119 protein-coding genes and 1 tRNA gene (1 of these 120 only partly in view) are annotated in these 107,436 nt (G+C 68.9%); 54 read left to right on the plus strand and 66 right to left on the minus strand.

The features are described from left to right. Nucleotides 1-624: 624 nt before the first annotated feature. Complete coding sequence (locus DDZ18_RS07290; RefSeq protein WP_109253086.1) at nt 625-1,056, minus strand: CBS domain-containing protein; 432 nt, start codon at nt 1,054-1,056, stop codon at nt 625-627. Between the two features lie 88 nt (nt 1,057-1,144). On the opposite strand from DDZ18_RS07290, the gene DDZ18_RS07295 reads away from it, so the two are divergent. Together DDZ18_RS07295 and DDZ18_RS13875 are read left to right on the plus strand one after the other, a co-directional pair. Further along, complete coding sequence (locus DDZ18_RS07295; protein WP_158272096.1) at nt 1,145-2,500, plus strand: DUF2157 domain-containing protein; 1,356 nt, start codon at nt 1,145-1,147, stop codon at nt 2,498-2,500. Beyond that, nucleotides 2,497-3,126, plus strand: coding sequence for a GDYXXLXY domain-containing protein (locus DDZ18_RS13875; RefSeq protein ID WP_158272097.1), 630 nt, complete (start codon nt 2,497-2,499; stop codon nt 3,124-3,126). Before DDZ18_RS07295 ends, DDZ18_RS13875 begins: the two co-directional genes overlap by 4 nt. 4 nt (nt 3,127-3,130) lie before the next feature. Here DDZ18_RS13875 and DDZ18_RS07305 read toward each other — a convergent pair whose 3' ends face one another. Beyond that, a complete protein-coding gene (locus tag DDZ18_RS07305; protein ID WP_158272098.1) occupies nt 3,131-3,889 on the minus strand; it encodes a rhomboid family intramembrane serine protease in 759 nt (252 codons plus the stop codon). A gap of 173 nt (nt 3,890-4,062) precedes the next feature. Between DDZ18_RS07305 and DDZ18_RS07310 the strand changes: the two genes are divergently transcribed. The 3 genes from DDZ18_RS07310 (at nt 4,063) to DDZ18_RS07320 (ending at nt 6,008) form a co-directional block, all read left to right on the plus strand. Further along, nucleotides 4,063-4,638: a PAS domain-containing protein gene (locus DDZ18_RS07310; protein WP_109252702.1), complete on the plus strand. Its 576-nt coding sequence runs from the start codon at nt 4,063-4,065 to the stop codon at nt 4,636-4,638. Nucleotides 4,639-4,693: 55 nt separating this feature from the next. Then, nucleotides 4,694-5,341, plus strand: a complete 648-nt coding sequence (locus DDZ18_RS07315; protein ID WP_109252703.1) for a PilZ domain-containing protein — start codon at nt 4,694-4,696, stop codon at nt 5,339-5,341. 166 nt (nt 5,342-5,507) lie between these two features. Further along, a complete protein-coding gene (locus DDZ18_RS07320; protein ID WP_233245753.1) occupies nt 5,508-6,008 on the plus strand; it encodes a DUF4339 domain-containing protein in 501 nt (166 codons plus the stop codon). A gap of 61 nt (nt 6,009-6,069) precedes the next feature. On the opposite strand, the gene DDZ18_RS07325 is transcribed toward DDZ18_RS07320, so the two are convergent. After that, complete coding sequence (locus tag DDZ18_RS07325) at nt 6,070-6,603, minus strand: gamma carbonic anhydrase family protein (RefSeq protein ID WP_109252705.1); 534 nt, start codon at nt 6,601-6,603, stop codon at nt 6,070-6,072. A 320-nt stretch (nt 6,604-6,923) separates the two neighbouring features. Between DDZ18_RS07325 and DDZ18_RS07330 the strand changes: the two genes are divergently transcribed. Further along, complete coding sequence (locus tag DDZ18_RS07330; protein ID WP_109252706.1) at nt 6,924-7,676, plus strand: PhoH family protein; 753 nt, start codon at nt 6,924-6,926, stop codon at nt 7,674-7,676. Nucleotides 7,677-7,893: 217 nt separating this feature from the next. Here the strand turns inward: DDZ18_RS07330 and DDZ18_RS07335 are convergent, their stop codons facing one another. From DDZ18_RS07335 to DDZ18_RS07360, 6 genes are all read right to left on the minus strand, one after another. Continuing rightward, nucleotides 7,894-9,474, minus strand: a complete 1,581-nt coding sequence (locus tag DDZ18_RS07335; RefSeq protein ID WP_109252707.1) for an ABC transporter permease/substrate-binding protein — start codon at nt 9,472-9,474, stop codon at nt 7,894-7,896. Beyond that, nucleotides 9,467-10,255, minus strand: a complete 789-nt coding sequence (locus DDZ18_RS07340; RefSeq protein ID WP_233245754.1) for an ATP-binding cassette domain-containing protein — start codon at nt 10,253-10,255, stop codon at nt 9,467-9,469. The genes DDZ18_RS07335 and DDZ18_RS07340 overlap by 8 nt, the downstream gene beginning before the upstream one ends. Nucleotides 10,256-10,265: 10 nt before the next feature. Further along, a complete protein-coding gene (locus tag DDZ18_RS07345) occupies nt 10,266-10,493 on the minus strand; it encodes a DUF3126 family protein (RefSeq protein WP_109252709.1) in 228 nt (75 codons plus the stop codon). A 103-nt stretch (nt 10,494-10,596) separates the two neighbouring features. Next, nucleotides 10,597-11,481, minus strand: coding sequence for a serine O-acetyltransferase (gene cysE / locus DDZ18_RS07350; RefSeq protein WP_109252710.1), 885 nt, complete (start codon nt 11,479-11,481; stop codon nt 10,597-10,599). Nucleotides 11,482-11,498: 17 nt separating this feature from the next. Further along, nucleotides 11,499-12,125 (minus strand): NUDIX domain-containing protein, encoded by a 627-nt coding sequence (locus tag DDZ18_RS07355; RefSeq protein ID WP_109252711.1) that lies wholly within the window; start codon nt 12,123-12,125, stop codon nt 11,499-11,501. Between the two features lie 19 nt (nt 12,126-12,144). Further along, complete coding sequence (locus tag DDZ18_RS07360; RefSeq protein WP_158272099.1) at nt 12,145-12,825, minus strand: TetR/AcrR family transcriptional regulator; 681 nt, start codon at nt 12,823-12,825, stop codon at nt 12,145-12,147. 145 nt (nt 12,826-12,970) lie between these two features. Between DDZ18_RS07360 and DDZ18_RS07365 the strand changes: the two genes are divergently transcribed. Next, on the plus strand, nt 12,971-13,597 hold the full coding sequence (locus DDZ18_RS07365) for a nitroreductase family protein (RefSeq protein ID WP_109252713.1): 627 nt from the start codon (nt 12,971-12,973) through the stop codon (nt 13,595-13,597). A gap of 340 nt (nt 13,598-13,937) precedes the next feature. Here DDZ18_RS07365 and DDZ18_RS07370 read toward each other — a convergent pair whose 3' ends face one another. The 7 genes from DDZ18_RS07370 to DDZ18_RS07395 all read right to left on the minus strand — a co-directional run bounded on the left by DDZ18_RS07370 (nt 13,938) and on the right by DDZ18_RS07395 (nt 19,061). Beyond that, entirely contained in the window at nt 13,938-14,471 is a 534-nt protein-coding gene (locus DDZ18_RS07370) for a hypothetical protein (protein ID WP_158272100.1), read from the minus strand. A 91-nt stretch (nt 14,472-14,562) separates the two neighbouring features. After that, nucleotides 14,563-15,027 (minus strand): hypothetical protein, encoded by a 465-nt coding sequence (locus DDZ18_RS13720; protein WP_158272101.1) that lies wholly within the window; start codon nt 15,025-15,027, stop codon nt 14,563-14,565. 10 nt (nt 15,028-15,037) lie between these two features. Further along, nucleotides 15,038-15,829, minus strand: a complete 792-nt coding sequence (locus DDZ18_RS14225; RefSeq protein ID WP_109252715.1) for a peptidoglycan DD-metalloendopeptidase family protein — start codon at nt 15,827-15,829, stop codon at nt 15,038-15,040. A 413-nt stretch (nt 15,830-16,242) separates the two neighbouring features. Further along, nucleotides 16,243-16,692, minus strand: a complete 450-nt coding sequence (locus DDZ18_RS07380) for a hypothetical protein (protein WP_146190628.1) — start codon at nt 16,690-16,692, stop codon at nt 16,243-16,245. A gap of 85 nt (nt 16,693-16,777) precedes the next feature. Next, a complete protein-coding gene (locus tag DDZ18_RS07385; RefSeq protein WP_109252717.1) occupies nt 16,778-17,290 on the minus strand; it encodes a curlin-associated protein in 513 nt (170 codons plus the stop codon). Nucleotides 17,291-17,860: 570 nt separating this feature from the next. Continuing rightward, nucleotides 17,861-18,325 (minus strand): preQ(1) synthase, encoded by a 465-nt coding sequence (gene queF, locus DDZ18_RS07390; protein WP_109252718.1) that lies wholly within the window; start codon nt 18,323-18,325, stop codon nt 17,861-17,863. 49 nt (nt 18,326-18,374) lie between these two features. After that, nucleotides 18,375-19,061 carry a winged helix-turn-helix transcriptional regulator gene (locus DDZ18_RS07395; RefSeq protein ID WP_109252719.1) on the minus strand — a complete coding sequence of 229 codons (687 nt, stop codon included), beginning with the start codon at nt 19,059-19,061 and terminating at the stop codon, nt 18,375-18,377. Between the two features lie 107 nt (nt 19,062-19,168). On the opposite strand from DDZ18_RS07395, the gene DDZ18_RS07400 reads away from it, so the two are divergent. Next, a complete protein-coding gene (locus tag DDZ18_RS07400; RefSeq protein ID WP_109252720.1) occupies nt 19,169-19,528 on the plus strand; it encodes a group I truncated hemoglobin in 360 nt (119 codons plus the stop codon). Nucleotides 19,529-19,551: 23 nt separating this feature from the next. Here DDZ18_RS07400 and DDZ18_RS07405 read toward each other — a convergent pair whose 3' ends face one another. Continuing rightward, nucleotides 19,552-20,013 (minus strand): Lrp/AsnC family transcriptional regulator, encoded by a 462-nt coding sequence (locus tag DDZ18_RS07405; RefSeq protein WP_109252721.1) that lies wholly within the window; start codon nt 20,011-20,013, stop codon nt 19,552-19,554. 206 nt (nt 20,014-20,219) lie between these two features. Here DDZ18_RS07405 and ald point away from each other — a divergent pair, with 206 nt between their 5' ends. Further along, nucleotides 20,220-21,338, plus strand: a complete 1,119-nt coding sequence (ald, locus tag DDZ18_RS07410; protein WP_109252722.1) for an alanine dehydrogenase — start codon at nt 20,220-20,222, stop codon at nt 21,336-21,338. Here ald and DDZ18_RS07415 read toward each other — a convergent pair. Next, a complete protein-coding gene (locus tag DDZ18_RS07415) occupies nt 21,335-22,921 on the minus strand; it encodes an alpha/beta fold hydrolase (RefSeq protein WP_109252723.1) in 1,587 nt (528 codons plus the stop codon). The two genes, ald and DDZ18_RS07415, sit on opposite strands and share 4 nt — an antisense overlap. 131 nt (nt 22,922-23,052) lie before the next feature. Between DDZ18_RS07415 and DDZ18_RS07420 the strand changes: the two genes are divergently transcribed. Beyond that, a complete protein-coding gene (locus tag DDZ18_RS07420; protein ID WP_109252724.1) occupies nt 23,053-23,910 on the plus strand; it encodes a sterol desaturase family protein in 858 nt (285 codons plus the stop codon). Between the two features lie 122 nt (nt 23,911-24,032). Further along, nucleotides 24,033-24,677, plus strand: coding sequence for an FMN-binding negative transcriptional regulator (locus DDZ18_RS07425; RefSeq protein WP_109252725.1), 645 nt, complete (start codon nt 24,033-24,035; stop codon nt 24,675-24,677). Nucleotides 24,678-24,687: 10 nt separating this feature from the next. On the opposite strand, the gene DDZ18_RS07430 is transcribed toward DDZ18_RS07425, so the two are convergent. The 4 genes from DDZ18_RS07430 to DDZ18_RS07445 form a co-directional block, all read right to left on the minus strand. After that, the gene (locus DDZ18_RS07430; RefSeq protein ID WP_109252726.1) at nt 24,688-25,086 is read right to left on the minus strand and encodes a type II toxin-antitoxin system death-on-curing family toxin; all 399 of its coding nucleotides are present in this window, start codon (nt 25,084-25,086) and stop codon (nt 24,688-24,690) included. Beyond that, nucleotides 25,083-25,310, minus strand: a complete 228-nt coding sequence (locus tag DDZ18_RS07435) for an AbrB/MazE/SpoVT family DNA-binding domain-containing protein (RefSeq protein ID WP_109252727.1) — start codon at nt 25,308-25,310, stop codon at nt 25,083-25,085. Before DDZ18_RS07435 ends, DDZ18_RS07430 begins: the two co-directional genes overlap by 4 nt. 77 nt (nt 25,311-25,387) lie before the next feature. Beyond that, entirely contained in the window at nt 25,388-26,350 is a 963-nt protein-coding gene (locus DDZ18_RS07440) for an NAD(P)H-dependent flavin oxidoreductase (RefSeq protein WP_109252728.1), read from the minus strand. 81 nt (nt 26,351-26,431) lie between these two features. Beyond that, nucleotides 26,432-27,277: a sulfurtransferase gene (locus DDZ18_RS07445; protein WP_109252729.1), complete on the minus strand. Its 846-nt coding sequence runs from the start codon at nt 27,275-27,277 to the stop codon at nt 26,432-26,434. A gap of 112 nt (nt 27,278-27,389) precedes the next feature. On the opposite strand from DDZ18_RS07445, the gene DDZ18_RS07450 reads away from it, so the two are divergent. From DDZ18_RS07450 to DDZ18_RS07460, 3 genes are read left to right on the plus strand one after another with little or no spacing between them, the layout of a single operon-like run. Beyond that, nucleotides 27,390-28,553, plus strand: a complete 1,164-nt coding sequence (locus DDZ18_RS07450) for a CaiB/BaiF CoA transferase family protein (RefSeq protein WP_158272103.1) — start codon at nt 27,390-27,392, stop codon at nt 28,551-28,553. Beyond that, nucleotides 28,550-29,419 (plus strand): crotonase/enoyl-CoA hydratase family protein, encoded by an 870-nt coding sequence (locus DDZ18_RS07455; RefSeq protein WP_109252731.1) that lies wholly within the window; start codon nt 28,550-28,552, stop codon nt 29,417-29,419. Before DDZ18_RS07450 ends, DDZ18_RS07455 begins: the two co-directional genes overlap by 4 nt. Before the next feature lie 33 nt (nt 29,420-29,452). After that, nucleotides 29,453-29,866 carry a nuclear transport factor 2 family protein gene (locus DDZ18_RS07460; protein WP_109252732.1) on the plus strand — a complete coding sequence of 138 codons (414 nt, stop codon included), beginning with the start codon at nt 29,453-29,455 and terminating at the stop codon, nt 29,864-29,866. Here the strand turns inward: DDZ18_RS07460 and DDZ18_RS07465 are convergent. The 5 genes from DDZ18_RS07465 to DDZ18_RS07485 all read right to left on the minus strand — a co-directional run bounded on the left by DDZ18_RS07465 (nt 29,863) and on the right by DDZ18_RS07485 (nt 34,302). Next, nucleotides 29,863-30,468, minus strand: a complete 606-nt coding sequence (locus tag DDZ18_RS07465) for a DNA-3-methyladenine glycosylase family protein (protein WP_109252733.1) — start codon at nt 30,466-30,468, stop codon at nt 29,863-29,865. The genes DDZ18_RS07460 and DDZ18_RS07465 overlap by 4 nt on opposite strands. A 189-nt stretch (nt 30,469-30,657) precedes the next feature. Further along, nucleotides 30,658-30,746, minus strand: a tRNA-Leu gene (locus DDZ18_RS07470). Nucleotides 30,747-30,973: 227 nt separating this feature from the next. Continuing rightward, on the minus strand, nt 30,974-31,600 hold the full coding sequence (locus DDZ18_RS07475) for an ATP-dependent Clp protease proteolytic subunit (RefSeq protein WP_109252734.1): 627 nt from the start codon (nt 31,598-31,600) through the stop codon (nt 30,974-30,976). Nucleotides 31,601-31,757: 157 nt separating this feature from the next. Beyond that, nucleotides 31,758-33,470: a vWA domain-containing protein gene (locus DDZ18_RS07480; protein WP_109252735.1), complete on the minus strand. Its 1,713-nt coding sequence runs from the start codon at nt 33,468-33,470 to the stop codon at nt 31,758-31,760. An 88-nt stretch (nt 33,471-33,558) separates the two neighbouring features. After that, nucleotides 33,559-34,302 carry a competence/damage-inducible protein A gene (locus DDZ18_RS07485; RefSeq protein ID WP_109252736.1) on the minus strand — a complete coding sequence of 248 codons (744 nt, stop codon included), beginning with the start codon at nt 34,300-34,302 and terminating at the stop codon, nt 33,559-33,561. A 96-nt stretch (nt 34,303-34,398) separates the two neighbouring features. Here DDZ18_RS07485 and DDZ18_RS07490 point away from each other — a divergent pair, with 96 nt between their 5' ends. From DDZ18_RS07490 to radC, 4 genes are all read left to right on the plus strand, one after another. Beyond that, nucleotides 34,399-34,884 (plus strand): acyl-CoA thioesterase, encoded by a 486-nt coding sequence (locus tag DDZ18_RS07490; protein WP_109252737.1) that lies wholly within the window; start codon nt 34,399-34,401, stop codon nt 34,882-34,884. 91 nt (nt 34,885-34,975) lie between these two features. Next, entirely contained in the window at nt 34,976-36,586 is a 1,611-nt protein-coding gene (locus DDZ18_RS07495; RefSeq protein ID WP_109252738.1) for a M28 family metallopeptidase, read from the plus strand. Nucleotides 36,587-36,673: 87 nt separating this feature from the next. After that, a complete protein-coding gene (map, locus tag DDZ18_RS07500; protein ID WP_269845065.1) occupies nt 36,674-37,498 on the plus strand; it encodes a type I methionyl aminopeptidase in 825 nt (274 codons plus the stop codon). A gap of 80 nt (nt 37,499-37,578) precedes the next feature. Continuing rightward, complete coding sequence (radC, locus tag DDZ18_RS07505; RefSeq protein ID WP_109252739.1) at nt 37,579-38,280, plus strand: RadC family protein; 702 nt, start codon at nt 37,579-37,581, stop codon at nt 38,278-38,280. On the opposite strand, the gene DDZ18_RS07510 is transcribed toward radC, so the two are convergent. Beyond that, nucleotides 38,277-38,669, minus strand: a complete 393-nt coding sequence (locus tag DDZ18_RS07510) for a VOC family protein (RefSeq protein ID WP_109252740.1) — start codon at nt 38,667-38,669, stop codon at nt 38,277-38,279. The two genes, radC and DDZ18_RS07510, sit on opposite strands and share 4 nt — an antisense overlap. A gap of 56 nt (nt 38,670-38,725) precedes the next feature. Here DDZ18_RS07510 and DDZ18_RS07515 point away from each other — a divergent pair, with 56 nt between their 5' ends. The 7 genes from DDZ18_RS07515 to DDZ18_RS07545 all read left to right on the plus strand — a co-directional run bounded on the left by DDZ18_RS07515 (nt 38,726) and on the right by DDZ18_RS07545 (nt 44,720). Next, a complete protein-coding gene (locus DDZ18_RS07515; protein WP_109252741.1) occupies nt 38,726-39,979 on the plus strand; it encodes a threonine synthase in 1,254 nt (417 codons plus the stop codon). A 73-nt stretch (nt 39,980-40,052) separates the two neighbouring features. Next, entirely contained in the window at nt 40,053-41,345 is a 1,293-nt protein-coding gene (locus tag DDZ18_RS07520; RefSeq protein ID WP_109252742.1) for a spinster family MFS transporter, read from the plus strand. A gap of 52 nt (nt 41,346-41,397) precedes the next feature. After that, nucleotides 41,398-41,928, plus strand: coding sequence for a RidA family protein (locus DDZ18_RS07525; protein WP_109252743.1), 531 nt, complete (start codon nt 41,398-41,400; stop codon nt 41,926-41,928). Beyond that, a complete protein-coding gene (gene purB, locus DDZ18_RS07530; protein ID WP_109252744.1) occupies nt 41,925-43,226 on the plus strand; it encodes an adenylosuccinate lyase in 1,302 nt (433 codons plus the stop codon). Before DDZ18_RS07525 ends, purB begins: the two co-directional genes overlap by 4 nt. A gap of 115 nt (nt 43,227-43,341) precedes the next feature. Next, nucleotides 43,342-43,632: a hypothetical protein gene (locus tag DDZ18_RS07535; protein ID WP_109252745.1), complete on the plus strand. Its 291-nt coding sequence runs from the start codon at nt 43,342-43,344 to the stop codon at nt 43,630-43,632. An 81-nt stretch (nt 43,633-43,713) separates the two neighbouring features. After that, nucleotides 43,714-44,199, plus strand: a complete 486-nt coding sequence (locus DDZ18_RS07540; RefSeq protein WP_109252746.1) for an MgtC/SapB family protein — start codon at nt 43,714-43,716, stop codon at nt 44,197-44,199. 83 nt (nt 44,200-44,282) lie between these two features. After that, entirely contained in the window at nt 44,283-44,720 is a 438-nt protein-coding gene (locus DDZ18_RS07545) for a thioredoxin domain-containing protein (protein WP_109252747.1), read from the plus strand. On the opposite strand, the gene DDZ18_RS07550 is transcribed toward DDZ18_RS07545, so the two are convergent. Together DDZ18_RS07550 and DDZ18_RS07555 are read right to left on the minus strand one after the other, a co-directional pair. Next, on the minus strand, nt 44,717-45,181 hold the full coding sequence (locus tag DDZ18_RS07550; protein WP_109252748.1) for a thiol-disulfide oxidoreductase DCC family protein: 465 nt from the start codon (nt 45,179-45,181) through the stop codon (nt 44,717-44,719). The two genes, DDZ18_RS07545 and DDZ18_RS07550, sit on opposite strands and share 4 nt — an antisense overlap. A gap of 4 nt (nt 45,182-45,185) precedes the next feature. Beyond that, nucleotides 45,186-45,506: a DUF1476 domain-containing protein gene (locus DDZ18_RS07555; protein WP_109252749.1), complete on the minus strand. Its 321-nt coding sequence runs from the start codon at nt 45,504-45,506 to the stop codon at nt 45,186-45,188. A 250-nt stretch (nt 45,507-45,756) separates the two neighbouring features. On the opposite strand from DDZ18_RS07555, the gene purC reads away from it, so the two are divergent. Genes purC through purL form a run of 4 tightly spaced genes read left to right on the plus strand, consistent with a single transcriptional unit; the run spans nt 45,757 to nt 49,671 of the window. After that, a complete protein-coding gene (gene purC / locus DDZ18_RS07560) occupies nt 45,757-46,521 on the plus strand; it encodes a phosphoribosylaminoimidazolesuccinocarboxamide synthase (RefSeq protein ID WP_109252750.1) in 765 nt (254 codons plus the stop codon). Beyond that, nucleotides 46,518-46,760, plus strand: a complete 243-nt coding sequence (gene purS / locus DDZ18_RS07565; protein WP_109252751.1) for a phosphoribosylformylglycinamidine synthase subunit PurS — start codon at nt 46,518-46,520, stop codon at nt 46,758-46,760. Before purC ends, purS begins: the two co-directional genes overlap by 4 nt. 14 nt (nt 46,761-46,774) lie before the next feature. Next, nucleotides 46,775-47,440, plus strand: coding sequence for a phosphoribosylformylglycinamidine synthase subunit PurQ (gene purQ, locus DDZ18_RS07570; protein ID WP_109252752.1), 666 nt, complete (start codon nt 46,775-46,777; stop codon nt 47,438-47,440). Further along, nucleotides 47,437-49,671 (plus strand): phosphoribosylformylglycinamidine synthase subunit PurL, encoded by a 2,235-nt coding sequence (gene purL, locus DDZ18_RS07575; RefSeq protein WP_109252753.1) that lies wholly within the window; start codon nt 47,437-47,439, stop codon nt 49,669-49,671. The genes purQ and purL overlap by 4 nt, the downstream gene beginning before the upstream one ends. A gap of 5 nt (nt 49,672-49,676) precedes the next feature. Here purL and DDZ18_RS07580 read toward each other — a convergent pair whose 3' ends face one another. The 3 genes from DDZ18_RS07580 to DDZ18_RS07590 form a co-directional block, all read right to left on the minus strand. After that, nucleotides 49,677-49,925, minus strand: coding sequence for a helix-turn-helix transcriptional regulator (locus DDZ18_RS07580; protein ID WP_109252754.1), 249 nt, complete (start codon nt 49,923-49,925; stop codon nt 49,677-49,679). Continuing rightward, nucleotides 49,922-50,398 carry a hypothetical protein gene (locus DDZ18_RS07585; RefSeq protein ID WP_109252755.1) on the minus strand — a complete coding sequence of 159 codons (477 nt, stop codon included), beginning with the start codon at nt 50,396-50,398 and terminating at the stop codon, nt 49,922-49,924. Before DDZ18_RS07585 ends, DDZ18_RS07580 begins: the two co-directional genes overlap by 4 nt. Before the next feature lie 153 nt (nt 50,399-50,551). Next, the gene (locus tag DDZ18_RS07590; protein WP_146190629.1) at nt 50,552-51,028 is read right to left on the minus strand and encodes a tetratricopeptide repeat protein; all 477 of its coding nucleotides are present in this window, start codon (nt 51,026-51,028) and stop codon (nt 50,552-50,554) included. Nucleotides 51,029-51,236: 208 nt separating this feature from the next. Here DDZ18_RS07590 and DDZ18_RS07595 point away from each other — a divergent pair, with 208 nt between their 5' ends. Both DDZ18_RS07595 and grxD read left to right on the plus strand, forming a co-directional pair. Next, nucleotides 51,237-51,467 (plus strand): BolA family protein, encoded by a 231-nt coding sequence (locus tag DDZ18_RS07595; RefSeq protein WP_109252757.1) that lies wholly within the window; start codon nt 51,237-51,239, stop codon nt 51,465-51,467. 57 nt (nt 51,468-51,524) lie between these two features. After that, the gene (grxD, locus tag DDZ18_RS07600) at nt 51,525-51,869 is read left to right on the plus strand and encodes a Grx4 family monothiol glutaredoxin (protein WP_109252758.1); all 345 of its coding nucleotides are present in this window, start codon (nt 51,525-51,527) and stop codon (nt 51,867-51,869) included. 6 nt (nt 51,870-51,875) lie between these two features. Here the strand turns inward: grxD and DDZ18_RS07605 are convergent, their stop codons facing one another. Beyond that, entirely contained in the window at nt 51,876-52,250 is a 375-nt protein-coding gene (locus DDZ18_RS07605; RefSeq protein ID WP_109252759.1) for a hypothetical protein, read from the minus strand. A 118-nt stretch (nt 52,251-52,368) separates the two neighbouring features. Next, the gene (gene rpsD, locus DDZ18_RS07610) at nt 52,369-52,986 is read right to left on the minus strand and encodes a 30S ribosomal protein S4 (protein WP_109252760.1); all 618 of its coding nucleotides are present in this window, start codon (nt 52,984-52,986) and stop codon (nt 52,369-52,371) included. Between the two features lie 236 nt (nt 52,987-53,222). On the opposite strand from rpsD, the gene DDZ18_RS07615 reads away from it, so the two are divergent. After that, entirely contained in the window at nt 53,223-54,518 is a 1,296-nt protein-coding gene (locus tag DDZ18_RS07615; protein ID WP_109252761.1) for an SDR family oxidoreductase, read from the plus strand. Next, nucleotides 54,518-54,988: a DUF2269 family protein gene (locus DDZ18_RS07620; RefSeq protein WP_109252762.1), complete on the plus strand. Its 471-nt coding sequence runs from the start codon at nt 54,518-54,520 to the stop codon at nt 54,986-54,988. The genes DDZ18_RS07615 and DDZ18_RS07620 overlap by 1 nt, the downstream gene beginning before the upstream one ends. Before the next feature lie 10 nt (nt 54,989-54,998). On the opposite strand, the gene DDZ18_RS07625 is transcribed toward DDZ18_RS07620, so the two are convergent. Next, a complete protein-coding gene (locus DDZ18_RS07625; protein ID WP_109252763.1) occupies nt 54,999-55,757 on the minus strand; it encodes an RNA methyltransferase in 759 nt (252 codons plus the stop codon). A gap of 115 nt (nt 55,758-55,872) precedes the next feature. Here DDZ18_RS07625 and DDZ18_RS07630 point away from each other — a divergent pair, with 115 nt between their 5' ends. Then, complete coding sequence (locus tag DDZ18_RS07630) at nt 55,873-57,096, plus strand: NADP-dependent isocitrate dehydrogenase (RefSeq protein ID WP_109252764.1); 1,224 nt, start codon at nt 55,873-55,875, stop codon at nt 57,094-57,096. Between the two features lie 54 nt (nt 57,097-57,150). Here the strand turns inward: DDZ18_RS07630 and DDZ18_RS07635 are convergent, their stop codons facing one another. From DDZ18_RS07635 to fliQ, 7 genes are all read right to left on the minus strand, one after another. Next, nucleotides 57,151-58,893 carry a cation:proton antiporter domain-containing protein gene (locus DDZ18_RS07635; RefSeq protein WP_109252765.1) on the minus strand — a complete coding sequence of 581 codons (1,743 nt, stop codon included), beginning with the start codon at nt 58,891-58,893 and terminating at the stop codon, nt 57,151-57,153. 111 nt (nt 58,894-59,004) lie between these two features. Continuing rightward, nucleotides 59,005-61,680: an alanine--tRNA ligase gene (gene alaS, locus DDZ18_RS07640; protein WP_109252766.1), complete on the minus strand. Its 2,676-nt coding sequence runs from the start codon at nt 61,678-61,680 to the stop codon at nt 59,005-59,007. 162 nt (nt 61,681-61,842) lie between these two features. Further along, a complete protein-coding gene (gene recA / locus DDZ18_RS07645) occupies nt 61,843-62,940 on the minus strand; it encodes a recombinase RecA (protein WP_109252767.1) in 1,098 nt (365 codons plus the stop codon). 115 nt (nt 62,941-63,055) lie between these two features. Beyond that, nucleotides 63,056-65,605, minus strand: coding sequence for a hybrid sensor histidine kinase/response regulator (locus DDZ18_RS07650; RefSeq protein WP_109252768.1), 2,550 nt, complete (start codon nt 65,603-65,605; stop codon nt 63,056-63,058). A gap of 108 nt (nt 65,606-65,713) precedes the next feature. Continuing rightward, nucleotides 65,714-66,793, minus strand: a complete 1,080-nt coding sequence (flhB, locus tag DDZ18_RS07655) for a flagellar biosynthesis protein FlhB (protein ID WP_109252769.1) — start codon at nt 66,791-66,793, stop codon at nt 65,714-65,716. Nucleotides 66,794-66,800: 7 nt separating this feature from the next. Beyond that, nucleotides 66,801-67,559 carry a flagellar biosynthetic protein FliR gene (gene fliR / locus DDZ18_RS07660; protein ID WP_109252770.1) on the minus strand — a complete coding sequence of 253 codons (759 nt, stop codon included), beginning with the start codon at nt 67,557-67,559 and terminating at the stop codon, nt 66,801-66,803. Nucleotides 67,560-67,563: 4 nt separating this feature from the next. Then, nucleotides 67,564-67,827 (minus strand): flagellar biosynthesis protein FliQ, encoded by a 264-nt coding sequence (gene fliQ, locus DDZ18_RS07665; RefSeq protein ID WP_109252771.1) that lies wholly within the window; start codon nt 67,825-67,827, stop codon nt 67,564-67,566. Between the two features lie 196 nt (nt 67,828-68,023). Between fliQ and DDZ18_RS07670 the strand changes: the two genes are divergently transcribed. Both DDZ18_RS07670 and DDZ18_RS07675 read left to right on the plus strand, forming a co-directional pair. Next, nucleotides 68,024-69,895 carry a DUF885 domain-containing protein gene (locus DDZ18_RS07670; protein WP_109252772.1) on the plus strand — a complete coding sequence of 624 codons (1,872 nt, stop codon included), beginning with the start codon at nt 68,024-68,026 and terminating at the stop codon, nt 69,893-69,895. 35 nt (nt 69,896-69,930) lie between these two features. Further along, on the plus strand, nt 69,931-71,835 hold the full coding sequence (locus DDZ18_RS07675) for a DUF885 domain-containing protein (protein ID WP_109252773.1): 1,905 nt from the start codon (nt 69,931-69,933) through the stop codon (nt 71,833-71,835). Between the two features lie 83 nt (nt 71,836-71,918). Here the strand turns inward: DDZ18_RS07675 and fliE are convergent, their stop codons facing one another. From fliE to flgB, 3 genes are read right to left on the minus strand one after another with little or no spacing between them, the layout of a single operon-like run. Beyond that, nucleotides 71,919-72,227, minus strand: coding sequence for a flagellar hook-basal body complex protein FliE (gene fliE / locus DDZ18_RS07680; RefSeq protein ID WP_109252774.1), 309 nt, complete (start codon nt 72,225-72,227; stop codon nt 71,919-71,921). 11 nt (nt 72,228-72,238) lie between these two features. Continuing rightward, nucleotides 72,239-72,652, minus strand: a complete 414-nt coding sequence (flgC, locus tag DDZ18_RS07685; RefSeq protein WP_233245756.1) for a flagellar basal body rod protein FlgC — start codon at nt 72,650-72,652, stop codon at nt 72,239-72,241. A gap of 29 nt (nt 72,653-72,681) precedes the next feature. Beyond that, a complete protein-coding gene (gene flgB / locus DDZ18_RS07690) occupies nt 72,682-73,095 on the minus strand; it encodes a flagellar basal body rod protein FlgB (protein WP_109252775.1) in 414 nt (137 codons plus the stop codon). Between the two features lie 188 nt (nt 73,096-73,283). Here flgB and DDZ18_RS07695 point away from each other — a divergent pair, with 188 nt between their 5' ends. The 4 genes from DDZ18_RS07695 to DDZ18_RS13730 all read left to right on the plus strand — a co-directional run bounded on the left by DDZ18_RS07695 (nt 73,284) and on the right by DDZ18_RS13730 (nt 76,043). Next, nucleotides 73,284-73,625: a flagellar biosynthetic protein FliO gene (locus DDZ18_RS07695; protein WP_109252776.1), complete on the plus strand. Its 342-nt coding sequence runs from the start codon at nt 73,284-73,286 to the stop codon at nt 73,623-73,625. Further along, nucleotides 73,622-74,383 carry a flagellar type III secretion system pore protein FliP gene (fliP, locus tag DDZ18_RS07700; protein WP_109252777.1) on the plus strand — a complete coding sequence of 254 codons (762 nt, stop codon included), beginning with the start codon at nt 73,622-73,624 and terminating at the stop codon, nt 74,381-74,383. Before DDZ18_RS07695 ends, fliP begins: the two co-directional genes overlap by 4 nt. Before the next feature lie 95 nt (nt 74,384-74,478). Further along, nucleotides 74,479-75,456, plus strand: a complete 978-nt coding sequence (locus tag DDZ18_RS13725) for a hypothetical protein (RefSeq protein ID WP_146190630.1) — start codon at nt 74,479-74,481, stop codon at nt 75,454-75,456. Continuing rightward, a complete protein-coding gene (locus DDZ18_RS13730) occupies nt 75,450-76,043 on the plus strand; it encodes a hypothetical protein (protein ID WP_146190631.1) in 594 nt (197 codons plus the stop codon). The genes DDZ18_RS13725 and DDZ18_RS13730 overlap by 7 nt, the downstream gene beginning before the upstream one ends. Before the next feature lie 2 nt (nt 76,044-76,045). On the opposite strand, the gene DDZ18_RS07705 is transcribed toward DDZ18_RS13730, so the two are convergent. Genes DDZ18_RS07705 through DDZ18_RS07725 form a run of 5 tightly spaced genes read right to left on the minus strand, consistent with a single transcriptional unit; the run spans nt 76,046 to nt 82,297 of the window. Beyond that, entirely contained in the window at nt 76,046-79,426 is a 3,381-nt protein-coding gene (locus DDZ18_RS07705; protein WP_109252778.1) for a hypothetical protein, read from the minus strand. Continuing rightward, nucleotides 79,407-80,132 carry a MotE family protein gene (locus DDZ18_RS07710; protein ID WP_109252779.1) on the minus strand — a complete coding sequence of 242 codons (726 nt, stop codon included), beginning with the start codon at nt 80,130-80,132 and terminating at the stop codon, nt 79,407-79,409. The genes DDZ18_RS07705 and DDZ18_RS07710 overlap by 20 nt, the downstream gene beginning before the upstream one ends. Before the next feature lie 13 nt (nt 80,133-80,145). Further along, on the minus strand, nt 80,146-80,556 hold the full coding sequence (locus DDZ18_RS07715; RefSeq protein WP_146190632.1) for a DUF6468 domain-containing protein: 411 nt from the start codon (nt 80,554-80,556) through the stop codon (nt 80,146-80,148). After that, complete coding sequence (fliM, locus tag DDZ18_RS07720; RefSeq protein ID WP_109252781.1) at nt 80,553-81,716, minus strand: flagellar motor switch protein FliM; 1,164 nt, start codon at nt 81,714-81,716, stop codon at nt 80,553-80,555. Before fliM ends, DDZ18_RS07715 begins: the two co-directional genes overlap by 4 nt. A 14-nt stretch (nt 81,717-81,730) precedes the next feature. Further along, nucleotides 81,731-82,297, minus strand: coding sequence for a flagellar basal body-associated FliL family protein (locus tag DDZ18_RS07725; RefSeq protein WP_109252782.1), 567 nt, complete (start codon nt 82,295-82,297; stop codon nt 81,731-81,733). Nucleotides 82,298-82,562: 265 nt separating this feature from the next. Here DDZ18_RS07725 and flgF point away from each other — a divergent pair, with 265 nt between their 5' ends. From flgF to DDZ18_RS07750, 5 genes are read left to right on the plus strand one after another with little or no spacing between them, the layout of a single operon-like run. Continuing rightward, complete coding sequence (flgF, locus tag DDZ18_RS07730) at nt 82,563-83,297, plus strand: flagellar basal-body rod protein FlgF (RefSeq protein ID WP_109252783.1); 735 nt, start codon at nt 82,563-82,565, stop codon at nt 83,295-83,297. Between the two features lie 21 nt (nt 83,298-83,318). Then, complete coding sequence (gene flgG / locus DDZ18_RS07735; RefSeq protein ID WP_109252784.1) at nt 83,319-84,104, plus strand: flagellar basal-body rod protein FlgG; 786 nt, start codon at nt 83,319-83,321, stop codon at nt 84,102-84,104. 11 nt (nt 84,105-84,115) lie between these two features. Beyond that, on the plus strand, nt 84,116-85,057 hold the full coding sequence (gene flgA / locus DDZ18_RS07740; RefSeq protein WP_109252785.1) for a flagellar basal body P-ring formation chaperone FlgA: 942 nt from the start codon (nt 84,116-84,118) through the stop codon (nt 85,055-85,057). Nucleotides 85,058-85,074: 17 nt separating this feature from the next. Then, a complete protein-coding gene (flgH, locus tag DDZ18_RS07745; RefSeq protein ID WP_109252786.1) occupies nt 85,075-85,863 on the plus strand; it encodes a flagellar basal body L-ring protein FlgH in 789 nt (262 codons plus the stop codon). 25 nt (nt 85,864-85,888) lie between these two features. After that, nucleotides 85,889-86,266: a hypothetical protein gene (locus DDZ18_RS07750; protein WP_109252787.1), complete on the plus strand. Its 378-nt coding sequence runs from the start codon at nt 85,889-85,891 to the stop codon at nt 86,264-86,266. A gap of 9 nt (nt 86,267-86,275) precedes the next feature. Here the strand turns inward: DDZ18_RS07750 and dksA are convergent, their stop codons facing one another. Next, nucleotides 86,276-86,707, minus strand: coding sequence for an RNA polymerase-binding protein DksA (gene dksA, locus DDZ18_RS07755; RefSeq protein WP_109252788.1), 432 nt, complete (start codon nt 86,705-86,707; stop codon nt 86,276-86,278). A 145-nt stretch (nt 86,708-86,852) separates the two neighbouring features. Further along, nucleotides 86,853-87,275 (minus strand): flagellar assembly protein FliX, encoded by a 423-nt coding sequence (locus tag DDZ18_RS07760; protein ID WP_109252789.1) that lies wholly within the window; start codon nt 87,273-87,275, stop codon nt 86,853-86,855. Between the two features lie 238 nt (nt 87,276-87,513). On the opposite strand from DDZ18_RS07760, the gene DDZ18_RS07765 reads away from it, so the two are divergent. Genes DDZ18_RS07765 through DDZ18_RS07775 form a run of 3 tightly spaced genes read left to right on the plus strand, consistent with a single transcriptional unit; the run spans nt 87,514 to nt 89,389 of the window. After that, complete coding sequence (locus DDZ18_RS07765) at nt 87,514-88,614, plus strand: flagellar basal body P-ring protein FlgI (RefSeq protein ID WP_109252790.1); 1,101 nt, start codon at nt 87,514-87,516, stop codon at nt 88,612-88,614. Nucleotides 88,615-88,616: 2 nt separating this feature from the next. Continuing rightward, nucleotides 88,617-88,952 (plus strand): rod-binding protein, encoded by a 336-nt coding sequence (locus DDZ18_RS07770; protein ID WP_109252791.1) that lies wholly within the window; start codon nt 88,617-88,619, stop codon nt 88,950-88,952. After that, nucleotides 88,949-89,389: a flagellar basal-body protein FlbY gene (locus tag DDZ18_RS07775; protein ID WP_109252792.1), complete on the plus strand. Its 441-nt coding sequence runs from the start codon at nt 88,949-88,951 to the stop codon at nt 89,387-89,389. Before DDZ18_RS07770 ends, DDZ18_RS07775 begins: the two co-directional genes overlap by 4 nt. 3 nt (nt 89,390-89,392) lie before the next feature. On the opposite strand, the gene DDZ18_RS07780 is transcribed toward DDZ18_RS07775, so the two are convergent. The 7 genes from DDZ18_RS07780 to DDZ18_RS07805 form a co-directional block, all read right to left on the minus strand. Then, nucleotides 89,393-92,215, minus strand: coding sequence for an NHL repeat-containing protein (locus DDZ18_RS07780; RefSeq protein WP_233245757.1), 2,823 nt, complete (start codon nt 92,213-92,215; stop codon nt 89,393-89,395). An 817-nt stretch (nt 92,216-93,032) separates the two neighbouring features. Beyond that, entirely contained in the window at nt 93,033-93,257 is a 225-nt protein-coding gene (locus DDZ18_RS13735; RefSeq protein WP_146190633.1) for a hypothetical protein, read from the minus strand. Beyond that, entirely contained in the window at nt 93,257-94,249 is a 993-nt protein-coding gene (locus DDZ18_RS07785) for an RHS repeat-associated core domain-containing protein (protein WP_109252794.1), read from the minus strand. The genes DDZ18_RS13735 and DDZ18_RS07785 overlap by 1 nt, the downstream gene beginning before the upstream one ends. 96 nt (nt 94,250-94,345) lie before the next feature. After that, nucleotides 94,346-94,930 carry a hypothetical protein gene (locus tag DDZ18_RS07790; protein ID WP_233245758.1) on the minus strand — a complete coding sequence of 195 codons (585 nt, stop codon included), beginning with the start codon at nt 94,928-94,930 and terminating at the stop codon, nt 94,346-94,348. Between the two features lie 335 nt (nt 94,931-95,265). Beyond that, nucleotides 95,266-96,285, minus strand: a complete 1,020-nt coding sequence (locus DDZ18_RS07795) for an RHS repeat-associated core domain-containing protein (RefSeq protein WP_109252796.1) — start codon at nt 96,283-96,285, stop codon at nt 95,266-95,268. A 24-nt stretch (nt 96,286-96,309) separates the two neighbouring features. Next, nucleotides 96,310-96,615, minus strand: coding sequence for a hypothetical protein (locus tag DDZ18_RS07800; protein ID WP_109252797.1), 306 nt, complete (start codon nt 96,613-96,615; stop codon nt 96,310-96,312). Between the two features lie 147 nt (nt 96,616-96,762). Next, the gene (locus DDZ18_RS07805; protein ID WP_109252798.1) at nt 96,763-97,533 is read right to left on the minus strand and encodes a cytidylyltransferase domain-containing protein; all 771 of its coding nucleotides are present in this window, start codon (nt 97,531-97,533) and stop codon (nt 96,763-96,765) included. A gap of 116 nt (nt 97,534-97,649) precedes the next feature. On the opposite strand from DDZ18_RS07805, the gene pseB reads away from it, so the two are divergent. Genes pseB through DDZ18_RS07830 form a run of 5 tightly spaced genes read left to right on the plus strand, consistent with a single transcriptional unit; the run spans nt 97,650 to nt 102,078 of the window. Next, complete coding sequence (gene pseB / locus DDZ18_RS07810) at nt 97,650-98,747, plus strand: UDP-N-acetylglucosamine 4,6-dehydratase (inverting) (protein WP_109252799.1); 1,098 nt, start codon at nt 97,650-97,652, stop codon at nt 98,745-98,747. Then, nucleotides 98,744-99,796, plus strand: coding sequence for a UDP-2,4-diacetamido-2,4,6-trideoxy-beta-L-altropyranose hydrolase (gene pseG, locus DDZ18_RS07815; RefSeq protein ID WP_158272104.1), 1,053 nt, complete (start codon nt 98,744-98,746; stop codon nt 99,794-99,796). The genes pseB and pseG overlap by 4 nt, the downstream gene beginning before the upstream one ends. 7 nt (nt 99,797-99,803) lie before the next feature. After that, nucleotides 99,804-100,400: a formyltransferase family protein gene (locus DDZ18_RS07820; RefSeq protein WP_109252800.1), complete on the plus strand. Its 597-nt coding sequence runs from the start codon at nt 99,804-99,806 to the stop codon at nt 100,398-100,400. Next, complete coding sequence (gene pseI, locus DDZ18_RS07825; RefSeq protein WP_109252801.1) at nt 100,397-101,458, plus strand: pseudaminic acid synthase; 1,062 nt, start codon at nt 100,397-100,399, stop codon at nt 101,456-101,458. Before DDZ18_RS07820 ends, pseI begins: the two co-directional genes overlap by 4 nt. After that, entirely contained in the window at nt 101,455-102,078 is a 624-nt protein-coding gene (locus DDZ18_RS07830) for a pseudaminic acid biosynthesis-associated methylase (protein ID WP_109252802.1), read from the plus strand. Before pseI ends, DDZ18_RS07830 begins: the two co-directional genes overlap by 4 nt. On the opposite strand, the gene pseC is transcribed toward DDZ18_RS07830, so the two are convergent. The 6 genes from pseC to flbT all read right to left on the minus strand — a co-directional run bounded on the left by pseC (nt 102,075) and on the right by flbT (nt 106,867). Continuing rightward, nucleotides 102,075-103,250: a UDP-4-amino-4,6-dideoxy-N-acetyl-beta-L-altrosamine transaminase gene (gene pseC / locus DDZ18_RS07835; protein ID WP_109252803.1), complete on the minus strand. Its 1,176-nt coding sequence runs from the start codon at nt 103,248-103,250 to the stop codon at nt 102,075-102,077. The genes DDZ18_RS07830 and pseC overlap by 4 nt on opposite strands. A gap of 117 nt (nt 103,251-103,367) precedes the next feature. Beyond that, nucleotides 103,368-104,201, minus strand: a complete 834-nt coding sequence (locus tag DDZ18_RS07840; RefSeq protein WP_109252804.1) for a flagellin — start codon at nt 104,199-104,201, stop codon at nt 103,368-103,370. A 203-nt stretch (nt 104,202-104,404) separates the two neighbouring features. Beyond that, nucleotides 104,405-104,773, minus strand: a complete 369-nt coding sequence (locus DDZ18_RS07845; protein WP_109252805.1) for a flagellar protein FlaG — start codon at nt 104,771-104,773, stop codon at nt 104,405-104,407. Nucleotides 104,774-104,893: 120 nt separating this feature from the next. Next, nucleotides 104,894-105,718 carry a flagellin gene (locus DDZ18_RS07850; protein WP_109252806.1) on the minus strand — a complete coding sequence of 275 codons (825 nt, stop codon included), beginning with the start codon at nt 105,716-105,718 and terminating at the stop codon, nt 104,894-104,896. Between the two features lie 347 nt (nt 105,719-106,065). Next, the gene (flaF, locus tag DDZ18_RS07855) at nt 106,066-106,443 is read right to left on the minus strand and encodes a flagellar biosynthesis regulator FlaF (RefSeq protein WP_109252807.1); all 378 of its coding nucleotides are present in this window, start codon (nt 106,441-106,443) and stop codon (nt 106,066-106,068) included. Nucleotides 106,444-106,447: 4 nt separating this feature from the next. Beyond that, nucleotides 106,448-106,867, minus strand: a complete 420-nt coding sequence (gene flbT, locus DDZ18_RS07860) for a flagellar biosynthesis repressor FlbT (protein ID WP_109252808.1) — start codon at nt 106,865-106,867, stop codon at nt 106,448-106,450. 181 nt (nt 106,868-107,048) lie between these two features. Here flbT and DDZ18_RS07865 point away from each other — a divergent pair, with 181 nt between their 5' ends. Beyond that, nucleotides 107,049-107,436, plus strand: the 5' end (the start) of a protein-coding gene (locus DDZ18_RS07865) for a tetratricopeptide repeat protein (protein WP_158272105.1). The gene runs 1,400 nt beyond the window's last position; 388 of the gene's 1,788 nt are visible here — the first part of the coding sequence; its start codon is at nt 107,049-107,051; its stop codon lies beyond the right edge, outside the window.

Raw genomic sequence — 107,436 nt, forward strand, 5'->3', positions numbered from 1 at the left:
TCGGCCGGTGGCCTGATCCATCCGCAGAGCGCCGCCGCCTGCGTTTCTCTTTCCAGAACCAACAATGTCAAAGAGCCGGTTCGAAACGTCGGCTGCCGCCGAATTCCAAACCCGCCGACCGGAGCCCCGGAGGACCCGTCCGGCGTCGGGAGCGCGGTGTCTATAGGGCCGCGAACCCGTCGTCAACGCCTCTTGCAGAAGTTTTTTCGTCGCCGCCGAACAACCTGCCGGAAAGCCCTGGAGCCGTCCGCATGCAGTCGCTCGACACAGTCGAGATCAACTTCCACCCTGACGCGAGGAAGCGGTCATTTAGTGAGCCGCCGCTCTCGTGTCAACCGCCATTTCCCGAGGCGCATCCGGCACATCGAGCTGCCGCGCATGGAACAAAAAGATCCGTGCCCGGCGCGAACGACACGCCGTTGATGTGCTCCGATCCAAGGCGGAGAGGCTCGGCATTATGCGGAGGTTCGCCGCCCGCCGCAAGAGGAAATCGCCGTAACGAACCCCTCTTCCGGCCGGAGGCGAGACGCCCCGTCGCCGAGGTCGCGCTGTCTACGCGCCGCGGCCTGCGGACGCAAGCGTCTTGTTGCGGTCCGCCTGCAATTTCTTCGAGACGGCCTGTCCTCAGGCGGTTTCGATATAGGCTTTCATCGCCTTGGCGTCGGCCTCGGCCTGGGCGATCTTGCGCTTGACCACGTCGCCGATCGACACGACGCCGGCGAGACTCCCGCTATTGAGCACGACGACGTGGCGAACCCGCCGGTCGGTCATCACGCCCATGAGCGTCTCGATGGTCGTATCGGGCGCGGCGGTGACCAGGTCGCGGGACATGTGGTCGGCGACCGGCTCGGACAGGGCGGACGGCCCCGCATCGGCGAGCGCGCAAACCAGGTCGCGTTCGGAGAAGACGCCGACGGGCGGTCCGTGATCCTCGGTGACGACCACCGCGCCGATGCCGCGCGCCTTCAGCTCCGCGGCGGCGTCGAGCAGGTTCGCCGACGGCCGGATGGTGAAGACGTCGGAGCCCTTGTCCTGGATGATTCGCGCCGCGTTCATGACGGCCTCCTTCACGGCTGCCATATGAGCGCGCATGATGCCTCAAGGCCGGGTCGGCGGCAAACGCCGCCGCAGGGACGCGACAGACATGGACGGTTATCGCAAGCGGCTCGCACGGGATCTCGAGCGCTGGATCGCCCAGGGGCTGGTGGATCCGGCCAATCGACAGGCGATTCTCGATTCCGCCTCCAGCGGCCGGCCCGCCTGGAGCGCGACCGGCGCGGCGGCGATCCTCGGCGCGGTGCTGCTGGGCCTCGCCGCGATCACCTTCGTCGCGGCGAACTGGGCGGAAATGGCCCGCGCCCTGCGCTTCGGCGTGATCCTCGCCGCGCTGTGGGCGGCCTTCGCCGGGGCGGCGGCCGCCTTCGCGCGCGATCGCGACGCCGTCGGCCACGCCCTCGCCCTGCTGGGCGCGGCGCTGTTCGGCGCGGCGATCACGCTCACCGCGCAGACCTTCAACATGAGCGCGTTCCGCAACACCGGCGTCCTGATCTGGACCGGCGGCGCCCTGGCGACCGCGCTGGTCCTGCCGTCGCGTCCGGTCCTCATCCTCGCCGCGCTGCTCGGCGCGGCCTGGGCGGTGCTCGAAAGCGTCAATCCCTACGCGCCCGACATCCTGTGGAGCTATCTCGCCGTCTGGGCGCTCACCGCCGCGGCGGCGACGCGCATGCATTCGCTGGTGAGCTGGACGCTGCTCGCCATCGGGCTGTTCGTCTGGCTGGGCTTCACGATGAAGAGCTTCGTCGACGCCGGCGCGCTGTTCGAGCTCGAGGCCTTCGCGCTCTACGCCCTCATCGCCGCGGCGATCGCGCTGGCCGCCTCGGCGCTCCGCGAGGCGCGTCTGGCCGGCGCCGGCGTGCTGAGCAACTGGGCCGCGATCGCGGGCCTCCTCGCCGGCTGGGCGCTGCAGTTCCCGATCGCAGCCTACGTCCGGACCGTCGAGCGCGCCGAACGCGCCGACTGGCTCGACCCGGGGACGCGATGGGCCGAGGTGTTCGGCCCGGAGAGCGGGGCGTTCCTGGTCCCGGCGCTCGTCGCCGGCGGCGTCATCCTGGCCTGCGGGCTCTACGCGCGGGCGCGCGGACGACTCGAAACGAGTGCGCTCGCAGCCGTTCTCGCCGCGACGGCCTTTCTCATCGCCCTGCCCTTCATCGCCCGCGCAGCCGGGCCGGAAGCCGTCGCGGCGCTGCGCATCGGCATCGGGGCCGCCGTCTACGCCGTCGCCGTCGGTCTCATCCTCCAGGGCGCGCGCGGCGAGCGGCGCGTCATCGGCGGGATCGGCGTCGCCGCCTTCATCCTGCAATCGATCTATGTCTACGCGACGCTGTTCGGCGACCTGCTCGACACGGCAGTGTTCTTCCTCGTCGGCGGCGCGCTGCTGCTCGGGCTGGCGTTCGCGGCGGCGCGATGGCGCGGCCGTCGCCAGGCGGGAGGCGGATCATGAACCGCACGGCCCGCCTCCTCGCCATCGCCGCGGCGATGACGGCGATCCTCGCCGGGCTTGTCGGCCATCACGCCTGGCGGCGCGAGCATGGCGCCGAGATCCGCCTGGCGATGGAGCCGGTCGATCCGCGCGACATCCTGCTCGGCCACTATGTGGCGATCCGCACGCCGATCCACCGCCTCGACACGCGCGATCTGGACGGACCTGCTGAGGGGTGGCGCCGCGGCGAGGCAGTCTTCGTCGCACTTCGCCGCGACGAGGACGACGCCTGGTCGCCGGTCGCGATCGCGCGCACGCGCGCAGCCGCCGGCGCGAACGATCGCGTCGTCATCCGCGGCCGCGTCGAGCGCGTGTCCGAGGCGCTGGATTTCGCCGAGGTCGAAGAGACCCGGCCTGAAGGCGAAGTCGCGACCCGGCGCGAGCCCGTTGAAGGCAGCGCCCGTCCCGCGCTGTCGGTGCGATACAATCTGGAGCGCTATTTCGCGCCGGAGGACGCCGCGCTCGCCCTTGAGGACATGCGCCGCGAGGACCGGCTCAGGCTGATCGTGTCGGTCGGCGAGGACGGCGGGGCGATCATCAAGGGCCTCGAGATCGACGGCGAAGCCCGCTACGAGACGCTGTTCTGAACGGTCAGAACCGGCGCCGGCGAAACGCCGCGACGAAGGCCGGATAAAAGAACACCCCGACCGCCAGCCCGCCGACATGGCCCGCCCAGGCGATCGGCAGGAAGAAGGCGAGGCCCAAGAGCGCAAGCAACATGTTCACCGCCAACCACGGCAGCGCCAGCTGCATCATCCCCGCGCGGCCGCCGCTGGCCCATCCCGCTCCCGCGAGCACGCCGGAGACCGCCGTCGAGGCGCCGACCATGTAGCTGGCCTCGTTGGCGAAGACGAGCTGGTGCAGGACCGCGCCGCCGATCGCGGCGGCGAAGAAGAAGGCGAGAAACCCCGCAGCCGCGCGCCAGCCCCGCCCGAAGGGCCGCGCCGCCGCCGCGCCGAAGGCCAGAAGCGCCATCGTGTTGATCGCCGCGTGCAGCCAGCCGGCGTGGACGAAGACGTGGAGCACGTAGGGCGTCAGCCCGCCGAGCGGGGGCGTCGGGAATTGCTGCCTGAGGTCTCCCGTCGCCAGCGCCCCGAGCCACAGGCTGAGCCGGTGATACGTCCCGCCCGCCGACAGCGTGTCGAGCAGCTGGCCGACGAGGATCACCGCGCACAGCCCGAGCACGACGCCGGGAATGGCGTTGAAGACCGGGCCGCCGCGCGGCGGCGGCGTCCTTGCTCCCCGCGGACGGTCCCAGGGGTCCGGACCCGGGCGTGGCCGGTGCGCGTAGGGCCGTTCGCCGGGATCGTCGGGCGCGCCGTCGTCTTCGGGCAGCCGGGGCGTTGTCATCGGGACTCCTGGAGGCGGCGACGGTCGGCGCATCCCGTCAACTTAGGGCGCGTCGCCTCGGCCCGAAAGGCGCGCGCTCGCCCCGGACGCCGGGTGGCAAGGCGCTTGCAGTCGACCCCGCCCGACGAACCGGAGCGGGTCAGCAGGCCCGCGGGGAGACGGAGGACGCACCCGTGCGGCACGCGCACACGAAAACGCTCCACGCCTACTGGGACGCGCGGCGCTCGGGCCGCTCGGCGCCGGCGCGCGCCGACATCGCGCCGAACGACGTCGCCGGCCTGCTCGCGCACATCTTCATGCTGCGGCGGATGGACCGAGACCACCACGTCTTCCGCATCGCGGGCACCGGCGTGTGCCGGCTGCACAATCGCGAGTTCAAGGATCAGAACTTCCTGAGCCTGTGGTCGGGCCAGGATCGCGCCCACATGACCGCCCTGCTCGAAGGCGCGCTCGCTGCGCCGGCGCCGGCTTTCGCCGTCGCCGACGCGCTGGCGATCGACGGCCGCTCGGTGGAGGTCGAGGTGTCCCTGTTCCCGCTCCGCGGTCCGGAGGGCGTGGTCGACCGGTGCCTCGGCCTGTACCAGCCGATCGGCCCGGACAGCCTCGGCGGCCGCCCGGTGATCCGCCATGTCGTCAAGGAACTGCACCCGGCGAACCTGCCCGAACCCACGATCCGCCTGTTCCGGACAGCGGCCGAGGCGCCCGCCAGCCCGGCCGCCAACGATCGGGCGCAATCGGGCGCGGTCTAGCAAAATCTTAAAACTTCCAGCGGCATCATCAGCCCCTGTGTTTCGAGAGATGCGCATGGACAGTTACGCCGAAGCCAGCCGCAAGTCGAAGAACCGACGGAAGCTCGATCGTCGCCAGATCCGCATCGCGGCTCGCGGCGCCCAGGAGCGCCGCCGGTTCCGGCGCGTGGAACTCTCGATGCCCGGACGGTATCTCGACCGCGTGCGCGGGGAATTTCCCTGCACGCTCGTCGACATCTCGCCCGGCGGCGCGCGCGTCGCCGCGGAAGTTCCCCCCGCGCTGCACGACCGAATCGTCATGCTGTTCGACGGGCTCGGCCGCATGGAGGGCGAGGTCGTCCGCGCCGGCAAGGCGGGCTTCATCGTTCGCCTGATCGCCAGCGAGCGCAAGCGCGACCGCCTCGCCGACGCCATCACCTGGCGCTACAACATGCAACGCCTCGGGCTCGACGAGGACCGCGGCGCGCCGCGGCGCGCCGGCCGGGGCCGCGCCCGCATCCGCTTCGCCGACGGCGTGACCATCGACGCCGACGTGGTCGACATCTCGGTCACCGGCGCCGCCTTCAAGTGCGAGGAGCGTCCCAGAATCGGAGAGCGCGTCCATGTCGGCGACATGGTGGGCCGCGTCGCGCGCTGGCTCGACACCGGATTCGCCGTCGCCTTCGATCCCCCGAGCGTCGAGCGGGAAGCCCGCTCCGCCTGACAATACCAGCCGATTCGGCTGCGCCGTCCGCCCCGGGCGGCCTTTCTTCCGCGTCCATCGCCGCCATATGAGCCGGAGCGGCCCGATTCTTGCCGCACGGACGGCGCAGGCTTGTCATGAGCTGACGCCGGAGATGAGGCAGATGCCGCGAGACGACGGAATCGGAATGTCCTGGTATGTGAAAGTCGAGGGCCGCGTGTACGGCCCGTACACGCCCGCCCAGATGCAGGCCTTCGTGGGCGAAGGCCGCGTCGCGGCGCACTCCCATGTCTCGGAGAACCGGGAAACCGGGTTCCGCGAGGCGTCGAGCGTCGAGCAGTTCTCCGAGTGGTTCGAGGAGGCCCGCCAGGGCCCCGAGAAGCAGCGCCCCGAACCCGCCGATGCGCGCACGGCGAACTTCGTGGTCATCGCCATGCTGGGTCAGGAATCGCGCGCCGCGTTCGAGGCGGCCCTCGCCGATTTCGGCGAGCACGAGGAGATGTCGAACGGGGTCTGGCTGCTGCGCGGGGCGACCAGCGCGGCGATCCTGAGAAACGAATTGAGCCACCTGCTGGATCGCGACGACCGGCTGCTCGTGGTCGACGCTTCGCGCGACCGCGCGGCCTGGTTCAATCTCGGACGGGACGCCGATCAGCGCATTCGCGATCTCTGGGCGCGGCCGCAGTAACCGCCGCGGTCCCGAAAAGGGGACGGGACGGGCGGGCTCAGACGGGCCCGCCCGTTTTCTTTCAGTGCGGGTCGAGCCGCTGCAGCCCCTTGGCGAAGCGCGCCGCGTTCTCCGCGTAGTGCTCGGCGCTCGCCTCGAGCATCTCGGCGACGCCCTCCCCGATCGACTTCACCACCTTGCCCGGCGCGCCCATCACGACCGAACCGTCGGGGATCTCCTTGCCCTCGGTGATCAGCGCGTGTGCGCCGATGATGCAGTTCCGGCCGATCTTCGCCCCGTTCAGGATCGTCGCGCCGATGCCCACCAGGGTGTGATCGCCGATCGTGCAGCCGTGGAGCATGACCTGGTGGCCGACCGTCACGCCCTTGCCGAGCGTCAGGGGCTGGCCGGGGTCGGTGTGCAGCACCGATCCGTCCTGGACGTTGGTGTCCTCGCCGAGCGTGATCGGTTCGTTGTCGCCCCTGAGCACCGCGCCGAACCAGACCGAGGAGCGCGGCTTCATCACGACCCGCCCGATCACGGCGGCGTCGGGCGCGATCCAGCAGCCGTCTTCGGAAATTTCCGGCGCGAGATCGTCGAGTGCGTAAACGGCCATGAATGAAGGCTCCTTCCGGGATCGGGCTGGGTTCGGGGATGTCTGTATGAAGTTACTGCGACGGCGGGACTCACACTTCGTTCACCGTCCTAGAATGACACTGCGGGTGCGATTCGAGATCAAGGTCGCGAATCGTCCCGGGCTCTGAAGCGGATCCACGGAGGTCACGGCTCGAATGCCGGTCGCCCCGCCGAGACAGGAAGACACGCCGCCGCCCTCCGCGACGCGCCCGTCTTCCGCAGAGTCCGTTCACAGCACCGCATCGTCCGCCCCTCCGCTCCCGCGCGAGGGGTTTTTTCTTGCTGTCTGGAGGTCCCGACATGGGCAAGCGAGCCGCGAAACGTCGCCAGGGCGGGTTTAACGCCGAGCATTACGAGGAGGAGAAGGTTCGCGCCCTTTTCCCCGGCGCCGGCTGGAGCCCGAACGACGCCGAGCCGATGCGCGATCAGCGTTACATGAAGAACGTGAAGCCCCGCTCGGAAGGCCAGGCGACGCTGATGAGCGCCATCGACGCCCACAATCTCGTGCTCGCGCTGGGACCGGCCGGCACCGGCAAGACCTATCTCGCCGTCTCCAAGGCCGTCGAGGCGCTCGAAGCCGGCGCGGTGAGCCGCATCGTGCTCTCGCGCCCTGCGGTCGAAGCCGGCGAATCGATCGGCTTCCTGCCCGGCGCGATGGAGGAGAAGCTCGCCCCCTATCTGCGCCCGCTCTACGACGCGCTCGCCGACCGGCTCAGCCCCAAGCGGCTCAAGGCGCTCATGGCCGAGGGTCTCATCGAGATCGCGCCGATCGCCTATATGCGCGGGCGGACGCTCAACAACGCCTTCATCGTCGTCGACGAGGCGCAGAACTGCACCTTCGGCCAGCTCAAGATGCTGCTCACGCGGCTGGGCTGGCACTCCACGATGGTGGTCACCGGCGATCCGGCCCAGACAGACCTCCTGCCGGAGATGTCCGGGCTCGACGCCATCTCCGAGCGGCTTTCCGTGCTGAGCGATGTCGGCGTGGTGCGCCTCGACGCCAAGGATATCGTTCGACACCCGCTGGTGGCCTGCATGCTCGACGTGCTGTGAGGCAGGGGCTCCGCCCTTACCCGCCCGCGGGGGAGGGTCGGGGCGAGAGTTGAACTCCCGGACGCGCCGGAGGCGCGCTCCGGGACCTTGAGGCGATTAATCTCCGAGAGGCCCCGGCTCTCCCTTCGGTCGGCCGGGGTTTCACGTCACCCCACCCTGGCCCTCCCCTCAAGGGGAGGGGACCCGAACTGAGCCGCAGACCTCCTTGCGGCGGCTCCTACCGCCCAGAACGGTCTTCCAGCCGCTCCAGGATCAGCGCCGCGGCGTCGGACACCCGCCGGCGCTCGACGTCGACGGCGGCGTTGGCTTCGCGCATGAGTTCGACGTCGATGGCGCCGATGAGCGGGGCCAGCGCGCGCGCCACGGCGGGACGCGCAGCCGCCTCCGGAGACAGCAGGATCACCGCGTCATAGGGCGGCAGCGCGCCGGCGGGATCGTCGAGCACGACGAGATCGTATGCGGCGATCCGCCCGTCGGTCGTGTAGGCGGTGACGGCGTCGACGGCGCCGTCGCGGACCGCGCCGTACATGAAGGTCGCGTCCATGTTGCGCTGCTCGGCGCCGGCCAGCCCGTAGGCCTCGCGCACCCGCGTCCATTCGGGCCGAGCGAAGAATTCCGGATCCGAGCCGATCGAGAGCCCGTCCAGGCTCGACAGCGCGCCGATGGTGCGCGCGGGCAGGCGTGCCGCCGTCTCCTGCGTCACCGCGAAGCCGTAGGCGTTCTCGTAGCCCAGCCGGCCCAGCATCAGCACGCCGTGGGTTTCAAGCAGCCAGGCGCTGGTCTCGGCGTACATGCGGTGCCGGTCGATCGGCTCGGAGCGGTTCATGATGTTCGCCCAGAGCGTGCCGGTGTAGTCGACATAGACGTCGACCTCGCCGGAGACGAGCGCGTCGAAGACCACGGTCGAGCCGAGATTCTCGCGTCGCCGCACCGTCGCGCCGGCGGCCTCCAGCCGCGCGGCGAGCACGTCGGCGAGAATGTACTGCTCGGTATAGCTCTTCGAGCCGATCACCACCGGTTCGCCGCCGAAGGCGTCGGCGTCGTCGGCGAACACGGCCGAGCGGCCGGCCCCGGCGGTTCCGCCGCGGGGGATCATCGTCGGCGCCAGCGCGCCGGCGATCAGGGCGACCAGCGCGGCGCCGGCCGCAAGGGCGCGCGGGGCCTGGCGTCGCGCGGCGGCGACCTCGAGCTGGCGGATGAGCTGATCGAGGACGAGCGCGAGCACCGCCGCGGCGATGCAGCCGAACACGACCGTCGTCCAGTTGCGGGTCTGCAGACCGGAGAAGATGTAGTTGCCCAGCGACGTCGCCCCGACCGGCGTGGCCAGCGTCGCGGTGCCGACGATCCACACCGTCGCGGTTCGCACGCCGGCGACGATGGTCGGCAGCGCCAGCGGCAGCTCGACGCGCGCCAGGCTCTGGACCCGCGTCATGCCGACCCCGCGCGCGGCCTCGAGGATGGGCGGGGCGACGCCCTGCAGCGCCACGATGGTGTTCCTGAGCACGGGCAGCACGCCGTAAAGCGTGAGCGCGATGAAGGCGGGCGCGAAGCCGATCGTCCCGCCCAGCAGCGGCACCATCAGGGCGAGCAGCGCCAGCGAGGGGATGGTCTGCATGACGCTGGCGACGCCGAGCGCGGGCCCGGCGAGCGTCTTGTTGCGCGAGGCGAGCACGCCCAGCGGCAGCGAGATCGACAGACCGGCGGCCAGCGCGAGCAGGGACAATCGCATGTGCCCGCCGAGATAGTCGGGCAGGCGCGCCATCGGATCGGCGAGCTGGTCGAGGAGCGGCTCAAGCATCGCCGTCCTCCAAGCCCGCCCGCCGGGCGAGCGCCTCGACGCGGCGCGCCTCGGCCATGGGCGTGGCGACCAGGCGGGCGACCGTCTCGTCGGCGGGCCTGGCGAGCAGGTCCTCCGGCGGGCCGTATTGCAGCAGCCGGCCGGCGTCCATCACCGCGATGCGCTCGGCCAGCAGGAGCGCCTCGGCCATGTCGTGGGTGACCATGACCGCGGCGAAGCCGAGCTGGCCGCGCAGGTCCTGGAAATCCTCCCTGAGGGCGTCGCGGGTGAGCGGATCGAGCGCGCCGAACGGCTCGTCCATCAGCACCAGCGGCGGCTCGGCGGCGAGCGCGCGGGCCACGCCGACGCGCTGGCGCTGACCGCCGGAGAGCTGGGCGGGCTTGCGAGCGCGGTATTCGTCGGGATCCAGGCGGACGAGCTCGAGCAGCGCGTCGACGCGATCGGCGATGCGCGCGGCGTCCCAGCCCAGCAGCTGCGGCGTGACGGCGATATTCTCAAAGACGCTGAGATGGGGAAACAGGCCGTCGCCCTGCATCACCCAGCCGACGCGCCGGCGCAGCGCGACCGGGTCGACCTCGGAGGCGTCGCGATCCTCGATGATCACGCGGCCGGCGCTCGGCTCGAGCAGCCGGTTGATCATCTTCAGCGTGGTGGTCTTGCCGCAGCCGGATTCGCCTACGATGGCGACGAGTTCGCCCCGTCCTGCGGCGAACGAGACCCCGTCCACCGCGCGCACGCCGCCCGGGTAGGTTTTCGCGAGCCCCTCGACGGAGAGGACCACCGAGACCGCCTCAGGCCTCTTCGAGATCGATGTCGAGAATGGTGATCTCGAAGGAGTAGGAGGTCTCGCCCTCCTCGACATTCTTGGAGACGACGCCGAGGCATTCGCCGCCGATATAGATCTCGGCGCACTCGTCGGGGCGCTGGCGCATCTGCACGCGCAGCTCCGGGTTCAGCTTGGACTGGAGGAAGGCCTCGACCTTGGCCGCTTCGTCGCGGTTGAAGACGGGAGTGGACACGGCGCTTGCGACCTCGCGTTTCTGGTTGGGGGAGGAATATGCGTCGCCGCGCAGCCTACAGGCCCGGCCGCGCGGATCAACATGGGGCGCCCACCGTTCGGCGTCAGCCGCCCTGGGGATGGTCGCCGCGATCGGCGCTCGCGCCGGCGTCGGCGCCGGCCGATTCCGTCAGCGTCTGGTCCATGGTCCGCGCCGGCTCGGCGCATTCGCCGACCGCCCGGGCGGGCACGCCGGCGACCGTGCAGTGGGCCGGCACGGATTTCAGCACGACCGACCCCGCCGCGATGCGCGCCTCCTCGCCCACGGTGATGTCGCCGAGCACCTTGGCGCCGGCGCCGATCAGCACGCCGTTCCCGATCGTCGGATGGCGCCGGCCCGCCTCGGAGCCGGTGCCGCCCAGCGTCACCTCGTGGAGCAGGGAAACATTGTCGCCGACGACGGCGGTCTCGCCGATCACGACGGCGGTCGCATGGTCGACCATGATGCCCTTGCCGATCCGCGCGGCGGGATGGATGTCGACGCCGAAGCGCTCGGAGATGCGGCTCTGCAGGTGGAAGGCCAGCGTCTCCCGGCCCTGCTCCCACAGCCAGTGGGCGATGCGGTAGGATTCGATGGCGTGATAGCCCTTGTAATAGAGGAAGGGCTGCAGCAGCGAGCGGCACGCCGGATCGCGCTCGTCGATGGCCATCATGTCGGCGGCCGCGCGTTCGGCGATCTCGGGATCGCTCTTGAGCGCGTCGAGAACGACGTCGTGGACGAGGATGGCGTCGAGCTGCGGATCGGCGATCTTGGCGGCCAGGCGCTGGGCGAGCGCGTCCGTGAAACGGTCATGGCGCAGGATCGCCGCGTTGAGGAAGCTCGCGAGCACGGGCTCCTCGGCGGCGGCCGAGGCGGCCTCCATGCGCAGGCGGCCCCAGATCGCCTTCTGCGCGGTCTCGGCGTTCGCCGGCGCGTCGTCGGCGCGGCGGGGGCTTTCGGCGAGGCTCATGGGGCCTCCTTTCGCGGCTATCGCGCGGACGGCGGCTCGGCGAGGATCGCCGCGGCCAGCGCGTCGGGCAGCATGCCCTTCCGGGCCATGTAGTCAGCCTTGGCCAGCATCGCCAGCGTGAAGCCGTCGCGAATCTCGCCGCTCATCGCCATTTCGAGCGCGGCCTGGAAGGGCTCGCGGCGCTGCGTGATGTCGGCCTCGGCGCCTTCGGGGGCGGCTTCGCCGCGCGCAAGATCCCAGGCGAGAAAGGCGATCGCGCGTTCGTCGGTGACCGAGTTCGAGACGTCGAAATCGAGAATCTCGCGCCAGTTAGCCGCCGTCAGGCCGGTCTCCTCCAGCAGTTCGCGCTTGGCGCTCTCGAGCGGCGGGACGTCGGGCTTTCCCCCGCCCTCGGGCAGCTCCCAGGAATGGGCATCCAGCGCGAAGCGGTGCTGGCCGACCAGCATCACCGTCCCGTCGGCGAAGACCGGCACGACACCGATCGCGAGATGGACCGGCGAGACCACGCCGTACAGCCCCGGCGCGCCGTCCGGCTTGAGCACGTCGTACTCGGTCACGGTGAGCCAGGGATTGCGATAGCCGACGCGCTCGGCGCGGATCGTCCAGGGGCCGCGGCGCCGTTCGTCTTGCGTGTCGTCGCTCATGGGCGCCTCGCGCCGGGGCTCAGCGTCCCGCGGCGGCGTCCAGCTGGGCGATCAGCTTCGGCGTCGCCAGCCCGCGCAGCACCTGCTCGGCGTGGAAGTCGATGACGTCGTCGAGCGAGAGATGGCTGCAGTCCGGCCGGCCGTGCGGGAAGTCCGGGATCGTCACCGCCAGCATGGTCAGCCCGTGCGCGCCGGCCCACACGCTCGCCGCGGCGAGCTCGGGATCGACGTCGCGGAACCAGCCCGCCGCGATCGAATCCGTGATCATCGCCTCGAGATGCTCCGCCGCGGCGAAGCCGTACGTGCCCTCCTCGACGCTGTGCTCGGCGCGCCAGCCGCCGGTGAAGGCGAGCTTGTAGTGGGAGGGCTGCTCCAGCCCGGTCTCGACATAGGCGCGCATGCATTCGGGCGTCAGGCGCGGGCCGTCCTTGACCGGCCGGTCGGCGGCGAGCATGCGCGAATAGAGGCGCTCGAAGAACTGCTCGCGGATCTCCTCGAACAGCGCCTCCTTGGAGTCGAAATACTTGTAGAGCGCCGCCGGCGAGTAATCGATGCGCTCGGCGATGCGGCGCATCGAGATGCCCGCCTCGCCGTCCTCCATGAAGATGTCCTCGGCCGCGCCGATGATGGCGTCGCGCACCTTGCGGCGGCGGCGCTCGGCCGGGCTCAGCTCCTCGTTCGCGGCGGTCTGCGCAGCCATGCGCGCGGGCTCCTCGGTTCGATCGCGTGTCGGTTTCCGCCTCACCGGCGGCTTGCGCGCGATGATACGGATCATTGATATAACGGCGCGTGAAACCGCCCGTCAAAACCGACCGACATTCTCCGCCCCGCCAGGAGCTCCCCGCATGACCGATTTCGCCGCGCCGGCCTTCCCCGTCGAAGGCGAGCCGCTGGAGGCCGCCCACACGAGCCCGGACACGCTGACGCTGCAGGCGCGCCGACGCTCGACGGTGGCGAAGAACATGGGCGAGCCCGGCCCCTCCCCGGACCAGCTCAAGACGCTGATCAATATCGGCGCGCGCACGCCCGATCACGGCAAGTTGTTCCCCTGGCGCTTCATCGTCTTCGAGGGCGAGGCGCGCGCGAAGTTCGGCGCGATCCTGGAAAAGGTGCTGCGCGAGGCCGAGCCCGGCGGGCCGGAGGAGCGCTACGAGCTGGAGCGCAACCGCTTCCTGCGCGCCCCCGTCGTCATCGGCGTCGTCTCCGACGTGACCGAGAATTACAAGATCCCGGAATGGGAGCAGGTGCTCTCGGCCGGCGCGGTCTGCATGAACCTGCTGATCGCGGCGCGCGCCATGGGCTTCGCCGCCCAGTGGCTCACCGAGTGGTACGCCTATGACCGGCGGGTCAAGCGCGCGCTGGGCCTCGAGTCCGGCGAGCGCATCGCGGGCTTCATCTATGTCGGAACCGCGACCGAGGCGCCCGCCGAGCGCAAGCGCAAGCCCCCGCGCGTGGAGCGGTGGGAGGGGTAGGCGTCAGGCGGTGGCGCCTCGCGCCGCCGCAACGTCCCGCATCACGCGTTTCCCGGCGTCCGACCGCATCCGGTAGGTGGAATGACGCAGGCGCGGCGTCCACCAGTTATTGCCATCCCGGGAGCCCGCAGGGCTGTCCGGAACATACCGGAATCACGAAGAACCCGGATATCTCGACTCTCGTTTTCCTGACCCCGGATCGGGGTCCGGGGTGAACTCCAGTCAGGACCCAGCGATCGACGGGCGCGGCGCGTCCTCTCTGGGCCCCAGCCTTCGCTGGGGAAACGCGCCAGGGCGCAGGTCCGCCTCCCGCCTGAAGCGACCATCTGCGTCTGCCGGTTCAGGGCGTCGTAGGAGAATGTATGGGTAAAGACGAGTTGGCCCGCGTCGCCCGCAGGCGCGCAGCGCCGAGGACGCGCATGACGTGAAATCCCGTCGCCCGCAGGCGCGCAGCGCCGAGGACGCGCATGATGTGAAGTCCCTCGCCCGCCGCGGCGGGATCAAACACCGCGCGCGTGCGCGCCCCGGTGAGGTCGTACTCGTAGGTCCACGTCCCCTCCGGCGTGACCATCTGCGTCTGCCGGTTCAAGGCGTCGTAGGAGAAGGTGTGCGTGAAGACGAGCTGGGGCGACGTGTCCGCATCGGTGTAGCGGCGCCGCTCGACGACGTTGCCGTTGGCGTCGAGCGCGGTCCAGTCGCGTCCGCCATGGGGGTAGGTCGTGACGGCGTCGCGGCCGTAGGCGTCGGTGCTGATGCGCGTGCGCCAGTAATTCGCCGCGTCGGGCTCGCCCGCCTCGTTGACCGCGCAGTCGGCGTCATGGTCCTGGCGCGACTGCCAGTAGAAGACCGGCCGGCCCAGCGTCCCGATCGCCATGCGGCGCATCGTGCGCTGGATGTAAGATATTTAGAAGCAAGCGCAAATCCCCATATTTTATTGAATATGAAACGATTACGACTTTCATATTTCACATTAAGTCGGAGATCCGAGGCCTCCCTGCAGATTTGCCTGTTCGTATTAGACCGCGCCCACCAACTTCGTATAATCTATAATCAAAGAAATTTCCTCTTTCATCTGGGCTGTCAAAACCAAACGATATCAACATTATATCATGATAATCCCCAAACTGGTACTCGGCATATACTCTTGCACCTAATTGCGTGGGCATTGTATAAAAGAATCGCCTACCGTTCCTTTCTACAATTATTATCTTTTCATCCCCATTCGATGAAATGATATTACAATATTGAATCTCTAACCTGGTATGATCGCTCGTGTTTCCTTGAATAATCAATTCTGGATTTATCACGCAATGATTCAAATCATTTTCACCAATTTGCTGTACCGTCGTTTCTCTTTTTGGCACACAAGCGGTAAGGAGGGCAGGCAAAGAAAGAAAAGCTAATAATACAATGGGTCCGCGGATCAGCATATAGATATTTCTATTCATAACGATCTTCGTCCTTCAGTGCGTCATTCGGATCAATACGCTGGTTATCAACAACCGCCTCAAAATGCAGATGCGCATCTGCATTTTGAGGAACGTTCCCCGTTCGCCCAACCGTTCCAATTTGATCGCCCGCTTCGACGCTGTCTCCATTCTCGACAGCCCTGTCTTCCATATGATGATAACGCGTAACCGAACCATCTGGATGGTAGATTTCGGCTCCGGTGCCGTAGCCATCAGGGTCATCGACGGCAACCACCCGACCTTCGCCTGATGCCACGACAGGCGCACCCTCCTCTGCCTGAATATCTATGCCGTTATGAGTCCGGCCCCCAGACCTCGGAGATCCATATTCGCCGCTTCCTTGTCCACGGCTCGTGTCACGTTCCGTCAAGCTCTCGCCGCTAGGTAAGGGGTCCTCGCAACTTCCTCCACTCGATTGCCCTTCCTCAGGAGTCGCCGCGCACTCCCCACTCGGATCCGTCGCGTTGAACGGATCATTCCCCACATACGCGTAGAGGTTCATCTGGTCTTCGTAGCCGATCGGGTCGACCTCGAGGAGTTGGCCGGAAACGCGTTCGATCCGGGGGATCGAACGCCCGGCCGACGCCGAGCGCGGGGGGTCCCGGATCAAGTCCGGGATAAAATCCGTAGCGCGCCCGGTAGTAGAGGAACTCCGTCTCGGGATTCCCCCGGTCCCCCGCCTTCGCGGGGGCAGGCAAGCCGGGGGCAGGCTCCGCGGCCCCGGACGGCGTCCGGGGCGAGGACGGGCGACGTTTTCTGTCAATCCGGCCCGCCGCAGGCCAAGCCATTATTCCGGGTTTCCCCCAGCGGAAGCTGGGGCCCGGAGAGGACGCGCCGCGCCCTTGGCTTTCCGCGCGCCCGACCGCGTCCGGTTGTCATCCCGGCCGGAGCGCGCAGCGCGGAGCGCCGGGATCCACCCGACTCGCGAACAGACGTCGGGAAGGGTTGTCGGTAGATCCCGGATAGCCCTGCGGGCTTCCGGGATGACAATCTGATCTCGAATGGGCGGTCCCCATCCCGAGGCTCCCGCGGCCTGCGCCCGCGAAGGCGGGCGAGGCGGGAGCCCAGGGAGATCGCGGCCTGCGATCGCTGGTTTCCCGCCTGCGCGGGAAACCCGGTGAGCCGGTCCGCCGGATCGGTCGCGACGCGCCGGCCACGAAGAGGACTCGCCGCCCCCTACCCCGCCCCGATCACGGCGTAGTCGCGGGTCTCGCAGGCGAGCGCGCCGGTCTCGTCATAGACGCGCAGCACCGCGTCGAGGCCGGGATTGGCCGGAGCGCCGCGATAGCGCGCCGGGGCGCGGCCGCGGGCGCGCTCGGCGGCCGGCGTCTCCCGCGCGCCCACGACGAGGCGCGAGAGCGGGCCGGTCGCCTCGCCGAAGAGCGGGCCGGACTGGGCGAGATCGAGCGTCTGGCCGGCGCCGCGGCCCTTGACCTCGAGCGACCAGAAGCCGGGTCCGCCCTCGGCCCAGGCCGACAGCGTGCGGACGCCGCCGTCATAGACGAGCGCCATCCGGCAATCGGCGGACGGGTCGAAAGGCGCGCGGCCCGGCGGGTCGGCCGCCGCCAGCGCGGCGGTCGAGACGGCGAGCGCGAGCGCGCCGGCGAGAGGTCTGAATGCAGTCATGGTCTCCTCCATCGGTCGGAGAGAAATCGGCTCGCGAGGGGGCGCGGCGCGCCGGCCGCGCCCGCCCGCGGACAGGCAGGGCGATCTAGTTGCCGCCCTGGACGACCAGCGAGACATTGCCCGAGCCGCGCTGGCGCACGTCGGCGGTCTGGCCGTCGCCGACCTGGATCACGCCGAGTGCGTTGTTCGAGCCGGCCTGGTCGGTCTTGGCGTAGTTGTCGGTCCCGATCTGGGCGACGCCGACGAGATTGTCGCGGCCGGTCTGGATCGTGACCGAGTCGTTATAGGCGCCCTCCTGGCCGACGACGGCGTCGTTGCGCCGGCCGGCCTGGTCGACGATCGCGTCGTTGGCGTAGCCGCCCTGGCTCACCACGACGTCGTTGGCCGCGCCGCCCTGGTAGGTGCGCACATAGTGGCGCCAGCCGCGCTGCGAGACGTCGAGCCGCTGGCGGTAGCCGTTCTGGCGGCCGGCGATCTCGTTGGCGTAGCCCTGCTGGCTGATCGAGACGTGGTTGCGCGATTGCGCCTCGGCGGCCGACGAAACGCCGGCGAGCGCGAGGAGGCTCAGGGTCGAGGCGAGTGCGATGCGAAGTTTCATGACGGGTCTCCGTTGTCCGTTTCGCGCGGCGCGTTCGTGCGCCGTGCGTCCGTTCTCGCAGAGCCGCCATGAACGGACGCGGAGCGCGCCGTTCAGCGCGCGATCACGTGGGTGAACGGGGCGTTCAGGGGGCGGTTCGCGGCGCGCTCGCCCCGTTCGCCGGGTCTCCCGCGACCTGCACCCGCGAAGGCGGGTGAGGCGGGAGCCTGGAGACGTCAATGCGCCGACATCCCTGGGTTCCCGCCTGCGCGGGAATGACGGGTTGGAGGACTGCGCGGGAATGACGGGTTGGAGGATATCGAGGCGTCTTCGTCATCCCCGAAGCCGAAGGCTGTCGGGGACCCAGAGAGCATGGCGCGCCGCCCCTGGACCGTTCGCTGCTTTGACCAGTCCTCCGGATCGGGGAGAGGGAAATTCCGCATCCGGGTCATCCCGGCCGGCCGTCAGGCCGAGCCGGGATCTACCGACAGCGCTTCCAGACGTCGGTGTGCGAATCCGGTAGGTCCCGGCTCTCCGCGCTTCGCGCTCCGGCCGGGATGACGCCCACATTGTATTGAAGAAGGCCGCCCCCTACCCCCGCCCCCGATACGGCTGCACCCCCTGGTCGGGGATCCACAGGCCCGCCGGCGCCTCGCCCCACTGGGCGAAGACGTCGATCGGGATGCCGCCACGGGGATACCAGTAGCCGCCGATGCGGAGCCATTTCGGACTGATCGCCTCGACGAGGCGCTTGCCGATCATGGTCGTGCAGGCCTCGTGGAAAGCGCCGTGGTTTCTGAAGCTTGTCAGGAAGAGCTTCAGCGATTTCGATTCCACGATCCACTTGTCCGGCGCGTAGTCGATGACCAGGTGGGCGAAGTCCGGCTGGCCGGTCACCGGGCACAGCGAGGTGAACTCGGGGCAGGTGAAGCGGACGAGATAGTCGGCCTCGCGCTCGGGGTTCTCGACGCGCTCGAGCGTGGCGGCGTCGGGGCTGTCGGGCGCCTCGGCGGCGCGGCCGAGCTGGCCCAGGGTTTCGTAGCGCGGATCGGTCATGGACGCCGACTTAGCCGGGCCGGCCGGGCGCGGCAATACGCGGCCGCGCTCACGAGACGCGCTTGGGCTCGGGCGCGAACGGACTCAAGCCCAGCCAGTCCTGCATGCCCGAAGCGATGTCGGGATCGCCGTCGACGGAAAGATCCGCCCGCTCCGTCGCGTCGGCGACCGTGTCCAGCCCCATCCAGATCGCGGTCATCGTCCGCAGATGGCCGGTGACCAGCAGGTCGAGCTCGAAGCCGGGATCGACCGAGCACAGATCGACGGTCGCGTCGGGATCGACGATCAGCCACCAGCGCGATTCCGCCGCCGGCCGGTCGGTGAAGTGGAACTGGATGACGCAGCGCCGCTCGGGCAGCGGGTCGGGCTTCAGATTGCGCCGCATGTCCCACATCAAGAGCGAGGGATCGAGCTTCTCAAGAGAGGGCTCGGACTCCACCCAGCGCTGGCCCCACACGCCGATGGCCTCGACGACGGCGCGCAGATCGCGGCCGGCCTCGGTGAGCGCGTACTCGTGCCCGCCGGAGACCGGCTTGCGCTCGACGATGCCGGCGGCCTCGAGGTCCTTGAGCCGCTGCGAAAGCAGCGCCGGCGACATGCGCGGCACGCCGCGGCGCAGATCGTTGAACCGGGTCGAGCCGGCGACGAGCTCGCGCAGCAGCACCATCGTCCAGCGCGTGCACAGCACCTCGGCGGCCATCGCGACGGGACAGAACTGCTTGTAGTCGACCTGCATGCGCGGGACCTCCTGAGGCGCGGCGCGGGATTCAATTTATGAACTATGCGGCCGGGGGTCGGCAACGTAGCGTCCGGACATCGGCTTCAGCTCACACGGAGGACAGGATGAGCGCGACGCTTTTCGAACGCCTGGGCGGCGAGAACGGGATCAAGGCCATCGCGAATGATCTCGTCGAGCTGCACGTCAAGAACCCGATCATCGGGCCGCGCTTTGCGGGGTCCGACAAGGCGGCGGTCAAGCAGACCGTGGCCGAGTTCTTCATCACCGGCTCGGGCGGGCCGGAAGTCTACAAGGGCGAGGACATGGTCACCGCCCACAAACACATGAACATCAACGGCGACGAGTTCGTCGCCGCGCTCGACGACGCCATGGTCGCGCTCGACAAGAACGGGATCGGCGAGCCCGAAAAGCAGGAGACGCTGGCCATCCTGTTCTCCATGCGCGGCGAGGTGATGCACCAGTAGCGGGCGCGCCCGGCGCGGCGCGTCTAGTCCACCGGGATCGCGGTGCGCGTGAACACGCGCCGCATGGCGATGTTGGAGATCAGGCGCGCCACGCCGGGCAGGCCCGACAGCCGCTCGCGGTGGACGCGCTCGTAATCGCGCGCATCGCGCACCAGCAGGCGGAGGAGATAATCCTCCGCGCCGGTCATGAGATAGCACTCCATGACCTCCTCGACGCCCTCGACGGCGCGCTCGAAGGCCTCGAGCGTCTCGCGCTTCTGGTTCTCCAGCGTCGCCAGCACGATCACCACCAGGCCGCGGCCGACCTGCTCGGCGTCGAGCAGCGCGACATAGCGCTCGATCACGCCGGCGGCCTCGAGCGCGCGCACCCGGCGGTGGCAGGCCGAGGCCGACAGCCCCACCCGCTCGGCGAGTTCGGCGTTGGGCAGCCGGCCCTCGCGCTGCAGCTCGGCGAGGATCGCGGCGTCGATCGCATCCAGGCGCATGGGCTTCTCCTTCGAACGGACGACCGCAGCGGGCGGAATCCCGCAAGGGCGATCGAATGATGCTCTGCTATTCCGATCTTGGTTTGACGATTATTGCAAGTTCGTGAAGCAACTTGCCTGATCTGCGGCGTCGGACCTATTTTCCGCGCAACGATAGACCGGAGACCGGCGGCGCTGCGCGCCGGTTCCCCAAGGAGGAGATCGTCATGCGCGTCGGCGTGCCCAAGGAGATCAAGGTCCACGAATACCGCGTCGGGCTGACGCCCAACGGCGTCGCCGAGCTGGTCGGCCACGGCCACGAGGTGTTCGTCGAGACGACCGCCGGCGAGGGAGTCGATTTCACCGACGCCGAGTACGAGACCGCCGGGGCGACGATACTGCCCGACGCCGATTCCGTGTTCGAGAAGGCCGAGCTCATCGTCAAGGTGAAGGAGCCCCAGCCGGTCGAGTGCGCCCGGCTGAAAGACCACCACACCCTGTTCACCTATCTCCACCTGGCGCCCGATCCGAAGCAGGCCGAGGGCCTGATGAAGTCCGGCTGCACGGCGATCGCCTACGAGACGGTCACCGACAAGGACGGCCGCCTGCCGCTGCTGCGCCCGATGTCGGAAGTGGCCGGCCGGATGTCGGTGCAGGTCGGCGCGGCGGCGCTGGAGAAATCCCACGGCGGCCGCGGCGTCCTGCTCGGCGGCGTGCCGGGCGTGACCGCGGGCAAGGTCGTGGTCATCGGCGCCGGCGTGTCGGGCAGCCACGCCGCGGAGATGGCCGTCGGCCTGCGCGCCGACGTCACCGTCCTCGACCGCTCGCTGCCCAAGCTCGCCGAGACGGACATGTTCTTCCGCGGCCATGTGAAGACGCGCTACTCCACGAACGCCGCGCTGGCCGAGGAGGTCGCCGAGGCCGATCTCGTCATCGGCGCCGTGCTGGTGCCCGGCGCGGCGGCGCCCAAGCTCGTCACCCGCGACATGCTCAAGACGATGAAGCCCGGCGCGGTGCTCGTCGACATCGCCATCGACCAGGGCGGCTGTTTCGAGACCTCGCACGCCACCACCCACGACGATCCGACCTTCATCGTCGACGGCATCGTGCACTACTGCGTGGCGAACATGCCCGGCGCGGTGGCGCGCACCTCGACGCTGGCGCTGACCAACGCCACCCTGCCCTTCACGCTCGCGCTCGCCGACAAGGGAACGCAGCAAGCGCTCAACGACGATCCCCACCTCGCCCGCGGCTTGAACGTCCACGGCGGCAAGATCGCCTACAAGGAAGTCGCCGAGGATCTGGGCGAGACCTACGTCAAGCCGGACTGGCTCACGAGCATCTAGGTCCGGTCGACGAACTCCCGGATCGCCGCGATGAACTCCTGCGAGGCCGGGTCGCGGCCCAGCAGGAGGTGGGCGTCGCTCTCCAGCGGGACGAACTCCGCGCCGGGAATCCGCGCGGCGATGTCGCGGCCCGTCTCGAACGGTATGCGCTGATCGCCGCGCGAGTGAAGCACGAGCGTGGGCACGTCGACCTGCTCGAGCCGATCGCGCACGTCGATGTCGCCAAAGGCGGTCAGGAAGCGCGCCGCATTCTCCGCCGACGTCGTCTGGCGCTGGAACTCGTTGAACCAGTTGAGCTCCTCAAGACTCGCCGAGGGCATGAAGGTCGACGAGAAGATCTGCCGGTAGGCGGGGTTGTTGGCGCCCCAGCCCTGACGGGTCAGCGTGATCACCGCCTCGCGCTCGGCGATCTGTTCCGGTGTGGCGTTCACGCGCCAGCCAGCGGCGTAGCCGCCGAACAGGATGAGATGGCTGACCCGGCCGGGGTGGCGGATGGCGTACTCGATCGAGACCGACGCGCCCTGGGAGATTCCCAGCAGCGGGAAACGCTCGAGCTTGAGCGCGTCGACGACCGTCTCGAGGTCGCTCACGAACGCGTCGAAGGACAAATCGCCCACGTCCCAGTCCGACAGGCCGTTGCCGCGCTCGTCATAGCGGATGAAGGTGTGGTCGCGCGCCAGCTCGCGGAAGATCGGGCTCCAGATCGGCGCGTCCCAGTCGAGCTCGAGATGGTTGAGCCAGTTGGCCGCCTTCACCAGGGGCGGCCCCTGCCCGACCGTGGCGTAGGCGATCCGCACCCTGTCCGACGCGGTGCAGAAATGGATCGACTGGCGCTGCAGCAGGCGGCGGCCGGTCGGGACGGGCTGCGGGTCGGCCGGCGCGTCGGCCTCCGGTTCGAACGCCAGGCCCGCCTCGGCGAAGCGGCGCCGGGTCTCGCGCTCGACCGCGCCGGCTTCATCGGTCTTGCCGACAGCGCGCAGCGCCTTGAGCAGCGTGTTCGCCGCTTCGGGGTCGAGCGGCGCGGCCTCGCACCAGCGCCGGGCGCCGGCGAGCGCGCCGGCGGGCGTCTGGTCGGGATGGCGCACGCAGCGCGCCACGCCCTTGAGATAGAGCGCTTCCATCTCGGCGCGTTCGGCCGTCAGCCAGTTCTGGAAATAGGCCTGGTCTGGCAGGTCGAGCCCGTCGAGCAGCGGCTCGCCGAGCCGGCGCACGTTTTCGTCCAGCGCCTCCAGCGAGATCGAATCGGCCTCGATCGCCGCCCGGGCGCGCTCGAGGTCCGTGACGAGCCTCTCCCGCGACAGCGCGACCCGTTCGCGATCGGCCATGAGGCGCACCGCGCAGGGGTCGTTTACGAGCGGGCGCAGCTTGCTCAGAGACCAGCGCAGCGCGCCGCGCGGATCGTCGGGAATATCCCAGAACAGCTCGCACAGCCGGTCGCGCCGGTGCGGACGATCGGTGACGGCGAGAAAACCCAGCAGGGCGCGGGTCTTGCGCGAAGGCGGCAGCGCCGCAGGCCGGCCCTCCCGCCACACCTGCAGGTCGCCGAGCACAGCGATTTCGAGCCCCCCGCCGCCCTGATCCATCACAAGCGCCTCCAGAATATTCAATTACCACGGGTCGTGCTGCGATTACCACGTTCGCGCCCACGCCCGTGCAAACGCCGCACGCGGAGAAGGCCGCCGTCCTCCCCGGAGAAAAAGAAAGGACGACGGTCATGGAAATGCTCTTCAACCCGATCAACGCACTGGTCGTTGGCGGTCTCGTCGCGCTGATGGCGCTCGAGGCCCTGTTCCCCGCCCGCAAGCTGCCCGAAATCAGGGGCTGGCGGCTGCGCGGCGTGCTGTTCACCGGCCTCTACTTCGTGCTCGCCGGCTATGCGCCGCTGATCTGGTTCAACTGGATCGGCCATCTGCAGATGTTCGACCTGGCCGGCGCGCCCCTCGTCGCCCAGGTGCTCGTCGGCTATTTCGCGCTGCAGGTCATCCAGTCGGCCTGGCATCGCACCCTGCACGCCTCGGACACGCTGTGGCGGGTCTTCCACCAGATGCATCACAGCCAGGAGCGGCTGGACACGTTCGGCGCGCTCTACTTCCACCCGTTCGACGCGGTGATGTTCACCTTCGTGGCCAGCCTCGCGCTGACCCTAGCGGGCGTCGATCCGGTCGCCGGCGGAATCATCGGCGTGGGCGCGGCCTGGCTCGCCATCTTCACCCACACCAACGTGCGGACGCCGCGCTGGCTGGGCTATTTCATCGCCCGCCCGGAAAGCCACGCCCTGCATCACGGCCGCGGCATCCACGCCTACAATTACGCCGAACTGCCGCTCGTCGACATGATCTTCGGCACGTTCGTCAATCCGAAGGAGCGCGTCGACGCGACGGGCTTCTATGACGGCGCGTCGGGCCGGATCGGCGACATGCTCGCCTTTCGCGACGTCTCCGAGCCCGACGCCGCCGAGCGCGGACGCCAGGCCGAGGCCGGGCGCGCGGAACTCGCCGCCATCGTCCTTCAGGTCGCGCTGTCCATCGTGACGGCGTTCGCCGTCGTCGCGGCGGTCTCCACCATCGCCTGACGCGATGGGGACGGCGCCCGGCCGCCGCGCGCCTCCTGCGGCGGCCGGGCGTCTGACCGCCCCGATTTGACAATTCCGGGAGGCCGCGCCGAAACAGAGCCCAGTCATCGGAAGGCCCAACCGTGAGCTATCCTCCCGTCAGCTATCGCGATCGCGATCGCGATCCCGACGCGGCCGCCCGCCTGATGCGCGCGCGGCCGTTCGCACATCTGTTCACCGCCGGACCGGCGGGTCTGCGCGCAACGCGCCTGCCGCTGATCCACGACCCTTCGCCCGACGGGCCGGGGCGGCTGCGCGGCCATCTCCACGGGGCCAATCCGCAGTGCGACGGTCTTAACGGCGCCGACGCGCTGGCGGCGTTCAGCGGTCCCGATCTCTACGTCCCGCCGGCCTGGCGCGGCGAAACCGGCCGCGCGCCGAGCTGGGCCTATACCGCGGTTCATGTCCGCGGCCGGGCGCGCGTGCGCGACGAACCCGCCTTCATCGACCGGTTGATGGAAGACCTCGCCGCCGCCGGAGCGGCGAGTCTCGGCGAGGCCGGAGACGGCGTCGCCTGGCGCCTCCACCAAGTGACGGAGGAATACCGCGCGCGGCTCTATCCGCTGATCACCGCGTTCGAGATCGAGATCGCCGACATCGAGCCGCTGGCCAAGATCGAGGGCGATCACTCGGATGCGGCGCGCCGAACCGTCGCGGAGAACTTCGCCCAGCACGGCGGCGAGGACGGCGCGGCGCTGACGGCGCTGATCCGGGAGGAGCTGGGCTAAGAGCGCGGGGTCAACGTCTGCGTATGTGCGCGCGGAACCAGGCCGCAAGCGCGTCCTCGGCCAGTTCGCCGGCTGCGACCGCCTCCATCAGGCGTATGGCGTCATGCGCCCGGAACTCCAGAGAAAATTCGTTGTCGAGCAGGAACACCCGGGCGGCGACCCAGGCGGTGCGCTTGTTCCCGTCCACAAAGCCATGTGCACGGCACAGCCCGTGCGCATAGAGCGCCGCGAGATCGGCGGCGTCAGGCGCGCCGTAGTCGGCAGCATTGACCGGACGGGCGAGCGCGCTCTCGATGGCGGCGCGGTCGCGTACGCCGTCGGCGCCGCCGTGCTCGGCGAGCTGGCGGTCATGCACGGCGAAAATCAAAGCCGGCGAGAGCCAGCGCCAGGTCGAGCCTCCGCCGCTCACCTGGACAGCGCGCGCAGGATCTCGCGATCGTCATGCATCACGTCTTCCGCCAGCCGCATCTGCCGATCGAATTCCGGATCATAGGGCGTCAGGCGATAGCCGCCGTCCGGCGCTTCGGTGAGGAACAGCTTGTCGCCCTTCTTCACCCGAAGGCGGGCCATCGCTTCCTTGCTCAGGATGAGGCCCGAAGACGATCCCACCGTGGTGACCTTGAAGACGTGCATCAGGACGGCTCCGCATTGTTCTAATAAATATTAGAATATCACGGGAACATTCCCGACGCGATTCATCCTGAGGCACCCTACCCGCACAGCCCGTGCTTCGCCCGGTCGTACTCGGCGGCGAGCTGGTCGACATAGGCGCCGGCGGACTGGACCTTGCGGACCGCGCCGATGCCCTGGCCCGAACCCCAGATATCCTTCCAGGCCTTGGCGTCGGTGTTGCCGCCGGAGCCGAAATTCATCGCCGAGGGATCGCTCTCGGGCAGGTTCTCCGGGTCGAGCCCGGCGTTCTCGATCGAGCGCCTGAGATAATTGCCGTGCACGCCGGTGAACAGGTTCGAGTAGACGATGTCCTCGGCGCGGCTCTCGACGATGCCGGCCTTGTAGTCGTCGCTCGCGCGCGCCTCGTCGGTCGCGATGAAGGCCGAGCCGATATAGGCGTAGTCGGCGCCCAGCGCCTGGGCGGCGAGCACGCCGCCGCCGGTCGCGATCGAGCCCGACAGCGCGATCGGCCCGTCGAAGAATTCGCGGATCTCGGCGACCAGCGCGAAGGGCGACAGCGTGCCGGCATGCCCGCCCGCGCCGGCGCAGACCGGGATCAGCCCGTCGGCGCCCTTCTCCAGCGCCTTCCTGGCGAAGCGGATATTGATGACGTCGTGCATCGTCCGCCCGCCCCAGCCGTGGACGGCCTGGTTCAGTTCCTCCCGCGCGCCCAGCGAGGTGATGACGAGCGGGACCTTGTACTTCTCGCAGGTCGCGAGATCCGCCTCGAGCCGGTCGTTCGAGCGATGGACGATCTGGTTGACCGCGAACGGCGCGGCGGGCTGGTCGGGATTGGCCCGGTTCCAGCTGTCGAGCTCGGACGTGATCTCGTCGAGCCATTCGTCGAGCTGGCTCTGCGGGCGGGCGTTGAGCGCCGGGAAGGAGCCGACGATCCCGGCCTTGCACTGGGCGATCACGAGCTTCGGGTTGGAGATGATGAAAAGCGGCGCGCCGATGACCGGCAGACGCAGCTTGCCCTCGAGGCAGTCGAGTTCGGCCAAGCCGCCCTCCCCTTGGAAATGAACACCGTTCACCGCGAAGCTAACGCGGTTCGCGGCGGTGTCGAGTTCGTGATGAAGCGGTCAGTCGCCCGGTCCCGTCTCGATCGGAAGATCGCCGCGGCCGGCCCATTCGGTCCAGGAGCCGTCATAGAGGCGCACATCCTCGAACCCGGCCTCGGCGAAGGCCGCGTGCAGGATGGCTGCGGTCACGCCGGAGCCGCAGGTGGTGACGATCGGGCGGACGCGGTCGTTGGTGGGCAGCCGGGCTTCGAGCGCCTCGCCGGTCAGCATCCGGCCGTCGGCGTCGAGCAGAGTCCGGTAGAAGAGGTTGATCGATCCCGGGATGTGGCCGGAGACCATGCCCGGACGCGGATCGGGTTCGGAGGCGTCGAACCGGCCCGGCGCGCGCGCGTCGACGATCAGCGCGTCGCCGGTCTCGACATGGTGCAGCACGTCGGCCCAGCTCACGGCGTCGTCGCGGATCGTCCGCGCGCTGCCCTGCAGCTCGACGGAGCGGCGTTCGGCGGGCGCCCCGGTCTCGACCTCTCCGCCGGCCGCGCGCCAGGCCTCGAACCCGCCGTCGAGCAGGCGGACGTCGAAACCGAACCGCCGCAGCGTCCACCAGACGCGCGCCGACGCCATGAAACCGTTCCGGTCGTAGACGATGAAGCGCTCTCCGCCCGTCAGGCCGTTGTCGGCGAGCCAGCGATTCATCGCCGCCGCGCCGGGCGCCATGTGCGGCAGGTCGCTGGTGGGGTCTTTCACTGCATCGATGTCGTGGAAGACCGCGCCGGGAATGCGTCCCTCGGCGAAGGCGTCGACGCCGGACCGCCCGTCGCTGGGCAGATACCAGGTCGCATCGACGAAGACCGCGTCGGATTCCGACAGCGCGGCTTCGGGGGAAATCAGGACATCGTTCGCGCTCATCGCGCGCCTCCCTGCATGGCATCATGCGGCGCCCGCCAGTTGCCGCCACCTTCCGACCCGGCCACCATCGGCGCAACCCGCCGACGACGCCACCCGCGCGAGGAGAAAGCCCATGATCCTGGAAGGCGTGCGCATCATCGATCTGACCACCGTCGTGGCCGGACCGATCGCGAGTCTCGTCTTCGCCCAGCAGGGCGCCGACGTGGTCAAGGTCGAGCCGCCCGGCGGCGATCTCATCCGCCGGCTGGGCTTCATCGCCCATGACGGGGCGAGTTCGACCCATCACGTGCTCAATCGCGGCAAGAAGCTGATCTCGCTCGATCTCACGAGCGATGCAGGCCGCCGGGCGCTGGCGAGGCTGCTCGAGGACGCCGACGTGCTCCTGCACAACTACCGCCCCGGCGTAGCCGAGCGGATGGGGCTCGATTCGGCGGAGCTGCGGCGACGCCATCCCGGCCTGATCATCGGCGAAGTGACCGGCTTCGGCCCCGAGGCGCCGCTCAAGTCCGTGCGGGCCTACGACCCGGTCATCCAGGCCGAGAGCGGGCTCGCCCATCGCCCCGAGCGCGACGAGCCGGAGCTCTACCCGCAATACATCTGCGACAAGGTCTCCGGGCTCTATCTCGCCCAGGCCGTCACCGCCGCCCTCGTCGCCAAGGGCCGCGACGGCAAGGGCCGGCGCGTCGAGGTCTCGATGCTGGAAGCCGCGACGGCGTTTTCCTGGATGGACGTGCACATGCCGCTCACGTTCGCCGACCCGGCGCGCGTCGGCCCGAACATCGCCAAGGTCTACCGGCCGTGGAAGGCCAATGGCGGCTGGTTCGTCGTCGTGATGCTCTCGGAAAAGGAGTTCGCCGGCTGGTGCGAGGCCGTCGGCGCGACGGAGCTGCTCGACGACGAACGCTGCGCCGACATGGCCGGCCGCTTCCTCAACTGGGACGTCATCCGCGAAACCTGCGCGCCCAGGGTCGCCGAGATCGGGATCGACACCCTCCTCGCCCGCCTGCGCGAGAAGGGCGTGCCCGCCGGCAGGGTGAACACGTCCGACGACATGCTCGCCCATCCCCAGCTCGTCGCGAGCGGGCTGATCTACGAGGCCGAAGCCGGCGCTGCGGGAACCGTCCGCCTGCCGGGATCGCCGGCGCGCTTCGACGGCGACCGGCCCGGCCTGGGCGCGGCGGCCGAAGGCGCGATCGGGCCGGACACCCGCGCCGTCCTGAAAGCCGCCGGCGTGTCGGCCGACGACATCGCCGCGATCACGGGAGAGACCGAATGAGCGACTTCGCCACCCTGATCTACGAGACCGCCGACCGGGTCGCGACGATCACGCTCAATCGCCCGGAGCGCATGAACGCCATCAACGAGGCGATGCCCGGCGAGATCCGCGCCGCGGTCGAGCGCGCCGAGGCCGACCCGGACGTCCACGTCATCGTCGTCCGCGGCGCCGGCAAGGGCTTCTGCGGCGGCTACGACCTCGTCGAGTACGCCGAGGCCGAAGGCGAGATCCCCGGCAGCCAGGACATGCCCTGGGACCCCACGGTCGACTACGCGATGATGTCGCAGAACACGCGCGATTTCATGACGTTGTGGCGATCTACGAAACCGACGATTGCGCGCATCCACGGCGCGGCGGCGGCCGGCGGCTCGGACATCGCGCTGTGCTGCGACTTCGTGGTCATGGCCGAGGACGCGCGCATCGGCTATCCGCCGAGCCGGGTCTGGGGCGTGCCGACGCCGGCGATGTGGGTCTACCGGCTCGGCGTCCAGCAGGCCAAGCGCATGATGATGACCGGCGATCTCATCGACGGGCGCGAGGCCGAGCGCATCGGGCTCGCGCTCGAAGCCGTTCCCGAGGCCGAGCTCGACGCCGCCGTCGACCGGCTGGCGGGCCGCCTCAAGGGCGTGCCCCGAAACCAGCTCATGATGACCAAGACGGTGGTCAACCAGGCCTATGACGCGATGGGGCTTTCCAACACGCAGATGGTCTCGACCTTCTTCGACGGCGTGGCGCGGCATTCCCCGGAGGGCGTCTGGTTCCGCGAGCGGGCCCAGGAGGTCGGCTTCAAGCAAGCGGTCGCCGAGCGCGATTCCGGCGCGCCGATCGCCGAGGGCGCGAGCAAGCCGCCGCACCGGCGGGGTTAGGTCGGCCGCGCATCGAAACGGGGGATTTCAGGCATGAATCAGGAAATCAAATCCGGCTGCACCGCCGACGAGGCCGCGCGCTTCTGCGCCGACTGGCTGCCCGCCTGGACAGGCGGCGACGCCGATCGCCTCACAGCCTTCTATACGGACGACGCCTTCTACAGCGATCCGGCCGTGCCCGGCGGCGTCGAGGGACGCGACGCGCTTCACCGGTATTTCTCGAAGCTCTTGTCGGCCTATCCCGACTGGGTCTGGACGCACCGGCGCAGCCTTCCCGTCCCGGACGGCTTTCTCAATTACTGGTCGGCGACGCTGTCGGCGGATCCCTCCGCGCCGCGCTGGGAGGGCGTGTGCGTCGTGCGCCTGCGCGAAGGCCGCATCTTCCGCAACGAGGTCTTCTTCGACCGCACCGAGCTGCTGCGCCACCTGCCGGAGCGCCGCGGCTAGGTCGGCCGCGCGTCGACCCAGCGCCACATATAAAGCGCGAGATAGGAGCGGTGCGGGGCGAAGCGGGCCGCCGTGCGCGCCGTCTTGCGCCGCTTGCTGGTGAGCTTCTCCAGCGTCTTCCGCGCGGCGACGTCGCCGTCGGGCCAGATGTCGGGGTCGCGGAAATAGAACATCGCAGCCATGTCGGCCGTCCACTGGCCGACGCCCCACAGCGCGGTGAGGCGCCGGGCGCGCTCTGCCGAATCCAGCGCCGCCAGCTCGTCCGCCTCGAGCCGGCCGTCGCGCGCGGCTTCGGCGATGGCGCAGATGGTCCGCGTCTTGGCCCCGGACAGGCCGCACGCGCGCAGCGCGTCTTCGTTCTGCTCATGGAAATGCTCGAGCAGCGGACGCGCCCCGGCGCTCGCCTCGACCCGGCCCCAGATGGTGCGCGCGGCCTTCACCGAGAGCTGCTGGCCGGCGACGGCCCGGCACAGATAGACCGGAAACGGGGCGCCGGTGCGGTCGGGAAGCGTCACCGGACCGAGCGTCTCGATCGCCTCGGCCAGCGCCGGGCTCACCCCGGCGGCGGTGTCGATGAAGCGGGCGTGGATCTCGGCGGACATGAGGCGACGCTAGCACGCGCGTTCGGCTGACGCCTCCGGCTTCGGCGAGACAGCCTTCGTTCGAATTCGGGATCCTGGCTTGCCTAGCCGAAGCTCGCGGAAGCGAGCAAAGGCCCCTGCCGGGGCATTCTCCGCCTGAAATCGATTCACCGGATCGATTTCTCTGCCTATCGGCAGACCGGCTACGAATGGTGCGGGCGGCCGGATTTGAACCGGCACGGAGGTTCCCCTCCAACGGATTTTAAGTCCGGTGCGTCTACCAGTTCCGCCACGCCCGCACGCGCAATCCTGAATAGAGACGGGCGTCCGGGATGCCAAGGGCGGGGGCGTTCGCGTGTTTCGAGACGCTCCGTCTTCCCACGGCCAACAGGATCCCCCTCCGGCTCGGTCCTCGGGCTTGACCCGGGGACCCAGGACTGCGGACAGGATCGCGCTCCAAGCTGGGCCTCCGGATCAAGTCCGAAGGCCGAGACGTGGTTGGCTCAATCAGGACACCCCTGCCGCCCTACCACTTAATCTCGTCGCGGCTGGTGACGACCTTGTTGCACAGGCCGTAATCGATCGCCTCCTTGGCCGACAGCCAGAAATCGCGATCGGTGTCCTCGGCGATCTTGTCGATCGGCTGGCCGGTGGCGTCGGCGAAGATCTGGTTGAGGCGCTGACGCATGATCTGCATCTCGCGGACCTGGATCTCGATGTCCGAGGCCGCCCCGCCGGCGCCGCCGGAGGGCTGGTGCAGCAGGAAGCGCGTGTTGGGCAGGCAGTAGCGGTCGCCGCTTTCCGCGCCGACATAGATGAGCGCGCCGGCGCTGGCGACCCAGCCCGAGCCCAGCGTGATCACGCGCGGTTTGATGAACTTCATCATGTCGTGGATCATGTCGCCGGACTCCACGTGCCCGCCCGGCGAGGAGACCACCATCAGGATCGGATCGTCGGACTTGCCCGCCATGGCGAGCAGCTGGGCGCAGACCGAGCGCGCCGTCTTGTCGTCGATCGAGCCGGTGATGAGAATCGAGCGGCTCTCGAACAGCGCCTTACCGACAAAGTCGGGCGCGGCCTTGGCCGCGTCGGCGCCCTCCTTTTCGTCATCGTCGTCGTTGCGGGTCCAGCGATTGTCGAAGCCGTGCGCCATGGGTCGATGCCGTCCTGTGCGTCCTGGTGAGAAACGGCCCGCGCCGGCGGTGCGGCGCGGACCCTCAAGGTGAGCCGGCGGCAAGGTAGGACGCTGCGGCGGCGCGAACAAGCGGCGGGGAGCGACGCGTCCGCGCCGACCGCAGCGGCCGGGTCGACTACTCGCCCCGCCCCGGCCGGTGGAGCCGCTCCTGGGCGGCGGCGGTCTCGGCGAGCCGGGCGAGCTGGACGAACTCGGCGCGGTAGCCGAACGGGTCCTCGCCGCGCGCGGCCTGGGCGATCTCGACGACATCGGAGAAGCCGAAATCGTTCAGATACGGATCGCCGCGCAGGAGCTGGGCGTAGGCCGCCGCGGCGACGGCGAAGCGCACTTCCTGGTCGGCGTCGGCGAAGTCGGAGACCGCGTCGAGATCCGTGACCGGATGCTCGTACAGTCGGCTTTCGTCCTCGCCCGGCCGCTTGTGGCGGATGCGCAGGAAGGCGATCTCTCCGCTCGAATCGACCGGCTGCGGCTCGGCCTCGTAGCGCAGCGGCTCGAGCAGGCGCGCCGGGCTGTCGGGCGGGACGATCTCGTAGATCGCCGTGACCGAGTGGCCCGAGCCGATCTCGCCGGCGTCGACGGCGTCATTGCTGAAATCGGCGCGCTCGAGCATGCGCGTCTCGTAGCCGATCAGGCGATATTCGGCGACGCGGGCGGGGTTGAACTCGACCTGGATCTTCACGTCGTCGGCGATCGGAAACAGCGTCGAGGAGGCCTCCTCGACCAGCACCCGGCGCGCCTCCTGCAGCGTATCGACATAGGCCGCCGTGCCGTCGCCGGCCTGGGCGATGGTCTGCATGAGCCGGTCGTTGTAGTTGCCGCGCCCGAAGCCCATGACCGAGAGATAGACGCCGCTCTCGCGCTTGCGGGCAACGAAGTCCTCAAGGCGTTCGTCCTGGGTGATCCCGACATTGAAATCGCCGTCGGTGACCAGCATCACGCGATTGACCGCGTCCTCGTCGAGATTCTGCTCGGCGAGCGAATAGGCGAGCCTGAGTCCCTCCCCGCCCGCGGTCGAGCCGCCGGCCTCGAGCCGGTCCAGCGCGGCGAGGATGGTCTGGCGTTCCGAGACCGGCGTGGGCTCGAGCACGACGCCCGCCGCGCCGGCGTAGACGGCGATGGCGACGGTGTCGTCCTCGTCGAGTTCGCCGAGCAGCATGCGCAGGCCCTGCAGCGCCAGCGGCAGCTTGTCGTCCGAGCTCATCGAGCCCGACACGTCGATCAGGAAGACCAGGTTCGCCCGCGGCTGCTCTTCGGGGATCACGTCATAGCCCTGAATGCCGACATGCATGAGCTGGGTGTCGGCGTTCCACGGGTTGGGCGTGACGGTGACGTCGGCGGCGAAGGGCTGATCCGAGTTGTCGGGTAGCGGATAGTCATACTCGAAATAGTTGATGACCTCCTCGGGCCGGATCGCGTCGCGCGGCGGCAGGACGCCGTCATTGAGATAGCGCCGCGCCACCGCGTAGGAGGCCGTGTCGACATCGATGGAGAAGGTCGAGACCGGCTCCTCGGCCGTCGCCACGACCGGGTTCGGGTCGGCGTCCTCGTAGCGCTCGCGATCAATGTCGCCGGGGCGGGGCTGAGGGAAGGATTGCGGTCCGCCCATTGAGGCGGCCGTCACGCGAAGCCCCGCCATCTCGGCGGCGGGCTCCGGCGACGGCGGCGGCGTGGGCGGCGAGTTTTGATCGGCGCTCTGATCCGCCTGCCCGCCCGACTCTTCCTGTTCGACCCCGCCTTCGGTTCCGAATTCGGCGCACGCCGCGACGATCAGCGCGATCGCGGCGGCGCCCGTCCACAGCGCCTTGCGCGCCTTGACCTTGGGTGTCATCTCGTGGCGTCCCTTCCTGCCTGTCCCGTCAGTCCCGATACGGACGCTGAGCCGCCCGTTTGGCGAGCATTCGCCGAAAACGGGGCGATCAGGTGGCGAAACGCTCGAACTCCGACCGCACCGCCTCCAGCGCATCCGCGTCGGTCGAGCGCGCGACCAGCGCCACGCCGCGGCGCAGCCCGCCCTGCTCGTCCTCCTCGAACCAGGGATAGGAGCCGATCGCGACCTCGGGGTGCGCCTCGGCGAGTTTCGACAGGCGCGCGGCGAGATCGCCTTCGCGCGCGCCTTCGATGCGCACCGAAATCGCAGTCACCGGCGTGCCGCCCTCGATCCGGTCGGCGACGTCCTCGAGCATGCCGCGGGCGATTTTGGGCACGCCGGCCAGGACGAAGACGTTCTCCAGCTGAAACCCCGGCGCGCCGGTGACGGGATTGTCGATCAGACTGGCCCCATCGGGAATGCGCGCCATGCGCATCCGCGCCTCGGTCAGCTCGGTCTTCGACTTCGCGTACCAGTCGATCAGCACCTGGCGGGCGTCCTCGCGGATATCGATCGTTCGATCGAACGCCGCGGCGACGGCGTCGGCGGTGATGTCGTCATGCGTCGGCCCGATGCCGCCGGTGGTGAAGGCGTAGTCGTAGCGCTCGCTCATGGCGCGGACGGCCTCGACGATGGCGTCCTGGTCGTCGCTGACGACGCGGGCCTCCTTCACCTGCACGCCCAGCGGCGCCAGGAATTCGGCGATCTGCTGGATGTTGATGTCGCGCGTCCGCCCGGAGAGGATCTCGTCGCCGATGACGACGATCCCCGCTGTGACGCCTGTCTCGCTCATGCTTGCGCTCCCGGCCGAGCCCGCTAGTCAGGGCAAGCATGCGCCGCGCGCCGGCGAGATCAAGCGCGCGGCCGGTCGCCGGAGGGAGCCAACGCCGTGAGCCTCGACAAGACAGATCCGGGCTGGGACCTGCCCGAGCCCTTCCTGCACACGGTCACCGTGGCCGACGCCGACATCGACACGTTCGGCCACGCCAACAACTCGACCTATCTGCGCTGGGCCGACGAGACGGCCTGGGCGCACTGGGAGGCCGACGGCCACACGCGCCGGGACTGCCTCGACGCCGACCGGGGCATGGCGCTCATCCGCACCGAGGCCGACTATCTGGGCCATTGCCGCGCCGGCGACCGGCTCGTCTGCGCGGTGTGGATCCCGCGCGCCGACGGCAAGCTGCGCGCCGAGCGCTGGTACCAGTTCCGCAACGCCGAGACCGGCGAGACGGTGTTCCGGGCGCGCACGAAGCTCGTCTGCTTTCAGCTCTCGACCGGCCGACCGGCGCGCATGGCGCCGGCCTTCGCCAGCCATTACGGCCCGCCCGCCGCCGATCTCGCCGCCGCGGCGGATGCGCTGGAAACCGGGTGAGCTTCCTGAAATGCGCGCAGCGCCCGGATTGTGGCTCGCTTCCGAGGCCGTATAGTCGCGCGCTCGAGGTTTCGAGGGGAAGTCGACCACCATGCGTTTCGTCACCATTCTCGCCGCGGCGCTCACGCTCGCCGGCTGCATCAACGTCACCACGACCACGGAGTCCGGTCAGGAATCCGCACCGCCGCCCGAGCCGACGGCGGACGCCATCGAGGCGCATATCCGCTTCCTCGCCGACGACCTGCTCGAGGGCCGCGAGGCGGGCGAACCCGGCTATGACCGGGCCGCGCTCTATGTCGAGACGCAATTCCGGCTGATGGGCCTCGAGCCCGGCGGAAGCGACGGCTATTACGCCCCCGTCCCGCTGATGACGATCTCGAGCGATCCCGACCGCGCCGCGATGTCCGTCGACGGGGACGCGCTGACGCTCGGCGAGGACTTCCTGGTGAGCCCGCACGCGGTGAAGGAGGAAAGCGCGGTCGAAGCCGAGGCGGTGTTCGTCGGATACGGGATCGACGCGCCGTCGCTGGGCTATGACGACTACGCCGGCGTCGACGTCGAGGGACGCATCGCCGTGGCGCTGTCGGGAACGCCCGAGGGTCTGCCGAGCGACGTCGCGGCGCACCTGAACTCTACGCGGACGCGCGCGGCAATCGCCGCGGACGCCGGCGCGGCGGCGCTGGTGCTGATCCCCGCCGAGGGCCTCACGCGCTTCCCGTTCGCGCGGCTGGCGCAGTTCGCCAACCGGCCCTCGACGACCACGCCGGCCGCCAGCGCCGGCGCGGACCTCGAGGCGACCGCGATGGTCTCCGAAGCCGCGGCGGCGCGGCTGTTCGCGAACGCGCCGCAGAGCTTCGAGACGGTGGTCGCCGCAGCCCGGGCCGGCGAAAGCCTCCCGACCTTCCCGCTGGAGACGACGGTGTCGATCGCCCAGGCCACGCGCCGCGAAACGATCGACAGCGCCAACGTCATCGGCGTGCTGCCGGGCTCGGACCCCGCGCTCGCCGGCGAGACCGTCGTCGTGACCGCGCATCTCGACCATCTGGGCGTCTGCCAGCCGCTGTCCGACGAGGACCGCATCTGCAACGGCGCGCTCGACAATGCTTCCGGCGTGGCGATCATGCTGGAGACGGCGCGCGCCATGGCCGCCGGCCCGGGACCGCGGCGCTCGGTCGCCTTCGTCGCGCTCACCGCCGAGGAGAAGGGCCTGCTCGGCTCGGCGCACCTCGCGGCCAACCCGACGCCGGCGATGGGCGAGATGGTCGCCAACGTCAATCTCGACATGCCGGTGATCCGCTACGAGTTCGCCGACATGGTCGGCTTCGGCGCGGAGCACTCCTCGCTCGGACCGTTGACCGAGGCCGCCGTCGCCCGCGCCGGCGCCGCGCTGTCGCCCGACCCGATGCCCGAGCAGTCGCTGTTCGTGCGTTCGGACCACTACAACTTCGTGCGCGAGGGCGTGCCGTCGATCTTCCTGATGACGGGCTTCGCCTCCCCGGACCCCGAAGACGACGAGGGACAGGGCTTCCGGCGTTTCCTCGGCGGCGATTATCACGGCCCCGGCGACGAGGCGATCGAGGGCCTGGTCCGCTACGATCAGGGCGCGAAGTTCGCGCGCATCAATTACGAGATCATCACCGCGATCGCCGACGCCGACGAGCGGCCGCGATGGAACGAAGACAGCTATTTCGGCGATGACTGACCAGCCGGGCGCCTCCACGACTTTACGGCGAGGCGTTCCCTATCGCCGCCGGCGCGGTTATATCGGGACCACGCAAGGGAGCTGTCCGTGAACGACGCAAGCCTCGACATCGAGCACGAACTCATCCGCGACGGCGCGATCAAGCGCCACGGACCGGAAGGATTCGAGGGCATGCGCAAGGCCGGCCGGCTGGCCGCCAGCGCGCTGGACATGCTCACCGAGATCGTCGCGCCCGGCGTGACCACCAACGAGATCGACGACCGCGTCCGGGAGTACTTCCTCGACCACGGCGCCGTGCCGGCGACGCTGTTCTACCGCGGCTACACGAAGTCCTCGTGCACCTCGATCAACCACGTGATCTGCCACGGCATCCCGAACGACAAGCCGCTGCGCGAGGGCGACGTCGTCAATATCGACGTCACCTGCGTGCTCGACGGCTGGCACGGCGACACCAGCCGGATGTTCCCGGTCGGCCCCATCCGCCGCAAGGCGGAGCGCCTCATCGAGGTGACCTACGAGGCGTTGATGCGCGGGATCGCCGAGGTGAAGCCGGGCAATACGTTCGGCGACATCGGCGCGGCCATCCAGGAATACGCCGAGGCGCAACGCTGCTCGGTGGTGCGCGATTTCTGCGGCCACGGGCTCGGCCGGCTCTTCCACGACGCCCCGAACGTGCTGCACTTCGGCGATCGCGGGACCGGCGAGACGCTCGCGCCGGGCATGTTCTTCACGATCGAGCCGATGCTGAACGCCGGCAAGCCGGGCGTGAAGGTGCTCTCCGACGGCTGGACGGCGGTGACGCGCGACAAGTCGCTGTCGGCGCAGTTCGAGCACTCCCTCGGCGTCACCGAAGACGGCGTCGAGATCTTCACCAAGTCGCCCGCGGGCCTCGACTGCCCGCCCTGGCGCTGAACCCGCCGGGTCGCCTTTTCTGCTGACAATCCGGCGCCCGCGCCCTAAACACGAGCGGTTCGCAACCTGAAGGCGGGCCGATGGCGCGACGCGGCGAACTCCACGAGGCCGGCCCCGTCCACCGGGGGCATCGCGACCGGCTGCGCGATCGCTTCGCGAAGGCCGGCCCGGACGCGCTCGCCGATTACGAGCTGCTCGAACTCTTCCTGTTCCGCTCGATCCCCCGGCGCGACGTCAAGCCGGTCGCCAAGGCGCTGCTCGCCCGCTTCGGCGATCTGGGCCGCGTCTGCGCGGCCGAGACCGCCGCGCTCGTCGAGATCGACGGCGTCTCCGAACGCGTTGCGCTCGACCTGAAGCTCATGCACGCCGCCGCCGCCCGCATCGCCAGGGAGCAGGTCTCCGGCCGCGTCGTCATCTCGTCCTGGTCGGCCTTGCTCGATTATCTCCGGGCGGCGCTCCAGCACGCCGCCACCGAAGAGGTCCGCGTGCTGTTCCTCGACAAGAAGAACCGGCTCATCGCCGACGAATTCCAGGCCCGCGGCACGGTCGATCACGCGCCCGTCTATCCCCGCGAGATCGTCAAGCGGGCCCTGGCGCTCGACGCCTCGGCGCTGATCCTGGTGCACAACCACCCCAGCGGCGATCCGACGCCCTCGGCCGCCGATATCGAGATGACCAAGCGGCTGGCCGAAGCCGCCCGGCCGTTCGACATCGTGCTGCACGATCATCTCGTCGTCGGCCGCGACGACACCGCGAGCTTCAAGGCGCTGGGCCTGATCTAGGCCCCGGCGGGCTCCCACAGCTCGACCTTCACCCCGTCGGGATCGACGATCCATGCGAAGCGGCCGTTGTCGTAGGCGACCGGTTCGTCGGTCACCGGTTCGACGCCCTTGCTTCGCGCGCGTTCGAGCACGCCGTCGAGATCGTCGACGACGAGGTTGATCATGAACGCCGCCGTTCCGGGCTCCATGTATTCGCGCATCGCCGGGCCGAACGGGCACCACACGGTCATCGCCGCGTCGCCGTGACGGGCGACGAAGTCCTGCGGACGGAAATGCGCGCCGCCGAAATCGGCCAGCTCGATCCCCAGCACGTCGGCGTACCAGCGCCCCGTCGCCTCCGCGTCGTCGCAGCGGGCGAACACCCCGCCGATGCCGATCACCTTTGCCATGCGCGCCTCCCTAGTTTATCCGCCCCTCGATCCATGGCGGAGAGGAACCATCTCACATGGCCGAGACGCCCGCGAATTTCTTCACCCATCTGGAATGCTCGATGACGGGCGAGCGGGTCGCCAATGACCGCGCGCACAACCTCTCGCCCGAAGGCTGGCCGCTGCTGGCGCGCTACGATCTCGACGCCATGAAGGCCGCGGTCGACCGCGACGCGATCGCCGCGCGCGACGCCGTCGCCTACCCCGGCTTCTGGAAATGGCGCGAGCTCCTGCCGGTGGCGCGCGACGAGGACGTCGTGAGCCTCGGCGAGGTCGACACGCCGCTGATCGACACGCCGGCGACGGCGCGCGCGATCGGCGCGATGGGACGGCTGATCGTCAAGGACGAGGGCCGCCTGCCCACCGGCAGCTTCAAGGCGCGCGGTCTGGCGCTGGCCGTCGCGATGGCGAAGGCGTTCGGAATCGACCGCATGGCCATGCCCACCAACGGCAACGCCGGCGCGGCGCTGTCGGCCTACGGCGCGCGCGCGGGCATGGAGACCTGGTCCTTCTGCCCCGAGGACACGCCCGAGGTGAATGTCCGCGAGATCGCCGCCCAGGGCGGACACGTCTTCCGCGTGAACGGCCTCATCCACCAGTGCGGCAAGATCGTCGGCGACCTCAAGGACGAGGCGGGCTGGTTCGACGTCTCAACGCTCAAGGAGCCCTACCGGATCGAGGGCAAGAAGACGATGGGGATCGAGCTCGCCGGCCAGCTGGACTGGGAGCTGCCCGACGCCATCGTCTACCCGACCGGCGGCGGGACGGGCCTGATCGGCATGTGGAAGGCGTTCGACGAGATGGAGCGGCTCGGCTGGATCGGGTCCGAGCGGCCGACGATGATCGCCGTGCAGGCGACCGGCTGCGCGCCGATCGTGAAGGCCTACGAGGCCGGCGCCGAGCACGCCGAGGAGTGGATCGATGCAAGCACCGTCGCCGCCGGCATCCGCGTGCCCAAGGCGATCGGCGACTTCCTGATCCTGCGCGCGGTCCGCGAGTCCGGCGGCTTCGCCATCGCCGTCGACGACGCGCATATCGAGCGCGCGCGCAGACTGTGCGGCGACGAGGACGGGCTGCTGCTCTGCCCCGAGGGCGCGGCGACCCTCGCCGCGACCGAAGCCGCCATCGCCGACGGACGGCTCGAGAAGGACGCCCGCATCGTCCTGTTCAATTGCGGCGCCGGGCTGAAATACCCCCTGCCCGATCGGTCGCGGGCGCTGGATCGCACGAAGCCCGTTTCAGCCGCAGAGGTTCTCAACGCGGCGAATTAGCGTATGCAGTGATCACGCGCGTCGGCGCGACCGCCCCCGCCTCTCCCCGTCGAGGGTTTCCGGAGTCTGATTGATGGCCGACACCAAGGTCGGATCGCCCGCCTCCGCTTCCGCCAGGGGGCCATGGCTCGTGCTCGGCATGCTGGGCCTCGTCTACCTGGTCAATTTCCTCGACCGGCAGATTTTCGCCGTCTTGCAGGAAGAGATTCGGGCCGCGCTCGATCTCGCCGACTGGCAGCTCGGCCTGCTCGGCGGAACCATGTTCGCCATCTTCTACGCCACGCTCGGGCTGCCCCTGGCGTGGATCGCCGACCGCACCAACCGGGTGCGCGTGATCGCCGCGGCCTGCGCGACCTGGAGCGTGTTCACCGCGCTGTCCGGGGCGGCGACGACCTTCGTGCACATGGCGCTCGCGCGCATCGGCGTGGCCTCGGGCGAGGCGGGCGGCGTGGCGCCGTCCTACTCGGTGATATCGGACTATTTCCCGCCGCACCGCCGGGCGCTCGCGATCGGCGTGTTCAGCGTCGGCGGACCGCTCGGCCTGATGGCCGGCTCGCTGCTCGGCGCGCTCATCGCCGACGCGCTCGGCTGGCGCTGGGCGTTCGTCCTGCTGGGCCTGCCGGGGCTGGCGCTGGCGGCGCTGCTGCTCGTCGTCGTCCGGGAACCGGAACGCGGGGCCATGGATGTCGACACGGGTCCGACGACTCCCTCGGCGGCGCTCGATGCCGCAAAGCTGATCGCGGGCAGCCCCAGCCTCATCCTGTTCACCGCAGCGGCCGCCTTCATCTCTTTCGCCGGCTACGGCCTCTACCAGTGGGTGCCCTCCTTCCTCATCCGCACCCAGGGCATGGCGCTCGACCAGGTGGGCACGCTGTTCGCACCCATCTTCCTGACCGGCATCATCGGCTCGATCGCCGGGGGCTGGCTGGCCAGCCGGTTCGGCGCACGGAACTCCGCCGCCTACGGTCTCGTCCCCGCCGCGGCGATGCTCATCGCGGGACCCTTCCTCATCGCCGCGCTGATGGCGCCGAGCGCGGGGGCGTCGGTCCTGTTCCTGATCGTTCCGACGATGCTGAGCTATGTCTGGATCGGCCCGACGCTGGCGGCGTCGCAGAATCTCTCGAACCCGGCGACGCGCGCCTCGGTCGTGGCGATCATGGGCTTCTTCAACAACCTGATCGGCTTCGGCCTCGGCCCGCTCTTCGTCGGATCGGCCTCCTCCATGCTCACGCCGTCCCTGGGCTCGGCCGAAGCGCTGCGCGTCAGCCTGATCATCGGCAGCGCGACATATTTCATCGGCGCGGCGCTGTTCGTCGCCGCCGGCTGGGCGATGCGCCGGGAGGCCGGCGCGCGGCTCGTCGCTTGACCCGGGGCGGGCTTTCGGGCGTTTTCGATGCGACGACCCCGGGAGGCCCGCCATGCGACCGAGCTTCATCAGCCCGTGTGCGATCGCGCTCGCAGCCAGCCTCGCGGCGTGCTCGCCCGAGCCAGAGCCTGAGACCGCCGACGCTGCGGACGCCCCCGCGGCGCCGGCGCCGCCCGTCATGCGCGACGCGCTGGGCCCCTTCTCCGCGGCGCGCGAGGCCGACGGGCTGGTCTACTTCTCGTCCGTGCTGGCGCCGCCGAACGAAGACGGCCGGACGATCGGCGACGTCGAGAGCCAGACCGGCGCCGCCCTGACGCTCCTGCGCGAGTTGCTGCAGGACGAGGGACTCGGCTATGAGCACGTCCTTCACGTCACCGTCTACATCGTGGAGGAGGACGGGCGCCTGGACGTGTCGGGTTTCACCCGCGCCTGGCAGCGCGCCTTCGCCACACGCCTTCAACCCGCCGCGCCGGCGCGCACCGTCGTCGGCGTCTCCGCCCTGCCCCAGGAGGGCGCGCGCGTCGCTCTGGAAGCCGTCGCCGCGCGCCCGTCCGAGAACACAGCGAGCCCCGCCGAACCATGATTCCTCGCTACACCCGGCCGGAAATGGCCGGCATCTGGTCTCCCGAGAACAAGTACCGCATCTGGTTCGAGATCGAGGCCCACGCCACCGACAAGCTCGCCGAGCTGGGCGTCGTGCCGCCATCGGCCGCCGAGGCGGTCTGGAAGGCGAAGGACGTCGAGTTCGACATCGCGCGCATCGACGAGATCGAGCGCGAGGTGAAGCACGACGTGATCGCCTTCCTCACCCATCTCGCCGAGCATGTCGGCGAGGAGGCGCGCTTCGTCCACCAGGGGCTGACCTCGTCGGACGTGCTCGACACCTGCCTGGCGGTGCAGTTGCGCGACAGCGCCGATCTCCTGCTGGAGGGCATGGACCGCGTCCTCGCCGCGCTAAAAGAGCGCGCGCTCGAGCACAAGCTCACCGTCTGCATCGGGCGCAGCCACGGCATCCACGCCGAGCCGACGACGATGGGGCTCAAGTTCGCGCGCTTCTACGCCGAGTTCGCCCGCAATCGGGAGCGCCTGGCCCGCGCGCGCGACGAGATCGCCACCTGCGCCATCTCCGGCGCGGTCGGCACGTTCGCGAATGTCGACCCGGCGGTGGAGGCCCATGTCGCCGAAAAGATGGGGCTCTCGGTCGAGCCGGTCTCGACCCAGGTCATCCCGCGCGACCGGCACGCCAATTATTTCGCGACGCTGGGGCTGATCGCCTCGGCGATAGAGAACATCGCCGTCGAGGTGCGCCACCTCCAGCGGTCGGAAGTGCGCGAGGCGCAGGAGTATTTCTCGCCGGGCCAGAAGGGCTCCTCGGCGATGCCGCACAAGCGCAACCCGATCCTCACCGAGAACCTCACCGGGCTCGCCCGGCTGGTGCGCTCGGCGGTGACGCCCGCCATGGAGAACGTCGCCCTCTGGCACGAGCGCGACATCTCGCACTCCTCCGTCGAGCGCGGCATCGGCCCGGACGCCAATGTCCATCTCGATTTCGCCCTGCACCGCACCGCGGGCATGATCGAGAAGCTGATCGTCCACGAGGACCGCTGCCGGGAGAATCTCGAGGCCTATGGCGGCATCCACAATTCCCAGCGCGTGCTGCTGGCGCTGACCCAGGCCGGGGCGAGCCGCGAGGACGCCTACCGCCTCGTCCAGCGCAACGGCATGAAGACCTGGGACGAAGGCGGCGCGCTGGTCGACCATCTCAAGGCCGACCCCGAGGTGAGCGCGCTGCTCCCTGATGAGCGGATCGAGGCCTGTTTCGACGAGGCGTATCACCTCAAGCATGTCGACCAGATCTTCGCCCGCGTGTTCGGCGCATAGCGCCCGGGACCGCGAGATTCGATCACGGGATCGTGAGGCCAAAACGCGCGGTCGCGCTCGAACTCGGCAGCCAATCGGCGCACCATGACCGGATCGTCATCAGGGAGACTCGACGATGGACGCCCTGCTCGTCTCCGCGGTGGCCGCTGCGTCCGCAGCCGGACCGGCCGAGACCGTCGAGCTCATAGAGATAGGGGCCGAGGCTCGCCTCCACCGGACCGCCGCTCTGGCCGAGAACCGGTCCGGGCGCTGCAGCGAGCGCCGATCGGCGTCCGCGGGCCGGGAAATGCTGGTGATCCGCGACGCCGACACCGGCGAAATCGTTTCGCGGATCGACCCGCGCGATCATGGCGAGGCAATGGGCCGTATCCTGGAGCGCGTGCTCGACGAGGCGTCCACCAGCTGATCCGCGTCGGGCCGTCGATCGCGACGCCTTGCATGCCCGGAATGCTTCGGGCTCCATGAGCGCGTCCAGGAGATGCGCCCGATGCCCGACTGGCTTTCCCAACCCGGCGTGCCCGCCGGCTTCGCCGACAGCGCCCTGCGCCTGCTGCTGGCGGCCGTCGCCGGCGCCGTGATCGGCTTCGAACGCGAGAAGCCGGAGCGCAACGCGGGCTTGCGCACCAACATGCTCGTCAGCCTCGCCGCCTGCCTGTTCACGCTCATCGCGTTCACGCTCGCCGAAGCCGCCTCCGTGGCCGGCGACGCCGCGCGCGCCGACCCGATCCGCGTCATCGAGGCGGTGACCGCCGGCGTCGCGTTCATCGCGGCGGGCTCGATCATCCGCTCCGGCGCCGATGTGCGCGGCGTGACGACCGCCGCCGCGCTCTGGCTCGCCGGCGCGGTGGGCGTGGCCTTCGGCGCGGGCGCGTTCGGGCTCGGCGCGCTCGCCGTCGCGCTGGCGCTGATCGTGCTCGCCCTGATCGGGCGCATGGAGACCGTGATCTTCAAGGGCCGCGAGGACGAGGACTGACGCCGCGCTCACGAAAGCCTGACTTCCGCGACGACGTTCGCAGCGCCTAGCCTGCGCCGACGCCGAAACCCAGCGGATCCCGAATGCGACACATCGTTCTCGCCCTCATCGCCGCCGTCATGATCACCGCGCCCGCGAACGCGCGCGCCGGGGACGCCGCCGGGGACGCCGAGCCCCGGCTCGTCGCCGCGACCTTCCGGTCGGCCTGGTGCGGCGCCTGCCGCATCCTTGAGCCGCGAATCGACGCCGTCGAGCCGCGCTTCGCCGAGCGCCCGGTCGAGTTCGTGCGATTCGACTTCACGTGGGGCCGCCGCGAAGGTCTGCGCGAGCAGGCCGCCGCCGCAGGCGTCGCGGAAATCTACGACCGCCACGCCGGCGGGACCGGCTACATGCTGTTGATCGACCGCGAGGCGGGCGACGTGCTCGCGATGATCACGATCCGTCATGGCGAGACCGACATCGCCGCGGCGATCGAGCGCGCGCTGGCGATCATCGATCAGCGAGCCGAGTTCGGGCTCTAGTCGATGAGCCTGCGCCGGAGGGCGGGATCGGGAAGCGCGCAGACATCGCCGGGGCCGAAGACGCGAATGCGATGCCGCGCCACGAATCGGTAAACCGGCTCGCGCAGGAATTTCGGGAACACGCCGGCGATCCGCGCCAGCACGCCCCAGAACCCGGCGAGGCGCCGGCCGACCGCGATCACGCCGTCGGAGGAGGTCTTCGCGATCCCGTCCTCGACGACCAGCCAGGTCCAGGGATCCCCGGCGTCGATCCCGTAATGGGCGAGCAGGGCGCCCCCCAGATCGGACTGCACGGTCGTGATCCGGAACAGGTCGTCCGGATCGCCGCGCGCGACCGTCCGCGCGCCCCAGGAACACAGCGCGCAATCGCCGTCGACGACGAGCAGGACGCGATCGTCGGGGAAATCGGGAACGGCGGGATCGTCGCGGAACGAATACGGCGCGGGCGCGGCGGCCGTCATCGGCCTACTCGGCGCGCACCTCTTCGCGCGCCTTTTCGAGCAGCATCTCCATCTTGTTACGGATCTGATGGTCGGACTGCTCGACGCCCCGGGTGTCGAAGTCGCCGCGGATCTTGCGGAAGACGTCCTCGTGGCCGACTTCCTCGAAATCGGCCTTGACCACTTCCTTGGCGTACGCGTCGGCGTCGTCGCCGGTCATGCCCATGAGCTCGGCCGCCCAGAGTCCCAGCATGCGGTTGCGCCGCACGACGGCCTTGAACTCAAGCTCCTGATCGTGGGCGTACTTGCTCTCGTACGCTTTCTCGCGGTCATCGAAACTCGACATCGGGGGCGGCCCTTTCCTGAATTCAAACCGTCCATTTTGGTTATCCCGCGCGGGCGGGGGAATCAATCGCGCTGAACCGCGCACAGGCGACGTCGTCATATTGCGGCCGCGAACCCGAGCGCTTATGTTCCCGGCCCGACGGCGGCCCGTAGCGACGGGCCGTTTCGCATTTCTCGGGCCGACGCGCCGCACCGCTCTTTCAGACTGAAGGCTCTGCGGCGCCCGCCACCAGCCGGAGCGCAGTCCGCCCATGTCCCGCCGGAAGAAACTCTACGAAGGCAAGGCCAAGATCCTCTACGAGGGGCCCGAGCCGGGCACGCTCGTCCAGTATTTCAAGGACGACGCCACCGCCTTCAACAACCAGAAGCACGCCATCCTCGAGGGCAAGGGGGTGCTCAACAACCGCATCTCCGAGTTCATCATGGAGCACCTCAACCGGATGAGCGTGCCGACGCACTTCATCCGGCGGCTGAACATGCGCGAGCAGCTCATCCGCGAGGTCGAGATCATCCCGCTCGAGGTCGTGGTGCGCAACGTGGCGGCGGGCTCGATCGCCAAGCGCTTCGGGCTGGAGGAAGGCGAGGCCCTGCCCCGCTCGATCGTCGAGTTCTACTACAAGAGCGACGAGCTCGGCGATCCGATGGTCGCCGAGGAGCACATCACCGCGTTCAACTGGGCGACCACCCAGGAGATCGACGACATGATCGCCATGGCGCTGAGGGTCAACGACATCGTGTCGGGCCTGTTCGCCGGCGCCGGCATCCGGCTCGTCGACTTCAAGCTCGAATTCGGCCGGCTCTACGACCAGAACGACATGGTCCGCGTGGTGCTCGCCGACGAGATCAGCCCGGACAGCTGCCGGCTGTGGGACCTCGAGAGCAATGAGGTGATGGACAAGGACCGCTTCCGCCGCGATCTCGGCGGCGTCACCGAGGCGTACGCCGAAGTGGCGCGCCGGCTGGGAATCATGAAGGAAGCCGGCCAGGGCAACGGAATGGACGAGGCGGCCTCATGAAAGCGCGCGTGCACATCTTCCTCAAACCCGGCGTGCTCGATCCCCAGGGTCAGGCGGTCGCCCACTCGCTGAAGCATCTCGGCTTCGACGAGGTGTCCGACGCCCGCCAGGGCAAGCTCATCGAGATCGATCTCGACACCGCCGACGCCGAGGAGGCGCAGCGCCGGGTCGACGACATGTGCAAGCAGCTGCTCGCCAACCCCGTCATCGAGAACTACGACATCGAATTGAGCGCCTGAGCCGGTCCCGCCGCATGAAAACCGCCGTCATCGTCTTTCCCGGCTCGAACTGTGATCGCGACGCCGCCGTCGCGCTCGAGACCGTCACCGGGACCGCCCCGCACATGGTCTGGCACGAGGAGAGCGCGCTGCCTGACGGGCTCGACTTCGTCGTCGCGCCGGGCGGGTTCTCCTATGGCGACTATCTGCGCGCCGGCGCGATCGCGGCGCGATCGCCGATCGTTTCCGACCTCAAGCGCAAGGCCGAGGCGGGCGTGCCCGTGCTCGGCGTGTGCAATGGCTGGCAGATCCTCATCGAGGCCGGCCTGCTGCCGGGCGCGCTGATGCGCAACGCCGGCCTGCGCTTCGTGTGCGAGAAGACGCCGCTGCATGTCGAGACGACGAATTCGCGCTTCACGCGCGCCTACGGCGACGATCGCGACATCGTCATCCCGGTCGCCCACCATGACGGCAATTACTTCGCCGACGACGCCACCCTCGACCGGCTCGAGGCCGAGGGCCGGATCCTGTTCCGCTATCAGGCCAATCCCAACGGATCGGCCCGCGACATCGCCGGAATCGCCAACGAGGCCGGCAACGTGCTGGGCATGATGCCCCACCCCGAGCGCGCGGTGGATCCCGTCCATGGCGGGGTCGACGGCCGCGCCCTGTTCGAAAGCGTGCTGGGAGCGACCTCATGAGCGACGCCGAACGCTACGCCCCCGGGATCACCGAGGAGATCGCCCTCGAGCACGTCACCGCCGAGGAGTACGACACCATCCTGCGCGAGCTGGGCCGGCCGCCCAATCCGGTCGAGCTGGGCATCTTCTCGGTGATGTGGTCGGAGCACTGCTCCTACAAGTCCTCGCGGCTCCACCTGCGGAAGTTCCCCACCGAGGGCGAGCGCGTCGTCTACGGGCCCGGCGAGAACGCCGGCGTGGTCGATATCGGCGACGGCCAGGTCGCCGTGTTCAAGATGGAAAGCCACAACCATCCGAGCTTCATCGAGCCCTACCAGGGCGCGGCGACCGGGGTGGGCGGCATCCTGCGCGACGTCTTCACGATGGGCGCGCGGCCCGTGGCGCTGATGAACGCGCTGCGCTTCGGCGCGCCGGATCATCCCAAGACGCGCCGGCTCGTCTCCGGCGTCGCAGCCGGCATCGGCGGCTACGGCAATTGCGTCGGCGTGCCCACGGTCGGCGGCGAGACCAATTTCGACGCCGGCTACAACGCCAACATCCTCGTCAACGCGATGGCCGTGGGGATCGCGGAGAAGGACAAGGTCTTCACCGCCGCGGCGAAGGAGGCCGGTTTCCCGGTGCTCTATGTCGGCGCCAAGACCGGACGCGACGGCATTCACGGCGCGACCATGGCCTCGGCCGAGTTCGACGAGGCCTCCGAGGAGAAGCGCCCGACGGTGCAGGTCGGCGACCCGTTCACCGAGAAGAAGCTGATCGAGGCCTGTCTCGAGCTGATGGCCGAGGACGCGATCAGCGCCATCCAGGACATGGGCGCGGCGGGTCTGACCTCCTCGTCGGTGGAGATGGCCTCGTCGGGCGGGCTCGGCATCGAGCTCGATCTCGACCACGTGCCCCAGCGCGAAACCGGCATGAGCGCCTACGAGATGATGCTCTCCGAATCCCAGGAGCGCATGCTGATCATCCTCAAGCCCGGCGCCGAGCCGGTCGCCGAGCGCATCTTCAGGAAGTGGGATCTCGACGTCGCCACGATCGGGCGGACCACCGACACCGGCCGGCTCGTGCTGACCCACCAGGGCGAGACGGTCTGCGACCTGCCGCTCGATCCGATCGGCGAGCAGGCGCCGAAATACGACCGGCCCTGGCATCCGCCCGAAGCGCGCGCACGCATCGACGCGAGCCGCATCCGCGCGCCCGAACATTTCGGCGACATCCTCGCCCGCCTCGTCGGCTCGCCCGACATGGCCTCCAAGCGCTGGATCTGGAGCCAGTACGACCGCCACGTCATGGCCGACACGGTCGCCTCCTCCGAGGATCCCGCCGACGCGGCCATCGTGCGCGTCCACGGAACGGACAAGGCGCTGGCGATCACGACGGACTGCACGCCGCGCTACTGCGCCGCCGATCCCGTCGAGGGCGGCCGGCAGGCCGTCGCCGAGGCCTGGCGCAATCTCACCGCGGTCGGCGCCGAGCCGATCGCGATCACCGACTGTCTGAATTTCGGCAATCCCGAGCGTCCCGAGGTGATGGGCCAGTTCGTCGGCTGCATCGACGGCATGGCCGAGGCGTGCGCCGCGCTTTCCTTCCCCGTCGTGTCGGGCAATGTCTCGCTCTACAACGAGACCGAGGGCCGCGCGATCCCGCCCACCCCGGCCGTCGGCGCCGTCGGCCTGATCGAGGATGTCCGCGCCCGCGCCGGCTTCGGGACCATGCGCGAGGGCGACGTGCTGGTGCTCGTCGGCGAGACCCGCGGCGAGCTCGGCGCCGGCCTGTTCATGCGCCATGTCGAGAACAGCGAGGACGGCGCGCCGCCCCATGTCGACCTCGCCGCGGAGAAGCGCAACGGCGACTTTGTCCGCACCGAGATCCGCGCAGGACGCGCGCGCACCGTCCACGACCTCTCCGACGGCGGGCTCGCCTGCGCGGTCGCGGAGATCGCGATGGCGTCCGATGTCGGCGCCAAGCTCGCCCATGACGGCGAGATTCCGCTGACGGCCTGGCTGTTCGGCGAGGACCAGGCCCGCTATCTCATCGCCGCCGAGCCGAAGACCGCCGAGGCGATCGTGGCCAATGCGAAAACGGCCGGCGTTTCCGCGACGGTCGTCGGTCTCGCCGGCGGCGCGGAGATCACCGTCAACGGCGGCCATGCGGTGATGGTGGAGCGCCTTCGACAGGCCAGCGAGGGCTGGATGCCCGCGCTCATGGCCGACATCGACGACGAACGCGCGGCTTGACCCAATCAGGCGGTCGTTGAGGACTCACGCTCTGAACCGGCGCCAGTCTCATACTTAAGCCGGAACACCGCCTCGACCGGCACGTCGAAATATCGTGCGATCTTCAATGCGATCACGGTGGAGGGCGTGAACCGGCCCACCTCGATCGTGCTGATCGTCTTGCGTGAAACGCCGATCGCTTCGGCGAGCTCGGTCTGGCTGATTCCGTGTTCAGCGCGCAGCACGCGAATGCGGTTGCTGAGCGGCGCGCTCACGCCTCGCCCCCGACGTCCTCGCCAACCATCCCGAACCGATTGATGATGAAGAAGGAGAGCGCAAACATCGCCAATGCGAAGGTGATGATGAGGTCCACCGTCGACTCAGCGGAAAGACGCGACAACACGGTTCGATCCATGATGCTCAACCCGACGAGAAACGCGACCATCAGCGAAAACGCGGTCAGCGCGGCCTGACGGAACAGCGCGCTGAGATACCCCCCGCTCGACCCGCGGCCAGCCGGCTTGCCGCCCCGAATTTTCAGATTGATCAGAAGCGGCGCAAAGACCGTCACGATCAATGCCGCCCCGCCGATCTGCAAATATTTGATGAGGTCGCCGGACGCCGAGGAGATGAAATCCTCAGCCACATTGAGCGAGAAGATGAATGCGACCACGGCCGTTCCGGCCGCTGTCAGGGTGGCCACGCCGTCTGTGGCTTCGGCCGGGTTCCGCGGATTGAAAATGGACATTGGCGCAGCTCCGATATCAAACGAATTCGATACCCAGACGCTACACTCTGATACCTATCGGTGTCAATTTGGGAGTTTAACCTCCTATCCATTCATAGAAAAAAGGCCGGGGCGCAGCCGCCCCGGCCCGAATTTCCCAATGGCGATGTCGGTTCAGGCCGAGCAGGCGGCGAGCGCCTGGTTGTGCGCGACGGCGGCTTCGCCGGGCGCCAGCTCGGCGGCGCGGGCGAAATCGCTCGCCGCGCCGGCCCGGTCGCCGTCCAGCCATCGCGCCGCGCCGCGATTGGTGTGGGCCCGCCAGACGTCCTGGCTGGTCGCGACGGCGGCGTCGCAGACTTCCACGACGTCGCCGCGCGCGCCGCCATTGGCGAGCGCCGCGCACAGATTGACGTTGGCTGCGCCCTCGTCGCGGGCGGGACCGCCCTCGAGCGCCTCGCGGGCGAAGTGCGCCGCGGCGCGCCAGTCGCCGCGGTCGACGCGGGTCGCCGACGCGCTGACGTCGCGATCCGCGGTGCGCTCGGCGACGAAGGCCGGCTCGGCCGGGCACTCTTGCGCCTGCGCGCCAGCGGCCGCGGTCAGGCTCGCCGCGACGGACAGAGCTGCGATCTTGGGGAGGAAGCCGATGGACATCTCATTCTCCTTGAATATGACTGCGCCCCACATGAGCGGGGCGCTCACAGGGTTTAGCGTGATGACCGCCGTTCGAAAAGTGAACGATGTTCATTTTTGCGAAAATGTTCGGCGATCCCGTTCGCGCTGTCGCCCGCAGGACACGCCCGGGGTTCGCCTCGGCCGCCGTTTCATATAGGTCAGGGTCAGCCAGCCCGGAGACGCGCCGATGCCGATGACCGCCGATTCCATCACCGACCTGATCAAGCAGGGGATTCCCGACGCCGAGGTGGAGATCGTCGATCTCGCCGGCGACGGCGATCATTACAAGGCCGTCGTCGTCGCCGAGAGCTTCCGCGGCCTGCCCAAGGTCAAGCAGCATCAGAAGGTCTACGCCGCGCTCGGCGACCGGATGGGCGGCGAGCTGCACGCGCTGGCGCTCGAGACCCGGGCGCCTTGACCGGAGCGCTCGCGACGCCTAGCTCAGTGAGACCGGTTCGCAAAAAGGCGAGACACCATGACTGACGCCGCCACCCTTGAAGACATCAAGAAGGCCGTGACCGAGAACGACGTCGTGCTCTTCATGAAGGGCACGCCGGTCTTCCCGCAATGCGGCTTCTCCTCGGTCGTCTCGCGCGTGCTTGAGCATCTCGGCGTCGAGTACGCCGCGGTCAACGTGCTCGAGGACGACGCCGTCCGCCAGGGCGTCAAGAGCTATTCGGACTGGCCGACCATTCCCCAGCTCTACGTGAAGGGCGAGTTCGTCGGCGGCTGCGACATCGTCAAGGAGATGTTCGAGAGCGGCGAACTGAGGACCTTCCTCAGCGACAAGGGCGTGCTGCCCGCCGGCGACGCGGCCTGATCGGCGCTACGGCCTGACCGGGTTGACCAGGCGCAGCTCCGCGCTGGCCGGCACGTAGAGCTCCTCGCGCGTCCAGACCAGTTCGACGCCGTCGGGCAGATAGGCCTCGCAGCGGTCCGGCTCGACCCGGCGCAGCGCGACATCGAAGCGCCAGCCGCCTTCCGGCCCGCCGGTGACCTCCAGATCGAAACTGTCCTTGTTCGTGCAGCCGCCCGAGCGAACGCGCACGACGAGATCGCCCTCTGGGCTCACCCGCCAGGCGTACACCGGCTCGAGGCTGTCTTCGGCGAACGACGTGCGGGCGCCACCCGCATCGCCCATGGCGCCGGGAACGGCGCAACCGGCCATCGAAAACAGGATCGCAATCAGCCCGGACCGCATCGGCGAACTCCCGTATGTGTGCGGCCCACTCTAGCGCGGAACGCGCGTACGCCCCAACGCATACGAAAAAGGCCCGCCGGTTCCGGCGGGCCTTTCGCATTTCTGCTCGTAGAGCGTCCTACGAGGAGTAGAACTCGACCACGAGGTGGGGCTCCATCTTCACCGGATAGGGCACGTCGGAGAATTCCGGGATCCGCGAATAGGTAGCCTTCATCGCCTTGGGATCGATCTCGATATAGTCCGGGATGTCCCGCTCGGGGCTTTCCAGCGCCTCGAGCACCAGCGCCATGTTGCGCGACTTCTCGCGCACCTCGACGACGTCGCCCGGCTTGCAGCGATAGGACGGGATCGTGACCTTGCGGCCGTTCACCTTGACGTGGCCGTGATTGACGAACTGGCGCGCGGCGAAGACCGTCGGCACGAACTTCGAGCGATAGACCACCGCGTCGAGCCGGCTCTCCAGCAGGCCGATCAGGTTCTCGGCGGTGTTGCCCCGGCGGCGCTGCGCCTCGCCATAGGTCCGCTTGAACTGCTTCTCGGTGATGTTGCCGTAATAACCCTTGAGCTTCTGCTTCGCCATGAGCTGAAGCCCGAAGTCGGACATCTTGCCCTTGCGGCGCTGGCCGTGCTCGCCGGGGCCGTAGGGGCGGGAATTGATCGGAGACTTCGACCGGCCCCAGATGTTTTCGCCCATCCGGCGGTCGATCTTGTATTTCTGCGTATGACGCTTCGACATGTCTTTCCTGTTTCGACGCGGCCCGGCGGGGCTCCCTCACGCCCCGCGATGAAAACGGCGGTTCACGCGTCGCCCGTGAGCTTCAAGGACGGCGGCTCCGGGGCCGCCTCGAGGGAAGCGCGGGTTATGTTGCAGGGACCGGGCGAAGTCAACCGGAGCAAGCGGTCAGACGCGCGCGCCCCGCGTCTTGCTCCCGCGCGCGAACCCGCCGACCCTGAGACCGTGGGGAGGCGGCGATGCGCGTGCTCGTTCTGGGCGGATACGGCCTGATCGGTTCGGCGATCGCGCGCGCCTGCCTCGATCGCGGCTGGCGCGTGACCGGGGCCGGACGTCGCCCAGTGATCGGCCAACAGCGGATCCCCGGCGCGGAATGGGCCCGGGTCGATCTCGCTGCGCCCAATGATCCGGCCTGGCGCAGCCTCCTCGACGGCGTCGACGTGGTGATCAACGCCGCCGGCGCGCTGCAGGACGGCGGACGCGACGATCTCGAGGCCGTCCATGCGCGCGGCCTCGCCGCTTTCGTCGACGCCTGCGACGCCGCGGGCGTGAAGCGCTTCGTCCAGATCTCCGCGCCCGGCGCAGCGGCCGACGCCGCGACGGCCTTCCTGCGCACCAAGGCGGCCGGCGACGCGGCGGTGCGGGCCCGCGACGGCGCGTGGGCGATCCTCAAGCCCGGCCTCGTCATCGGCCCGGCCGCCTACGGCGGTTCCGGGCTGATACGGGGGCTCGCCGCCCTGCCCTTCGTCCAGCCCATCGCCCACGCCGACAGCCCCGCGCGCACGGTCGCGTTGTCCGACGTCGCCGACGAGGCCGCGGCCTGCGCCGCCGGCGAGCGGACCGACGACTACGAGGCCGATCTCGTCGAACCCGATCCGCGCACGCTGGGCGGCGTGATCGCCGCGCTGCGCGCCTGGCTCGGCCTTCCCCGCGCGCGGATCGTTCGCATGCCGGGCTGGACGGCCGGACTCGCCGGCGCGGCGGGCGACCTCGCCGCGGCGCTGGGCTGGGCGACGCCGCTGCGCTCGACGGCGATGCGGACGATGGCCAATGGAGTGGACGGCGATCCCGCCGCGGCCCGGGCCTCCCGCGGGGCGGACCTGATGACGCTGGAGGCGACGCTGGCCCGCATGCCGGCGAGCGCCCAGGAGCGCCTCTACGCGCGGCTCTATTGCGTCCGCCCGCTGGTCATTGTCGTGCTGGCGGTATTCTGGGTCGCCTCGGGCGCGATCGGGCTCGCCCGCTTCGACGCCGCAGCCGGGATCCTCGAAACGGCGGGCGCAGCGGCGCCCCTGCCCGCCCTCGCCGTCGCCGGCGGTTCGCTCGCCGATCTCGGGCTCGGGGTCGCCGTCCTGCACCGGGCGACGAGCCGCGCGGCGATGCTGGGCATGATCGGCGTCTCCGTCGCCTATCTCGCCGCAGCGACGATCCTCACGCCGGGGCTCTGGGCCGACCCGCTGGGGCCGCTGATCAAGATATTCCCGGCGGCCGCGCTGGCGCTGGCCGGGCTCGCCATGGACGCGGGCGAGCGATGATGCTCCTCGAACTCCTCCTCCGCTGGGTCCACGTCATCGGCGCGGCGGTCCTGCTGGGAACCGGCGCGGGCATCGCCTTCTTCATGGTGATGGCCCAGCGCACGCGCGATGCGGGCCTGATCGCCCACGTCGCCGGCACGGTCGTCATCGCCGACTGGGTGTTCACCGCGAGCGCGGTCGTCATCCAGCCGATCACCGGGATCGCGCTGGCGCACCTCGTCGGCTGGCCCCTCACCGAGCCCTGGGTGCTGGTTTCCCTCGGCCTCTACGTGATGGTCGGCGGGTTCTGGCTGCCCGTGGTGTGGATCCAGCACCGGCTGCGCGATCTCGCCCGCGCCGCCGCGGAGACCGGATCCGACCTGCCCGACGCCTATCACCGCCTCTACCGGGTCTGGTTCGCTTGCGGCTTTCCCGCCTTCGCCGGCGTGCTCGCCATCCTCTGGCTGATGATCGCGCGGCCGGCGTTCTGATCCCGAAGCCTCATTCGCGATCCACCCTGTACTTGCCGCGCCCGACGGCGAGCGCCTTGATCGCGCCGCGCAGGGTGCGGACCTCCTGCTCGGTCAGCCCGCCGCGGGCGAAGATGTTCCTGAGATTCCGCTTCATCAGCGGCGTCTTCTCGGGCGGGTAGAAGAAGCCGGCGCGCTCGAGCTCGTCCTCGAAATGCACATAGAGCCGCTCCAGCTCCTCCTGGCCGGCGCGGTCCTCGAGGGGGGCGAACGCGTCCGGGGCGGGATCGCCGGCGCGCCATTCATAGGCGACCACCCCGCAGGCCTGGGCGAGGTTGAGGCTGGCGAATCCCGGCTCGACCGGCAGGGTCAGGATGGCGTTCGCGCGATTGACGGCCTCGTTGGGCAGGCCGGACTTCTCCGCGCCGAACAGCACGCCGACGCGCGAACCGGCCGCGATCTCGCCCTTCGCGTTCGCCATCGCCTCGCGAGCGGTTGCGACCGGCTTGACCATGCCGCGCGGCCGGGCCGTCGTCGCGTAGACGACGTCGAGATCGGCGATCGCGGCGTCGAAGCCGTCGTAGAGCTTCGCGTAATCGTGAACCGGCGAGCCGGCCGACATCGCCTCGGCGGCGGGATTGGGCCAGCCGTCGCGCGGCGCCACCAGACGCAGCTCGGGCAGCCCGAAATTGCCCATCACGCGCGCCGCCGCGCCGATATTCTCGCCCATCTGGGGATGGACCAGGATGAAGACCGGCGCGTTCGCTTGTCCGGTGTCGTCGTCGGCCATGGCCGCCCTTCCTATCGCCGGTCCGGGGTGCTAAGAGCCCGCGCGAACCTCTCGACTTCTCCCCTCGGCGCGCGGCTCACGCGCGCCGGACACTGCAAGCGGAAGATATCCAGCCATGGCGAAGATCAAAGTCGACAATCCGGTCGTGGAGCTCGACGGCGACGAGATGACCCGCATCATCTGGGCGCTGATCAAGGAAAAGCTGATCCTGCCCTATCTCGACATCGACCTGAAATACTACGACCTGTCGATCCAGAAGCGCGACGAGACCGACGACCAGATCACCGTCGACGCCGCCAACGCCATCAAGCAGTACGGCGTCGGCGTGAAGTGCGCGACCATCACGCCCGACGAGGCCCGCGTCGAGGAGTTCGGGCTGAAGAAGATGTGGCGTTCGCCGAACGGCACGATCCGCAACATCCTCGGCGGCGTCGTCTTCCGCGAGCCGATCGTCATCCAGAACATTCCGCGCCTGGTGCCGGGCTGGACGCAGCCGATCGTGATCGGCCGCCACGCCTTCGGCGACCAGTACCGCGCCACCGATTTCCGCGTGCCCGGTCCGGGCAAGCTGACGATGAAGTACGAGCCCGCCGACGGCGGCGAGGTGCAGGAATACGTCGTCCACGAGTTCGACGGCGCCGGCGTCGCCATGGGCATGTACAACCATGACGACTCGATCCGCGACTTCGCGCGCGCCTCGCTGCGCTACGGCCTCAATCGCGGCTGGCCGGTCTATCTGTCCACCAAGAACACGATCATGAAGGCCTATGACGGCCGCTTCAAAGACATCTTCCAGGAAGTCTACGAGGCCGAGTTCAAGGACAAGTTCGAGGCCGCGGGCATCACCTACGAGCACCGCCTGATCGACGACATGGTCGCCGCCGCGCTGAAATGGTCGGGCGGCTTCGTCTGGGCCTGCAAGAACTATGACGGCGACGTCCAGTCCGACACGGTCGCCCAGGGCTTCGGCTCGCTCGGCCTGATGACGTCGGTGCTGATGACGCCCGACGGCAAGACCGTCGAGGCCGAAGCCGCCCACGGCACGGTCACCCGCCACTACCGCCAGCACCAGCGCGGCGAGCAGACCTCGACCAACTCGATCGCGTCGATCTTCGCCTGGACGCGCGGGCTCGGCCATCGCGGCAAGCTCGACGGCAACGACAAGCTGATCACCTTCGCCGAGACGCTCGAGACCACGATCGTCGAATGCGTCGAGGACGGCTTCATGACCAAGGACCTGGCGCTGCTGGTCGGCGACGAGCAGGGCTGGCTGACCACCGAGGGCTTCCTCGACAAGGTCAGCGAGCGTTTCGAGGAAAAGATGAAGGGTGTCGTGTAAGGCGCTGCTTCCAAATCTGAAATGAAAAGGCCGGGCGGCGACGCCCGGCCTTTTTCATGACGGTTCGTCGATGCGCCCCCGCGCGTATTCGCTGTCGCGCTCGTGGGCGATGCGGTCGCGCACCGTGTCGCCGGGCAGGCCGCATTCCTCGAGCGCGCGGCCGGCGAGCTGCAGGCCGGCCTCGATGGCGTCCGGGATGACGTAGCTCGCCCCGGCCTTGTAGAGCTTGCGGGCGTGCTCGGCGTCGCGGGCGCGCGCCAGCACCGGCGCGTCGCGGCGCACCGAACGCACCGCGCGGACCATCGCCTCGGCGCTGTCGGGGTCGTCGACGGTGACGACGAAGAGCGCGGCGTGCTCGGCGCCGGCGCGCTTGAGAATCTCCGGGCGCGCGGCGTCTCCGAGAAAGACCCGCCAGCCCGCGCGGCGCTGCTCGGCCACACGCGAGGCGCGTCGGTCGAGCGCGACGATCTCGGCCTCCTCGGTCTCGAGCACCCGCGCGATGGCGCGGCCGACGCGACCGAAGCCGGCGATCACGACATGATCGCGCAGCTCCGAGACGCCGTTGACGACGGGCGCGCCGGCCTCCGGCTCCTCAAGCCTCGCGGCGACGATCCGACCCAGACGGCCGAACATCGGGGTGAGCAGCATGGACAGCGCCGCGATCGCGGTGACGATGGTGGCGGCGACCGGGTCGATGATCGCGCCGGCCGAGGCCGCTCCGACGATGACGAAGGCGAACTCGCCCGCCGGCGCCAGCAGGAAGGCCGCCTCGACGGACAGCGCGCGCCGGCCGGCGAACAGGCGGCAGGCGAGCGCAGCGATGGCGAGCTTGACGACAAGCATCGCGGCGAGCCCGCCGGCGATGAGCGGCAGGTAGCGCCACACCGCCGGCAGATCGAGGCTCATGCCTACCGTCATGAAGAACAGGCCGAGCAGCAGACCCTTGAACGGCTCGAGATCGACCTCGACCTGGTGCTTGAACTCGGTCTCGCCCAGCAGCAGCCCGGCCATGAAGGCGCCCAGCGCCAGCGACAGGCCCGCCCCGGCCGTCAGCAGCGCCGCGCCGACGAGCGCCAGCAGGGTGAGCGCCATCATGAAGTCGCGGCCGCCGGCCATGGCCGCGACCCGGAATACGCGCCTGAGGCCGAACCGGCCGATGACCAGGATCAGGAGAATGGCGATGGCGCCCTGCAGCAGCGCCTCCAGCAAGGCGGTCGCCAGGCTCGTATCGGCGTCGCGGCCGAGAAAGCCCACGAGGATCAGGATCGGCGCGACGAGAATGTCCTGGAACAGCAGGACGGCCAGCGCCACCAGGCCGACGGCGGTCGCGGCGCGGCGCTCCTCGGTGAGCACCTGCATGACGATGGCCGTCGACGACAGCGCCAGCGCCAGACCGATCGTCGTCGCCGACGGCGCGGGCACGCCGGCGAGATAAACTCCCGTCCCGATCACGAAAGCGCTGGCGAGCGCCTGCAGCCCGCCGGCGCCGAACACGACCTTGCGCAGGCGCCAGAGCCGCTGGAAGGAGAGATCCAGCCCGAGCAGGAAGAGCAGGAAGAGCACGCCGAGCTCGGCGAACGGCGCGGCGGCCTCCGGGTCGGAGATCGTCACGTATTCGAGCGCGGGCCAGCGGTCGGAGAACGCGCCGAGCGCGTAGGGGCCGAGCACGACGCCGGCGAGCAGAAAGCCGAGCACGCCGGACATCCGCCCCAGCCGGAGCAGCGGCACGATCAGGCCGGCGGCGAACAGGAAGACGATGGCGTCCTTGAACCAGGTCTCCTGTCCCTCGTGGCCCATCGCGAACTCCTCTTACCAGCGCCCGGCCCATGATAGCGCAGCGTGCGCGCGCCGTCGGACCCCGCCCGACAGGAGAACCCGTTTCGGGCTTTCAGGGAAGCGCCGGCGGACTTATTCGGCCGCCTCGGCGGCGCGATCCTTCAGCGCCTCGCGGATCGCGGCGAGCGCGGCGTCGGCCTTGGCGCCGTCGGGCCCGCCGGCCTGGGCGAAGTCGGGTCGGCCGCCGCCGCCCTTGCCGCCGACGGCCGCGGAGCCTGCACGAACGAGCTCGACGGCGTCGACGCGGCCGGAGAGATCGTCGGTCACGCCCACGGCGAGCGCGGCCTTGCCGTCATTGACCCCGACGAACGCCGCCACGCCCGAGCCCATCTGCTTGCGCGCCTCGTCGACCATGCCGCGCAGATCCTTGCCGCCGACTCCCTCGGCGACGCGGCCGATGAATTTCAGCCCGCCGACATCCTCGGGTCCTGCCGGCGCATCCGAGCCGGCGCCGCCCATGGCGAGCTGCTTCTTGGCCTCGGCGAGCTGGCGTTCGAGCTTCTTGCGCTCGTCCAGCAGCGCGGCGACGCGGTGCTCGAGCTCGTTGACCGGGATTTTCAGCCCTTCGGCGAGTGAACGCGCGACGCCGGCCTGGTGCTCCAGCCACTGGCGGGCGGCCTCGCCGGTGAGCGCCTCGACGCGGCGGACGCCGGCCGAAACCGCGCTTTCGCCGACGATCTTGAACAGGGCGATGTCGCCGGTGCGCATGACGTGCGTGCCGCCGCACAGCTCGATCGAGTAGGGATCGTCGCCGCCGTCGAGCGCGCGACCCATCGCCAGCACGCGCACTGTGTCGCCGTACTTCTCGCCGAACAGGGCGAGCGCCCCCTTCTCCATGGCCGCCTCGGGCGTCATCACCGCGACCTCGCTCGGCGCGTTCTGGCGGATCACCGCGTTCACCTGCGCCTCGATCGCGTCGATCTCGTCGTCGGTCAGCGCCTTGGCGTGGGAGAAGTCGAAACGCAGCCGGTCGGGCCCGACATAGCTGCCCTTCTGGGTCACGTGCGGGCCCAGCACGTCGCGCAGGGCGGCGTGCATCAGGTGCGTCGCCGAGTGGTTGGCGCGCGTCTTCTCGCGCCGCTCGCCGTCGACGACGAGCCGCGCGGAATCGCCGACGCGGACGGTTCCACCCTCGACATGGCCGATATGGGCGAACACATCGCCGGCGCGCTTTCTCACGTCCTCGACGACGAAGCGCGCGCCGGAGGCGAATTCGATCACGCCCGCGTCGCCGATCTGGCCGCCGCCCTCGGGATAGAAGGGCGTCGCGGCGAAGACGAGCTCGCCGCTCACGCCGTCCTCTAGGGCCTCGACCTCGCCGCCGCCGGCGACGATGGCCTGGACCGTCCCCTCGCCCTCAAGCGCGGAATAGCCGAGGAATTCCGTCGCGCCGGCCGCGTCGCCGACCTTGAACCAGACCGCCTCCGGGGCGGCCTCGCCCGATCCCGCCCAGCTGGCGCGCGCCTCCTCGCGCTGGCGATCCATCGCCTTGTCGAACCCGTCGACATCGACCTCGACGCCCCTGGCGCGCAGCGCATCCTGGGTGAGGTCGAGCGGGAAGCCGTAGGTGTCGTAGAGCTTGAACGCCGTCTCGCCGGGCAGCTTGTCGCCGGGCCCGAGATCGGCGACGGCGTCTTCGAGCAGAGCGACGCCGCGTCCGAGCGTGCGCTGGAAGCGCTCCTCCTCGGCGCGCAGCGTCTCGGTGATCATCGGCAGGGCGCGATCGAGCTCGGGGAAGGCACCGCCCATCTCCGCCGCCAGCGTCGGCGCCAGCCGGTGCATGACCGGCTCCTCGGCGCCCAGCAGGTGGGCGTGGCGCATGGCCCGGCGCATGATCCGGCGCAGCACATAGCCGCGGCCTTCGTTCGACGGGGTGACGCCGTCGGCGAGCAGGAAGCTCGTCGCGCGCAGATGGTCGGCGATCACGCGGTGGCTGGCGAGCGCCTCGCCGGCGGCCTCGCGGCCGAGCGCCTCCTCGGAAGCCGCGATCAGCCGGCGGAAGAGATCGACCTCGTAATTATTGTGCACGCCCTGCAGGACTGCGGCGATGCGTTCGAGCCCCATGCCGGTGTCGATCGACGGCTTTGGCAACTCGTGACGCGTGCCGTCGTTCTGCTGGTCGAACTGCATGAAGACCAGGTTCCAGATCTCGATGAAGCGGTCGCCGTCCTCATCGGGCGAGCCCGGCGGGCCGCCCGGGATCTCGGGGCCGTGGTCATAGAAGATCTCCGAACACGGTCCGCACGGACCGGTGTCGCCCATCATCCAGAAATTGTCCGACGTCGCGATGCGGATGATCCTGTCGTCGGGCAGGCCGGCGATCTTCTTCCACAGCGCGGCGGCTTCGTCGTCCTCGGCGTAGACGGTCACCAGCAGGCGGTCGGCCGGCAGGCCGAACTCCTTGGTCACCAGCGTCCAAGCGTGAAGGATCGCGGCGTCCTTGAAGTAATCGCCGAAGGAGAAATTCCCCAGCATCTCGAAGAAGGTGTGGTGCCGGGCGGTGTAGCCGACATTGTCGAGATCGTTGTGCTTGCCCCCGGCGCGCACGCATTTCTGCGACGAGGCCGCGCGCACGTAATCGCGCCTCTCCGCGCCGGTGAACACGTTCTTGAACGGCACCATGCCGGCGTTGACGAAGAGCAGGGTCGGGTCGTCCTTCGGCACCAGCGGCGCGGACGGCACGATCTCGTGGCCCTCGGAGGCGAAATAGTCGAGAAACTTGGCGCGGATGTCGCGCAATGCGGTCATGACGGGCTCCGGCGCGAACGCTCGCTCTGGCGCCGGCCCCGGCGGGCCGGCCTTGTCGCCCCCCATATACGAACGGGCGCCCGGCTTCGCCAAGCGCCCGTCGCAATCGACCGGGATTTCCGCGCGCGGCGAGGGACGGCGCCGCGCCGGGCGGAGAGGGGGTCAGCCCGCGGCGGCGGAATCCCCGTCGGCGTCGTCGGCGTCGTCCTCGGTCTCGGGCCCGCCAAGCATTTCCTCGGCGATCAGGCCGGCGTTCTTGCGCACCGTGGCCTCGATCTTGTCGGCGATGTCGGGATGCTCGGCGAGGAATTTCCGCGCATTCTCGCGGCCCTGGCCAATGCGCTCGGAGTCGTGGGAATACCAGGAGCCGGACTTCTCGATGACGCCCGCCTTCACGCCGAGATCGAGCAGCTCGCCGGTCTTGGAGATGCCCTCGCCGTAGAGGATGTCGAACTCGACCTCCCTGAACGGCGGAGCGACCTTGTTCTTGACCACCTTCACGCGGGTCTGGTTGCCGATCACCTCGTCGCGGTCCTTGAGCGCGCCGATGCGGCGGATGTCGAGGCGCACCGAGGAGTAGAACTTGAGCGCGTTGCCGCCGGTCGTGGTCTCCGGATTGCCGAACATCACCCCGATCTTCATGCGGATCTGGTTGATGAAGACCACCAGGCAGTTCGATTTCGAGATCGAGCCGGTGAGCTTGCGGAGCGCCTGGCTCATCAGGCGGGCCTGAAGGCCGGGCAGCGAATCGCCCATCTCGCCCTCGAGCTCGGCGCGCGGGGTGAGCGCGGCGACCGAATCGATGACCAGGATGTCGATGGCGCCGGAGCGCACCAGCGTGTCGGCGATCTCGAGCGACTGCTCGCCGGTGTCGGGCTGGGAAACGAGAAGCTCGCCGACATCGACGCCGAGCTTGCGGGCGTAGACCGGGTCGAGGGCGTGTTCGGCGTCGACGAAGGCCGCGGTGCCGCCGGCCTTCTGGGCCTCGGCGACGACGTGCAGCGCCAATGTCGTCTTGCCGGAGCTTTCCGGGCCGTAGATCTCGACGATCCGGCCCTTGGGCAGGCCGCCGACGCCGAGCGCGATGTCGAGCCCGAGCGAGCCGGTCGACACCGTCTCGACGTTCTGCGCCGGGCGCGAGCCGAGCTTCATCACCGAGCCCTTGCCGAAGGCGCGGTCGATCTGGGTGAGCGCGGCGTCGAGCGCTTTCTGCTTGTCCATGTCGTCGTCTTTCACGATGCGGAGATTGGAAGAAGCCATCGGGCGCGCTCCTCTTATTTCACGCCCGTCCGAGTCGGGCAATTGAGGAGACCGTACCCGTTTCGTTCCGCGAACGCAACAAGAACATCGAAGCGCGACGGAACGCTCGCCGGCTTCAGCCGCCGAGCTCTTCCTTCACGCGCTCGGCGAGCTGGGGCAGCGTGAACGGCTTGGGCAGGAAGGAGACGTCGAGCTCCTTGGACAGCGTGTCGGAAAACTGCTCCTGGGCGTAGCCGGAGATGAACACGACGCGCGCGTCGCCCAGCTTGTCGCGCCCCTTCTCCAGCAGGCCCGGCCCGTCGAGCCCGGGCATGACGACGTCGGAGATGATCAGGTCGAAGCTCTCCGGCTCTTCGGTGAGGATCTCCAACGCCTCCTCGCCGTCGCAGGCCTCGACGACCTCGTAGCCGCGCTTGATCAGCGTCTTCGCCGCGATCGAGCGGACCGCGTCCTCGTCCTCGACCAGCAGGATGCGCCCCTTGCCGGCGAGGTCGGCGGGCTTGGAGGGCTTCTCCCGGGCGGCCTTGTCGGCCTCGATCGCCTCGGCCTCCTCGCGGCTGGGCGCGTGCTCGGGCAGATAGATAGTGAAGGTCGTGCCCTCGCCCGGCTTCGACTTCGCGAACAGGAAGCCGCCCGACTGCTTGACGATGCCGTAGACGGTGGCGAGCCCGAGGCCGGTGCCCTGCCCGGCCTCCTTGGTGGTGAAGAAGGGCTCGAAGATCTTGGCCAGCGTCGCCTCGTCCATGCCCGAGCCGGTGTCGCTCACGCGGATCGCCGCCCAGCGGCCTTCCTTCGGGTCGGGCGCGCCGGCCCGGCGCACCTCGTCGGCGTCGACGGCCTCGGTGGTGATGGTGAGCGCGCCGCCGCCGTCCTCGCGCATCGCGTCGCGGGCGTTGGTGGCGAGATTCATCACCGCGTTCTCGAGCTGGGTCTTGTCGGCGCGGATGAGCGGCAGGTTGCGGCCGTGCTTGATCTCCAGGCGCACCGATTCCTCGAGCACCTGGCGCAGCAGCACGGAGAAGTCCGACAGCGTGTCGCTCAGATCGAGCGTCGTCATGCGGAAGGTCTGCTTGCGCGAGAAGGCCAGCAGCTTCTTCACCAGTCCCGCCGCGCGGGCCACGGTCGAGTTGATCTGCTGCAGCTCGGCGTAGGACGGATCGCCCACGGGATGCCGGCCGAGCAGCTCGTCGGTGTTGAGCCGGATCGCGGTGAGCATGTTGTTGAAGTCGTGGGCCACGCCGCCGGCGAGCTGGCCGACCGCCTGCATCTTGGCGGCCTGGGCGAACTGCCGCTCGAGCTCCTTCAGCGCCGAGATATCCACGATATACGCCGCGCGCTTTCCGCCGCGCGCGGGCGCGAAGAAGAGATGCACCTCGCGCACGGCGTCGTCGCCGGCGCGCATGCGCGCCTCGGAGGGTTCGCCGCGACCCGACAGCGCGCGCGAGAACACCTCTTCGGCGCTCTCGCCTTCGCTCCAGTCGAACAGCTCGGTGAAGGGCTTGCCCGGGATCGCGCCGCCGCCGGACAGCTGAACGAGCGCCGGGTTGGCGTCCTCGAGGATCGCCGTCTCGGGATCGGCGCCGTCGAGCCGGCACACGCCGAAGGGCGCCGAGGCGAACATGTCGTCGAGCGTGCGCCCGGCCTTCGGGCTGGCGTCGGCGATCGCCTGGGCCACGCCCGGCGGCGCGCCGGTGGTCGACAGACCGTAGACGACGCAGCGCGCCCGCGGCGGGCGCTCCTCGTCCCATTCCACGGCGAGCACGACGGGGCTCTCGACGCCCTCGCGCGCGAGCAGGCGCGCGTCGAGACGGCTGACGCCGTCGGCGCCGCGGGTCTTGGCGAAGGCCTTGCCGAAATCGCCGGCGAGGAAGTCCTTCACCTTGAGCGGGCGCTCAGCCTCGACGCCGAGCCATTCGCGCAGCGTGGCGTTGGTCGCCAGCACGCGCCCCTCGCCGTCGGCGAGGAACAGGCCCACCGGGGCGCGCTCGGCCCAGTCGGGCGTCTCGATCTCGGTGTCGGGTTCGGCGCGCTCCTCGAAGAAGCGCCACACCGCGCCGCCGCCCTCGAGCGGCGAGACCTCGGCGGCGTAGACCGTCGCGCCGTCCGCCGACCGCCAGGCCGGCAGCGTCTCGCGGCCGGTCTGGCCGGCCGCCGCCGCGCGGGCGAGCCGATAGACCGCGCCGCCCGCCGCGCCCGTCCAGATGCGCTCGGGTCCGACCGGTCCGCCGCGGCCGCCGTCGCCAGCGAGCGCGCGATAGGCCGCATTCGCCCAGCGCGGCCGGCCGCCGGCGTCGGTGACCAGGACGGGGTCGCGCAGGGCCTCGAAGGCCGCCGCGGCGAGCCCCTTCACGCCCGTCTCCGAGCTCGAACCCGCGGCGAGCGAGCGGCCGGCCGTCTCGCCGGCCGCCAGCGCGTAGAGCAGCAGGAACGCCACGCAGGCGATTCCCGACAGCAGGACGAAGCCGTGCCAGCCCGCGCTCGCCGCGGCGAACAGCGCCACCGCCGCGGCGCCGAACGCACCCAGCGCCGCGGCCCAGAACACCGCCCGGGCCAGCGGCCGGGTCCAGCGCGACCGCGGCTCCGGGGCCGCCTCCGCGCGCTCGTCGGATTCGGGCGCGTCGGCTTTTCGGGACGTCTCGGTCTCGGCGGCGGGGGCGTCGGTCATGGCGCTCACTCCGGAATGGTCGGACCCGTCGGGCGATTCGCGCTCACCCTCGGGGATCAAGGTTAACGCTCTTTCTCGACGCGAGGCAGATCAATCCGCGCGGGACGATCACGAGTCGCGCCGGTCGCGTCCGCCCGACAGCGACAGCACATAGCCGATGACCTTGGCCACGGCGGCGTAGTGCTCGACGGGAATCTCCTCCTCGAGCTCGGCGCCGTCATAGAGCGCGCGCGCCAGCGGCGGATCCTCCACGATCGGCACGTCGTGCTCGCCGGCGACCTCGCGAATCCGCAACGCAACGGCGTCGACGCCCTTGGCCACGCAGATCGGCGCCGGGGTGACCCCCTGCTCGTATTTCAGCGCGATCGCGTAGTGGGTCGGGTTGGTTATCACGACCGCGGCGTCGGGGACGTTGGAGATCATCCGCTTCTGGGCGCGCTCCTGGCGGATCTGGCGGAGCTTGGCGCGCACCATCGGGTCGCCCTCGGTCTCCTTGTGCTCGTCGCGGATCTCCTTGCGCGACATCTTGTTGCGTTCGATGAACTCGTGGCGCTGGAAGAAGAAGTCCGCCGCCGCGATCAGCGCGTAGACGAGCAGCGCCGCCAGCAGCAGCGTCACCGCGCCGTCGCGCACCAGCTGCAGGATGCCGATCGGCTCCATCGCGGGCAGGCGCAGCAGCTCGTCGCGGCGCGGCCAGAGCACGGCGGCGATGGCGATCGAGACCACGCCCATCTTGCCCACCCCCTTGAAGAAATTCATCCAGCCCTGCGGGCCGAACATGCGCTTGGCGCCCTCGACGGGGCTGAGCTTCGAGAGCTTGGGCTCCATCTTCGAGGCGGTGAACAGGAAGCCCTGCTGGACGTAATTGCCCATCACGCCGGCGATCATGAGCGCGATGAAGGCCAGCCCGACGATCCCGCCGATGCGGATCGCGGTGGACGCGGCGAGATCCAGCGCGCCCGCCGGGTTCATGCTCAGGGTATGAGCCTGCGCGAAGAAGACGCTCAGCGAGCGGGCGAGATCGCGCGCCATGGTCGGGCTGAGCGCGCCGATGACGCCGAGCCCGGCGGCGAGGATGAACCAGCTCGGCAGCTCCTGGGACTTGGCGACATCGCCCTTTTCGCGCGCCTGGCGGAGGCGTCGCTCGGTCGGCTGCTCCGTCTTTTCTGACTTGTCCTCCTCGGCCATGCCCGCCTCACTGCAGCGTCACGGCGAAGCGCTCGAAGCGCTCCAGCCAGACCAACGCCATGGCGCCCAGCGACATGGCCAGGATCGAGAACCCCACGAGGATGTTCAGCGGCATGGCGATGAAAAATATCTGCGCCTGCGGCATCAGCCGCGAAAGCACGCCGAGACCGAGATAGAACATCAGGCCGAAGACGATCAGCGGCGAGGCGATCTGCACGCCGATGACGAAGGCGTCGATGAACAGGCCGAGCGCCCAGTAGGCGGCGTCCTCGAACATGGGCGGCGCGCCGGCGGGCATCATCTCGTAGGAGCCCGCCGCCGCGCGCAGCAGCAGGTGGTGCAGGTTGGTCGCGAAGATCAGCAGCATGAAGACGAGATTGATGAACGTCGCCGGCAGCGCGCCCTGCTGGCCCTGCGAGGGATCGAAGGACTGCGCCATGGCCAGGCCGGCCTGGTAGCCGATGACCTGGCCGGCGACCGCGCCGGCGGCGAGCAGGAATCGCGTGGCCATGCCGATCATCAGCCCGATCAGCGCCTCGAGCGCGACCATGCCGGCGAGCGCGCCGGCGGTCTCGGGCATCGCCGGCAGGCGGCCGGCGAGCATCGGACCCGCGGCGAAGGCGAAGGCCAGCGCGAAGGACAGGCGGATGCGCGGCGGGACCCACGGCTCGCCGAAGCCGGGCAGCAGCATCACGATCGCGCCGATCCGCGCGAAGATAAGCCCGGCCGTGAAGATCACGGCGGCGGGATCAAGGCCGGCGTACATCAATTCAGCCTGCGATGATTCGGTCGGCCAGCGTCGTCACGAAGCCCGACATCACCGCCCCCATGAGCGGCAGGAATACCAGCAGCGCAATGAAGATGGCGATGATCTTCGGCACGAAGACCAGCGTCATCTCCTGGACCTGGGTGAGCGCCTGGAGCAGCGCGATCATCAGGCCCACGGCCAGGCCGACCAGCATCACCGGGGCGGACATGGCCAGCATCACCCAGATGGCCTCGCGTGCGATGTCGAGCACTTCTGCGCCGGTCATCACGAGCCTCTCTTCGCCGGGGCGCGTCCTGCGCCCCCTCGTCCGGAGGCTCCCGCGTCCCGGTTAACAAACGTTTATGAACGGTGAACGGGACTAGGCGCGGGCAACGTTTCGTGATGGTTTAGCGACATAGATGATTTTTCAGCGCGCGCCGCCCTTCCCGGGACGCGCTGCGCTTTCGCTTGGGGAGACATTCATGCGAATTCAGCTTCTGTTCGGCGCGGCGTCGCTCGCGCTTCTGGCCGCCTGCGGCGAAACCGAGAATGCGGCGCCGACGGCGGCCGACACGTCGGCCAGCGCGAACACGCAAACCGCTCAGCAGACCGAACAGACCGAATCCGAGCGGCTCTACGCCTGGCTCGACGAAGTCTTCCAGACCGAGCTGGCGCATTCGCCCGAGTTCAAGACCCAGCTCGGCGTCATCGACGACTCCTACGGCCAATGGGATCCGCGCGGCGACGAAGCCGCCCGCGAGAACTTCGAGCGCCGGCAGGGCTATCTCGACCACATGCGCGAGACGTTCGACTACGACGCGCTCGACGAGAACGCGCAGCTCACCTACGGCTTCATGGAGCACCAGGGCGAAATGGCCGCGCGGCTCTACGAGGTCCGCGAGAGCGGCTACGTCTTCTCCCCGATGCTCGACAGCATTTCGGGGCTGACGAGCTTCCTCATCAACAATCACCGCGTCAGCGAACCCGCCCACGCCGAAGCGTATATCAGCCGCCTGGAAGGCGTCGGCGCGGTGATCGACACGCTGGTCGCCGAGGCCGAGGAGCGCGCCGAAAACGGCGTGCGTCTGCCGCTGTTCGCCTATCCGCGCCTGATCTCGGCGGCGAACAATCAGCTGTCCGGCGCCCCGTTCGACGAGTCGGACGAGGACAGCGCCCTGCTCGACGACTTCCGGGGCAAGGTTGAGGCGCTGGAGATTTCCGACGAGGACAAGGCCGGGCTGATCGACCGGGCGCGCGCCGCGCTCGTCGACGTCTATCAGCCCGCGATGGAGCGCTACATCGCCTCGCTCGAGGCGATGGAGGAAGACGCCGATACGCGCGCCGGCATCTGGAAGAACCCGAACGGCGAAGCCTACTACGCCGCCCAGATCGCCAACTACACCACGCGCGACGACCTGACCGCCGAGGAGATCCACGAGATCGGCCTGTCCGAGGTCGAGCGCATCCAGAACGAGATGCGCGCGATCATGGCCGAGGTCGGGTTCGAGGGCGATCTCGCCGACTTCTTCGAATACATGCGCACCAGCGAGGACTTCCGCTATCCGGACACCGAGGAAGGTCGGCAGGCCTATCTCGAGGAGTCGACGCGCCTCATCGACCAGGTGATGGAGCGCGCGCCGGAATATTTCGACACGCTGCCCGAGGCCGATCTCGAGGTCCGCGCCGTCGAGGCCTGGCGCGAGGACACCGCCACCGGCGCGTTCTACAACCAGCCCGCGCTCGATGGCTCGCGGCCGGGCTACTACTACGTCAATCTCTCCAACATGGACGACAACCCGAGCTACCTGATGGAGAGCCTCGCCTACCACGAGGGCGCGCCGGGCCATCACTTCCAGATCGCGCTCGCCCAGGAGCTCGAGGACCTGCCGATGCTCCAGAAGCTCGGCTTCAATTCGGCCTATGTCGAGGGCTGGGCGCTCTACGCCGAGCATCTCGGCAAGGACATGGGCTTCTTCACCGATCCCTATCGCGACTTCGGCCGGCTCTCCTACGAAATCTTCCGCGCGGTGCGCCTGGTGGTCGACACCGGCATCCACGACCAGCGCTGGACCCGCGAGGAAGCCATCGACTACATGCTCGCCAACACGCCGATGACCGAGGGCGACATCACCCCGGAGATCGAGCGCTACATCGTCTGGCCGGGCCAGGCGCTGTCCTACAAGATCGGCATGATGACCATCCTCGACCTGCGCGAGCGCGCGATGGACGAGCTCGGCGAGGACTTCACCTATGGCGGGTTCCACGACGCCGTGCTGACGGCGGGGTCGCTCCCGCTGCCGCTGCTCGAGGAGCGCGTCGACGCCTGGATCGCCGAAGTCGGCGCCCAGGACTGATCGCACCGCCGCAGACAAGACCGGGGGAGAGACCCATGACACGACTGACCACCCTGCTCGCCGGGGCGAGCCTCGCCGCACTGCTCGCCGCCTGCGGGGAGACCGTCGACGAGGCGGCCACCAACGCGGCCGCGCCCGCCGCGGCTTCGGAAACGCAATCCGGTGACGGCGCGGAGACGGAGACGGCGACCAGCGAAAGCGAGCGGCTGAACGCCTGGTTCGAGGAGCAGTTCGAGGCGCGCCTGGCGCGCTCGCCGATGTTCCAGACCTATCTCGGCCGCAAGACCAATTACGGCCAGTGGGACGACGCCTCGCCGGAGTTCCGCGAAGAGACCTACGAGATGGAGCAGGCCGCCATCGAGGAGATGCGCGAGCGCTTCGACTACGACGCCCTCGACGAGGACGCGCAGCTGTCCTGGCGGCTGGCCGAGTACAACGCCGAGAACGATCGCGAGGGCTGGCCCTATCGCGATCACCGCTACGTCTTCACGCAGCGCTCCGGCCCGCATTCGGGCGTTCCGGCCTTCCTGATCAACCAGCACCGCGTCGACACGGTCGACGACGCCGAGGCGTATATCGAGCGCATCGTCAATGCGGAGAGCTATCTCGACCAGAACGCGGCCAACGCCGAGGCGCGGTTCGAGGACGGGGTGCACCCCCCGCTGTGGACGTACGCGCAGATGATCCAGACCTCGCGCAACGTCATCTCCGGCGCGCCGTTCGACGAGTCCGGCGAGGACAGCCCGCTGCTGGCCGACTTCCGCGGCAAGGTCGAGGCCCTCGACATCTCCGACGAGGACAAGGCCGACCTGATCGCGCGCGCCGAGACCGCGCTGACCAACTCGCTGCAGCCCGCCTACGAGCGCCTGATCGCGATGTTCCAGCGCCAGTCCGAGACCGCCTCGAGCGATGACGGCGTGTGGAAGCTGCCCGACGGCGCGGCGTACTACGACTGGCTGCTGAGCAACTACACCACCACCGACATGACGGCCGAGGAGATCCACCAGCTCGGCCTGTCGGAGGTCGAGCGCATCCACGGCGAGATGCGCGCGATCATGGAGCAGGTGCAGTTCGACGGCTCGCTGCAGGACTTCTTCGAATTCATGCGCACCGACGAGCAGTTCTACTATTCGAACACGCCGGAGGGCCGCGAAGCCTATCTCGCCGAGGCGACCGCGCTCATCGACACGATGCGCGAAGCGCTGCCGGACTGGTTCGACACGCTGCCCGAGGCCGACATCGTCGTGCGCCGCGTCGAGCCGTTCCGCGAGGCCAGCGCGGGCAAGGCGTTCTACCAGCGCCCGGCGCCGAACGGGTCGCGCCCGGGCGTCTACTACGCCAACCTGCGCGACATGGCCGAGATGCCGACCTACCAGATGGAGGCGCTCGCCTATCACGAGGGCATCCCCGGCCATCACATGCAGCTGGCGATCATGCAGGAACTCGAGGACGTGCCGTCCTTCCGGCGCTTCGGCGGCTTCACCGCCTACACCGAGGGCTGGGGGCTCTACTCCGAGTATCTGCCGAAGGAGATGGGCTTCTACGAGGATCCCTATTCGGACTTCGGCCGGCTGGCGATGGAGCTGTGGCGCGCCGCCCGCCTCGTCGTCGACACCGGGCTCCATCACCATCGCTGGACCCGCGAGGAGGCGATCGACTACCTGCTCGAGAACACGCCCAATCCCGAGGGCGACGCGATCAACGCCATCGAGCGCTACATCGTCTTCCCGGGCCAGGCGACGGCCTACAAGATCGGCATGAACGAGATCCTGAGTCTCCGCGAGGAGGCCCGCGCCGAGCTGGGCGAGGACTTCGACATCGGCGAGTTCCACGACGTCGTGCTGAGCGACGGCGCGGTGCCGCTCGAAGTGCTCGGCGAGCTGGTCGAGGACTGGATCGTCGAGGTTCAGGCCCAGGACGCCATGGAAGCGGCCGAATAGCCGGTCCGGCTCACCGGGAACCAGAAAGCCCCGCGGTTCCGGCCGCGGGGCTTTTCATTGCCGCTGCGCACGCAGCGCAGCCGTCAGATCGGCATCTTGAGGATGTCCTGGTAGGCGCGGATGACCTGGTCGCGCACGGCGATGACGGTCTCCAGCTGCGTCTCGGCCGCCGACACGGCGGTGACGACGTCGACGAGCTCGGCCTGACCGACGGCGGCCTGGGCGGTCAGCGTCTCGGCCGCCTGCAGGCTGGACTCGGTGTTCTGGACGGCGTCGTTGACGAGCGCGCCGAAATCCGCGCCCGACGGCGCGGCGGCGTCCTGGCCGCCGGAAGCGGCCGAGGCGGCGGCCTGCTGGGCGGCGGCGTAGGCGCGAAGGGCTGCCGGATCCATCGCCTAGCCTCCTAGCGCCTGATGAGATCGAGCGTGCGTTCCATCATGCGCCGCGATCCCTCGATCATGTTCATGTTGGCTTCGTAGGAGCGCTGCGCCTCGCGCATGTCCATCAGCTCGACCATGAACGTCACGTTCGGATAGCGGACATAGCCGTCGCCGTTGGCGGCGGGATGGCCGGGCTCGTAGACCAGCTTGAAATCGCTCCGGTCGGGCTGCACGTCGGTCATGCGCACCAGCTCGCCGCCGGTGGCGCGATCGAGCTCGGCGTCGAAGACCGGGATCTGGCGACGGTAGGGATCCTCCTCCGGCGTGCGTCCGGTCGACGACGCGTTGGCGAGGTTCTCCGCGATGATGCGCATCCGCGACGACTGGGCGCGCAGCCCGGCCGCGGCGATCTGCATGGTCTCGGACGCCTTGTCCATGGCTCAGGACTCCTTCTGGTCCATCCCGTTCAGCGGCCCGGCGGGCTCGACGCCATCCGCATCAGCGCCAGGCTCTTCTGGTACAGCCCCAGCACGGTCTCGAAGCGCATGCGATTCTCGTTCGCGCGCACCATCTGTTCCTCGAGCACGACCGAATTGCCGTTGATCGTCGTCTCGGTGTCCGGCGCCCGCCGCGCCGTGTATTCGCGCCGCGCGCCCTCGCGGCCGGAGATGTGCCCGGGCTCGGACACCGTCAGGCTCACCGGCTCGACGCGCTGGGCGCCCTCGAGCGCGCGTTCAAACTCGGTGCGCGGGATGTCGCGCGGCGTGAAGCCCGGCGTGTTCGCGTTGGCGACGTTCTCCGCGATCACGCGCTGGCGGTCGTTGTGATAGGCGAGCGCCTGGCGCAGAACCGCGAGAACGGGAACGTCATCCGGCTGCATCTCGGGCGGGCTCCCTTCCTCTGGGTCGACTGAGACTCTTCCCGCGCGCCGGTTAAGACAGACTTAAAACTCGTTACCGCTGCGCCGCCGCGGAAGCGCCGGCTTAACCTTTTCGCCGACTCCCGGTACCGCTCGACAATGAGCATCCGCGTCGTGATTCACGCGGGCGCGCGAGGGAGACCGCCGACTTGGACCTGCTCGACTATTTCCGCTACATCGCCGCGCTCGTGCTGGTGCTCGGCCTGCTGGCGGGCTTCGCCTACATCCTCAGGCGCGGCTGGGCGCAGGGCTTTCTGCCCGGGCTTCCCGGCGCGCACGCCGAGCGGCGCATGCGCATCGTCGAGAGCCTGGTGATCGATCCCCGCCGGCGCGTCGCGATCGTCGAGGTCGACGATGTCGAGCACGTCCTGCTCCTCGGCGCCGCCAACGAGACCCTGCTCGACGCCCGGCCCGCGCCGAAGTTCGAGCCGGTCGCGCCGGACGACGCCGAGACCGGCGAGAGGGACGAACGCCCGGAGGCCGCCGAATGAGCCGCCGCGCCTGGCTGCATGCGATCGGCGTGCTCGTTGCGGCCGCGGCCGCGACGGTGTTCTTCGCCGCGCCGGGTCTGGCCCAGGAGCTGAGCATCGATCTCGGCTCGGAGGGCTCGCTCACCGAGCGCGTGCTCCAGCTCGTCGCCCTGCTCACGGTGCTGAGCCTGGCGCCGTCCATCCTCATCATGACGACGAGCTTCGTGCGCATCGTCGTCGTGCTGTCGCTCCTGAGGACCGCGATCGGGCTTCAGCAGAGCCCGCCCAACACCGTGCTGGTCTCGCTGGCGCTGTTCCTGACCGCCTTCATCATGGCCCCGGTCTTCACCCAGTCCTACCAGGAAGGGATCCGCCCCCTGCTCAACGGCGAGATCGAGACCAGCGAGGCGTTCCAGCGCAGCGCCCAGCCGGTGAAGATGTTCATGCTCGACCACACCCGCGAGGACGATCTCTCGCTGTTCTTCGACATCGCGAACATCGAGCCCGAGACGCCGGAGGCCACGCCGGTTCACGTCGTCGCGCCCGCCTTCATGATCTCCGAGCTCAGGCGCGCCTTCGAGATCGGCTTCCTGCTGTTCATCCCGTTCCTGATCATCGACCTGGTGGTGGCCTCGATCCTGATGTCGATGGGCATGATGATGCTGCCGCCGATCATCATCTCGCTGCCGTTCAAGCTGATCTTCTTCGTGCTGATCGACGGCTGGCGGCTGGTCGCCGGCTCGCTGGTGCAGAGCTTCCAGGCCGGCGGCGGGGGGTGAAACTCTTGTTCCAAGTGCGCCTGATGCCTAAAAGTTAGAAAACCTTACAACTAAGCGGAGACGCGGCATTGGTTGCCAGGAAATACGAGCGCGGCGTGTACCAGCTCCTTCTTCGAGCAACCACCCACCCCCGAGGTCGGGATGTGCCGAGCGTCGAAATGGCCGAAATTTGCGCCATTCTGTCCGAAATGCATGAGAAGCATTTCGCTTGGGCACACATCGACAAAGACGACAACATCCTGGAGCCGGAAGAAGAGATCACAGACGACAGAAATGTCGTATACATTCGCGATCAACGCCTAGATGAGGATCGTGGGCTTCATACGTTTCTATTTCACCGCGCCGATCCCAATGAGGCGGACCCAGCGTTAATCAACGTCGGTGAGCGCAAGTCAGAGACCGTCCCGGTCGGACGGAAACAGGCTCCAGGCCGCTCAGCTCATCTCATCTTGTCATTATCCCCGACTCCAACCGGGCAGTACCGTGCCGTTCTTGAACAAGCAACAGGCATAAATCGCGGCCTCATTGCCAGATTTATTAATCACATCATGAGGGAAGAGGCCTCCGACAATCCCAAATATACCTATCAGATGAAGGTTAAGCGGGGGAGGTACGAAACGCGTGCTTATCAACCACGCTTCCGCGTCGATGCTCAACTATCTGCAGACCTAATTCAGGATATTAAAGAGGGGACTGTGTCGAGCGTTGACCTCATTGAGCGCGCCACGTCCTATAATGGACCCGATCTACCCAAGGAGTTCGCAGCCAAGAGCAAGAGGCTGACATTAGACGTGAAGGAAAATGCCACTAAAGACCAGATTGTAAAAGCCCTTCGAAAAGTAGCGGGCGTCGACGCATATGACGATATTCAAGTTCATCTCCGCGACCTCCCGGGGGACACTACAAGCTCACCGCGCATCGCACGTGAAAAATTTGAGGCAAATGAAATACTGTATACGAGAAAAGTAATTATCGATGGTTTCGCAAAACCACTGAGCACCTCATGCTTTGATTCAATTCATGACGAAATCGAACAAAAGATGCAGAACATCATCAAAAATGGACGATGGTGATGCGCTTCATCCGACAAATTACGCGCCCTGCACGCTATCTTCTAATAATTGAAGATGACGCGCCACTTCTATCATCTAAGCTATTCGTTGAGTGGGTTTACCCTGCTACGTTAGGCGCTGTGACTGCAATAATCTATTTATTGCTGCCGGATAAACCGCGCCTAATCGGACCGTCGGGAATCTTCTCGGCTATATCGGATCTATTTCAATTGTTTGCTGCCTTTTTTCTTGCGGCTCTCGCCGCTGTAGCGTCATTTGATAATCCGAAGCTAAATGAGCAGCCAATTGGCTCGAAAATTTTTCTTTACGAATGGGATAATAAAGCGGACGAATCTAAAAGAAAATACCTAAATAGGAGATCATATATATCATACATGTTTGGATATCTGGCGTGGATGACAATATTGTTTTTTATAATTATTTCCCTATTTGAAGCAATGAAAGGCGTTTGTGTCCTAGCTATCCCAACCCCAACCTTATATTACATAAATAGTTTTCTCCTGTTTATGGGGATGTCAATATTTTTCAATGTTATATTTATTACAATTTCAGGCATTTCGTACCTTACTGAACGCTTGAACGATTGATATCAGCTCTCCGGGTCGCGCGGGCCGTCGAAGCGCTGGGCGAAGCCGGCCATGAAGGCGTCCACGCCCTCGATGTCGGCCAGCGTCGAGACCATGTCGGCCAGCCGGGCGTCGCCGGCGCGGACGGCTTGCTCCGCGACAAGCGAGAACGCCGAGGCGTGGCGGGTCTCCGCCATCGCCGCGCCGTAGCGCCCGCGGACGCGGTCCATCGCCTCGCGATCGTCGGCCAGCGCGTAGGCGATCATCGCGCGCAGCACATCCTGGGCCTCGTAAGGCTCGAGCGGCGCGTCCTCGCGCCAGCGATCGGCGAGCAGGGCCTCGATGCGGCGGCCGGCGTCGTCCCAGCGCCTCGCCCGCCAGGCGACGTCGGCGCGCAGCCGACGCGCGGGCTCGGACCGGTCAGTCTGGATGAGTTCGAGCGCGTGCTCGCCGCGGCCGAGTTCGGCCAGCGCACGGGCCTCCAGCAGGCGCCGCTCGGCGACCAGCTCCTCACCGAGGCCGGCGACGCGCGTGCTGCGGATCGCGCGCAGCGCGTCCTCGGGCCGGTCGGCCATCAGGTAGATCACCGAGAGATCGGCCGCGACCGAGGCGCGCGCCTGCGGGGTGATCGTCACTCTCGGCTCGAACACCTGGTGGGCCAGGAGCTCGGCGGCCGGGTCGAGCAGGTCGACGGCGACGAGGCGGTCGGCGATGCGCCGGACCATGCGCCGGCCCTCAGAGCCCTGAGGCGTGAGATACTGGTAGTCGTACCAGAGCGCGAGCGCCTCCAGCGGGGGCAGGCGGTCGGCCTCGTCCTCGAGGTAGAGCCGGCGGAACAGCGCGTCCATATCGCGCCCGATGCGCCGGGTTTCGCGCCGCCCCTCGAACCGGTTCCGCGCCGTCTCCATCAGCGCGAGCGCGTCCTCGTAGCGGCCCGCCTCGGCGTGAAGATTGGCCAGCAGGCGGGTCGCCTCGAGCTCGGTCTCGTCGCCTCGCCAGCGGTAACGCAGCCCCTCCAGGGCGTCGACGCCTTCCTCCGTCGTGATCCGGCCGGTCTCGATCTCGAGGCGCGTCTTCTCGAGGATCGCCGGCGCCTGGATCGGCGCCCAGTCGGAGTCCGCGAGATCCGCGAAGATCTCGAGCGCCTGGTCGGTCCGGCCCAGCGCGGCGGCGAGCTTCCCTTCCGTGAATCGCGCCTCGGCGCGCGTGCGCGCGTCCGGCTCCTGGGTTTCCAGCAGGCGAAGCAATTGCTCGGCGGCGCCCAGCGCGTTGGTCTCGACGGCGGCGCGCGCGCTGGCGCCGATGATCCGCGCCCGCCAGACCGGGTCGAAGTGGGCCAGCGTCTCCTCGCCGGCGGCGAAGCGGCGGCGCGCCTCCGCCCAGTCGCCGCGTTCGGCGGCGGCGAGCCCGCGCCAGGACTGGGCGGCGGCGTCCTGGCGCAGCCTCGGATCGGCGAAGAAGGTCTCCGCCTCGTCGTAGCGCTCCATCATCACGCTGGCCGCGCCGCGCATCGCCCGGGTACGCGGCTCGTCGGCAAGCTGCGGTCGATCCTCGACGGCCAGGTCGATCGCGCCGAGCGCCTCGGGCGCGAGCCCCCAGCCGAGATAGAACCGGGCCAGCGCCATGAGCGGGGCGGCGCGCTGCGATTCGGCGCGGCGGACCATCGCGCGCTCGCGCTCGGGGAACGGGCCGCCGCCGCGCCAGGCCTCCAGGTCGAGAAAGCCCGGCGAGGCCGGCTCCGCCGCCGCGGCGGTCAGCGTCGGGGCCGCGGACCGGGACAGGAGCAGCCCGCCCGGCCGCGTCAGCCGCGCGCCATCCTCCTCGACGGAGAGCTGCAGATCGTCGGCGGCGGGCTTCAGCGCCACGCCGTGCGCCGACGGCAGGAACAGGGCCTCGAGGAAGCGCCGCTCGGCGATCACCCCGCGCGTCTCGCCGTCGGCGGTCAGCACCAGCAGCCGATCGCCGACCACGGGATCGTCGAGCGAGACCACGCTGCGCGCGCCGGGCAGCCCGATCTCGATCGCGGCGGGTTCGTTGAAACGCGTGATGCGGCTCACCTGCGCCGGGCGCGGCGGCTCGTCCAACGCATCGGTGAGGGTGACGATCCACGCCGCCCCGGCGCCGCGCACATCGGCCTGGGTCGAGTCCGGGGCCTCGATGCGCAGCGCCGCATGCCCCTCCCCGGACACGGCGTCGAAGCCGCGGATGTGACGCCGGCCGGCCTCGTTCAGCTCGGAAACGTCCAGCTCGGCGGCCGCGTCGAACACGATCCAGAGCGCCTGACCGCGGCGGAAGACAGCCGCGCCGGGTCGGGCGGCCCAGTCGAATGTGAGCGCGACGTCGCGGCCGTCGACGCGGGTCTCGACGACCACGACGCCGTTTTCGGGCGTCGGATCCGGGCGCTCGGATTCGGCGGGCGCCTCGTCGATCGCGGCTTCGGCTTCGGCGCCGCCCTCGCCCTCCGCGTCGGGCTCGCTCGCCTCGGCGGTTTCCGCCTCCGGCGGGCTTGCGTCCGCGGCCGGCTCGGACCGCGCCTGAACGGTCTCGGCGTAGGCGGCGAGCGCCTGAAGCGCCTCCGCGGTCCCGGTCGCGTCGGGATCGGCGACGTCGAACACGACCCGCCGGTCGCCGTCGGCCCAGGCGCGCGCCTCGGCGCCGGAGGCGAGGTCGAACTCGAGCGTGAAGCGCTCGCGGGCTTCGTCGATCTCCACGCCCTCGACCAGGCGGGGCGGGTCGACGCGCAGGACGGCGAGGTCGGCCTCGCCGCGCCGGGAGAACTCCAGCCGCGCCGTGTCGCCGTCGCGCGACAGGGCGTAGCTGACGGCCTCCGGCCAGACGAATTCGATGCGCGTGTATTCCGACGCCTCGCCCGTATTGACCTCGACAGGCAACACCGGGCCGAGTTCGGCGAGACGGGCGGCTTCGGCGGCGCGGCGGGCTTCCTCCGCGCGGCGCTCGCGGGCGCGCTCCTGCGCCTCTTCATAGGGAGACACGATGTCGGGCAGCGGCTCGGCGCCGGGCGGCGCCAGATCGATGGCGACGATGTTGTGCGAGACCGACACGCGCGGTTCGAGCGCGGCGTTGAGCGCGAGCCGCAGAGTCTCTCCGTCCGGATCGAGCCGCGCCATGGCGAGCGTCTCCGGCGCCGCCTCCACGAGGCGGCGGACCTCGCCGTCGAGCGGTTCGGAGAATTCCGCGATCAGAACCGAGCCGGCCGCGATGCGCGCGTCTGCGGACAGGTCGCCGCCGGCGTCCTCGGGGTAGATGACCTGCAGGCGCAGCGTCTCGCCGCGCTGGTCGACCTCGAAGCGCGCCGGCGCCTGGGCCTGCGCGCTGGCCGCGACCAGCCCCAGCAGCGCGGCGGTCAGACCCGCCAGGAGCCGCTCATTCGCCCGCGGCTTCAAGACGGGCCTCCATGTCGGCCACCGTCTCCGGCGGCGCCGCGCGGGCGTGCAGCATTGACGTCAGCCGCGCGGCGAAATCCGGACGCATCTCCCCCATGACGGCCGCGAAGCCGCGGGCGCTTGTGCGCTGCAGCTGCTCGGCGACGAGCAGCAACGTCTCGCGGTCGTTCTCGTACATCTGCTCCATGATGGCCGCGGCCGCGTCCGGCTCGAGCGCGCTGTAGACATTGACGATGGCGTCGATCTGCTCGGCGCGGTCGGCCTCGAGCTCGTTCATGATCGCGCGGACGTCCGCCTCCAGGGCCTGCAGCTCGGCGATGCGCTCCTCGACGCGCTGCTCGGCGACGGTGATCAGCCCCTCGCGGGTGTCGAGCTCGGCCTCGCGGGCGTCCAGGGCCCGGCGGCGCTCGGCGAGACGCTCGAGCAGGTCCAGCTCGGTCGAGGTCCGCGGCTCGTTGCGCGGGGGCAGCGAATTGCCCGACTGCGGCGCAGCGGCGGCGTCGGGTTCGGCCGCCGGGTCGTCGCCGGCGGCCTCGGCGGAGGCTTCATTCTCCTGTTCGGCCTGCCCGGTCTCGTCCTCCTCCTCGGCGGCGAAGGCGGTCGCGCCGAACAGCTGCGTCGCGCCGTCGAGGATGGCGAGGGCCTTCAGCACGAACAGCCCGGCGAGGACGACGGCGATGAGGGCGAGCGGGCGAACGGCGGTCATGACGGGACGTCCCTCATCGCAGCGTCTTCAGCGTGTCGGTCAGCCCGCGTTCGCCGTCTTCGGCGGCGACCTCGGACCGCCGCTCGGCGGCCGGCGCGGAACGCGATCGCCGCGGCGCGCGCGACAGGCGCTCGGCGCGGGCTTCGGCGCCGTCATTGAGGAAGCGGAGCTCCTGGCTGAGCTGGCGCGCCTCCTCGACCCGCGTCTCGAGTTCGCCGCCATGCTCCTTCGCGGCGCGGTCCAGCGCGGCGAGACTGGCGCGGGCGCGATCCACGGCGTCATTGAGCTGGGCGATCGTGTCGCGCAGCCCGTCCTGGCCGGAGCGCAGCGCGCGCAAACGTCGATCGACCCGCCAGCACATCACCAGCGCGCCGAGCAGGAGAAGGGCGACGAGCCCCTCGAAGGCGAGGACGGCCATACTCATGTGAACCTCGTGAGCGCCTTGCGCGCCGCCGCGGTCAGCGGCGCGTCGAGACGGACGCCGACATGGTGGCCGATGCGCCCCATCCGCCCGCGGGTGAGCACCACCGAGCCGCAGCGAAGCTCGACCGGTCCGTCGGCCCCGGTGTCGAGCATCAGCGTGTCGCCGACCTTGAGGTTCATCACCTCGCCGAGCGGCTTCTGCATGTCGTCCATGACGGCGGAGACCTCCATCTTGGTCGACCACAGCTCGGTCGCCAGGTGGCTCTCCCAGATGTTGTCGCGGCCGAACTTCTCGCCCATGAACTGCTGGAGCAGCATCTTCCGGATCGGCTCCAGCGTCGCGTAGGGCAGCATCAGCTCGATCCGGCCGCCGCGATCCTCCATGTCGATCCGTAGCTTGACGAGAATGGCGGCGTTCGCCGGCCGGGCGATCGCGGCGAAGCGCGGGTTCGTCTCGACCCGGTCCAGCGTGAAGTCGACCTCGGTGAGCGGCTCGAAGGCCTGCTTGGCGTCGGCGAGCACGACCTCGATCATCCGCTGGACCAGCGTGCGCTCGATCGTGGTGTAGGGCCGGCCCTCGATGCGCATGGCCGAGGTGCCGCGCCGCCCGCCCAGCAGCACGTCGACGATCGAGTAGATCAGGTTCGAATCGACGGTGAGCAGGCCGTAATTGTCGAGCTGTTCGGCGCGGAACACCGCCAGGATCGCCGGAAGCGGGATCGAGTTGAGATAGTCGCCGAAGCGGATCGAGGAGATGTTGTCCAGGCTCACCTCGACATTGTCGGAGGTGAAATTGCGCAGGCTCGTCGTCATCAGCCGGACCAGCCGGTCGAAGACGATCTCGAGCATCGGCAGGCGCTCGTAGGAGACCAGCGCGGAGTTGATGATCGCGCGTATGCCCGAGCGCTCGCCGCCGTCATCGTCGGACACCGAGAAGCCCAGGAGCGAGTCGATCTCGTCCTGGTTGAGAATGCGCTCGGCGCCCTGCGAGCCGCCCTGCGGCAGGAAGGTTTCGCCCTCGCCGCCGACCATCGCCTCCCATTCCGAGGCGAGCTCGTCGCCGCCGTCGCCGGCGTCGATGGAATCGAAGTCGGGCTGGTCTTCGGCGGCGGCGGCCTCCCATTCCGCCGCCAGCGCATCCTGATCGATTTCGTCGCTCATCGCAGGGACATCCGCTATTGCTGGACCGCGAGGTTGGTGATCAGCACGTCGTCCACCTCTTCGGGTGCAATGGCGAGATTCGTGCGTCGAAGCAGCTCCAGCTTGAGCCGGTGCCAGCCCGCCGAGCCCTCGAGATCCTCTGGACGCAGCTCGCGCAGGAACCCCGTGTACTGATCAAGAACCGCCTCCATGTGCGCGTCGAGGGTGTCGTAGAGCGACTCGTCCTCGACCACGATGGCGACCTCCATGCTCAGCATGGCGGTCCGGCCGTCCCCGGTGACGATGTTCGTCAGGAGCGGGCCGTCGAACGTGTAGGGCGGGATGTCGGATTGCGCGCCGGCGGCCTCCTCCTCGTCGCCCGCGTGCCCGTCGCCGGCCGAGGCGACCTCCGTCTCCTCGCCGCCGCCGAGCAGGAACAGCGCGCCCGCCGTCCCGGCGAGCGCGAGGATGACCACGGGCAGACCGACGAAGAGGATGAGCTTCTTCAGCCCGCCCTTCTTCTTCTCGCCGGACTCCTCGCCGTCCTCTTCGCCCTCTTCGCGGTCTTCCGCCTCGAGTTCGTCTTCAGCGTCTTCGGCCATGAAGCCAACCGTGTTCGCAACTGCTTACCCGTTCGCGATTAACGCGTCCGGCGGTTAACGATCCGTTTGGAAACCCCGGTTTGCAGGCAATTTTTTCCCACCTGCGATGCAGGCTTTCCCGGGCCGGCGGATCCTGCCGAGAACCACCTCTCTGCAAGTTACTGAAAACAATCAATATTAACCTTGGCACGCCCATTGCGACGACGGCCGGCGAAGCCGCTCGAACGGCGGCGCGAAGACTGGAACGTCAGAAAGGACGCCCGCGATGGATAACGCCCTGATGGTCGGCCTCTCCCGCCAGATCACGCTGCGGCGGGCCGTCGACGTCACCGCCAACAATGTCGCCAACGCCTCGACCGCCGGTTTCAAGGCCGAGCGCGTGCTGCTCGAAGCCAACGGCACGAACCGCGCCCGGCACGCCGACGGCCCGTCGCAGCTTCACTTCGCCGACGAGTGGGGGCTGGGCCGGGATTTCGCCCAGGGCGCGCTCGACCATACCGGACGGCCGCTCGACCTCGCCATCCAGGGCGACGGCTTCTTCACGCTCGAGACCGACGCCGGCGAGCGCTACACCCGCGACGGGCGCTTCACGATTAGCCCCGAGGGCGAACTCGTCGCCGCCGACGGCGCGCGCGTGCTCGACGAAGCCGGCCAGCCGATACTCATCGACCCCGCCGCCGGACCGGTGACGATCTCCGAGGAAGGCGCGATCACCCAGGACGGCGTGGCGCTTGGACGCGTCGGCGTCGTCGAATTCGACAATCGCGGCGCGCTGGAGAAGCGCGGTCAGAACCGCTTCTCGGCGCCGGAGAACGCCGAGCCCGCCCCGGCGGCGGCCGCGGTGGTCCGACAGGGTTACACCGAGAGTTCCAATGTCAGCGCGATCTCCGAGATCACCCGGATGATCGAGGTTTCCGGCGCCTACCAGTCGGTGACGAAAATGATCCAGCAAACCGAAGAGCTCAGCCGCCAGGCGATCGAACGCCTGGGCCGGCCGTAGGCCTCTCAGAAAGGGTAAGCCATGCGCGCCTTGTCCACCGCCGCCACCGGGATGGAAGCCCAGCAGCTCAATGTCGAGGTGATCTCCCACAACCTCGCCAACATGAACACGACCGCCTTCCAGCGGCAGCGCGCCGAGTTCGAGGACCTGCTCTACCAGAACATCCAGCAGGTCGGCGCCAACTCCTCCGACGCCGGCACGATCGTGCCGACCGGCGTGCAGGTGGGCCTCGGCGTCGAGGCCGGCTCGGTCTACCGCATCACCGAGCAGGGCAACCTCACCCAGACGGGCAACGATTTCGACGTCGCCGTGTCCGGCAACGGCTATTTCCGGATCCAGCTGCCCGACGGCTCCGACGCCTATACCCGCGCCGGCAATTTCTCGAAGGGGCCCGACGGCCAGCTCGTCACCGCCAGCGGCTACCTGGTGATGCCGGGCGTCGCCATCCCGGACGAGGCGCGCGAGGTGGAGATCAACGAGCAGGGCCAGGTCGAGGTGCTGCTCGACGGCGATCCCGACCCGCAGGTCGTCGGCCAGCTGGAGCTGGTCACCTTCCCCAACCAGGCCGGTCTCGAGGCCCGGGGCGGCAATCTCTACATCGAGACCGCCGGCTCGGGCGCGCCCAATGTCGGCACGCCGGGACAGCCGGGCTTCGGCGTCGTCCGCCAGGGTTTCGTCGAAAACTCCAACGTCGACGCCGTCGCCGAGATCACCGCGCTCATCCAGGCCCAGCGCGCCTACGAGATGAACGCCCGCGTGATCACCGCCGCCGACGAGATGCTCGCCACCTCCTCCAATCTCCGCTGAGGCGCTGATCCATGGCCCGCTTGCTCGCCTGTCTCATCGTTCTCGCCGCAACGGCGGCGGCGCCGGCGCTCGCCGACGACGCGGCGCCGCGCACGGTCGTGCTCAAGGAGCGCCTCGTCAGCGACGATCACGTCATCACGCTGTCGGACATCTTCGAGAACGCCGGCGAGGCGGGCGCGACGATGATCGCCCGCGCCCCGGCGCCGGGCGAACGCCTCTCGCTCGATCCCGACTATGTCCGCCGAGAGGCCGCCGGCGCCGGGCTCGACTGGGCCAACGGCGCAGGCGTCCAGCGCGTCACCGTCGAGCGCGCCGGCCGGGCCGTCGGGGCCGCGGAGATCCGCGAGCTGATCGCGACCGCGCTCTACGCCGAGACCGGCCGGGCCCACGAGGTGGAGCTGTCCAACCGCAATCTCGCACTGTACGCGCCGGTGGATTCGGCCGGTGCGCCGGAGCTGGTCAGCCTCGACACGGATTCCCGGGCCGGCCTGTTCCGCGCCGAGATCGCGCCCTGGCCCGACGCCGAACCCGTCACCGTCTCCGGTCGCGCCGAGACCGTCGTCGACGTGCCCGTGCTCGCCCGACCCTACGCGCGCGGCGAGGTGATCGCCGAGGCCGACATCGAGTGGATCCGCCTGCCCGCCGACCGGATCCGGTCGGACGCCGTGCTGGAGGCCGACGCGATGGCCGGCATGGAGGCGCGCCGTTCGCTGCGCGCCGGCGAGGCCCTGCGCGGCTACGACCTCTCGCAGCCGGCCGCCATCGCCCGCGGCGAGACCGTCGCGCTGGTCTACCAGGTCGCCAATCTCACGCTGACCGCGCGGGCGCGCGCGCTCGAGGACGCCCCCCTCGGCGAACCCGCCCGCTTCATGAACCTGCAGTCCAACCGCACGATCGAGGCCGTCGTCGAGGCGCCCGGTCGGGCGCGCGTGGGCGCCAACGCCGCATTCTGAACGGACAGGAGCTTTCCATGATCGTCCGCCCTTCCCGGTTCGCCGCCTGCCTGCTGGCCTCGGCCGCGCTGAGCGCCTGCGCGGCGACGGATCGCCTGTCCTATGTCGGCCAGCCGCCGCCGCTTTCGCCGATCGACAACGAGACCGCGCTCGGAAACAACGACCGACGCCATGCGCCGCTTCGCCCGTCGCAGGACCGGCTCGCCCAGCTCGAAACTCTGGCGATGGAGCGCGAGCGCCCCGCCAACCCGAACTCGCTCTGGCGCGACAACGCCCGCAGCTTCTTCGGCGATCCGCGCGCCTCGGCCATCGGCGACATCCTGACGGTGCGCATCGATATCGAGGACCGCGCCCAGGTCTCCAACCAGACCGCGCGTTCGCGGAGCACGGCCGAGGATTCGAACCTCACCAATTTCCTCGGCGGCGAGGCCGCGCTCGACAACTTCTTCAACGACGCGGTGAACCCGGCCTCGCTGACGAATTTCGGATCGAACTCGTCGACCCAGGGCGCGGGCTCCGTGAACCGTTCGGAGACCATCGAGCTGTCGGCGGCGGCGATCGTCGTCGACGTGCTGTGGAACGGGAACATGCTGATCCACGGCCGCCAGGAAGTGCGCATCAACAACGAGGTGCGCGAACTGCTCATCTCCGGGATCGTCCGGCCGGAGGACATCGACTCCGACAACACGATCAGCCATCAGCAGATCGCCGAGGCGCGCATTTCCTACGGCGGCCGCGGGCATATTTCCGAGATGCAGCGCCCGCCGATCGGCCAGGAGGTCTACAACATCCTCTGGCCCTTCTAGCGGCGCCGGCAGTCAGGTTGCGCCCATGTCCGAACTGGAAATCGAGCGATCGGAGCTTCCCGACGCGAACGTGTTTTGCGTCCGCCTGATCGGCTCCAACGTCTACGTCGAAAGCGAAGCCAACGCTCGCACGCTGGTCGAGCGGCTCGTGCGCGAGGAGCGCGACGGGCTGATCATGGACTATCGCGAGTGCGTGCTGGGCCACACGCTGGAGGAGTTCGCCGCCGTCGCGCACATCTTCGTCGGCGGCCTGGCCGGACGGCGCATCCGCGTCGCCTATGTCTACGGCCAGGGCAACATGATGCACGCGCTCTACATGACGAAGCTCATGCAGGAAGGCGGGCTCGACGCGCGCGCGTTCGAACGCTGGGAGGACGCCGAGGAATTCGCGAAGGCCGCCTGAGCGGCCCGGTCAGTCGTCGCGGTGGACGCGCTCGGAACGCTCGTGGCGTTCCTGGGCTTCGAGGCTGAGCGTCGCGACCGGGCGGGCCTCGAGACGCGCCAGCGAGATCGGCTCGCCGGTCTCCTCGCAATAGCCGTACTCGCCCGCCTCGATCCGGCGCAGGGCGGCCTCGATCTTGGCGATCAGCTTGCGCTGGCGATCGCGGGCGCGCAGCTCGAGCGAGCGATCGGTCTCGGTGGACGCGCGGTCGGCGAGATCGGGCAGCGTCCCGAGATCTTCCTGGAGGTTGGAGATCGTGCTGCGGCTCTCGCGAAGGATCTCGTCCTTCCAGGCCATGAGCTTGCGCCGGAAATATTCCTTCTGGCGCGCGTTCATGAATTCCTCGTCCTCGCTCGGACGATAGCCGTCCGGCAGTTCGATCTCGGAATCCGTGACGCTCATGAGCCCGTCTCCTGACCTCACCCCCCGGTAAGAGCGGGGCGGAGAATATCCAGCAAACCGATCGAGTCAATCGAGCGGCGCCGTCTGTCCCCAGCTCGCCGTGGATTGTGAAACTTCCGTGATTTCCACGATCTAGGCATGAGAGTCAGGCGTCGTACTTCGCCAGCTCGACCGCGGCGCGCAGCTCGACCTCGTCGAGCGCGGCCTCCAGGTCGGGATCGTCGGTGGCGTCGCGGCGGGTTCTGAGCGTGTCCATGAGGCGGGCCAGCTTGTCCCGGGGAATGCCGCCCTCAAGCAGGGCGATCTTGAGATCATCGAGCACGTCGAGCAGATCGAGCGCCCGCTCGGTGGCGCGCTTCTTGGCCTCGCGGAAATCGCCCGTCGACTGCAACGCCAGGACGGCGTCGACGGAATTCACCGCGGACGCGCCGGACAGCGGCGCGCTCGCCCCGGTCGAGGCGGAGCCCGAAGACGCGCCCGGCGAGAACGTCGACTCCGACGCGCCCCCCGACGCCTTCTTGCGGGCGCCGGACGTGCCGGGAACATTGCGCGGTCCGGTGACCTTCATGGGCTGATCCTGCAGCGTGAAATTCCAGATTCGAGCGTCGCTTAAGCTCTGTTAACAGCGGCTTAAGTCAGACGCCAGGCCCGGCAGATTTTTCCCGGCAAATGCATCGCCCGGCGAGACCTTCACCGGCTAGGCCTTTCTTATATTGTTGATAAAGCAGGCTTTTCCGGCTGTTAACCTTGGCACGGATCTCGCATAGGCAAGCGCGAAGCTTCAACCTGCGCAAAAGAGCGTGTTCATGATCCGCACCCTTCTCGCCCTCCTCGCCGCCGCGCTCGTCACGACCGGCGCCCTGGCGAACCCGCGCATCAAGGACATCGCCGACGTCGAGGGCGTGCGCGAGAACCAGCTCGTCGGCTACGGCCTCGTCGTCGGCCTCGACGGCACGGGCGACACGCTGCGCAACACCGCCTTCACCCGCCAGGCGCTCGACTCCATGCTCGAGCGGTTCAACGTCAATATCCGCGACTCCGACCTGCGCACCGGCAATGTCGCCGCGGTGATCGTGACCGCTCAGCTGCCGCCCTTCGCCATGCAGGGCACGCGCATCGACGTCACCGTCTCCGCGCTGGGCGACGCCGAAAGCCTGCAGGGCGGCGTGCTGGTCGCCACCCCGCTGGTCGACGCCAACGGCGACGTCTACGCCGTCGGCCAGGGCTCGGTCGCCGTCGGCGGCTTCGAGGCCCAGGGCGACGCGGCGAGCATCACCCGCGGCGTTCCCACCACCGGGCGCATCGCCAACGGCGCGCTGATCGAGCGCGAACTTGACTGGGACATCGCCCGGCAGAGCGATATCCGGCTGTCGCTGCGCAATCCCGACTTCACCACCGCCCGGCGCATGGCCGAGACCATCAACGCCTTCATCGGCCCGGGCGCGGCGAGCGCGAACAATCCCTCGACCGTCGCCCTGTCCCTGCCCCAGAGCTATTCCGGCGACATGGTCTCGCTGATCGCGGAGATCGAACAGCTGCGCGTCGAGGCCGACATGCGCGCCCGCGTCGTCATCGACGAATCGACCGGCACGATCGTGATGGGCGAGGACGTGCGCGTCTCGACCGTCGCCATCGCCCAGGGCGGGCTGACGATCACGGTTTCCGAAAGCCCGCAGGTGAGCCAGCCCACGCCCTTCTCCGAGACCGGCGAGACCGTCGTCGTGCCGCGCACCGACATCACCGCCGAGGAGGATCTCGCCCAGCTCGGCGTGCTCGAAGGAACCGTGTCGCTGCGCGAACTCGTCGACGGGCTCAACGCGCTGGGCGTCAGCCCGCGCGACATGATCACCATCCTGCAGACCATCAAGGCCGCCGGCGCGCTGCAGGCCGAGATCGAGGTGCTCTGACCATGGACGGGCTGATGAACGCCCAGATGCAGGCCGCGCTGAGCCAGGCCAACGGTTCGTCGACCGGCGCGCCGCAGGTCGGCCGCGTCGAGAACATGGCGCAGGCCCGCGAGGTCGCCCAGGACTTCGAGGCGATGTTCCTGGCCCAGCTCCTCGAGCACATGATGGGCGAATCCACGCAGAGCGAGGCCTTCGGCGGCGGCCCGGGCGAAAGCGCCTTCAAGGGCATGCTCAATGAGGAGTACGCAAAGGTGATGGCCCAGGCCGGCGGCATCGGGCTGGCCGACGAGCTCGCCCGCGAGATCATGACCCTGCAGGAAGCGGAAGACGACGCATGACCGAACTCGCCGCCGAGACCCCCGCCGAGCGCGCCGAGGAGCTGATCCGGCTCACCGAGCGCCTGACAGCGCTGATCGAGCAGGAGACCGCGCTGTTCGCCGCGCGCCGTCCGCACGAGGCGAGCGATCTCCAGGTCGAGAAGACGCGCCTGGCCGCAATCTATCGCACCGAAACCCGGCTCGCCGCGCAGGACGCCTCGCGGCTCGCCGGCCTCGACGCGGCGACGAAGGCGCGGCTGACCGAGACCACCCGGACCTTCGAGGCCGCGGTCGCCGAGAACGGCGCGGCCGTCGAGGCGATGAAGGTGGTGACCGAAGGCGTGGTGAAGGCCATCGCCGACGAGGCCGCCCGCCAGCAGCAGTCCGACGCCGGCTACGGCGCGTCGGGTCGCCAGTCCGGCCGCGTCGGCGCCATCGCCTGCAACCAGACCGTCTGACTTCTAGAACAGCGCCAGCGTGCCGCCGCCGCCGCCGCCCGACTGCAGGCGCGCGAGACCGGCTTCGTAATTGGCGATCTGCGAGCTGAGATAGGCCGGGACCGGCCCGCCGCGCTTGCCCGCCTGCGGGCCCTCCAGCAATTCCCTGAGCTCGGGATCCTGGGTGAGATAGCGATAGGCGCGCTGGATCTTGCCCATGGCCGCGACCAGCGCCTCGTTGGCGGCCGCCGCGGAGTCGCGGTCGGCGACCGACAGCGCCTCGGGCAGTTCGAGCGCGAAGACCTTCGGCGCGGCCGAGGTCGAATCGCCGTCGTCCTTCGTGACCTTCCCGCTCACCGCCCCGGGGCTCAGGCCGAGCCCCTTGAGCGCGTCCTCGCCGTCGGTCCCGGGCAGGAGCTCGATGGTGACGCCTTCCTTCGGCTTGATCGTGAGCTGGTCGCCCTCGAGCGCGCGGCGCACGTCGGCGGTCCCGTCGAACAGCAGCACGGCGTTCAGCTTGAAGGTGAGCGAGCGGATCGTGTCGTCGTCGTCGATGGTGATCTTCTGCTTCCGGCCGCCGTCGACGGAAACGTAGAAGTGATCGCCCGGGCGCACGCTCGACCGATCGGTGACGACGCGGCTGTCGGAATAGGACAGCGCGCCGGCGGGCAGGCCGAGCTTGTTCAGCGCCGAATCGCCCGTCGGGTCGACGACGATTCCCGCGCCGGACGACAGCCCGCCGCGGCCGGACACCTGCTGGACGAATGTGCGCGCGCCGGTCGCCGCGTCGAAGCCGGCGGCGAAGGCGTTGCGGTCGCCGTTCTGTTCGCCGCCGGGCAGCGCGGCGGATGTCTTGCCGGTGAGATAGACGGTCCCGTTCTCGACCGCGACGCCGGCGGCGGAGTTGTCCTCCGGCGTGCCCAGGAAGGTCGCGTAGTCGACGCTCGCGCTGGCGCCGTCGGAGACCTTGACCAGGACCGCGTCGCGGCCGCCGGCGTTGGCGTCGACGACGGTTCCGGGCGCGAACCCGGCCCCGGCCGCGCCGGCGAGATAGATGTCGCCGGCGGCGTCGACGGCGATCCCGCCGATGCGCCCGCCGTCGAGATCGCCGAGATCGAGGCTCCAGACCGGCGCGCCGGTTCCGTCGTCGCCGGCGGCGTACTTGGTCAGCACCGCGCGGCCGTCCTCCTCGGTCGCCACGATCAGCCCGCCGTCGGCGGCGATGGCGGTGGCCTTGGCGCTCTCGGTTCCCGTTCCGGCGCCGGCGGCGCGCGTGTAGAGCGTGTTCCCGTCAGCGTCGAGCGCGCGCAGATAGCCGTCGCGCCCGCCCTGGTTGGCGACCCCGCCGATGCTCGAATTCGCCTCGCCGGCGACGTAGATGGTTCCGTCGGAACCGACCGAGACGTGGTTGGCGCGGTCGTCGGCGAGCCCGCCGAAGCGCCGCGTCCACTGCTCGACGCCGTCGGCATTGTATTTCACGACGACCGAATCGTCGCCGCCGACCTTGTTCGTCCCGCCGAGCTCGCCCTCGACCGAGCCGGCGACGATGACGTTGCCGTCGGCGTCAACGGCGACGGACGCGCCCTCGGCCTCGCCGGCCGCGCCCAGCGTGCGGGTGAAGACCTCCTTGCCGTTGGAGTCGTAACGCACGACCACGAGGTCGCTCTCGCCCTTGATGGCCTGGCCGTCGACGGCCGCCGAGGTCTTGCCCACGACATAGATCCCGCCGTCGGCGCCGCGGGCGGTGGCCATCACCTCCAGCGGATTGGACGTCTCGCTCGTGATCGTCTCGCCGTCCTCGCTCGTGGTTTCGGTCACGGTCGGGGCGGCCTCGATGCGCCGGGAGAAGACCGTCGTTCCCCCGCCGGCGAGATCGACGATCCTGGAGAGCTGGCCGGCGGCCTCCTCGCCCGCGCCCGACACGCCGGCCATGAACAGCGCCGGCGCGCCGGTTCCCGTCGCCGGGGCGAAGCTCACGCGCTCGGTGATGATGCCGTTGACCTGGAAACCGAAATTGTCGCCCTGGATGATCCCGTTCTCGTCGGGCTCGCCGATCTTCACGCGCTCGAAGCGGGTGAGGAAGCCGTTCGCCTCGAGCTGCGCATTGATGTGGTCGGCGACATTGTCGAGCGTGCGCGGCGTCGTTCCCATGTCGGCGAGATCGATCGCGACGGCATTGTCGACGCCGTTCTTGCGCACGGTGATGTCGAAGCGGACATCGCCCTGGAAGGCGTCGACCTCGGCGTCATAGGCGCCGGAATGGACGATCCCGCCGGTATAGCTCGAGCCGCCGCGCGAAACCTTGAGCCCGCTCTGGAATTCGGTGAGCTGCTCGCCCTGCACCACCGAGACGCCCTCGAGCGAGAGATCGTCGAAGAAGCCGCCGAGCTGGGCGACGCCCTCCTGGAAGCGCCGGTCGTAATAGGCGCGGTCGAAATCGCTCGCGCCCTTGTCCATGGCCGCCGCCGCGATCGACTGCAGCCGGCGAACGCCGCGATACATCGCGAACAGGGATTTCTCGTCGTCGCTCGCCTCGATGTCGGAGAAGTCGCCGAAGCGGCCGTCGAAGAACTCGCCGTTCGCGAGCACGGAGCGGCGCAGCCCCTCGAGCTCGGCGATCTCGCCGCGCGGGTCCCAGGGCGGCAGGACGCCGCTCGCTTCGGTCTTGGCCCCCGCGCCCGAAAGTCCCGCGGTCTCCGCCGCCGCGGCCGTCGCCGTGAGCCCGCCCCCGCCGCCGGCGGACGCGCCGCTGCGCGCGGTGAACCACGCCGAAAGCAGGGAGCTCGACAACCCGGTGACCATGACCTGTCCGACCGCCTCATGACTGACGATTCGACGAAGCCCCATGATCGCCGCAAAGGCGGTAACAAAGGGTTAGGAAACGGGGGGGAGTCGGGGTGTGTTCGGGCTCTGGATTCCCGCATCCGCGGGAATGACGATTAGGGGCGAGCCGCCGCGGTCGTCATCCCGGCCGGAGCGCGCAGCGCGGAGAGCCGGGATCGACCGGGCTCGCGAACCGATGTCGGGAAGCGTTTTCGGTCGATCCCGGACAGCCCTGCGGGCTTCCGGGATGACACTTTGCTCTCCGCCCGCCGCGGCGGGATCGAAGACCGCCCGCGTGCGCGCCCCTGTGAGGTCGTACTCGTAGGTCCACGTCCCCTCCGGCGCGACCATCTGCGTCTGCCGGTTCAGGGCGTCGTAGGAGAACGTGTGCGTGAAGACGAGCTGGCCCGCGTCGCCCGCAGGCGCGCAGCGCCGAGGACGCGCAAGCTTAAAGACTGAGCCAAGGTTAAGCCGGCGGAGACGCGCCGCCGCTCGACGACATTGCCGTTGGCGTCGAGCTCCGTCCAGTCGCGCCCGCCATGGGGATAGGTCGTGACGTGATCGCGCCCGTATGCGTCGGTGCTGATCCGCGTGCGCCAGTAATTCGCCGCGTCGGGCTCGTCGGACTCGTTGACCGCGCAGTCGGCGTCATGGTCCTCGCGACTACCAGTAGAACACCGGCCGGCCCAGCACCTAGCGCTCGTTCAGCCTAGCCCTTTCAAAGGATGAGTTTATCGATCGAAAAAATCAAAATTTAAAGTTAAATTAACACCTCATATAAATTTATACTTTGCGAATAAAAAATATGTCGCCACTTCATAGATGCTATTTAAACTCAACGCTACACCCCTTTTTTTCTAATTCGTTCGATTATTAGCAAAGAAATAATATCATATACCAAACCTGCGATACCCAACGCTATCGATGATGCGATCCAAAACTTTACCCAAAATACAAGTGTGTTAGACGGGCTTAGTAGAAATGGTGCAAATATTATTGCGCCAAGCACACCCCACCCAATTAATGAAGCAACTGCACCGACGAAGTAACCCAGCAAAACCATCATTAACGTCGATCCTCAATACGATCGCGCTCGTCCAAGGCATCATTAGTAACTCCGGCCCCTACATCGGTGGCAGTTTGAGTCACAATAGCCTCTCCAACCTGTTCGGCGCCCCTAGCAAGATTGACCGTAGCAGCCGTCGAACCTCCTTGAATTGCGCCTTCTGCTGCCTCTCCAACTGTACGTCCAGCCTGTAGCCCTCTTCCGAGAATTGGGCCTGCTGCTCCCGCTGCAGCTCCCACCGCGATCTCTCTCCCGACATTGCGGTCCGAGATATCGTCACCAAAGGCCCCGTCGAGGGCCACCTCTGCTCCGGCTTGAGCCGCACCATACGAAGCTCCAGTAGCAACGGCCGCTACCAAGCCTGCACCGCTTCCTATTACGGCACCAGTCACTGCGCCGGTACCTGCGCCAACCGCTCCGTTCAGGGCGATTTCGCCAACATTCAAGTCTCTAAAATTACCTCCATTGGCCGCCAATTGCTCACCAGTTTCTCGGACTGCAGCACTCACACCACCGATAAGTCCACCAACCGCTGCTCCAAAGCCGGCACCCACGGCACCAACCTCACCACTCGGATCCGTCGCATTGAGCGGGTTGTTGCCGACGTAGGCGTACAGGTTCATCTGGTCTTCGTAGCCGATGGGGTCGACCTCGAGGAAGCGGCCCAGCGCCGGGGAGTAGTAGCGCGCCCGGTAGTAGAGGAACGCCGTCTCGGGATCGTAGCGCCGGCCGGTATAGCGGAACGGGTTGCCGGTGGCGTCGGCGAGCGGCTCCACCCCGAAGGGCGAGTAGACGTATTGGGCGGCCACCGCGCCGGTCTCGTCGGATAGCGCGATCACGTTGCCCAGCCGGTCGGCGTGATAGAAGAAGCGGTCGATCGCCGCGCCGGTCGCTGTGTCCACCGTGATCATGGCCGCGCGCTCGTCGATCGAGGGGCCGGGCACGAAGCGCGTGATGACGTTTCCGCCGCCGTCGAGCTCGGCGATCTCCATGGCCAGTTCGCCGCCCGCGGGGCCGGCGGCATGGACGAAGCCGGTGACGGTCCCGTCGACGGTCTTGGCGATGCGCCGGCCGGCGGCGTTCCCGGATCAAGTCCGGGACAGGCTCCGTCGTACTCGATCGTGGTTCCCGACCCCGCGTCGCCCGCAGGCGCGAAGCGCCGAGGACGCGCATGATGCGAGACTCGCCCCGGTGAGCCGGTTCTGGGTGTCGTGGTTGAAGAAGCGCGTGCCGTCGCCGATGAGGTTGTCGGCCTCGTCCCAGGTCAGCGTCCAGACATCGTCGGCCTCGCCGTCCGGGCTGAAGGTCACGCCCGCATACTGGTTCTGCGCGTTCACGTCCGCGTAGCTCAGATCGTAGTCCTGGTCCGACGCGTTCCACAGCCAGCCCGCCACATCGGCGGCGGCGTCGGTGAGCCGGCCCGAGCCGTCATACTCATAGCTGAACGTCACCGTCTGGCCGGAGAAGGTGTGGACGAGGCGGGCGAGATCTCCGTCGTCCTGCCAGCCCGCCTCGACGCCGGAGACCGCCGCCGACCCCGGCCCGGGCGACGGGCTGTTCGGGTCGTAGCCGCCGGCGTGATGCTCGATGCGCCGGCCGAAGCGGTCATAGACATACTCGGCGAGCGTGGCCTCGCTCGTCCCGTCGCCGTTCGCGTCCTCCTCGACGCGCACGAGCTGGCGCCGCGCGTCATAGGCGTAGCGCGCCGCCCAGCCGTCCGGCCAGGTGATGGAAAGCAGATCCCCGCCGCGCGAGTACTCATAGCCGACGGTGACGCCGTCATCGCGGCGCTCCTCGGTGAGGTCGGTTGAAGTGACCTAAATGTCCGAGTTCTGATTTCTTGAGGACCGTTTTCCCAACGCCATGCGTCCAGTTAACAAAAAGCAGAAAGACAGGCTCACCGCCGCGACAAGCCAAATATCAGCATCCGTTGCCGAATAGACTCGCGCAGACACAAGCGCACTAGCCAAACAAGCTATCGCCACCAATCCGCTAAAGACCCTCATATCTAACACCCATCCGGATCAACACACGTCCGCGTATGTTCGCGGCCTTCTGACCGTACCACGCTCACCCCGACGCCAAAGCCCGGACCACCCTCAAGACCTGAGAAATTACCAGTCTCTGCATCGAGCTTAACTCCGACACTCACACCGGCATAATCGAACGAAATATTAATTGTAGGAGAGGTGAGCGCCTCAGATGAGGTGGCATAACCGAAGTTCATATTGCCTCCTGCTGTCGAGCCAAGCTGACTCGGACTGTCATCCAAATCAATCATATTTGTGGAATTACTAGTAAAAGTAACAACTTCATTTGTCGCTCCGTCAAATGCCACTCCGCCTTCAACCTCGGCGCCAACAGGACCACCGATCAGGGTTCCTTCGCCTCCAACGTAAACGGCACCGTCTCCCACCGCCGCATCCACTCCCTGCGCGACAAGCTCACCCATCTCGACGCTCGCTTCATGATACTGCTGCTCCCGCTCGAATGCCTGCGAGTCAGGGTCCCAAGCTTCCGGCGGCATCTCCCCACTCGGATCCGTCGCATTGAGCGGGTTGTTGCCGACGTAGGCGTACAGGTTCATCTGGTCTTCGTAGCCGATGGGGTCGACCTCGAGGAAGCGCCCGAGCGCCGGGGAATAGTAGCGCGCCCGGTAGTAGAGGAACTCCGTCTCGGGATCGTATCTGCGCCCGGTATAACGGAACGGGTTGCCGGTGGCGTCGGCGACCGGCTCCACCCCGAAGGGCGAGTAGACGTACTGGGCGGCCACCGCGCCGATCTCATCGCTTAAGGCGATCACATTGCCCAGCCGGTCGGCGTGATAGAAGAAGCGATCGATCGCCGCGCCCGTGGCGGTGTCCACCGTGATCATCGCGGCGCGCTCGTCGATCGAGGGGCCGGGCACGAACCGCGTGGTGACGTTTCCGCCGCCGTCGAGCTCGGCGATCTCCATGGCGAGTTCGCCGCCCGCGGGGCCGGCTGCGTGGACGAAGCCGGTGACCGTCCCGTTGACGGATTTGCTCATCCGCCGGCCGGCGGCGTTCCCGGATCAAGTCCGGGACAGGCTCCGTCGTACTCGATCGTGGTTCCCGACCCCGCGTCGCCCGCAGGCGCGAAGCGCCGAGGACGCGCATGATGCGAGACTCGCCCCGGTGAGCCGGTTCTGGGTGTCGTGGTTGAAGAAGCGCGTGCCGTCGCCGATCAGGTTGTCGGCCTCGTCGTATGTCAGCGTCCAGGCATCGTCGGCCTCGCCGTCCGGGCTGAAGGTCACGCCGGCATACTGGTTCTGCGCGTTCACGGCCGCGTAGCTGAGATCGTAGTCCTGGTCCGACGCGTTCCAGAGCCAGCCCGCCACATCGGCGGCCGCGTCCGTGAGCCGGCCCGAGCCGTCATACTCATAGCTGAACGTGACCGTCTGGCCGGAGAAGGTGTGGACGAGCCGGGCCAGATCGCCGTCGTCCTGCCAGCCCGCCTCGACGCCGGAGACCGCCGCCGACCCCCCCTACCCCGCCCAGGGCCGCGTCACGTCGGCCTCGGCCGCGGACTCCAGGCGCGCTTCGTCGGTCCAGTCGGCGTTGATGGCGGGCAGGTCGGGGACGGCCTGGCACAGCGCGGCGAGCTCTTCCGTCGTCGCCGTGGCCGCACTCTCGCCCAGGGCGTCGAAGACGGCGCGGAAGAAGGCGAGATCCTCGGGCCGGTCGAGCGTCCAGCGCAGGCGCTCCAGCCCGCCGCCGGGGCCGACGAGGGCGGCCTTCTTCACGTCGGAACGGGCGCGCAGCCAGGGCGTGACGTGCTCGCGTTCATAGGGCTCGGCGGCTTCGGCTTCCGCCTCGAACAGACGGGCGGCGGGAAAGGCCTCGCAGTCGAGCCCGTGGGGAAAGCGCGGCGGCATGTTGTTGCAGGCGTAGTCGGCGCCGGTCTCGGCCAGGAGATCGATCACGGCGCCGCACACCGCGGGGTCGATGAGCGGACAGTCGCTGGTCACGCGCATCACGGTTTCGGCGGCCACGGCGCGGGCCGCGTCGGCGTAGCGGGCGAGCACGTCGGTCTCCGAACCGCGCACCACGGCGTAGCCCGCCCGGCCCGCCTCGGCGGCGACGGCGTCGTTCTCGGCGGTGTCGGGAACCGCGCACACGACGAGGTCGGCGCCCGGGATCGCCGCGCAGCGATCGAGGCAGCGCGCGAGCGCGGTCTTCGCCCCCAGCGCCTCGAGCACCTTGCCGGGCAGGCGCGACGAGCCGATGCGGGCCTGGACGATGACGGCGACTGTCACGGGCGGCGCCTCCGCTGCGTAAGAGCCGACGCTCCGGCGACGCGCCTAACGCGGCGTTAACCCACGGCGAAGAACCGTTAACGCGAGGCTGCGAATCGAAAAGCGAGACGAGGGCCATGGGCCAGACCGCTCCCCGCGACGCCGCGCGCGACCAAGGAACCGACGCCGATCTCGACCGGCTCTTCGTGTCGCGCGATTTCCGCGCGCCGCGGCTCGATCTGAACGGCAAGACGGTGCTGGTCACCGGCGGGACGGGCTCGTTCGGCCACCAGTTCGTGCGCACCGTGATCGAGGAGTTCCGGCCGAAGAAGCTGATCATCTTCTCGCGCGACGAGCTCAAGCAGTACGAGATGGCCCAGCGCTTCTCGCCGGCCGAGCATTCCTTCATGCGCTATTTCATCGGCGACGTGCGCGACGAGACCCGGCTCGACATGGCGATGCGCGACGTCGACGTCGTCGTCCACGCCGCAGCCCTGAAGCACGTGCCGATCGCCGAGTACAATCCCTTCGAGTGCATCAAGACCAACGTGATGGGCGCGGAGAACGTCGTGCGCGCGGCGATCAAGCGCGGGGTGAGTCATGTCTGCGCGCTGTCCACGGACAAGGCGGCCAACCCGATCAATCTCTACGGCGCCTCGAAGCTGGCCTCCGACAAGATCTTCACCGCCGCCCAGGCGATGGGCGGCGAGGACGGGCCGACCTTCTCCGTCGTGCGCTACGGCAATGTCGTGGGCTCGCGCGGCTCGGTCGTGCCCTTCTTCAGGAAGCTCGTCGCCGACGGCGCCGACCACCTGCCGATCACCGACGAGCGCATGACGCGCTTCTGGATCACGCTCACCCAGGGCGTGAACTTCGTGCTCTCCTCGATGGCGCTGGCCAAGGGCGGCGAGATCTTCGTGCCGAAGATCCCGTCCATGAGCACGATCGATCTCGCCCGCACGATCGCGCCCGACCTGCCCCACAAGGTCATCGGCATCCGCCCCGGCGAGAAGCTCCACGAGGTGATGGTCACCTCCGACGACGCCCGCGACACCGTCGAGCTCGACGACCGCTACGTCATCCTGCCCTCCTACGCCGCCGAGGTGCGCGCGGCCTGGGCCGAGGCCGGCGCGGCGCCCGCGCCGGAAGGCTTCGCCTACTCCTCCGACGCCAATCCGGAGCGCCTCGACGCGCGCGCCCTGCAAGGCCTGCTGCGCGAGACGTTCGAGTCGTGACCGCGCGCGGCCGCGCGCCCCGCGTCCTGTTCCGCTGCGATGCGCGTCCCGATCTCGGCGGCGGCCATGTCATGCGCTGCCTGGCGCTGGCCGACGCGCTCGAACGGAAGGGCGCGAGGATCGGATTTTCGGTCAATGAAGGCGCGACGCGGGTCGCCCCCGCGCTCAGGCGCGCGGGCCACGCGATCGCCGTCGCGCCTGAGACCCGCCTGGCGCCCGCGCCCTGGGACGGACCGTCCGACCTGATCGTGGTCGACTGCTACGACATCGACGCGGGGATCGAGCAGGACTTCCGGCGCATGACGCGGCGCATCGCCGTGATCGACGACCTCGCCGACCGCGCCCATGACTGCGACCTGCTGCTGGACCAGAATTACGGCAAGGACGCCGCGCGCTACGCCGGGCTCGTCCCGGATCACGCCGCGCTGCTGCTCGGCCCGGACTACGCGCTGCTGCGGCCCGAATTCGCCGCGCGACGCGACGAGAGCCTCGCCCGTCGCAGGCGGCCGTCGCTGGAGCGCGTGCTGGTGAGCCTCGGGCTGACCGATGTCGGCGGCGTCACCGCCCGCATCGTCGACGCCCTGCTCGGAGCGGACCCGGAGATCGCGGTCGACGCCGTCATCGCGGCGGGCGCGGCGAGCCGCGAGACGCTGGAAGAACGATCCAGGGCGGAGCCGCGCCTGAGCCTCCACCTCGACGCCGCCGACATGGCCGAGTTGATGACGCGCGCCGACCTCGCCGTCGGCGCCGGCGGCGGCACGGCGCTGGAGCGCTGCGCGCTCGGCCTGCCGAGTCTCGTCACGGTGCTCGCCGACAACCAGGCCGATCTCGCCGCCAGCCTCGACGCGGCCGGCGCGGCGATCGGCGTCGGCCGCGACGACGGCGACCTCGGCGAGCGCATCGCGAAATGCCTCGTCGACCTGCGCGAGACCCCGACGATGCTGCGCGTGATGAGCGACGCCGCGGCGCGGATCTGCGACGGGCGCGGCGCGGAACGCGTGGCCGGCCGGATGCTGGGATTGTTCGAGCCCGCCGGAGCCGACGGATGAGGCGGCCATGAGCGTGCTGGTGCTGTCGCCCTACCCCGAACGCCTCGCCTTACCGGACGCGACGATCGCGGACGAGGACGACGACGTGCTCGCGCGCGCCGAGGCCTGCGGCGCGGACTGGATCGTCTCCTACGGTTGGCGGCGGATTCTCAAGGGCGCGCTGCTCGAGCGCTACGCCGGGCGGATCGTCAATCTCCATATCTCCTACCTGCCCCACAATCGCGGCGCCGATCCGAACTTCTGGTCCTGGTGGGAGGACACGCCCAAGGGGGTGAGCGTCCATCTCATCGACGAGGGCGTGGACACCGGCGCGATCCTGGCCCGCGAGGAGGCGCGCTTCTCGCCGGGTCCGAGAACGCTGGCGACCACTTATGAGGACTTGCGCGCCCAGGTCGAAGCGCTGTTCAAACGCGTATGGCCCGACATCGCGGCGGGCCGCGTCCGGCCCCAGCCCCAGCCGCCCGGCGGTCCACGCCCGCGCCGGGCCGCCGAGAAGACGGCCTTCTTCGAGGCGCTGCCCGCAGGCTGGGACACCCCCGTCGAGACCGTCGAGGCGATGGGGCGGACCTGGCGCGCCGACGAACAGGAAAGGACGATGCGATGAACGCCGCGCCGGAGATCGCCGGCCGCCCGATCGGCCCCGACCATCCGCCCTATATCGTCGCCGAGATGAGCGCGAACCATCTCGGCGATCTCGATCGCGCGCTCAGGATCATCGAGGCCGCGGCGGCCTGCGGCGCCGACGCGGTGAAGATCCAGACCTACACGCCCGACACCATCACGCTCGATTGCGACGGGCCCGACTTCACCCTGCCCGACGGGCTGTGGGCGGGCCGGACGCTCTACGATCTCTATTCCGAGGCGCAGACGCCCTTCGAATGGCACGAAGCCCTGTTCGCCAAGGCCCGCGAGGTCGGGATCACGCTATTCTCCGCGCCCTTCGACTTCACCGCCGTCGACCTGCTCGAACGCCTCGACGCGCCGGCCTACAAGATCGCCTCGCTTGAGGTCGTCGACCTGCCGCTGATCCGGCGCGCGGCCGAAGCCGGCAAGCCGATGATCATTTCCTCGGGGACGGCGAGCCTCGGCGAGATCGCCGACGCGGTTCAGGCCGCGCGCGAAGCCGGCTGCCGCGAGCTCATCCTGCTGCACTGCGTTTCGAGCTATCCCGCCAGGTTCGAGGAGGCCGACCTGCGCACCATCCCTCACCTCGCCGAGGCCTTCGACGTGGTGAGCGGGCTGTCCGACCACACGCCGGGCACGGCCGCGGCGGTAGCCGCCACGGCGCTGGGCGCGGCGCTGATCGAGAAGCACTTCACGCTGGCGCGCGCCGACGGCGGGCCGGATTCGGCGTTCTCGCTCGAGCCCGACGAGCTCACGCGCCTCGTCGAGGACACGCGCAACGCCCACGCCGCGCTGGGGCGCGTGCGCTACGATCTCGTCGGCGCGGAGACCACCTATGTGAAGTTCCGGCGCAGCCTCTATGTCGCCGAGGACGTCGCCGCAGGCGAGGAGCTGACGTCACGCAATGTCCGCTCCGTCCGGCCGGGCCACGGGCTCGCCCCGCGCCACCTGCCCGACGTGCTGGGCCGGCGCGCGGCGCGCGATCTGAAGAAGGGCGAGGCGCTGTCCTGGGCGGCGATCAGCGGAGAGAGTTCATGACCCAGCCCATCGATGTCTGGCGCGGCGAGTTCGGCGACGAATACACCGAGCGCAACGCCGCCGACGAAACGGCGCTGCATCGGCGCACGCGGATGTGGGCGCGCTGGCTCGATTGTTTCGGCACGCGCGAGCCGGCGAGCATTCTTGAGGTGGGCTGCAATCTCGGCCTCAATCTGCGGGCGCTCCGGCGGCTCACCGACGCCAGGCTGATGGCCGTCGAACCCAACGCCGGCGCCATCCGGCGCGTCATCGAGGACGGGGTCGCGGACGAAGACTCCGTGCGCGAAGGCGTGGGCGAAGCGATCCCCTTCCCCGACGGCGCCGCCGAGCTGGTCTTCACCGCCGGCGTGCTCATTCACGTGCCGCCCGACAACCTGCCCGCGGTCGCCGACGAGATGCACCGCGTCTCCTCGCGCTTCATCCTGGTCTCGGAGTATTTCGCCAGCGAGCCCGAGGAGAAGCGCTATCGCGGCCAGGACGGACTGCTCTTCAAGCGCGATTTCGCCGGCTTCTTCCTCGACCGCTTCGATGACCTGGAGGTCGTCGCCGACGGCTTCCTGTGGAAGCGCACGACCGGCATCGACGACACGACCTGGGCGCTGATGGAGAAGCGCGGCTAAACCCCGAGCGCCTCTTTCAACGACGCGGCCACCCGGGCGGGGTCCTCGTCCGACATCGCCGGAAACAGCGGCAGCGACAGCATGCGCGCATAATAGCGCTCGGCGCCGGGCAGCTCCGGGGTCTCGACCCGCGCCGCCCACCAGGGCTGGCGATGCACCGGGATGTAGTGGACCTGACTGCCGACGCCGCGCGCGCGCAGCCGCGTCATGACGTCCGCGCGGGACACGCCCGCCGCGTCGAAATCGATCCGCACATTCATGAGATGCCGGCAGGGGTCGCAGCCCGCGACGGTCGCCGGCGGCCGCACGACGGGCGCGAGCGGGGCGAGCGCATCGGCGTAGAGCCCGGCCAAGCGCCGGCGCCGCTGTGCGAAGCGATCGAGCTTGGCGAGCTGGGAGCGGCCGAGCGCGGCGGCGATGTCGCTCATGCGGTGGTTCCAGCCCAGCGCTTGCATCTCGTGCCACCAGGGTTCGTCGCGGCCTTCGGCGCGTTGGAAGCGGGCGGGATCGCGTTCGATCCCGTGGCTGCGCAGGAGCCGCATGCGCTCGGCGAGCGCCGGGTCGCGCGTCGTCACCATCCCGCCCTCGCCGCTCGCGATCGTCTTGACCGGGTGGAAGGAGAAGGTCGCCGCCTCGGCGAAGGCTCCGTCCCCGACCACGCCGCCGTCGGCGGCGACCGAGCCCAGCGCGTGGCAGCTGTCCTCGACGACGAAGGCGCCGGCGCGTTCGGCTTTCGAGCGGATGCCCGGACGATCGCAGACCACGCCGCCGAGATGGACCGGCAGCACGGCCTTCACGCGGCCCTCGGCGCGATCGAGCGCTTCCGACAGCGTGTGCGGGGTGAGCAGGCCGGTTTCGGAGTCGACGTCGGCGAATACGACGTCGGCGCCGCAATAGGCCGCGGCGTTCGCCGTCGCCATGAAGGTGATCGCGGGAACGATGCAGACATCGCCCTCCCCGACTCCCAATGCGGCCAGGGCCAGGTGCAGGGCCGCGGTGCCCGAATTGCACGCGACCGCATGCGGCGCTCCGACCGCGCCGGCCAAGTCCGCCTCGAACGCCGGGACCGCGGGACCGGTCGTGAGAAAGTCGCCGCGGAGCACGTCGACGACGGCGGCGACATCGTCCTCGTCGATCTGCTGGCGTCCGTAGGGCAGGAAGGGCTCGGACATGGCGGGCTCGTCGTCTGGTCGCGACCTCTATGCCCCGACTCGGCGGAGCGCGGAAAAGAAACGGCCCGGCGCAGGGTCGCGCCGGGCCGGCCGTGGCGGGGCGAAGTCGGGCGCGGCCTAGCGGCCGAACAGGGAAAGCAGGATCTGCGGCTCGGAGTTGGCGATCGAGAGCGCCTGCACGCCGAGCTGCTGTTTCACCTGCAAGGCCTGCAATCGGGCGCTCTCCTTGCCGAGATCGGCGTCGACGAGATTGCCGATGCCGGCGGTGAGCGAGTCCATGAGCTTGTCGACGAAGGTGCGGTGGGCCTCGATCTTCTTCAGGTCCGAGCCGAGATTGGCCAGCGCCTGGTTGACGTTGTCGAGGCTGCGCGTGATGTCCGAGACGACGGCGGCGGCCTGGCTCGTCGTGCCGAGGCTGGCCGTGCTCGACAGCGTGATGATCGATCCCGAGACCGACATGTCCTGGGTGCGCAGCGTGATCGTGCGCGTCGCGTCGGCGTTGGCCAGGAATTCGATGCCGCCCGTCACCGAGCCGTCGAGCAGGTTCGCGCCGTCGAACTCGCCGTTGGCGAGAACGACCTGGATCTGCTCGAGCAGCGACTTGAAGTCAGCGTCGTAGGCCTGCCGGGAGAAGGTGTCGATCGAGGGATCCATCGCCGCGGTGGCCTTCTCGCGCATCTGGATCAGCAGGTCGGAAATCGATTCCCCGGCGGCGAGCGACACGTCGCCGATCGAGGCCGCGCGGTCGAGCGAGGTCTGGACGGCGGTGAGCGCGCCGATATCCGAGCGCATGCCCTGGGCCACCGCGAACACAGCGGAGTTTTCCTTCGCGCCCGAGACCTTGAGCCCCGTGTTGATCCGCTGCTGAACCTCGCCGATGTCGGAGTTGGTCTTGTTCAGGTTCTGGAGGGCGACCATCGCCGAGGTGTTTGTGTGGACGCTCAGCGTCATCGTTCTGCTCCCGTTTCGCCTCGCACTGCCGCTTCGGCGGCGCTCGGCTCACGCAGGAGCAATGGTCGGGCCAATACGGTTAATCCGCCCCGATCCATAAACTTTTCAAAAACTTATGATAAAGAAAGAAAGTCGCCCGTTATGCGGACGATGCGAGGAAAGCGGCGAATTTTGCCCAAGGACCGGCGACTATTGCCCGGTCGTCAGACCTGCTCGTTCAACAATCCGCCCTGCAGCGAACGCAGGTAGTTCATCAGCTCGAGATAGTCTTCCGGCGGCCACTGGCGCACGATCTCGCCGGTTTCCTGGTCGAGGAAGCGGTAGACGAAGCGACCGCTCTCGTCCTCGCGTTCGATCTGCAGGCGCGACTGGGGCAGCGCCTCGAACTCCATGCGGAGCTCCTCGATCGCCTCGATCTGTTCGCGAACCCGGCCCGGATCGGCGGGCGGCGTTCCGCCCTCTTCGGTCTCGCGGCGTTGATTGGCGGTCGCCCGGTGGACCGGTTCGACCTCGCCGACCGGCTTCGGCCGTTCGACGTAAGTTTGTCTCGCCCCCAACTGCTCGATAGCCATTGGTCTCTCCTGGAACCGCGTTCGCGCCTCGCCTCCCTCGTCGTTTCGGCGGTTCCCTCTCTGCGATCGGACGCGGCGGGGCCGGGGTCAGACCGACCCCGCCGCTCCGGTCAGCTCATCCTACCGGAAGAAGCCCAGGATGGACTGCGGCGCGGAATTCGCGATCGAAAGCGCCTGAATGCCAAGCTGCTGCTTGACCTGCAGGGCCTGCAGTCGCGAGCTCTCCTTCGCCAGGTCCGCGTCGACCAGGTTGCCGATGCCCTCGGTGAGGGAGTCGGACAGCTTGCCGACGAAGGTGTTCTGGATCTCCAGGGACTTCGACGCCGTGCCCAGACGCGCGAGCGCGTTGTTCACGTTGTCCAGCGACGTGCCGATCTGGCTGGCGATGTTGCCGGCCTCGGTGGCCGTCGAGAACGACGCCGTGGCGCCGATCGTGATCGTCGAGCCGGTGAGGCTCAGATCCTCGGCCTGAACCGTGATGACGTTCGAACCGTCCGCGTTGGCGAGCGCGGTGATGTCCGACGCGCCGTTGTTGATCAGGTTCGTGCCATTGAATTCGGCGTTGTCGACCACATTCGAGATCTGGTCGCGAAGCGCCTTGAAGTCCTCGTTGAGCGCGGTGCGCGACGCGGTGTCGAGCGACGCGTCGGACGCGGCCAGGGCCTTGTCCTTCATCTCGATGAGGAGATCGGAGACCGCCTCGCCGGCCGAAAGCGCCACATCGGTGACCGACTGGCCCCGATTGAGCGAAGACGTGACCGCGTCGAGTCCGGAAACCTGCGAGCGCATGCGCTGGGCGATGGCGAACACGCCGCCGTCGTCCTTGGCGCTGGAGACCTTGAGGCCCGTGTTGATGCGCTGCTGAACCTGCTCAAGCTGCGAGTTGGTCTTGTTCAGGTTCTGAAGGGCGACCATCGCGCCCGGATTGGTATTGATCGTAGCCACTTCTTGGCTCCTTTCATCGCTTTTGCGTTTGGTGACGCACGTTTTGCGCGCCCGGCCTTCTGGCCTGCGCCGATGGGAGCAAGATCGGGGCCGCCCGTTCGCGCCGCCCCGGGTTTCGCAATTTCAATGACTTACGCGAACTGAAGCCGCCCGATGCGGCAAGGGTTGCCGGGTTCTTCCGTCGTCAGGGGTGCAGATCTTGCCGGGGCGGCAAATCGTGCCCGCCGGCGAATCGGCGCCGCGCGAGGGCGGCGCTCCGCGTCAAGGCGATGCATGAAGGCCGACGCCGGGAAACGGCGCCGGGACGGACATTGACTCGGGGAAGCGGCCGAAAGGACCGGCGCGGGTCAGGCGGACTCGGCGGGCTCCGCGGCGGCCTGCGGGGCGAGGCCTTGCATGATCGTGCGGTTGATCTCGATCAGGCTCTCGAAATCGGACTCGCCGCGCATCACGGCGCGCGATTCCTTGTCGACGAAGATCGACAGCGAGATGATCGCCGCCCGGAGGGATTCCGGCAGACCGTTGGCCTCGTCGCCGCAATCGCCGGCGAAAACGGCCCACATGCGGCGGTTCCGGTCGAGCGCCTCGGCGCGCTGGCCGATCGCCAGAGACCCGGCGTCGCGGGCTTCGATCAGCTCCCGCGTGACCTGGCCGAACAGACGATACTCGGTGAGCCGCGGATCTTCCGTCCGCACCGCTGCGGATTGATACGCCTGGTAGGACATCGGCTCAGCCCTCTCCTTCCGCCTCGGCGGAGGGATCGGCGCCCAGGCGCTCGGCCTCGTAGGCCATCAGCTTCCGGCAGCGCATCAACGCCTTGTAATAGTCGCCGGCCATCACGTCGCCGCTGACATTGACGCACTCGGCCAGCACCTCGGGACTGGAGACCGCGCCCATGAAATCGGTCATCCGCGCGACGAATTCGTCGTAGACGGCGTCGTCGGCCTTGGAGGACAGGTACATCATCATCACGGGGAAATAGATCCGCTTGGCCGGGCTGTCGGCCTCGTGCTCCTGCATGATGTCCTTCTCGCGAAGCACCGAGGCCTTGTTCTGGAGGATCAGCGTGGCGCGCCGGTCCCCGTTCTCGACGACGGCGCCGTTCAGGACGAACCGTTCGCCGGGCTTCAGCGAGAGTTTGAGCGGCATGGTCGTCGTCTCCCCCGACGCTGGCGCGGCCCGAGTCTTCAGGGCCGGGTCAGACTGTGAAAGGCCACGGTGAACAAAGCGTTGCCTCCGATTGTGAAGTTCGCCCCATTCGTTAGCGGATTCTTAAACGAAGCGACCGAGCAAGGATCCGGTCCGTCGCATGAACAGGGAGCGTGACCGGATGGCCGCTGAGCTCGACCTCGACGCCGAACTCGCCAAGGGCCGCGAGGCCGCGCCCCGGCTTGCGGCTGACGCGGTGGCCCCGAAGCGCGAGCTCGCTGCGCCCGATCCGAAGGATACGACGCGCCCCGAGTGGCGCAAGCAGATCGGCAAGATCCGCCGCGCCGCGCGCATGATGGACAGCGGCCAGGAGCATGAGGCCGCGCGGCTGGCGCTGAAGATCCTCGACGCCGCGCCCGACATGCCGCTGGCCAACCAGACGATGGCGATGGCGCTCGAGCGCCTCGGCCGGCTCTCCAAGGCGCTCGATTTCTACGAGCGCGCCTGGAAGCTCGATCCGGACAACCCGGACCTCTATCGCAATATCAGCATCATCGCCTGGAAGCTCG

Source organism: Marinicauda salina (assembly GCF_003122085.1).
Taxonomy (GTDB): domain Bacteria; phylum Pseudomonadota; class Alphaproteobacteria; order Caulobacterales; family Maricaulaceae; genus Maricicauda_A; species Maricicauda_A salina.

Excerpts from the sequence above, each read along its gene's own strand:
- DDZ18_RS07290 (WP_109253086.1), bottom strand. The coding sequence starts at position 1,056 with ATGAACGCGGCGCGAATCATCCAGGACAAGGGCTCCGACGTCTTCACC.
- DDZ18_RS07295 (WP_158272096.1), top strand. The coding sequence starts at position 1,145 with ATGGACGGTTATCGCAAGCGGCTCGCACGGGATCTCGAGCGCTGGATC.
- DDZ18_RS13875 (WP_158272097.1), top strand. The coding sequence starts at position 2,497 with ATGAACCGCACGGCCCGCCTCCTCGCCATCGCCGCGGCGATGACGGCG.
- DDZ18_RS07305 (WP_158272098.1), bottom strand. The coding sequence starts at position 3,889 with ATGACAACGCCCCGGCTGCCCGAAGACGACGGCGCGCCCGACGATCCC.
- DDZ18_RS07315 (WP_109252703.1), top strand. The coding sequence starts at position 4,694 with ATGGACAGTTACGCCGAAGCCAGCCGCAAGTCGAAGAACCGACGGAAG.
- DDZ18_RS07320 (WP_233245753.1), top strand. The coding sequence starts at position 5,508 with ATGTCCTGGTATGTGAAAGTCGAGGGCCGCGTGTACGGCCCGTACACG.
- DDZ18_RS07325 (WP_109252705.1), bottom strand. The coding sequence starts at position 6,603 with ATGGCCGTTTACGCACTCGACGATCTCGCGCCGGAAATTTCCGAAGAC.
- DDZ18_RS07330 (WP_109252706.1), top strand. The coding sequence starts at position 6,924 with ATGGGCAAGCGAGCCGCGAAACGTCGCCAGGGCGGGTTTAACGCCGAG.
- DDZ18_RS07335 (WP_109252707.1), bottom strand. The coding sequence starts at position 9,474 with ATGCTTGAGCCGCTCCTCGACCAGCTCGCCGATCCGATGGCGCGCCTG.
- cysE (WP_109252710.1), bottom strand. The coding sequence starts at position 11,481 with ATGAGCCTCGCCGAAAGCCCCCGCCGCGCCGACGACGCGCCGGCGAAC.
- DDZ18_RS07355 (WP_109252711.1), bottom strand. The coding sequence starts at position 12,125 with ATGAGCGACGACACGCAAGACGAACGGCGCCGCGGCCCCTGGACGATC.
- DDZ18_RS07360 (WP_158272099.1), bottom strand. The coding sequence starts at position 12,825 with ATGGCTGCGCAGACCGCCGCGAACGAGGAGCTGAGCCCGGCCGAGCGC.
- DDZ18_RS07365 (WP_109252713.1), top strand. The coding sequence starts at position 12,971 with ATGACCGATTTCGCCGCGCCGGCCTTCCCCGTCGAAGGCGAGCCGCTG.
- DDZ18_RS07370 (WP_158272100.1), bottom strand. The coding sequence starts at position 14,471 with ATGGCGATCGGGACGCTGGGCCGGCCGGTCTTCTACTGGCAGTCGCGC.
- DDZ18_RS13720 (WP_158272101.1), bottom strand. The coding sequence starts at position 15,027 with ATGCTGATCCGCGGACCCATTGTATTATTAGCTTTTCTTTCTTTGCCT.
- DDZ18_RS07380 (WP_146190628.1), bottom strand. The coding sequence starts at position 16,692 with ATGACTGCATTCAGACCTCTCGCCGGCGCGCTCGCGCTCGCCGTCTCG.
- DDZ18_RS07385 (WP_109252717.1), bottom strand. The coding sequence starts at position 17,290 with ATGAAACTTCGCATCGCACTCGCCTCGACCCTGAGCCTCCTCGCGCTC.
- queF (WP_109252718.1), bottom strand. The coding sequence starts at position 18,325 with ATGACCGATCCGCGCTACGAAACCCTGGGCCAGCTCGGCCGCGCCGCC.
- DDZ18_RS07395 (WP_109252719.1), bottom strand. The coding sequence starts at position 19,061 with ATGCAGGTCGACTACAAGCAGTTCTGTCCCGTCGCGATGGCCGCCGAG.
- DDZ18_RS07400 (WP_109252720.1), top strand. The coding sequence starts at position 19,169 with ATGAGCGCGACGCTTTTCGAACGCCTGGGCGGCGAGAACGGGATCAAG.
- DDZ18_RS07405 (WP_109252721.1), bottom strand. The coding sequence starts at position 20,013 with ATGCGCCTGGATGCGATCGACGCCGCGATCCTCGCCGAGCTGCAGCGC.
- ald (WP_109252722.1), top strand. The coding sequence starts at position 20,220 with ATGCGCGTCGGCGTGCCCAAGGAGATCAAGGTCCACGAATACCGCGTC.
- DDZ18_RS07415 (WP_109252723.1), bottom strand. The coding sequence starts at position 22,921 with ATGGATCAGGGCGGCGGGGGGCTCGAAATCGCTGTGCTCGGCGACCTG.
- DDZ18_RS07420 (WP_109252724.1), top strand. The coding sequence starts at position 23,053 with ATGGAAATGCTCTTCAACCCGATCAACGCACTGGTCGTTGGCGGTCTC.
- DDZ18_RS07435 (WP_109252727.1), bottom strand. The coding sequence starts at position 25,310 with ATGCACGTCTTCAAGGTCACCACGGTGGGATCGTCTTCGGGCCTCATC.
- DDZ18_RS07445 (WP_109252729.1), bottom strand. The coding sequence starts at position 27,277 with ATGAGCGCGAACGATGTCCTGATTTCCCCCGAAGCCGCGCTGTCGGAA.
- DDZ18_RS07450 (WP_158272103.1), top strand. The coding sequence starts at position 27,390 with ATGATCCTGGAAGGCGTGCGCATCATCGATCTGACCACCGTCGTGGCC.
- DDZ18_RS07455 (WP_109252731.1), top strand. The coding sequence starts at position 28,550 with ATGAGCGACTTCGCCACCCTGATCTACGAGACCGCCGACCGGGTCGCG.
- DDZ18_RS07460 (WP_109252732.1), top strand. The coding sequence starts at position 29,453 with ATGAATCAGGAAATCAAATCCGGCTGCACCGCCGACGAGGCCGCGCGC.
- DDZ18_RS07465 (WP_109252733.1), bottom strand. The coding sequence starts at position 30,468 with ATGTCCGCCGAGATCCACGCCCGCTTCATCGACACCGCCGCCGGGGTG.
- DDZ18_RS07475 (WP_109252734.1), bottom strand. The coding sequence starts at position 31,600 with ATGGCGCACGGCTTCGACAATCGCTGGACCCGCAACGACGACGATGAC.
- DDZ18_RS07480 (WP_109252735.1), bottom strand. The coding sequence starts at position 33,470 with ATGACACCCAAGGTCAAGGCGCGCAAGGCGCTGTGGACGGGCGCCGCC.
- DDZ18_RS07485 (WP_109252736.1), bottom strand. The coding sequence starts at position 34,302 with ATGAGCGAGACAGGCGTCACAGCGGGGATCGTCGTCATCGGCGACGAG.
- DDZ18_RS07495 (WP_109252738.1), top strand. The coding sequence starts at position 34,976 with ATGCGTTTCGTCACCATTCTCGCCGCGGCGCTCACGCTCGCCGGCTGC.
- radC (WP_109252739.1), top strand. The coding sequence starts at position 37,579 with ATGGCGCGACGCGGCGAACTCCACGAGGCCGGCCCCGTCCACCGGGGG.
- DDZ18_RS07510 (WP_109252740.1), bottom strand. The coding sequence starts at position 38,669 with ATGGCAAAGGTGATCGGCATCGGCGGGGTGTTCGCCCGCTGCGACGAC.
- DDZ18_RS07515 (WP_109252741.1), top strand. The coding sequence starts at position 38,726 with ATGGCCGAGACGCCCGCGAATTTCTTCACCCATCTGGAATGCTCGATG.
- DDZ18_RS07520 (WP_109252742.1), top strand. The coding sequence starts at position 40,053 with ATGGCCGACACCAAGGTCGGATCGCCCGCCTCCGCTTCCGCCAGGGGG.
- DDZ18_RS07525 (WP_109252743.1), top strand. The coding sequence starts at position 41,398 with ATGCGACCGAGCTTCATCAGCCCGTGTGCGATCGCGCTCGCAGCCAGC.
- purB (WP_109252744.1), top strand. The coding sequence starts at position 41,925 with ATGATTCCTCGCTACACCCGGCCGGAAATGGCCGGCATCTGGTCTCCC.
- DDZ18_RS07535 (WP_109252745.1), top strand. The coding sequence starts at position 43,342 with ATGGACGCCCTGCTCGTCTCCGCGGTGGCCGCTGCGTCCGCAGCCGGA.
- DDZ18_RS07540 (WP_109252746.1), top strand. The coding sequence starts at position 43,714 with ATGCCCGACTGGCTTTCCCAACCCGGCGTGCCCGCCGGCTTCGCCGAC.
- DDZ18_RS07545 (WP_109252747.1), top strand. The coding sequence starts at position 44,283 with ATGCGACACATCGTTCTCGCCCTCATCGCCGCCGTCATGATCACCGCG.
- DDZ18_RS07550 (WP_109252748.1), bottom strand. The coding sequence starts at position 45,181 with ATGACGGCCGCCGCGCCCGCGCCGTATTCGTTCCGCGACGATCCCGCC.
- DDZ18_RS07555 (WP_109252749.1), bottom strand. The coding sequence starts at position 45,506 with ATGTCGAGTTTCGATGACCGCGAGAAAGCGTACGAGAGCAAGTACGCC.
- purC (WP_109252750.1), top strand. The coding sequence starts at position 45,757 with ATGTCCCGCCGGAAGAAACTCTACGAAGGCAAGGCCAAGATCCTCTAC.
- purS (WP_109252751.1), top strand. The coding sequence starts at position 46,518 with ATGAAAGCGCGCGTGCACATCTTCCTCAAACCCGGCGTGCTCGATCCC.
- purQ (WP_109252752.1), top strand. The coding sequence starts at position 46,775 with ATGAAAACCGCCGTCATCGTCTTTCCCGGCTCGAACTGTGATCGCGAC.
- purL (WP_109252753.1), top strand. The coding sequence starts at position 47,437 with ATGAGCGACGCCGAACGCTACGCCCCCGGGATCACCGAGGAGATCGCC.
- DDZ18_RS07585 (WP_109252755.1), bottom strand. The coding sequence starts at position 50,398 with ATGTCCATTTTCAATCCGCGGAACCCGGCCGAAGCCACAGACGGCGTG.
- DDZ18_RS07590 (WP_146190629.1), bottom strand. The coding sequence starts at position 51,028 with ATGTCCATCGGCTTCCTCCCCAAGATCGCAGCTCTGTCCGTCGCGGCG.
- DDZ18_RS07595 (WP_109252757.1), top strand. The coding sequence starts at position 51,237 with ATGCCGATGACCGCCGATTCCATCACCGACCTGATCAAGCAGGGGATT.
- grxD (WP_109252758.1), top strand. The coding sequence starts at position 51,525 with ATGACTGACGCCGCCACCCTTGAAGACATCAAGAAGGCCGTGACCGAG.
- DDZ18_RS07605 (WP_109252759.1), bottom strand. The coding sequence starts at position 52,250 with ATGCGGTCCGGGCTGATTGCGATCCTGTTTTCGATGGCCGGTTGCGCC.
- rpsD (WP_109252760.1), bottom strand. The coding sequence starts at position 52,986 with ATGTCGAAGCGTCATACGCAGAAATACAAGATCGACCGCCGGATGGGC.
- DDZ18_RS07615 (WP_109252761.1), top strand. The coding sequence starts at position 53,223 with ATGCGCGTGCTCGTTCTGGGCGGATACGGCCTGATCGGTTCGGCGATC.
- DDZ18_RS07620 (WP_109252762.1), top strand. The coding sequence starts at position 54,518 with ATGCTCCTCGAACTCCTCCTCCGCTGGGTCCACGTCATCGGCGCGGCG.
- DDZ18_RS07625 (WP_109252763.1), bottom strand. The coding sequence starts at position 55,757 with ATGGCCGACGACGACACCGGACAAGCGAACGCGCCGGTCTTCATCCTG.
- DDZ18_RS07630 (WP_109252764.1), top strand. The coding sequence starts at position 55,873 with ATGGCGAAGATCAAAGTCGACAATCCGGTCGTGGAGCTCGACGGCGAC.
- DDZ18_RS07635 (WP_109252765.1), bottom strand. The coding sequence starts at position 58,893 with ATGGGCCACGAGGGACAGGAGACCTGGTTCAAGGACGCCATCGTCTTC.
- alaS (WP_109252766.1), bottom strand. The coding sequence starts at position 61,680 with ATGACCGCATTGCGCGACATCCGCGCCAAGTTTCTCGACTATTTCGCC.
- recA (WP_109252767.1), bottom strand. The coding sequence starts at position 62,940 with ATGGCTTCTTCCAATCTCCGCATCGTGAAAGACGACGACATGGACAAG.
- DDZ18_RS07650 (WP_109252768.1), bottom strand. The coding sequence starts at position 65,605 with ATGACCGACGCCCCCGCCGCCGAGACCGAGACGTCCCGAAAAGCCGAC.
- flhB (WP_109252769.1), bottom strand. The coding sequence starts at position 66,793 with ATGGCCGAGGAGGACAAGTCAGAAAAGACGGAGCAGCCGACCGAGCGA.
- fliR (WP_109252770.1), bottom strand. The coding sequence starts at position 67,559 with ATGTACGCCGGCCTTGATCCCGCCGCCGTGATCTTCACGGCCGGGCTT.
- fliQ (WP_109252771.1), bottom strand. The coding sequence starts at position 67,827 with ATGACCGGCGCAGAAGTGCTCGACATCGCACGCGAGGCCATCTGGGTG.
- DDZ18_RS07670 (WP_109252772.1), top strand. The coding sequence starts at position 68,024 with ATGCGAATTCAGCTTCTGTTCGGCGCGGCGTCGCTCGCGCTTCTGGCC.
- DDZ18_RS07675 (WP_109252773.1), top strand. The coding sequence starts at position 69,931 with ATGACACGACTGACCACCCTGCTCGCCGGGGCGAGCCTCGCCGCACTG.
- fliE (WP_109252774.1), bottom strand. The coding sequence starts at position 72,227 with ATGGATCCGGCAGCCCTTCGCGCCTACGCCGCCGCCCAGCAGGCCGCC.
- flgC (WP_233245756.1), bottom strand. The coding sequence starts at position 72,652 with ATGGACAAGGCGTCCGAGACCATGCAGATCGCCGCGGCCGGGCTGCGC.
- flgB (WP_109252775.1), bottom strand. The coding sequence starts at position 73,095 with ATGCAGCCGGATGACGTTCCCGTTCTCGCGGTTCTGCGCCAGGCGCTC.
- fliP (WP_109252777.1), top strand. The coding sequence starts at position 73,622 with ATGAGCCGCCGCGCCTGGCTGCATGCGATCGGCGTGCTCGTTGCGGCC.
- DDZ18_RS13730 (WP_146190631.1), top strand. The coding sequence starts at position 75,450 with ATGGTGATGCGCTTCATCCGACAAATTACGCGCCCTGCACGCTATCTT.
- DDZ18_RS07710 (WP_109252779.1), bottom strand. The coding sequence starts at position 80,132 with ATGACCGCCGTTCGCCCGCTCGCCCTCATCGCCGTCGTCCTCGCCGGG.
- DDZ18_RS07715 (WP_146190632.1), bottom strand. The coding sequence starts at position 80,556 with ATGAGTATGGCCGTCCTCGCCTTCGAGGGGCTCGTCGCCCTTCTCCTG.
- fliM (WP_109252781.1), bottom strand. The coding sequence starts at position 81,716 with ATGAGCGACGAAATCGATCAGGATGCGCTGGCGGCGGAATGGGAGGCC.
- DDZ18_RS07725 (WP_109252782.1), bottom strand. The coding sequence starts at position 82,297 with ATGGCCGAAGACGCTGAAGACGAACTCGAGGCGGAAGACCGCGAAGAG.
- flgF (WP_109252783.1), top strand. The coding sequence starts at position 82,563 with ATGGATAACGCCCTGATGGTCGGCCTCTCCCGCCAGATCACGCTGCGG.
- flgG (WP_109252784.1), top strand. The coding sequence starts at position 83,319 with ATGCGCGCCTTGTCCACCGCCGCCACCGGGATGGAAGCCCAGCAGCTC.
- flgA (WP_109252785.1), top strand. The coding sequence starts at position 84,116 with ATGGCCCGCTTGCTCGCCTGTCTCATCGTTCTCGCCGCAACGGCGGCG.
- flgH (WP_109252786.1), top strand. The coding sequence starts at position 85,075 with ATGATCGTCCGCCCTTCCCGGTTCGCCGCCTGCCTGCTGGCCTCGGCC.
- DDZ18_RS07750 (WP_109252787.1), top strand. The coding sequence starts at position 85,889 with ATGTCCGAACTGGAAATCGAGCGATCGGAGCTTCCCGACGCGAACGTG.
- dksA (WP_109252788.1), bottom strand. The coding sequence starts at position 86,707 with ATGAGCGTCACGGATTCCGAGATCGAACTGCCGGACGGCTATCGTCCG.
- DDZ18_RS07760 (WP_109252789.1), bottom strand. The coding sequence starts at position 87,275 with ATGAAGGTCACCGGACCGCGCAATGTTCCCGGCACGTCCGGCGCCCGC.
- DDZ18_RS07765 (WP_109252790.1), top strand. The coding sequence starts at position 87,514 with ATGATCCGCACCCTTCTCGCCCTCCTCGCCGCCGCGCTCGTCACGACC.
- DDZ18_RS07770 (WP_109252791.1), top strand. The coding sequence starts at position 88,617 with ATGGACGGGCTGATGAACGCCCAGATGCAGGCCGCGCTGAGCCAGGCC.
- DDZ18_RS07775 (WP_109252792.1), top strand. The coding sequence starts at position 88,949 with ATGACCGAACTCGCCGCCGAGACCCCCGCCGAGCGCGCCGAGGAGCTG.
- DDZ18_RS07780 (WP_233245757.1), bottom strand. The coding sequence starts at position 92,215 with ATGGGGCTTCGTCGAATCGTCAGTCATGAGGCGGTCGGACAGGTCATG.
- DDZ18_RS13735 (WP_146190633.1), bottom strand. The coding sequence starts at position 93,257 with ATGATGGTTTTGCTGGGTTACTTCGTCGGTGCAGTTGCTTCATTAATT.
- DDZ18_RS07785 (WP_109252794.1), bottom strand. The coding sequence starts at position 94,249 with ATGGAGATCGCCGAGCTCGACGGCGGCGGAAACGTCATCACGCGCTTC.
- DDZ18_RS07795 (WP_109252796.1), bottom strand. The coding sequence starts at position 96,285 with ATGAGCAAATCCGTCAACGGGACGGTCACCGGCTTCGTCCACGCAGCC.
- pseB (WP_109252799.1), top strand. The coding sequence starts at position 97,650 with ATGGGCCAGACCGCTCCCCGCGACGCCGCGCGCGACCAAGGAACCGAC.
- DDZ18_RS07820 (WP_109252800.1), top strand. The coding sequence starts at position 99,804 with ATGAGCGTGCTGGTGCTGTCGCCCTACCCCGAACGCCTCGCCTTACCG.
- pseI (WP_109252801.1), top strand. The coding sequence starts at position 100,397 with ATGAACGCCGCGCCGGAGATCGCCGGCCGCCCGATCGGCCCCGACCAT.
- DDZ18_RS07830 (WP_109252802.1), top strand. The coding sequence starts at position 101,455 with ATGACCCAGCCCATCGATGTCTGGCGCGGCGAGTTCGGCGACGAATAC.
- pseC (WP_109252803.1), bottom strand. The coding sequence starts at position 103,250 with ATGTCCGAGCCCTTCCTGCCCTACGGACGCCAGCAGATCGACGAGGAC.
- DDZ18_RS07840 (WP_109252804.1), bottom strand. The coding sequence starts at position 104,201 with ATGACGCTGAGCGTCCACACAAACACCTCGGCGATGGTCGCCCTCCAG.
- DDZ18_RS07845 (WP_109252805.1), bottom strand. The coding sequence starts at position 104,773 with ATGGCTATCGAGCAGTTGGGGGCGAGACAAACTTACGTCGAACGGCCG.
- flaF (WP_109252807.1), bottom strand. The coding sequence starts at position 106,443 with ATGTCCTACCAGGCGTATCAATCCGCAGCGGTGCGGACGGAAGATCCG.
- flbT (WP_109252808.1), bottom strand. The coding sequence starts at position 106,867 with ATGCCGCTCAAACTCTCGCTGAAGCCCGGCGAACGGTTCGTCCTGAAC.